This is a genomic window from Pantoea leporis (assembly GCF_028048155.1).
Lineage (GTDB): Bacteria > Pseudomonadota > Gammaproteobacteria > Enterobacterales > Enterobacteriaceae > Pantoea > Pantoea leporis.
The window spans coordinates 1,260,747-1,376,089 of the sequence record NZ_JALMEU010000001.1 but is presented as its reverse complement, the minus strand read 5'-3'; the positions used below and the strand labels follow the sequence as shown (position 1 = coordinate 1,376,089).

Annotated in this window: 110 protein-coding genes, 1 tRNA gene, 1 other RNA gene and 1 other annotated feature (2 of these 113 cut by a window edge); of the genes, 43 read left to right on the top strand and 69 right to left on the bottom strand. The window is 54.1% G+C overall.

What is annotated here, in order from left to right:
* From MWH02_RS06535 to MWH02_RS06500, 8 genes are all read right to left on the bottom strand, one after another.
* On the bottom strand, positions 1-117 hold the beginning of the coding sequence (locus MWH02_RS06535; protein WP_192236709.1) for an MFS transporter. Its footprint begins 1,248 nt before the window's first position; 117 of the gene's 1,365 nt are visible here — the first part of the coding sequence; the start codon lies at positions 115-117; its stop codon lies off the left edge, out of view.
* 130 nt (positions 118-247) lie between these two features.
* On the bottom strand, positions 248-1,135 hold the full coding sequence (gene cyoE, locus MWH02_RS06530; RefSeq protein ID WP_008103945.1) for a heme o synthase: 888 nt from the start codon (positions 1,133-1,135) through the stop codon (positions 248-250).
* 11 nt (positions 1,136-1,146) lie between these two features.
* Complete coding sequence (locus tag MWH02_RS06525; protein ID WP_007886986.1) at positions 1,147-1,476, bottom strand: cytochrome o ubiquinol oxidase subunit IV; 330 nt, start codon at positions 1,474-1,476, stop codon at positions 1,147-1,149.
* Entirely contained in the window at positions 1,476-2,090 is a 615-nt protein-coding gene (locus MWH02_RS06520) for a cytochrome o ubiquinol oxidase subunit III (RefSeq protein WP_192414027.1), read from the bottom strand. The genes MWH02_RS06525 and MWH02_RS06520 overlap by 1 nt, the downstream gene beginning before the upstream one ends.
* The gene (gene cyoB, locus MWH02_RS06515) at positions 2,090-4,072 is read right to left on the bottom strand and encodes a cytochrome o ubiquinol oxidase subunit I (RefSeq protein WP_101762427.1); all 1,983 of its coding nucleotides are present in this window, start codon (positions 4,070-4,072) and stop codon (positions 2,090-2,092) included. Before cyoB ends, MWH02_RS06520 begins: the two co-directional genes overlap by 1 nt.
* Before the next feature lie 4 nt (positions 4,073-4,076).
* Positions 4,077-5,003, bottom strand: a complete 927-nt coding sequence (gene cyoA, locus MWH02_RS06510) for a cytochrome o ubiquinol oxidase subunit II (RefSeq protein WP_101762426.1) — start codon at positions 5,001-5,003, stop codon at positions 4,077-4,079.
* 434 nt (positions 5,004-5,437) lie between these two features.
* On the bottom strand, positions 5,438-6,925 hold the full coding sequence (ampG, locus tag MWH02_RS06505; protein WP_271460109.1) for a muropeptide MFS transporter AmpG: 1,488 nt from the start codon (positions 6,923-6,925) through the stop codon (positions 5,438-5,440).
* 54 nt (positions 6,926-6,979) lie between these two features.
* On the bottom strand, positions 6,980-7,558 hold the full coding sequence (locus MWH02_RS06500; RefSeq protein ID WP_007886975.1) for a lipoprotein: 579 nt from the start codon (positions 7,556-7,558) through the stop codon (positions 6,980-6,982).
* A gap of 267 nt (positions 7,559-7,825) precedes the next feature.
* Between MWH02_RS06500 and bolA the strand changes: the two genes are divergently transcribed.
* The 9 genes from bolA to MWH02_RS06455 all read left to right on the top strand — a co-directional run bounded on the left by bolA (position 7,826) and on the right by MWH02_RS06455 (position 18,216).
* A complete protein-coding gene (gene bolA, locus MWH02_RS06495) occupies positions 7,826-8,140 on the top strand; it encodes a transcriptional regulator BolA (protein ID WP_008103937.1) in 315 nt (104 codons plus the stop codon).
* Between the two features lie 302 nt (positions 8,141-8,442).
* Complete coding sequence (gene tig, locus MWH02_RS06490; RefSeq protein ID WP_008103935.1) at positions 8,443-9,747, top strand: trigger factor; 1,305 nt, start codon at positions 8,443-8,445, stop codon at positions 9,745-9,747.
* Between the two features lie 335 nt (positions 9,748-10,082).
* The gene (clpP, locus tag MWH02_RS06485) at positions 10,083-10,706 is read left to right on the top strand and encodes an ATP-dependent Clp endopeptidase proteolytic subunit ClpP (RefSeq protein ID WP_007886971.1); all 624 of its coding nucleotides are present in this window, start codon (positions 10,083-10,085) and stop codon (positions 10,704-10,706) included.
* Between the two features lie 129 nt (positions 10,707-10,835).
* Positions 10,836-12,107 carry an ATP-dependent protease ATP-binding subunit ClpX gene (clpX, locus tag MWH02_RS06480; protein WP_008103932.1) on the top strand — a complete coding sequence of 424 codons (1,272 nt, stop codon included), beginning with the start codon at positions 10,836-10,838 and terminating at the stop codon, positions 12,105-12,107.
* Between the two features lie 188 nt (positions 12,108-12,295).
* Positions 12,296-14,650: an endopeptidase La gene (lon, locus tag MWH02_RS06475; protein WP_101762422.1), complete on the top strand. Its 2,355-nt coding sequence runs from the start codon at positions 12,296-12,298 to the stop codon at positions 14,648-14,650.
* Between the two features lie 213 nt (positions 14,651-14,863).
* The gene (gene hupB / locus MWH02_RS06470; RefSeq protein ID WP_036648244.1) at positions 14,864-15,136 is read left to right on the top strand and encodes a nucleoid-associated protein HU-beta; all 273 of its coding nucleotides are present in this window, start codon (positions 14,864-14,866) and stop codon (positions 15,134-15,136) included.
* A gap of 237 nt (positions 15,137-15,373) precedes the next feature.
* A complete protein-coding gene (gene ppiD, locus MWH02_RS06465) occupies positions 15,374-17,242 on the top strand; it encodes a peptidylprolyl isomerase (protein WP_110867834.1) in 1,869 nt (622 codons plus the stop codon).
* 140 nt (positions 17,243-17,382) lie between these two features.
* A complete protein-coding gene (locus tag MWH02_RS06460; RefSeq protein ID WP_271460108.1) occupies positions 17,383-17,706 on the top strand; it encodes a ComEA family DNA-binding protein in 324 nt (107 codons plus the stop codon).
* A 102-nt stretch (positions 17,707-17,808) separates the two neighbouring features.
* The gene (locus MWH02_RS06455) at positions 17,809-18,216 is read left to right on the top strand and encodes an acyl-CoA thioesterase (protein WP_101762420.1); all 408 of its coding nucleotides are present in this window, start codon (positions 17,809-17,811) and stop codon (positions 18,214-18,216) included.
* Positions 18,217-18,252: 36 nt separating this feature from the next.
* Here the strand turns inward: MWH02_RS06455 and queC are convergent, their stop codons facing one another.
* Both queC and MWH02_RS06445 read right to left on the bottom strand, forming a co-directional pair.
* Positions 18,253-18,948, bottom strand: a complete 696-nt coding sequence (gene queC, locus MWH02_RS06450) for a 7-cyano-7-deazaguanine synthase QueC (protein WP_101762419.1) — start codon at positions 18,946-18,948, stop codon at positions 18,253-18,255.
* 26 nt (positions 18,949-18,974) lie between these two features.
* Entirely contained in the window at positions 18,975-20,690 is a 1,716-nt protein-coding gene (locus tag MWH02_RS06445; RefSeq protein WP_271460107.1) for an SgrR family transcriptional regulator, read from the bottom strand.
* Positions 20,691-20,783: 93 nt separating this feature from the next.
* On the opposite strand from MWH02_RS06445, the gene cof reads away from it, so the two are divergent.
* The gene (gene cof, locus MWH02_RS06440; RefSeq protein WP_271460106.1) at positions 20,784-21,605 is read left to right on the top strand and encodes an HMP-PP phosphatase; all 822 of its coding nucleotides are present in this window, start codon (positions 20,784-20,786) and stop codon (positions 21,603-21,605) included.
* Between the two features lie 34 nt (positions 21,606-21,639).
* Here the strand turns inward: cof and MWH02_RS06435 are convergent, their stop codons facing one another.
* Positions 21,640-22,674, bottom strand: a complete 1,035-nt coding sequence (locus MWH02_RS06435) for a PLP-dependent cysteine synthase family protein (protein ID WP_110867738.1) — start codon at positions 22,672-22,674, stop codon at positions 21,640-21,642.
* 115 nt (positions 22,675-22,789) lie between these two features.
* On the opposite strand from MWH02_RS06435, the gene MWH02_RS06430 reads away from it, so the two are divergent.
* From MWH02_RS06430 to amtB, 5 genes are all read left to right on the top strand, one after another.
* A complete protein-coding gene (locus MWH02_RS06430; RefSeq protein WP_137385279.1) occupies positions 22,790-23,251 on the top strand; it encodes an Lrp/AsnC family transcriptional regulator in 462 nt (153 codons plus the stop codon).
* Positions 23,252-23,274: 23 nt separating this feature from the next.
* The gene (locus tag MWH02_RS06425) at positions 23,275-25,044 is read left to right on the top strand and encodes a SmdA family multidrug ABC transporter permease/ATP-binding protein (RefSeq protein ID WP_137385280.1); all 1,770 of its coding nucleotides are present in this window, start codon (positions 23,275-23,277) and stop codon (positions 25,042-25,044) included.
* Positions 25,037-26,812, top strand: coding sequence for a SmdB family multidrug efflux ABC transporter permease/ATP-binding protein (locus MWH02_RS06420; protein WP_192414041.1), 1,776 nt, complete (start codon positions 25,037-25,039; stop codon positions 26,810-26,812). Before MWH02_RS06425 ends, MWH02_RS06420 begins: the two co-directional genes overlap by 8 nt.
* A gap of 259 nt (positions 26,813-27,071) precedes the next feature.
* Positions 27,072-27,410 carry a P-II family nitrogen regulator gene (gene glnK / locus MWH02_RS06415; RefSeq protein ID WP_007886947.1) on the top strand — a complete coding sequence of 113 codons (339 nt, stop codon included), beginning with the start codon at positions 27,072-27,074 and terminating at the stop codon, positions 27,408-27,410.
* 33 nt (positions 27,411-27,443) lie between these two features.
* On the top strand, positions 27,444-28,733 hold the full coding sequence (gene amtB / locus MWH02_RS06410) for an ammonium transporter AmtB (RefSeq protein WP_101762414.1): 1,290 nt from the start codon (positions 27,444-27,446) through the stop codon (positions 28,731-28,733).
* Between the two features lie 71 nt (positions 28,734-28,804).
* Here the strand turns inward: amtB and tesB are convergent, their stop codons facing one another.
* The gene (gene tesB / locus MWH02_RS06405; protein ID WP_271460105.1) at positions 28,805-29,668 is read right to left on the bottom strand and encodes an acyl-CoA thioesterase II; all 864 of its coding nucleotides are present in this window, start codon (positions 29,666-29,668) and stop codon (positions 28,805-28,807) included.
* A gap of 205 nt (positions 29,669-29,873) precedes the next feature.
* On the opposite strand from tesB, the gene MWH02_RS06400 reads away from it, so the two are divergent.
* The gene (locus tag MWH02_RS06400) at positions 29,874-30,431 is read left to right on the top strand and encodes a YbaY family lipoprotein (RefSeq protein ID WP_110867736.1); all 558 of its coding nucleotides are present in this window, start codon (positions 29,874-29,876) and stop codon (positions 30,429-30,431) included.
* Positions 30,432-30,576: 145 nt separating this feature from the next.
* Here MWH02_RS06400 and MWH02_RS06395 read toward each other — a convergent pair whose 3' ends face one another.
* Positions 30,577-30,888, bottom strand: a complete 312-nt coding sequence (locus MWH02_RS06395; protein ID WP_271460104.1) for an MGMT family protein — start codon at positions 30,886-30,888, stop codon at positions 30,577-30,579.
* A gap of 177 nt (positions 30,889-31,065) precedes the next feature.
* Here MWH02_RS06395 and ffs point away from each other — a divergent pair.
* An RNA gene (ffs, locus tag MWH02_RS06390) (signal recognition particle sRNA small type) lies at positions 31,066-31,162 on the top strand.
* 129 nt (positions 31,163-31,291) lie between these two features.
* Here the strand turns inward: ffs and hha are convergent.
* The 3 genes from hha to MWH02_RS06375 all read right to left on the bottom strand — a co-directional run bounded on the left by hha (position 31,292) and on the right by MWH02_RS06375 (position 32,413).
* Positions 31,292-31,510, bottom strand: a complete 219-nt coding sequence (hha, locus tag MWH02_RS06385) for a hemolysin expression-modulating protein Hha (protein WP_007886938.1) — start codon at positions 31,508-31,510, stop codon at positions 31,292-31,294.
* A 24-nt stretch (positions 31,511-31,534) separates the two neighbouring features.
* The gene (gene tomB / locus MWH02_RS06380; RefSeq protein ID WP_007886936.1) at positions 31,535-31,912 is read right to left on the bottom strand and encodes an Hha toxicity modulator TomB; all 378 of its coding nucleotides are present in this window, start codon (positions 31,910-31,912) and stop codon (positions 31,535-31,537) included.
* Between the two features lie 147 nt (positions 31,913-32,059).
* Positions 32,060-32,413 carry a hypothetical protein gene (locus MWH02_RS06375; RefSeq protein ID WP_101762410.1) on the bottom strand — a complete coding sequence of 118 codons (354 nt, stop codon included), beginning with the start codon at positions 32,411-32,413 and terminating at the stop codon, positions 32,060-32,062.
* A 340-nt stretch (positions 32,414-32,753) separates the two neighbouring features.
* Here MWH02_RS06375 and MWH02_RS06370 point away from each other — a divergent pair, with 340 nt between their 5' ends.
* Genes MWH02_RS06370 through MWH02_RS06360 form a run of 3 tightly spaced genes read left to right on the top strand, consistent with a single transcriptional unit; the run spans position 32,754 to position 35,148 of the window.
* Positions 32,754-33,410 carry a metal ABC transporter ATP-binding protein gene (locus MWH02_RS06370; RefSeq protein WP_101762409.1) on the top strand — a complete coding sequence of 219 codons (657 nt, stop codon included), beginning with the start codon at positions 32,754-32,756 and terminating at the stop codon, positions 33,408-33,410.
* Positions 33,407-34,246 carry a metal ABC transporter permease gene (locus MWH02_RS06365; protein ID WP_271460103.1) on the top strand — a complete coding sequence of 280 codons (840 nt, stop codon included), beginning with the start codon at positions 33,407-33,409 and terminating at the stop codon, positions 34,244-34,246. Before MWH02_RS06370 ends, MWH02_RS06365 begins: the two co-directional genes overlap by 4 nt.
* Positions 34,247-34,269: 23 nt before the next feature.
* Complete coding sequence (locus MWH02_RS06360; RefSeq protein ID WP_110867733.1) at positions 34,270-35,148, top strand: metal ABC transporter substrate-binding protein; 879 nt, start codon at positions 34,270-34,272, stop codon at positions 35,146-35,148.
* Between the two features lie 44 nt (positions 35,149-35,192).
* On the opposite strand, the gene ykgO is transcribed toward MWH02_RS06360, so the two are convergent.
* From ykgO to MWH02_RS06340, 4 genes are all read right to left on the bottom strand, one after another.
* On the bottom strand, positions 35,193-35,333 hold the full coding sequence (ykgO, locus tag MWH02_RS06355; protein WP_137385285.1) for a type B 50S ribosomal protein L36: 141 nt from the start codon (positions 35,331-35,333) through the stop codon (positions 35,193-35,195).
* A 15-nt stretch (positions 35,334-35,348) separates the two neighbouring features.
* On the bottom strand, positions 35,349-35,606 hold the full coding sequence (locus MWH02_RS06350; protein ID WP_101762406.1) for a type B 50S ribosomal protein L31: 258 nt from the start codon (positions 35,604-35,606) through the stop codon (positions 35,349-35,351).
* Between the two features lie 149 nt (positions 35,607-35,755).
* A complete protein-coding gene (locus tag MWH02_RS06345) occupies positions 35,756-38,905 on the bottom strand; it encodes a multidrug efflux RND transporter permease subunit AcrB (RefSeq protein WP_101762405.1) in 3,150 nt (1,049 codons plus the stop codon).
* A 16-nt stretch (positions 38,906-38,921) separates the two neighbouring features.
* Positions 38,922-40,112 carry an efflux RND transporter periplasmic adaptor subunit gene (locus MWH02_RS06340; protein ID WP_101762404.1) on the bottom strand — a complete coding sequence of 397 codons (1,191 nt, stop codon included), beginning with the start codon at positions 40,110-40,112 and terminating at the stop codon, positions 38,922-38,924.
* Between the two features lie 142 nt (positions 40,113-40,254).
* Between MWH02_RS06340 and acrR the strand changes: the two genes are divergently transcribed.
* On the top strand, positions 40,255-40,893 hold the full coding sequence (gene acrR / locus MWH02_RS06335; RefSeq protein ID WP_101762403.1) for a multidrug efflux transporter transcriptional repressor AcrR: 639 nt from the start codon (positions 40,255-40,257) through the stop codon (positions 40,891-40,893).
* Here the strand turns inward: acrR and rsmS are convergent.
* Genes rsmS through priC form a run of 3 tightly spaced genes read right to left on the bottom strand, consistent with a single transcriptional unit; the run spans position 40,880 to position 41,857 of the window.
* Positions 40,880-41,038, bottom strand: a complete 159-nt coding sequence (rsmS, locus tag MWH02_RS06330; protein ID WP_192414050.1) for a pleiotropic regulatory protein RsmS — start codon at positions 41,036-41,038, stop codon at positions 40,880-40,882. The genes acrR and rsmS overlap by 14 nt on opposite strands.
* 8 nt (positions 41,039-41,046) lie before the next feature.
* On the bottom strand, positions 41,047-41,292 hold the full coding sequence (locus MWH02_RS06325) for a GlsB/YeaQ/YmgE family stress response membrane protein (protein WP_137385287.1): 246 nt from the start codon (positions 41,290-41,292) through the stop codon (positions 41,047-41,049).
* 52 nt (positions 41,293-41,344) lie between these two features.
* Positions 41,345-41,857 carry a primosomal replication protein PriC gene (gene priC / locus MWH02_RS06320; protein ID WP_101762400.1) on the bottom strand — a complete coding sequence of 171 codons (513 nt, stop codon included), beginning with the start codon at positions 41,855-41,857 and terminating at the stop codon, positions 41,345-41,347.
* Positions 41,858-41,915: 58 nt separating this feature from the next.
* Here priC and MWH02_RS06315 point away from each other — a divergent pair, with 58 nt between their 5' ends.
* The 6 genes from MWH02_RS06315 (at position 41,916) to htpG (ending at position 48,090) form a co-directional block, all read left to right on the top strand.
* A complete protein-coding gene (locus MWH02_RS06315; protein ID WP_101762399.1) occupies positions 41,916-42,299 on the top strand; it encodes a DUF454 family protein in 384 nt (127 codons plus the stop codon).
* A 149-nt stretch (positions 42,300-42,448) separates the two neighbouring features.
* On the top strand, positions 42,449-43,000 hold the full coding sequence (gene apt / locus MWH02_RS06310) for an adenine phosphoribosyltransferase (RefSeq protein ID WP_271460102.1): 552 nt from the start codon (positions 42,449-42,451) through the stop codon (positions 42,998-43,000).
* Positions 43,001-43,151: 151 nt separating this feature from the next.
* Positions 43,152-45,131: a DNA polymerase III subunit gamma/tau gene (gene dnaX / locus MWH02_RS06305; protein WP_271460101.1), complete on the top strand. Its 1,980-nt coding sequence runs from the start codon at positions 43,152-43,154 to the stop codon at positions 45,129-45,131.
* Positions 44,473-44,534, top strand: a sequence feature (DnaX frameshifting element). It overlaps the preceding gene by 62 nt.
* Positions 45,132-45,181: 50 nt before the next feature.
* Positions 45,182-45,511: a YbaB/EbfC family nucleoid-associated protein gene (locus MWH02_RS06300; RefSeq protein WP_008103874.1), complete on the top strand. Its 330-nt coding sequence runs from the start codon at positions 45,182-45,184 to the stop codon at positions 45,509-45,511.
* On the top strand, positions 45,511-46,116 hold the full coding sequence (gene recR / locus MWH02_RS06295) for a recombination mediator RecR (RefSeq protein ID WP_008103873.1): 606 nt from the start codon (positions 45,511-45,513) through the stop codon (positions 46,114-46,116). Before MWH02_RS06300 ends, recR begins: the two co-directional genes overlap by 1 nt.
* Before the next feature lie 99 nt (positions 46,117-46,215).
* Positions 46,216-48,090 (top strand): molecular chaperone HtpG, encoded by a 1,875-nt coding sequence (gene htpG, locus MWH02_RS06290; protein ID WP_271460100.1) that lies wholly within the window; start codon positions 46,216-46,218, stop codon positions 48,088-48,090.
* Positions 48,091-48,144: 54 nt separating this feature from the next.
* Here the strand turns inward: htpG and MWH02_RS06285 are convergent, their stop codons facing one another.
* Positions 48,145-49,014, bottom strand: coding sequence for a LysR substrate-binding domain-containing protein (locus MWH02_RS06285; protein WP_101762395.1), 870 nt, complete (start codon positions 49,012-49,014; stop codon positions 48,145-48,147).
* A gap of 188 nt (positions 49,015-49,202) precedes the next feature.
* Here MWH02_RS06285 and MWH02_RS06280 point away from each other — a divergent pair, with 188 nt between their 5' ends.
* The 4 genes from MWH02_RS06280 (at position 49,203) to MWH02_RS06265 (ending at position 53,270) form a co-directional block, all read left to right on the top strand.
* Positions 49,203-50,033, top strand: coding sequence for a DUF6024 family protein (locus MWH02_RS06280; RefSeq protein WP_271460099.1), 831 nt, complete (start codon positions 49,203-49,205; stop codon positions 50,031-50,033).
* A gap of 151 nt (positions 50,034-50,184) precedes the next feature.
* Positions 50,185-50,829, top strand: coding sequence for an adenylate kinase (adk, locus tag MWH02_RS06275; protein WP_271460098.1), 645 nt, complete (start codon positions 50,185-50,187; stop codon positions 50,827-50,829).
* Positions 50,830-50,950: 121 nt separating this feature from the next.
* Positions 50,951-51,910 (top strand): ferrochelatase, encoded by a 960-nt coding sequence (hemH, locus tag MWH02_RS06270; protein ID WP_137385293.1) that lies wholly within the window; start codon positions 50,951-50,953, stop codon positions 51,908-51,910.
* 58 nt (positions 51,911-51,968) lie between these two features.
* Positions 51,969-53,270, top strand: a complete 1,302-nt coding sequence (locus tag MWH02_RS06265) for an inosine/guanosine kinase (RefSeq protein WP_101762392.1) — start codon at positions 51,969-51,971, stop codon at positions 53,268-53,270.
* 197 nt (positions 53,271-53,467) lie between these two features.
* On the opposite strand, the gene ybaL is transcribed toward MWH02_RS06265, so the two are convergent.
* Positions 53,468-55,156, bottom strand: coding sequence for a YbaL family putative K(+) efflux transporter (ybaL, locus tag MWH02_RS06260; RefSeq protein ID WP_101762391.1), 1,689 nt, complete (start codon positions 55,154-55,156; stop codon positions 53,468-53,470).
* A 459-nt stretch (positions 55,157-55,615) separates the two neighbouring features.
* On the opposite strand from ybaL, the gene ushA reads away from it, so the two are divergent.
* On the top strand, positions 55,616-57,367 hold the full coding sequence (ushA, locus tag MWH02_RS06255; protein WP_271460097.1) for a bifunctional UDP-sugar hydrolase/5'-nucleotidase UshA: 1,752 nt from the start codon (positions 55,616-55,618) through the stop codon (positions 57,365-57,367).
* A 50-nt stretch (positions 57,368-57,417) separates the two neighbouring features.
* On the opposite strand, the gene MWH02_RS06250 is transcribed toward ushA, so the two are convergent.
* Positions 57,418-57,849, bottom strand: a complete 432-nt coding sequence (locus tag MWH02_RS06250) for a multidrug/biocide efflux PACE transporter (protein WP_192236693.1) — start codon at positions 57,847-57,849, stop codon at positions 57,418-57,420.
* Between the two features lie 90 nt (positions 57,850-57,939).
* Here MWH02_RS06250 and MWH02_RS06245 point away from each other — a divergent pair, with 90 nt between their 5' ends.
* Positions 57,940-58,809 carry a LysR family transcriptional regulator gene (locus MWH02_RS06245; RefSeq protein WP_271460096.1) on the top strand — a complete coding sequence of 290 codons (870 nt, stop codon included), beginning with the start codon at positions 57,940-57,942 and terminating at the stop codon, positions 58,807-58,809.
* Here MWH02_RS06245 and ybaK read toward each other — a convergent pair.
* From ybaK to copA, 3 genes are all read right to left on the bottom strand, one after another.
* Complete coding sequence (gene ybaK / locus MWH02_RS06240) at positions 58,806-59,285, bottom strand: Cys-tRNA(Pro)/Cys-tRNA(Cys) deacylase YbaK (RefSeq protein WP_137385298.1); 480 nt, start codon at positions 59,283-59,285, stop codon at positions 58,806-58,808. The two genes, MWH02_RS06245 and ybaK, sit on opposite strands and share 4 nt — an antisense overlap.
* A gap of 261 nt (positions 59,286-59,546) precedes the next feature.
* Positions 59,547-60,347: a TraB/GumN family protein gene (locus MWH02_RS06235; RefSeq protein ID WP_271460095.1), complete on the bottom strand. Its 801-nt coding sequence runs from the start codon at positions 60,345-60,347 to the stop codon at positions 59,547-59,549.
* A 68-nt stretch (positions 60,348-60,415) separates the two neighbouring features.
* On the bottom strand, positions 60,416-62,935 hold the full coding sequence (copA, locus tag MWH02_RS06230) for a copper-exporting P-type ATPase CopA (RefSeq protein ID WP_271460094.1): 2,520 nt from the start codon (positions 62,933-62,935) through the stop codon (positions 60,416-60,418).
* 96 nt (positions 62,936-63,031) lie between these two features.
* Here copA and cueR point away from each other — a divergent pair, with 96 nt between their 5' ends.
* Complete coding sequence (gene cueR / locus MWH02_RS06225; RefSeq protein ID WP_101762384.1) at positions 63,032-63,448, top strand: Cu(I)-responsive transcriptional regulator; 417 nt, start codon at positions 63,032-63,034, stop codon at positions 63,446-63,448.
* On the opposite strand, the gene MWH02_RS06220 is transcribed toward cueR, so the two are convergent.
* From MWH02_RS06220 to tesA, 5 genes are all read right to left on the bottom strand, one after another.
* Positions 63,424-63,885: an NfeD family protein gene (locus MWH02_RS06220; protein ID WP_225608369.1), complete on the bottom strand. Its 462-nt coding sequence runs from the start codon at positions 63,883-63,885 to the stop codon at positions 63,424-63,426. The two genes, cueR and MWH02_RS06220, sit on opposite strands and share 25 nt — an antisense overlap.
* The gene (locus MWH02_RS06215; protein ID WP_176971302.1) at positions 63,882-64,796 is read right to left on the bottom strand and encodes an SPFH domain-containing protein; all 915 of its coding nucleotides are present in this window, start codon (positions 64,794-64,796) and stop codon (positions 63,882-63,884) included. The genes MWH02_RS06220 and MWH02_RS06215 overlap by 4 nt, the downstream gene beginning before the upstream one ends.
* A gap of 63 nt (positions 64,797-64,859) precedes the next feature.
* On the bottom strand, positions 64,860-65,714 hold the full coding sequence (locus tag MWH02_RS06210) for a co-chaperone YbbN (protein WP_101762382.1): 855 nt from the start codon (positions 65,712-65,714) through the stop codon (positions 64,860-64,862).
* Positions 65,715-65,793: 79 nt separating this feature from the next.
* Positions 65,794-66,567, bottom strand: coding sequence for an SDR family oxidoreductase (locus MWH02_RS06205; protein ID WP_101762381.1), 774 nt, complete (start codon positions 66,565-66,567; stop codon positions 65,794-65,796).
* 31 nt (positions 66,568-66,598) lie between these two features.
* Entirely contained in the window at positions 66,599-67,225 is a 627-nt protein-coding gene (gene tesA / locus MWH02_RS06200; protein WP_176971305.1) for a multifunctional acyl-CoA thioesterase I/protease I/lysophospholipase L1, read from the bottom strand.
* On the opposite strand from tesA, the gene ybbA reads away from it, so the two are divergent.
* The 3 genes from ybbA to MWH02_RS06185 all read left to right on the top strand — a co-directional run bounded on the left by ybbA (position 67,193) and on the right by MWH02_RS06185 (position 71,119).
* Positions 67,193-67,879, top strand: coding sequence for a putative ABC transporter ATP-binding protein YbbA (gene ybbA / locus MWH02_RS06195; protein WP_217547357.1), 687 nt, complete (start codon positions 67,193-67,195; stop codon positions 67,877-67,879). The genes tesA and ybbA overlap by 33 nt on opposite strands.
* On the top strand, positions 67,876-70,293 hold the full coding sequence (gene ybbP / locus MWH02_RS06190) for a putative ABC transporter permease subunit YbbP (protein WP_271460093.1): 2,418 nt from the start codon (positions 67,876-67,878) through the stop codon (positions 70,291-70,293). The genes ybbA and ybbP overlap by 4 nt, the downstream gene beginning before the upstream one ends.
* Positions 70,294-70,375: 82 nt before the next feature.
* Positions 70,376-71,119 (top strand): class I SAM-dependent methyltransferase, encoded by a 744-nt coding sequence (locus tag MWH02_RS06185; RefSeq protein WP_101762377.1) that lies wholly within the window; start codon positions 70,376-70,378, stop codon positions 71,117-71,119.
* 116 nt (positions 71,120-71,235) lie between these two features.
* On the opposite strand, the gene purK is transcribed toward MWH02_RS06185, so the two are convergent.
* The 4 genes from purK to ppiB all read right to left on the bottom strand — a co-directional run bounded on the left by purK (position 71,236) and on the right by ppiB (position 74,148).
* Entirely contained in the window at positions 71,236-72,300 is a 1,065-nt protein-coding gene (purK, locus tag MWH02_RS06180; RefSeq protein ID WP_271460092.1) for a 5-(carboxyamino)imidazole ribonucleotide synthase, read from the bottom strand.
* Complete coding sequence (gene purE, locus MWH02_RS06175) at positions 72,297-72,806, bottom strand: 5-(carboxyamino)imidazole ribonucleotide mutase (protein ID WP_192236684.1); 510 nt, start codon at positions 72,804-72,806, stop codon at positions 72,297-72,299. The genes purK and purE overlap by 4 nt, the downstream gene beginning before the upstream one ends.
* Before the next feature lie 131 nt (positions 72,807-72,937).
* Positions 72,938-73,654, bottom strand: a complete 717-nt coding sequence (locus MWH02_RS06170) for a UDP-2,3-diacylglucosamine diphosphatase (protein ID WP_271460091.1) — start codon at positions 73,652-73,654, stop codon at positions 72,938-72,940.
* On the bottom strand, positions 73,654-74,148 hold the full coding sequence (ppiB, locus tag MWH02_RS06165) for a peptidylprolyl isomerase B (RefSeq protein WP_008103818.1): 495 nt from the start codon (positions 74,146-74,148) through the stop codon (positions 73,654-73,656). The genes MWH02_RS06170 and ppiB overlap by 1 nt, the downstream gene beginning before the upstream one ends.
* A gap of 371 nt (positions 74,149-74,519) precedes the next feature.
* On the opposite strand from ppiB, the gene cysS reads away from it, so the two are divergent.
* Together cysS and MWH02_RS06155 are read left to right on the top strand one after the other, a co-directional pair.
* A complete protein-coding gene (gene cysS, locus MWH02_RS06160; RefSeq protein ID WP_271460090.1) occupies positions 74,520-75,905 on the top strand; it encodes a cysteine--tRNA ligase in 1,386 nt (461 codons plus the stop codon).
* Between the two features lie 33 nt (positions 75,906-75,938).
* Positions 75,939-77,045, top strand: a complete 1,107-nt coding sequence (locus MWH02_RS06155; protein ID WP_101763306.1) for an AAA family ATPase — start codon at positions 75,939-75,941, stop codon at positions 77,043-77,045.
* Between the two features lie 25 nt (positions 77,046-77,070).
* On the opposite strand, the gene ybcJ is transcribed toward MWH02_RS06155, so the two are convergent.
* Together ybcJ and folD are read right to left on the bottom strand one after the other, a co-directional pair.
* A complete protein-coding gene (gene ybcJ, locus MWH02_RS06150; protein WP_007890771.1) occupies positions 77,071-77,283 on the bottom strand; it encodes a ribosome-associated protein YbcJ in 213 nt (70 codons plus the stop codon).
* Positions 77,283-78,149: a bifunctional methylenetetrahydrofolate dehydrogenase/methenyltetrahydrofolate cyclohydrolase FolD gene (folD, locus tag MWH02_RS06145; protein WP_036648219.1), complete on the bottom strand. Its 867-nt coding sequence runs from the start codon at positions 78,147-78,149 to the stop codon at positions 77,283-77,285. The genes ybcJ and folD overlap by 1 nt, the downstream gene beginning before the upstream one ends.
* A gap of 175 nt (positions 78,150-78,324) precedes the next feature.
* On the opposite strand from folD, the gene MWH02_RS06140 reads away from it, so the two are divergent.
* Both MWH02_RS06140 and MWH02_RS06135 read left to right on the top strand, forming a co-directional pair.
* A complete protein-coding gene (locus MWH02_RS06140) occupies positions 78,325-78,828 on the top strand; it encodes a DUF1198 family protein (RefSeq protein WP_192236681.1) in 504 nt (167 codons plus the stop codon).
* Positions 78,829-78,923: 95 nt separating this feature from the next.
* Positions 78,924-79,000: transfer RNA gene (locus MWH02_RS06135), tRNA-Arg, on the top strand.
* A gap of 221 nt (positions 79,001-79,221) precedes the next feature.
* On the opposite strand, the gene MWH02_RS06130 is transcribed toward MWH02_RS06135, so the two are convergent.
* From MWH02_RS06130 to MWH02_RS05990, 29 genes are all read right to left on the bottom strand, one after another.
* On the bottom strand, positions 79,222-80,193 hold the full coding sequence (locus MWH02_RS06130) for a Kiwa anti-phage protein KwaB-like domain-containing protein (RefSeq protein WP_271460089.1): 972 nt from the start codon (positions 80,191-80,193) through the stop codon (positions 79,222-79,224).
* A 10-nt stretch (positions 80,194-80,203) separates the two neighbouring features.
* Positions 80,204-80,797, bottom strand: coding sequence for an anti-phage protein KwaA (gene kwaA / locus MWH02_RS06125; protein WP_271460088.1), 594 nt, complete (start codon positions 80,795-80,797; stop codon positions 80,204-80,206).
* 52 nt (positions 80,798-80,849) lie between these two features.
* The gene (locus MWH02_RS06120) at positions 80,850-84,089 is read right to left on the bottom strand and encodes a type I restriction endonuclease subunit R (RefSeq protein WP_271460087.1); all 3,240 of its coding nucleotides are present in this window, start codon (positions 84,087-84,089) and stop codon (positions 80,850-80,852) included.
* Positions 84,090-84,147: 58 nt separating this feature from the next.
* Complete coding sequence (locus MWH02_RS06115) at positions 84,148-85,338, bottom strand: restriction endonuclease subunit S (protein WP_271460086.1); 1,191 nt, start codon at positions 85,336-85,338, stop codon at positions 84,148-84,150.
* On the bottom strand, positions 85,335-86,882 hold the full coding sequence (locus MWH02_RS06110) for a type I restriction-modification system subunit M (RefSeq protein WP_271460085.1): 1,548 nt from the start codon (positions 86,880-86,882) through the stop codon (positions 85,335-85,337). Before MWH02_RS06110 ends, MWH02_RS06115 begins: the two co-directional genes overlap by 4 nt.
* Before the next feature lie 328 nt (positions 86,883-87,210).
* Complete coding sequence (gene tssG / locus MWH02_RS06105; RefSeq protein WP_271460084.1) at positions 87,211-88,227, bottom strand: type VI secretion system baseplate subunit TssG; 1,017 nt, start codon at positions 88,225-88,227, stop codon at positions 87,211-87,213.
* A complete protein-coding gene (gene tssF, locus MWH02_RS06100) occupies positions 88,224-90,008 on the bottom strand; it encodes a type VI secretion system baseplate subunit TssF (RefSeq protein WP_271460083.1) in 1,785 nt (594 codons plus the stop codon). The genes tssG and tssF overlap by 4 nt, the downstream gene beginning before the upstream one ends.
* Before the next feature lie 7 nt (positions 90,009-90,015).
* Positions 90,016-90,417 (bottom strand): hypothetical protein, encoded by a 402-nt coding sequence (locus MWH02_RS06095; RefSeq protein WP_271460082.1) that lies wholly within the window; start codon positions 90,415-90,417, stop codon positions 90,016-90,018.
* On the bottom strand, positions 90,402-91,721 hold the full coding sequence (locus tag MWH02_RS06090; protein WP_271460081.1) for a phosphatase PAP2/dual specificity phosphatase family protein: 1,320 nt from the start codon (positions 91,719-91,721) through the stop codon (positions 90,402-90,404). The genes MWH02_RS06095 and MWH02_RS06090 overlap by 16 nt, the downstream gene beginning before the upstream one ends.
* A gap of 1 nt (position 91,722) precedes the next feature.
* Positions 91,723-93,477 (bottom strand): bifunctional alpha/beta hydrolase/class I SAM-dependent methyltransferase, encoded by a 1,755-nt coding sequence (locus tag MWH02_RS06085; RefSeq protein ID WP_271460080.1) that lies wholly within the window; start codon positions 93,475-93,477, stop codon positions 91,723-91,725.
* On the bottom strand, positions 93,474-94,106 hold the full coding sequence (locus MWH02_RS06080; RefSeq protein WP_271460079.1) for a lysophospholipid acyltransferase family protein: 633 nt from the start codon (positions 94,104-94,106) through the stop codon (positions 93,474-93,476). Before MWH02_RS06080 ends, MWH02_RS06085 begins: the two co-directional genes overlap by 4 nt.
* Positions 94,107-94,115: 9 nt before the next feature.
* Positions 94,116-95,045 carry a phosphatidate cytidylyltransferase gene (locus MWH02_RS06075; RefSeq protein ID WP_271460078.1) on the bottom strand — a complete coding sequence of 310 codons (930 nt, stop codon included), beginning with the start codon at positions 95,043-95,045 and terminating at the stop codon, positions 94,116-94,118.
* Positions 95,038-95,640 carry a CDP-alcohol phosphatidyltransferase family protein gene (locus MWH02_RS06070; RefSeq protein ID WP_271460077.1) on the bottom strand — a complete coding sequence of 201 codons (603 nt, stop codon included), beginning with the start codon at positions 95,638-95,640 and terminating at the stop codon, positions 95,038-95,040. The genes MWH02_RS06075 and MWH02_RS06070 overlap by 8 nt, the downstream gene beginning before the upstream one ends.
* A 29-nt stretch (positions 95,641-95,669) precedes the next feature.
* The gene (tssJ, locus tag MWH02_RS06065; protein WP_271460076.1) at positions 95,670-96,191 is read right to left on the bottom strand and encodes a type VI secretion system lipoprotein TssJ; all 522 of its coding nucleotides are present in this window, start codon (positions 96,189-96,191) and stop codon (positions 95,670-95,672) included.
* A complete protein-coding gene (locus MWH02_RS06060; RefSeq protein ID WP_271460075.1) occupies positions 96,188-99,523 on the bottom strand; it encodes an ImcF-related family protein in 3,336 nt (1,111 codons plus the stop codon). Before MWH02_RS06060 ends, tssJ begins: the two co-directional genes overlap by 4 nt.
* Positions 99,504-100,640, bottom strand: a complete 1,137-nt coding sequence (locus tag MWH02_RS06055; protein WP_101763291.1) for a KPHS_23130 family T6SS system protein — start codon at positions 100,638-100,640, stop codon at positions 99,504-99,506. The genes MWH02_RS06060 and MWH02_RS06055 overlap by 20 nt, the downstream gene beginning before the upstream one ends.
* Positions 100,637-100,900, bottom strand: coding sequence for a PAAR domain-containing protein (locus MWH02_RS06050; RefSeq protein ID WP_101763290.1), 264 nt, complete (start codon positions 100,898-100,900; stop codon positions 100,637-100,639). Before MWH02_RS06050 ends, MWH02_RS06055 begins: the two co-directional genes overlap by 4 nt.
* Positions 100,897-103,302 carry a T6SS phospholipase effector Tle1-like catalytic domain-containing protein gene (locus MWH02_RS06045; protein ID WP_101763289.1) on the bottom strand — a complete coding sequence of 802 codons (2,406 nt, stop codon included), beginning with the start codon at positions 103,300-103,302 and terminating at the stop codon, positions 100,897-100,899. The genes MWH02_RS06050 and MWH02_RS06045 overlap by 4 nt, the downstream gene beginning before the upstream one ends.
* Complete coding sequence (gene tli1a / locus MWH02_RS06040) at positions 103,290-103,835, bottom strand: Tli1a family immunity protein (RefSeq protein WP_101763288.1); 546 nt, start codon at positions 103,833-103,835, stop codon at positions 103,290-103,292. Before tli1a (MWH02_RS06040) ends, MWH02_RS06045 begins: the two co-directional genes overlap by 13 nt.
* A complete protein-coding gene (gene tli1a / locus MWH02_RS06035; RefSeq protein WP_101763287.1) occupies positions 103,823-104,335 on the bottom strand; it encodes a Tli1a family immunity protein in 513 nt (170 codons plus the stop codon). Before tli1a (MWH02_RS06035) ends, tli1a (MWH02_RS06040) begins: the two co-directional genes overlap by 13 nt.
* The gene (gene tla1, locus MWH02_RS06030; RefSeq protein ID WP_101763286.1) at positions 104,332-105,078 is read right to left on the bottom strand and encodes a toxin Tle1 chaperone Tla1; all 747 of its coding nucleotides are present in this window, start codon (positions 105,076-105,078) and stop codon (positions 104,332-104,334) included. The genes tli1a (MWH02_RS06035) and tla1 overlap by 4 nt, the downstream gene beginning before the upstream one ends.
* 2 nt (positions 105,079-105,080) lie before the next feature.
* On the bottom strand, positions 105,081-107,465 hold the full coding sequence (locus MWH02_RS06025) for a type VI secretion system Vgr family protein (protein WP_271460074.1): 2,385 nt from the start codon (positions 107,463-107,465) through the stop codon (positions 105,081-105,083).
* A gap of 36 nt (positions 107,466-107,501) precedes the next feature.
* The gene (tssL, locus tag MWH02_RS06020; RefSeq protein ID WP_271460073.1) at positions 107,502-108,158 is read right to left on the bottom strand and encodes a type VI secretion system protein TssL, short form; all 657 of its coding nucleotides are present in this window, start codon (positions 108,156-108,158) and stop codon (positions 107,502-107,504) included.
* A 557-nt stretch (positions 108,159-108,715) separates the two neighbouring features.
* Positions 108,716-109,198, bottom strand: a complete 483-nt coding sequence (locus MWH02_RS06015; RefSeq protein WP_101763283.1) for a tellurium resistance protein TerW — start codon at positions 109,196-109,198, stop codon at positions 108,716-108,718.
* 175 nt (positions 109,199-109,373) lie between these two features.
* Complete coding sequence (locus tag MWH02_RS06010) at positions 109,374-110,318, bottom strand: HpcH/HpaI aldolase/citrate lyase family protein (RefSeq protein ID WP_271460072.1); 945 nt, start codon at positions 110,316-110,318, stop codon at positions 109,374-109,376.
* Positions 110,318-111,397, bottom strand: coding sequence for a cysteine protease StiP family protein (locus tag MWH02_RS06005; RefSeq protein WP_271460071.1), 1,080 nt, complete (start codon positions 111,395-111,397; stop codon positions 110,318-110,320). Before MWH02_RS06005 ends, MWH02_RS06010 begins: the two co-directional genes overlap by 1 nt.
* Positions 111,387-112,172: an HAD family hydrolase gene (locus tag MWH02_RS06000; protein WP_271460070.1), complete on the bottom strand. Its 786-nt coding sequence runs from the start codon at positions 112,170-112,172 to the stop codon at positions 111,387-111,389. The genes MWH02_RS06005 and MWH02_RS06000 overlap by 11 nt, the downstream gene beginning before the upstream one ends.
* Complete coding sequence (locus MWH02_RS05995) at positions 112,165-113,292, bottom strand: phosphoribosyltransferase domain-containing protein (RefSeq protein WP_271460069.1); 1,128 nt, start codon at positions 113,290-113,292, stop codon at positions 112,165-112,167. Before MWH02_RS05995 ends, MWH02_RS06000 begins: the two co-directional genes overlap by 8 nt.
* Before the next feature lie 10 nt (positions 113,293-113,302).
* Positions 113,303-114,361, bottom strand: coding sequence for an ATP-grasp domain-containing protein (locus MWH02_RS05990; protein ID WP_271460068.1), 1,059 nt, complete (start codon positions 114,359-114,361; stop codon positions 113,303-113,305).
* Between the two features lie 320 nt (positions 114,362-114,681).
* Here MWH02_RS05990 and MWH02_RS05985 point away from each other — a divergent pair, with 320 nt between their 5' ends.
* On the top strand, positions 114,682-115,266 hold the full coding sequence (locus MWH02_RS05985; RefSeq protein WP_101763278.1) for a TerD family protein: 585 nt from the start codon (positions 114,682-114,684) through the stop codon (positions 115,264-115,266).
* Positions 115,266-115,343, top strand: partial view of a TerD family protein gene (locus tag MWH02_RS05980; protein ID WP_271460067.1) — the start only. Its footprint extends 1,104 nt past the window's final position; the window shows 78 of its 1,182 coding nt (coding positions 1-78); the start codon lies at positions 115,266-115,268; its stop codon lies beyond the right edge, outside the window. Before MWH02_RS05985 ends, MWH02_RS05980 begins: the two co-directional genes overlap by 1 nt.

Genomic DNA, 115,343 nt, shown 5'->3' with positions numbered 1-115,343 from the left:
GCCGTACGTGGTGAGTACCGGCAAGACCATAAACATTCCCAGCATGCGCAGGGAAAAAACGGTACCTAAACCCCATGTAGCACGAAGCTCTACTGGCGTCATTTTATTGTCGTTCATGTTTACCTCAAAATTATACTGCGCCCATTTTAGGCAGCAGGGCAGGGCGGGTAAAACATTTGTTCTTAAGCAGTGGTAACAAAAAGAAAGGGCGCGAAATTCGCGCCCTTTCTGGTTTTGCGGAGCTGAATTACCAGACGTAAGTCAGTAAATCTTTCGACGCTGGCGTCATGAAATCAACGGACATCATCACGCTCAGAGCGGTGATAGCGACAATCGAGAACACAAACAGTTTACGCGCCCAAACTTTATCGTTTGAGGTTTTGTAACCTGAAAGCGCCATGCCGAGCCACCACACGCTAACGGCCGCAGCCACCACCAGATATTTGTAGCCCGCGTAACCGCCAAGGGTCAGCATCAGCGTGGCAATCATGAACGCCAGGATATATAGCGTAATATGATTTTTTGCCACCGAAATGCCTTTCACCACTGGCAGAACCGGGATGTTGGCTGCCTGGTAATCTTTAAAGCGGAAGATGGCAATCGCATAGGAGTGCGGCATCTGCCACAGGCTAAAGATAGCCAGTAAAATCAACGCGCCAGCATCAAACTGGTTGGTCACTGCGCAGTAGCCAATCACCGGCGGCGCAGCGCCAGAGAGACTACCAATCAGCGTGCCGTAGACAGAGTTACGCTTCATATAGAGGCTATAAACGCCTACGTAAACCACGAAGCCCATCACCGCCAGCCACATGGCCAGCGGGTTAGCGCCGAAATACAGCAACGCAAAGCCAGCAATACCCAATGCGGTTGCATAAACCAGGCTTACTTTCGCCGAGATCAGGCCTTTGACCAGAACACGGTTCCGCGTTCTCTCCATTTTGATGTCGATATCGCGGTCAATCACGTTGTTGAAAACACAACCTGATGCGACAACCAGCGATACGCCAACCAGCGAGGCGAGAAACAGGGTGTAATCAATGCTGCCTTTCGAAGCCAGCAGGAATCCACCGATCACAGAAATTAAATTGCCGAAAATAATTCCTGGTTTTGTTACTTGCAGGTATTGCTTAATCATTACGCGACTCTTTAGTGGGCCATCATGTTGTAGTTGAGGTTCCACATAATCCACAGTGAGCCTACGACAACAATCAAGATGATGAGTGCTGAGAAGACAATGGCCACCATGTTCCAGCCACCTTCTGATTTGCTGTCTAAGTGCAGGAAGTAGACCAGGTGAACCAGCACCTGAACTACCGCACACACCAGAACCACACCCAGAATAGTGCCGTGTGAAGCGCCGCCATCCATGACCATCCAGAACGGAATACCGGTCAGGATGATAGAGAGGACGAAGCCGATCATGTAAGACTTCACGCTACCGTGAGAAGCGCCATGTTCGTTAACAGAATGACTCATTACATGGCTCCCATCAGGTAGACAACGGTGAATACGCAGATCCAAACCACATCCAGGAAGTGCCAGAACAAGCTCAGGCACATGATACGGGTGCGGTTGGTTGCAGTCAGACCACGTTTAGAAATCTGGAACATCATCACTGCCATCCAGATCAGGCCAGAGGTCACGTGCAGACCGTGCGTGCCGACCAGCGTAAAGAACGCTGACAGGAAGCCGCTGCGATCGGGACCGAAGCCTTCTTTGATCAGGTGATGGAATTCATAGATTTCCATGCCGATAAAGCCCGCACCGAACAGGAAGGTCAACGCTAACCAGCTGATGACCGAGCCCTTGTTCTGGTTGTTCATCGCGATCACTGCCATACCATAGGTAATGGAGCTGAGCAGCAGCAGCGCGGTTTCGACCAGAACGAACGGCAGTTCGAAGATGTCTTTACCTGCCGGGCCACCGGCAGTGTTATTGACCATAACTGCATAGGTCGCAAACAGGGTTGCGAAGATAATGCAGTCACTCATCAGGTAGATCCAGAAGCCAAAGACTTTATTGGCTCCTGCATCGTGATGCCCATGCTCCGCATGGGCGTCGTGGTGGTGTTTTGCAGTTTCAATTGACATTATTTCAGACCTGCTTTGCTGATTTCGTCAAAGTGCTTCTTCTCGATCTGCTCGACTTCAGCAACCGGTACGTAGTAATCCACGTCTTCATCGAAGCTCTTCACAATCCAGGTGATGATGGTGCCCACGAAGGTGAGGCCAGCCAGCCACCAGATATGCCAGATCATGGCGAAACCGAATACAGTCATCAGAGCCGCGATAACAACAGCTGCGCCACTGTTTTTCGGCATATGAATTTCTTCATATTTTTCTGGCTGCTTGTACGCTTCGCCTTTCTCTTTCATTTCCCAGAACGCATCGCGCTCATGGATATGCGGGATAACAGCAAAGTTGTAGAACGGCGGCGGTGAAGAGGTTGCCCACTCCAGCGTACGTCCACCCCACGGGTCACCGGTCAGATCACGGTTCTGGTCGCGGTCACGCACAGAAACGTAGAACTGGGTAACCTGGCACAGGATACCGCAAGCGATCAGCGCCGCACCGCCTGCTGCAACCACCAGCAGTGAGTGGAACTGAGGATCGATATCCTGGCTGATACGACGCGTCATGCCCATGAAGCCCAGCGCATACAGCGGCATGAATGCCACGAAGAAGCCGATGATCCAGAACCAGAACGCGCGGATACCCCATTTTTCATTCAGCGTGAAGCCGAACGCTTTCGGGAACCAGTAGGTCACGCCAGCCATACAACCGAACACCACACCACCGATAATCACGTTATGGAAGTGCGCGATCAGGAACAGGCTGTTGTGCAGAATGAAGTCCGCACCTGGAACCGCCAGCAGAACACCTGTCATACCACCAATAGAGAAGGTAACCAGGAAGCCGATGGTCCACAGCATCGCTGAGTGGAACTCAACGCGACCCTGATACATGGTGAACAGCCAGTTGAAGATTTTCACGCCGGTCGGGATAGCGATGATCATCGTCATGATACCGAAGAAGGCGTTTACGTTCGCGCCCGCACCCATGGTGAAGAAGTGGTGCAGCCAAACAATGAACGACAGAACGGTAATCGCGATGGTCGCCCACACCAGAGAGGTGTAACCGAACAGACGCTTTTTAGAGAAGGTCGCCGTGACTTCAGCGAAGACACCAAACACAGGCAGAACCAGGATGTACACTTCCGGGTGACCCCAGACCCAAATCAGGTTGACGTACATCATCATGTTACCGCCCATTTCATTGGTGAAGAAATGGAAGCCAAGGTAACGGTCAAGCGTCAACAGTGCCAGCGTAACGGTCAGTACCGGGAACGCAGCGATGATCAGGACGTTAGTACACAGTGATGCCCAGGTGAATACCGGCATTTTGAACAGGTCCATGCCCGGCGCACGCATCTTCAGAATGGTAACGAAGAAGTTGATACCGGTCAGTGTCGTACCGATACCGGACAGCTGGAGACTCCAGATCCAGTAATCGACCCCGACGCCAGGACTGTACTCCGCACCCGAAAGCGGCGGATAAGCCAACCAGCCGGTCTGTGCGAACTCGCCCACACCCAGAGAGATGTTCACCAGGATCACACCGATCGCGGTAAACCAGAAGCTCAGGTTGTTCAGGAACGGGAAGGCAACGTCACGAGCACCGATTTGCAGCGGTACCGCGATGTTCATCAGACCTACCACGAACGGCATCGCCACGAAGAAGATCATGATCACGCCGTGAGCGGTGAAGATCTGGTCGTAGTGGTGCGGCGGTAGTATGCCGGCTTCCCCAGCGGAAGCCATCACTTGTTGGGTACGCATCATTACCGCATCGGCAAAGCCGCGCAGCAACATGACGAAAGCCATGATGATGTACATGATACCCAGTTTTTTGTGGTCAATGGAGGTGAACCATTCTGACCACAGGTACTGCCACTTACCAAAGTAGGTAATCGCAGCAACCAGCGCCAGACCACCTAAGATGATAGCGGCGACCGTAACCACGATAATGGGTTCGTGGTATGGCACTGCATCCAGTGTTAATTTTCCGAACATCGTATTATTCCTCGGCTCCCGCGGAAGCGGCGTGACTCATGTCCATGCCTTTATGTTCTGGCATGTCCATCTTCCCGTGGCTCATCATGAACTTATCAATCACTTGCTTGAACAGTTCTGGATTTGCCGTTGAGAAATATTCCACCGGGTGATTTTCGCTTGGCGTAGCCAGTTTCTCGAAATCATCCATGGTGTTCAGCGCGTTAGGTGCCGCTTTAACTTTGGCAACCCACTGCTGGAATTCCGCATCGTCTTTAGTTGCAATGGCTTTGAACTTCATGCCAGAGAAACCACGACCACTGAAGTTCGCAGAGATACCGTCAAATGTTCCTGGCTCGTTGGCGATCAGATGCAATTTGGTCTGCATACCGGCCATCGCATAAATCTGGCTGCCGAGAGTAGGAATAAAGAAGGAGTTCATCACGGAGTTGGAGGTGATCTTGAAGTTCACCGGAGTGTTTGCCGGGAAGGCAATCTGGTTGACGGTTGCAATACCCTGTTCCGGGTAAATGAACAGCCATTTCCAGTCCAGTGCCACTACGTCGATCTCAACCGGTTTAACGTCAGAAACCAGCGGTTTGCTCGGCTCCAGCGCGTGGGTTGATTTCCAGGTCAAAACGCCGAGGAAGATAATGATCAGGATCGGAATGGTCCAGACCACGGCTTCCACTTTGTTTGAGTGTGACCAGTTAGGGCTATAAGTTGCGTTAGTATTGGTTGCCCGATATTTCCAGGCAAAGAATACTGCCATGAAGACTGCCGGGATAACTACGATCATCATCAAGCCGAAAGCTGTCAGAATCAACGAACGTTGCTCCAGTGCAATCTGTCCTTTGGGATTTAACAACGCACTATCGCAGCCACTGAGTAATACAGCGCCTGCAATTAATGACAAAATCCCCAAACTTTTATTGTATTTACTGAGTCTCATTTAACGACCTCAATGACAAAGGGCTCTATTGTCGTTTAAGTGTGCGCGCATTTTACGGGAAGGTTTATGCAGTGTAAACCAGCTTAAGGATGTGTCAGAAGGCTGTTGACACCTTTTGCTAAGGGTGTCACAGATGTTACGCAGGGTGACAAATTATTAACTGCGACAAGCAGTTGGCATCAATATAACAAAAACCAATGGTAGAAACCGCAGAAAAACCAGGGAAAGTATAAACCGTACTCTTAATACTCATTTATTTAACATTTCTGCATCATTTCGGCGATGACTTTTATACAAAGTAATTGCGCACCGGATTTAAATATTCGCTCGCAGTTGTTAATTTAATGTTTCTAATTCGCTTTAAAAAAAATGCTATTGGGAAAATGAGCAACTGATATTTTTAGCCCATTATTTCGTTATGAAAATTGGCTTACTCAACCCAGATTTTCCCGCGCCGCTTTTTTTAATGCCAAACTATCCAAAATAACCCCGAGTGCGACCGCCAACAGCGCAAATGCCATGCCGGCTTCAAACATTGGCGTAAGTAGCGCATTAATCTGCACAACGCCGCTGGCGTGAAGGGCTAAGGCCAGCAACCACAAGGCCAGCAAGCCGCAGCCGATGCTAAACAGACGCACCGTCCAGCGGTAACCTTGCGGCCACAAGCTGCGCATCACAAACTCCCCGCTTTGCTGCATGCTATGTAAAGTGCCGCGACACAGCCATAACAGCAGTAATCCCGGTACGCCAGCAAACACGGTGAAAGCATAGAAGGTCGGCCAGCCCCACATTTCAACCAGCCAACCGGCGGCGGGACCGACGTAAACGCGGCCCACGGCGGAGAGGGCAGAGAGCAGTGCGAACTGCGTCGCCGAGAAGGATTTGTTGCACAATGTCATCAGCAACGCGACAAAGGCCGCGGTGCCCATGCCGCCGCACAGGTTTTCAATGAAGACCGCGCTGGCCATGCTCCACAAGTGCGGTGGCGTTACCGCCAGCAACCAGTAAGCAAAATTCGACACCGCTTGCAGCACGCCAAAAATCATCAGGGCGCGGAACAAACTCAGGCGCTGCATCAGCACGCCGCCATACAGCGCACCAATAATGGTGGCCAACAAACCCAGCGTTTTGTTCACCAGACCGACATCGCCCGCGCTAAAGCCGACGCCGCGAATCAGGAAGGTGGTGGTGAGCGAGGCGGCAAATGCATCGCCAAGCTTGTAAAGGATAATTAGCGTGATCAGCAGCCAGGCATTGTTACGCTGGAAGAAGTCTTTCAGCGGGAATGTCACGGCCTGGCGTAGCGAGTGCGGTTCGCGCGCTGGCGCCACCGGTTCTTTCGCCAGCAACGTGGCGATCAGGCCCGGCACCATCAGCAGCGCCATTAGCCAGTAAGTGGCTTGCCAGCCGAGGTAGCGATCCGCAATCCACAGCGCCAGTCCGCCTGAAATCAACATCGCCAGACGATAGCCCAGCACGGTGATTGCCGCGCCGCTGCCGCGCTCCTCCGGCGGCAGCACATCGGTTTTCCAGGCATCAAACACGATATCCTGTGAAGCCGAACAGAAGGCAACCAGCACCGCCAGCGCGGCCAGCAGCGTTAAGTCACGCGAAGGCTGCATAAAGCCCATCGCAATAATGCCGCCAATCAGCGCCAACTGCGTGACCAGCAGCCAGCCGCGACGGCGGCCAAGAAACGGTGGCGTATAGCGATCCATCATCGGCGACCACAGGAACTTAAACACGTAAGCCTGACCGACAAGGGAGAAGAAACCGATGGTTTTCAGGTCAACATTCTCTACCGTCATCCACGCTTGTAATGTTCCGGCGGTTAACGCCAGCGGTAAGCCTGAGGCAAAACCCAGCAGCAGCAATACCGCCGCATTACGTTGGGTAAAAATTCGCAGATAGTGAGATGTCATAGCCAACCTGAAATGAAGCCCGGCTGAGAGTCGCCGGGCAAAATACTGCGGAAATTAGCGGGCGTTCTGCTTAATGAAGTTGTGAACGCTGGTGTCCTGCGCCATATCAGCAATCACGTCACTCAGGGTTGAGTTAACCGCGTTGGTGATCTTCGCGTTGGTGGCGGTAAACGCGCCTTCTACGCTGTAAGTCTGGCGATAGTTTTTCACCTGCTTGTTACCGTTTTTCGCGGTGGCGATGATGGAGATATCCGCCTTGGTGGTAATGCTGTAGCGCACGTTGCCTTGGGTCACATCCGCATACAGACCATTCACCACGATCTGCAGATCAACGGCACCGCTTGGGCCGATCATGTAGCCGCGTGACGTCATCTGCTTCTCTAACACTTCCTGCAGCAGGAAACGCAGGTCGCGTGATGGTGTCAGCGTGATCAACTGACCATCGCGGTTTACTTTGGCCAGCGCCTGATCGGAACGTTGATCGGCACCGTTAACGCTGATGGTGACGCCCATCAGGCTTGGATCTTGCTGCGGTAATTGAATCTTCGGTTGAATATCCAATGTGGTGTTGTTGCTGGCACAGCCGGCCAAAATAAAAGCAGCCAGCAGAGGGAATAACAGTTTTTTCAACATACTCATTCTCGTTAGCATATGGGTTGGTTTGCAAAACTGCGGCCATCATAGCATTGCGCAGCGGTGAAAAAAGCCCCGGGCCAATGGAAATTGATTGTAAAGGCTTTTTTCGGACAGGATGAAACGCCAGCCAGTTGACCTGAGAGATAAGCAAGTTACTATGCGCAGCGCTGGCGGATTTATTTACGGCCAACCTGCGGAAGCGGTGAAAAACCTACTAATATTTAAACAGATGGGCACAGCGCTCGCCGGAAAGGAGTGTTAATCATGATTCGCGAACAAATAGAAGAAAAGTTGCGTAACGCTTTCGAGCCTGCACATCTTGAAGTGCATGATGAAAGCTACCGTCATAACGTGCCCGCCGGTTCTGAAAGTCACTTTAAAGTGGTGATTGTCAGCGATCGATTTACCGGTCAGCGCTTTCTGCAACGTCATCGCGCTATTTATGGCGAACTGGCAACCGAATTAGCGGGCAGCGTACACGCGCTGGCACTGCATACCTACACGCAAAAAGAGTGGGATGGATTACAGGATACGGTTTTGGCCTCGCCGAATTGTCGCGGCGCGGGAACGCTCGCCTGAATTCCCTTTTTACTCATCCTTAAAAACGGCCTGCGGGCCGTTTTCTTTTCATTTATTACACTCAAACGCGATCTACGGCGCAAAAAAGCAGCAAAACCGCTAAAAAGTGGTGAGTTTGCAGCCTCGACTCATTCCAGCGATGCCGCTATAATGCTGCGTCTATTTTTCCGGAATGTCTTCGGGACGCTTCTGGTGACAGGGATTTGGTTCTGCCTGCAGAGGCCGTCCCGGTTGTTGGATACGGCGCATTTTATGTGTGGTGTCTGAAGTTGACCGAGCACGTGATTTTTTGAGGTAACAAGATGACAGTTTCAGTAGAAACCACTCAGGGTCTGGGCCGTCGCATTTCGATTACTGTTGCAGCTGACAGCATCGAAAGCGCAGTAAAGAAAGAACTGGTGGAAGTGGCTAAGAAAGTCCGTATCGACGGTTTCCGTAAAGGCAAAGTGCCGGCACACATCATTTCTCAGCGCTACGGTGCTTCTGTTCGCCAGGACGTGCTGGGCGAGCTGATGACGCGCAACTTCGTTGACGCCATCATCAAAGAGAAAATCAATCCGGCTGGCGCACCAAACTATGTGCCGGGCGAATATAAAGAAGGCGAAGACTTCACCTACGCGGTTGAGTTCGAAGTGTATCCAGAAGTTGAGCTGAAAGGCCTTGATGCAATCGAAGTTGAGAAGCCAGTGGTAGAAGTGACTGACGCTGACGTTGATACCATGCTGGAAACCCTGCAGAAGCAGCAGGCGACCTGGAAAGAGAGCGATGCCGCAGCGACAGCTGAAGATCGCGCGACCATCGACTTCAGCGGTTCTGTTGACGGCGAAGAGTTTGAAGGCGGCAAAGCCTCTGACTTCGTGCTGGCAATGGGCCAGGGCCGTATGATCCCAGGCTTCGAAGAGGGCGTTGTTGGCCACAAAGCCGGCGAAACCTTCACTATCGACGTGAAATTCCCAGACGATTACCATGCAGAAAACCTGAAAGGGAAAGATGCGAAGTTCGAAATCGTGCTGAAGAAAGTTGAAACTCGCGAACTGCCAGAGCTGACTGAAGAGTTCATCAAGCGCTTTGGCGTGGAAGATGGTTCAGTTGCCGGTCTGCGTGCTGAAGTGCGTAAGAACATGGATCGCGAGCTGAAAGGTGCTATCCGTAACCGCGTCAAGACGCAGGCAATCGACGGTCTGGTTAACGCCAACGACATCGATGTTCCGGTTGCGCTGATCGACAGCGAAATTGACGTTCTGCGTCGTCAGGCTGCACAGCGTTTTGGTGGCAACGAGAAGCAAGCGCTGGAACTGCCACGCGAACTGTTCGAAGAGCAGGCTAAACGTCGCGTCGTTGTGGGTCTGCTGTTGGGCGAAGTGATTCGTATCAACGAACTGCAGGCTGACGAAGATCGCGTTAAAACGCTGATCGAAGAGATGGCTTCTGCGTACGAAGATCCGCAGGAAGTGATCGAGTTCTACAGCAAGAACAGCGAGCTGATGAACAACATGCGCAACGTGGCTCTGGAAGAGCAAGCGGTTGAAGCGGTACTGGCGAAAGCGAAAGTGACCGATAAAGCCACTAACTTCCAGGAACTGATGAACCAGACCTCTGCGGCCTGATTCACTCGTTAACCATTAGTGCTAAGCCCGTGACTGAAAAGTCGCGGGCTTTTTCGTTTCTGGCGCCAAATACACCGATTTGCCCTCTATTTGCTTAATTAATCGGCAAATTATCCGCTAAGCTCTTTTTCCGTGTTAGCGAATGGGCAAAAGGTTGTTATGCTTGAAACAACTGGGCAGCATCCCCAGATACAGGGAGAATGCATGAAAACAGTGAGACTGACTGATTAACCGTCTTGTTACTGCGGAGTGAGACTGCAGCGCATAGTTTTCCCGGCGCGCCTCACGTAAAATCGGTACAGAATGTTGCCAATGAAATTTATCAGGAGACGGTAATGTCATACAGTGGCGATCGTGAATTTACTGCACCGCACATGGCGCTGGTGCCAATGGTGGTCGAACAAACCTCGCGCGGCGAGCGTTCTTACGACATCTACTCTCGCCTGCTCAAAGAGCGTGTGATCTTCCTGACTGGTCAGGTTGAAGATCATATGGCTAACCTGATCGTGGCGCAGATGCTGTTTCTGGAAGCTGAGAATCCTGAAAAAGACATTTATCTCTACATTAACTCGCCAGGCGGCGTGATTACTGCTGGGATGTCGATTTATGACACAATGAAGTTTATCAAGCCGGATGTCAGCACCATCTGTATGGGGCAGGCTTGTTCAATGGGTGCGTTCCTGCTGACAGCAGGCACCAAAGGTAAACGCTTCTGCCTGCCTAATTCACGTGTGATGATTCATCAGCCGTTGGGCGGCTATCAGGGTCAGGCGACGGATATTGAAATCCATGCGCGCGAAATCCTGAAAGTGAAGCAGCGCATGAATGAGCTGATGGCTGAGCACACTGGCAAATCGCTGGAAGAGATTGAACGCGACACTGAGCGCGATCGTTTCCTCTCTGCGGGCGAAGCGGTTGAGTACGGTTTGGTTGACTCAATCCTGACGCATCGCCAATAAGACACATCTGTCTGCCCCTTACGCTATAGTTAACGGGTAGCAGGCAGATGGGTTGAATGCATATCGGCCGTTGATGTACGGCCAGCGCCGTACAACAAATTTGGTCTGAGAAAGAAAAGAGGTTAGCTGATGACAGATAAGCGCAAAGACGGTTCAGGTAAGTTGCTGTACTGCTCTTTCTGCGGCAAAAGCCAGCATGAAGTCCGTAAGCTAATTGCCGGGCCGTCAGTGTACATTTGCGATGAGTGCGTTGATCTTTGCAACGACATCATTCGCGAAGAGATTAAGGAAGTTGCGCCGCACCGCGAGCGTAGCTCACTGCCGACGCCGCATGAAATCCGCCATCACCTTGATGACTATGTTATTGGTCAGGAAAGGGCGAAGAAAGTGCTGGCAGTAGCGGTGTATAACCACTACAAACGCCTGCGCAATGGCGATACCAGCAACGGTATTGAACTGGGCAAAAGTAACATTTTGCTTATCGGTCCAACCGGTAGCGGTAAAACACTGTTGGCCGAAACGCTGGCGCGCTTGCTGGATGTGCCCTTCACGATGGCGGATGCCACCACGCTGACCGAAGCGGGTTATGTGGGTGAAGACGTTGAAAACATCATCCAGAAGCTGCTGCAGAAGTGTGATTACGACGTGCAGAAAGCGCAGCGCGGCATTGTCTACATCGATGAAATCGACAAGATTTCTCGTAAGTCTGACAACCCGTCGATCACCCGTGACGTCTCGGGCGAAGGCGTACAGCAAGCGCTGTTGAAACTGATTGAAGGCACCGTGGCTGCTGTACCGCCGCAGGGCGGACGTAAACATCCGCAGCAGGAGTTCTTGCAGGTTGATACCTCCAAGATTCTGTTTATCTGTGGTGGCGCATTCGCCGGTCTCGACAAGGTGATCTCCCAGCGTGTTGAAACCGGATCCGGCATCGGCTTCGGCGCAACCGTGAAGGGGAAATCCCAGAAGGCGAGTGAAGGCGAATTGCTGTCTCAGGTTGAGCCAGAAGATTTGATCAAGTTTGGCCTGATTCCTGAGTTCATCGGTCGTTTGCCGGTTGTGGCAACGCTGAGCGAACTGAGTGAAGAAGCGCTAATTCAGATCCTGCGTGAGCCGAAGAATGCGCTGACCAAACAGTATCAGGCGCTGTTCAATCTGGAAGGCGTAGAACTGGAATTCCGCGACGAAGCCTTAACGGCAATCGCTAAAAAAGCGATGTCACGTAAAACCGGTGCGCGTGGTCTGCGTTCTATCGTTGAAGGTGCGTTACTTGAAACTATGTACGACCTGCCTTCGATGGATGACGTTGAAAAAGTGGTGATTGATGAATCAGTCATTGAAGGTCAATCCGAGCCGATGTTGATTTATGGAAAGCATGAAGCCCAGGCTTCTGGTGAATAAATAAACAATTGCACCACGTTGTTATCTTAAAAAAGGGGAAAAATCTTTCCCCTTTTGTTTTTCTCTCGCCAGTGACATTGAATGTCGTATAAGCATCCCCATATACTCAATATCCTGTGGGTTTAACTGCAAAACCTCTATTGCGCGGTACCCATCACCTGGCGGACATTAAACTAAGAGAGAGCTCTATGAATCCTGAGCGTTCTGAACGCATTGAAATCCCCGTGTTGCCGTTGCGCGACGTGGTGGTTTATCCGCACATGGTAATTCCGTTGTTTGTTGGCCGGGAAAAATCGATTCGGTGCCTCGAAGCCGCGATGGATCATGATAAAAAGATCATGCTGGTTGCACAGAAAGAGGCTTCAACGGATGAACCTGGCATTAACGATCTCTTCTCAGTAGGGACCGTCGCTTCTGTATTGCAGATGCTGAAACTTCCAGATGGCACGGTAAAAGTGCTGGTCGAAGGTTTACAACGCGCGCACATCACCACGCTGGCTGATAATGGCGACCATTTTGTTGCCCAGGCCGAATACCTTGTCTCGCCAGAAATTGAAGAGCGCGAGCAGGAAGTGCTGGTGCGCACGGCCATCAACCAGTTTGAAGGCTACATCAAGCTCAATAAAAAAATCCCACCTGAGGTCTTAACCTCCCTCAACAGCATCGACGATGCGGCTCGTCTGGCCGATACCGTCGCAGCGCATATGCCGCTGAAACTGGCTGATAAACAGTCCGTGCTGGAGATGTCCGACGTCAATGAACGTCTGGAATATCTGATGGCGATGATGGAATCAGAAATCGATCTGCTGCAGGTTGAGAAGCGTATTCGCAACCGCGTTAAAAAGCAGATGGAAAAAAGCCAGCGTGAGTACTATCTGAATGAGCAAATGAAAGCCATTCAGAAAGAGCTGGGCGAAATGGATGATGCGCCGGATGAGTACGAGGCGCTGAAACGTAAGATTGAAGCGGCCAAAATGCCGACCGAAGCGCGTGAAAAAGCCGAAGCTGAGCTGCAGAAGCTGAAGATGATGTCGCCGATGTCTGCAGAAGCGACCGTGGTGCGTGGCTATATTGACTGGATGGTTCAGGTTCCGTGGGTGGCGCGCAGCAAGGTGAAAAAAGACCTGCGTAAAGCGCAGGAAACGCTGGATATCGACCATTACGGTCTGGAGCGCGTCAAAGATCGCATCCTTGAGTATCTTGCGGTGCAAAGTCGCGTTAGCAAAATCAAAGGCCCAATTCTGTGCCTGGTTGGACCGCCGGGCGTGGGTAAAACCTCGCTGGGACAGTCGATTGCTAAGGCCACCGGGCGTAAATACGTGCGTATGGCGCTGGGTGGCGTGCGTGATGAAGCGGAAATCCGCGGACATCGTCGTACCTACATCGGTTCTATGCCTGGCAAGCTGATCCAGAAAATGGCGAAAGTGGGCGTCAAAAACCCGCTGTTCCTGCTGGATGAGATCGACAAAATGTCTTCTGACATGCGTGGCGATCCGGCTTCAGCGCTGCTTGAGGTGCTGGATCCTGAGCAGAACATCGCGTTTAACGATCACTATCTGGAAGTGGATTACGATCTCTCTGACGTTATGTTCGTGGCGACCTCAAACTCCATGAACATCCCAGCACCGTTGCTTGACCGTATGGAAGTGATTCGTCTCTCCGGTTACACCGAAGATGAAAAGCTGAACATCGCGAAGCAACATTTGCTGCCGAAGCAGATTGAACGTAATGCGCTGAAAGAGAAAGAGATCACCGTCGACGATAGCGCGATTGTTGGCATCATCCGCTACTACACGCGTGAAGCGGGCGTGCGTAGTCTGGAGCGCGAACTCTCCAAGCTGTGCCGTAAAGCAGTCAAAGCGCTGCTGATGGATAAGTCGAAAAAGCACATCGTGATCAACGGCGATAATCTCAAGGATTTCTTGGGCGTGCAGCGCTTTGATTATGGTCGCGCAGAGAGCGAAAGCCGTGTAGGTCAGGTGACCGGTCTGGCGTGGACGGAAGTGGGCGGCGATCTGCTGACCATTGAAACCGCCTGCGTACCAGGTAAAGGCAAGCTGACGTACACCGGTTCGCTGGGCGAAGTGATGCAGGAATCAATTCAGGCCGCGCTGACTGTGGTGCGCGCGCGTGCAGAGAAACTGGGCATCAACGGTGATTTCTACGAGAAACGCGACATCCACGTGCACGTACCAGAAGGTGCGACACCGAAAGATGGCCCGAGCGCCGGTATCGCTATGTGCACCGCGCTGGTGTCTTGCTTAACCGGTAACCCGGTGCGTTCTGATGTCGCAATGACCGGTGAAATCACCCTGCGTGGTCTGGTTCTGCCGATTGGTGGCCTGAAAGAGAAGTTGCTGGCGGCACACCGTGGCGGCATCAAAACCGTGCTGATCCCGGACGAAAACAAGCGCGATCTGGAGGATATTCCCCAGAACGTGATTGCCGATCTCGAGATTCATCCGGTGAAGCGTATTGAAGAAGTGCTGAACCTGGCACTGGAAAATGCGCCTTACGGCATGCAGGTTGCGACCGCAAAATAGTGATTAGCGGCATAAACCGCTAAAAAGCGAAGCTGGCAGGCAAAATGGTGCTTGCCAGCTTTTTTTTGTGCCGCTAACTTAGTGGGCTGCTGGATCAACGATTAAGATGAATACCGTTGTTTCAGCTCCACAGGCTTGATATAACTGGCTGCGCGTTCGCACCGGGCGGGAAGCACGGGTGCGATGTGAATAATAAAAGAGGGGATGAAGAGAGTGAATAAGTCACAGTTGATCGACAAAATTGCTGCAGATGCTGACATTTCTAAAGCGGCAGCGGGACGTGTTTTAGATGCATTCATGGACTCCGTTACCGAAGCTCTGAAGGGCGGTGATGAAGTGGCACTGGTTGGTTTCGGTACTTTCTCTGTACGTGAGCGTGCAGCTCGTACAGGCCGTAACCCACAAACGGGTAAAGAGCTCACCATTCCGGCTGGTAAAGTTCCGGGCTTCCGTGCTGGTAAAGCACTGAAAGATTCCGTCAATTAATGACCGCTGATACATCCATTGAAGCATTTTCTTCCGTGGATTGAGGACGCAAAAGCCGTTCTCATGTAACATACGGGCACATCATTTTTGATGTGCCTTTTTTATTCTTGATGCGCGGCGATAGCCTTTGGTTGTTGTCTCCGCATGGTTGCCAACTGCCAGCCTGAACAGCAGTTGCACGATGATGACATCGTGTTAGAGCTTTACATTCACACTACAGCGGAGTGTTGTCATACCATGATGGACAATTTACGCGCGGCGTCGAATCATGTCGTGCTCAAGATTATTCTGGGATTGATCATCCTGTCTTTCGTACTCACCGGGGTGGGCAACTACCTGATCGGTGGCGGCGGTGATTATGCTGCCAAAGTTAACGGCCACGAGATCAGCCGTGCAGAGCTGGAGCAGGGTTATAACAACGAGCGCAATCGTCAGCAGCAGATGCTGGGCGATCAGTTCTCGCAGTTAGCCAGCAACGAAGGCTACATGCAGCAGATGCGCCAGCAGGCGCTGTCGCAGTTGATCGATCAGGCGTTACTTGATCAGTACATCAAAGATCTGCACATCGGCATCAGCGATGATCAGGTGAAACAGGCGATCTTCAATCAGAAAGCTTTCCAGACCAACGGTAAATTCGACAACGCCAAATACAGCGGCCTGATCACCAGCATGGGCTTCACTGCCGACCAGTATGCCGAAGCGCTGCGCAAGCAGCTGGCGACGCAGCAGCTGATTAACGCAATTGCTAACACCGATTTCATGCTAAAAGGCGAAACCAGCAAGCTGGTGGATCTGGTGTCTCAGCAGCGTGAAGTGCGTCAGGCGGTGATTGATGTCAACGCGCTGGCGGCTAAGCAGACGGTTAGCGACGACGAAGTCAGCCAATATTACCAGCAGCATCAGAATAGCTTCATGGCGCCTGAACAGTTCCGCGTGAGCTACATCAAAATGGATGCCGCTAGCATGCAGGAAACGGCCAGCGAAGCGGACATTCAGAGCTGGTACGATCAACATAAAGCGGATTATTCACAGCCACAGCGTAATCGCTACAGCGTAATCCAGACCAGGACGGAAGCTGACGCTAACGCCGTGGTTGACGCGCTGAAGAAAGGCGAAGATTTCGCCGCGCTGGCAAAAAGCAAATCCATCGACCCAATCTCAGCCCGTAAAGGGGGTGACATGGGTTGGCTGGAGCCGAGCACTACGCCAGACGAGCTGAAAAACGCCAATCTGACGCAGAAAGGCCAGCTTTCCGGCGCTATCAAATCGTCGGTTGGCTTCCTGGTGGTGCGTCTGGATGATATCCAGCCGGAGCAGGTTAAGCCGTTGGCCGATGTTCATGACATCGTTGCCGATAAAGTAAAACAAGAGAAAGCGGTTGATGCCTTCTACAAAATTCAGCAGAAAGTCAGCGAAGCAGCCAGCAACGACAACGAATCGTTGGCGGGCGCCGCGCAGGCTTCCGGCTTGAAAGTGGTAGAAACCAATTGGATCACCCGCGATAACCTGCCAGACGAGTTGAATTTCGATCAGGTTAAACAGGCGATCTTCAACGGTGGTCTGGTAGGCCAGAATGGTGCGCCGGGTAACAACTCCGACATCATCTCTGTGGATGGCGATCGTGCTTTTGTTCTGCGTATCAGCGAGCACAAACCGGAAGCGGTGAAGCCGCTGGATCAGGTAAAAGCACAGATCGTAGACTCGCTGAAGCATGATAAAGCGACGCAGCAGGCGAAAGCACAAGCAGATAAGCTGCTGGCCGATTTGAAAGCCGGTAAAGCGGATGCACTGAAGGCTGCAGGCCTGACGCTCAGCGCCAGCAAATCGTTCGATCGCAACGCGCAGGATCCTGTTGCTCAGTCGGCCTTCAATCTGCCACAACCTGCCGACAATAAACCGTCGTGGGGCGTGAGCGAAGATATGCAGGGCAATGTGGTGCTGATCGCGCTGGATAAAGTCAGCGCGGGCAACATGCCGCAGGCGCAGATCGATGAGATGGTAAAAGGCGTAACGCAGAATAACGCGCAAATCGCCTTTGAAGCGCTGCTGGAAAACCTGCGTAAAGAGGCGAAGATTAAGTACGGCGCCGCAGCACAAAACCAGTAAGCCTCACAAAAAAAATTAAATCACTGCAATACCCGAAAGGCCGCTTATGCGGCCTTTTCCATTTCTATAATTGCCCTTTTGAGCGTTGAATTGAGCTGTGACACCCTGCTGTTGCTGTCAAACACAAGGAGAAACACAGCATGGTTAAATCAACGTTTCAAGCCCTATGCATTACGCTGGCGCTGAGCGGCGCAGTTTATACCACCGGACTGGCGGCTGCCGAAAGTCCCAGTGAAACGCAGGCGACGCAAGTCTCCACGCCACAGGAAGGCCAGGTTAGCATCAATTCAGCCACCGCCGAACAACTGGCGGCGGGTATGAACGGTATCGGGCTGAAGAAGGCGCAGGCGATTGTCAGTTATCGCGAACAATACGGGCCCTTTACCGCCATTGAACAGCTCAAGGAGGTGCCGGGCATTGGTAGCGCCCTGATTGAGCGCAACAGCGCCCGGCTTAAACTGTGAAGCGTCTCGCGACTTTGAAGGATTGAAAAAGCCCGGATTCAGGCTGTGCTATGCTCAACAGGTCTTACCAGTTGTCATTCTCAGCCTGAACAAGGAGCAACAATGCAAACCACAATTAAAGTGCGCGGTTATCATCTGGATGTTTATCAGCACGTGAATAACGCGCGCTATCTGGAATTTCTGGAAGAGGCGCGCTGGCAGTGGCTGGAGGATGTCGATGCGTTTCATTGGCTGATGGAGCAGCAACTGGCGTTTGTGGTGGTGAATATCAACATTAACTATCGTCGTCCGGCGGTATTGGGCGACGTATTGAATATTGAAAGTGAAGTGTCACAGCTCAGCGGTAAAAGTGGCATCATTGCGCAGCGTGTCTTGCTGGCCAGTGATAATTCGGTGGTGGCCGATGCCGCGCTGACCTTTGTCTGTATCGATTTGCGCACGCAAAAAGCGGTGCCGATGGAAGGGGAGTTGCGCGAGCGTCTGATGTCATTGATGGTGGAAAATGAATAACTGGCGCCGATGACGCCAGTTTACCCTGCGCCTGAATCAGTTGAGGCCGCTTTTTTGTTTCATCGCTGCCATCACCGCCGGCGCGTTCGCCTGATAATCTGCCAGGCCACGGGCGCGTAAATGACAGGCCGCGCATTCGCCACAGCCATCACCTTTTACGCCGTTGTAGCAGGTAAGCGTTTCAGCGCGTACCAGCGGCAGTTGCTGCCAGTAATCGGCCAGCGCCCAGGTTTCCGCTTTATTCAGCCACATCAGCGGCGTCTCAAAACGAATATTGCGCGCCATGCCGAGGCTGACGGCGTTATTCAGTGCTTTAACAAACTCATCACGGCAATCCGGGTAGCCGGAGAAATCGGTTTCGCACACGCCGGTGATCACCGCTTCGGCTTCGACCTGATAGGCATAAATCGATGCCAGTGTCAGGAACAGGATATTACGGCCCGGTACAAAGGTACTCGGCAAACCGCTGGCATTGGGATCATAGGTCGGCACCGGAATGTTGTCGCGCGTCAGGCTGCTGACGGCTAACTCGTTGAGCAGCGTAACGTCCAGCACTTTGTGTGCGCGCGCGCCCAGCTTGTGCGACAGCTCAGCCGCAACCTCGATCTCTTCACGATGGCGTTGGCCGTAATCAAAAGTAACGCAATGCACTTCATCATAGTGTTGCAGCGCCTGAATTAAACAGGTGGTGGAGTCTTGTCCGCCACTGAATACCACAACGGCTCGTTTCATTTTTTCTTCCCCAAAAATCAGTGCGCTTATGGTACTGGCTCGGACGCAGGCTGAACAGCGCTAGCTGTGGTTGGCGGCGGAATCCAGGCGCGGGTGAAATCAAACCATCCCAAACTATTAAGCTGGATGCCCTCCACGCCGGGCGGCGCAAAAACCTGATAGCGATAGTTAAACAGCGGCAGTAAGTGGCCATCGCACATCAGCTGCTGAAACAGTTGCTGAGTCAATTCACTGCGCTGCAGTGCATCAGGTTGTTGGGCAATCGCGCTCAGTGGCGTTTGCAGAACCTGTTCGCGCAGCGGCTGCCACACCGGATCGTTCTCCAGCCAGTTCACCAGCGTAAACAGCGGTGCATCGCCAATCAGTCGATCGCCCATCACCACATCGGCCTCACTGAGATCGCTATCGTCACGCCAGCTTTTTACGTCATGGAAGATGCAGGTGAGGGCGCAGCCGTGTTGCGCCAGCAGTGGAATTAACGCCTGTGCCATCACATGCAGTTCGACCGGCAAGTGGTAATGCAGCGTTAATGTGGGCGGCAGTGCAATCGTCTCTCTTTCGGCGCGCGGTACCGGCCAGCCAGGCAGCAGCTCATGGCTCGGTGTGATTAAATCCTCATCCAGCGGCAGTTGCTGAATCACACCGCTGCGCTGAATCAGGGCAATCAGCGATTGGGCCTGTTCGGCACTGAAGTTCGCCGAGATGCGTGGCGCCAGATAGCAAAATCCCAAGCTGATACTGCGATCAACCGGACGTAGCGAGCCGAGTTCGTCAGGATCGCCAATGGCGATTTGCACCGGATGGCTGCAGCTTGTGCCGAGATCACGATCAAACAGCTGCGGTGTGATCCAGTATTCCATCCGCTGGATCAGCGGGCGCTGCAAATGCCAGCGCGCATGGCTCTCCAGCCGCACCATCTCAGTGGTGAAATGCGTGAGTTTCCACGGCCCGCTACCGATATCGGTGAATTCAGGATGCGGTAACAGACAGAACTGATGCGCCAGCCGCTGCGGCAGCCAATAATCGCTTTCGCGCAGTTGAATATGTATCGCTAGCGGATGCGGCGCTTCAATCTGTTCAATCGCCGCCAGCAGCCGCGAACCGCGTGGCGAATGCCTGATCTGTTGCAGCTGCTCAACCAACTGTGCCGCCTGCACCGGTTCATCGTTGTGCCAGCTGAGCTGTGGGCGCAGCCAGAAATACCAGTCACGGCCATTGGCATCATGCTGCCAATGGTGAGCGAGATCGCCTTCAACATCGTTATCGCGAAAGCGCGTTAACCCGGAGAAAACCTGGCGCGCCAGATGTTGCTCGGCACGTCCGGTCAGCTGCAGCGGACGCAACGGCTCCATCGCGCGGTAGTAAGGAATGCGCAGCACCGGCGATTGCTTCTGCCACTGACCGCCCATCAGTGGTCGCAGCAATTTTACTAATCGCTCGGGATGCAGATCGAGCACCTGCAGCGCCTGTACCGCCTCGCCGGCGTCGAGTTGCTGCGTTAACAACTGCTGGCGCAGCTGTTCCGGCGACACCAGGAAAGTTAGCTCACCCTGTTTGCCACGCCCGGATTCACCGCGCCACTGCAGCCAGCCGGCATCCTGCCACTGACGCAGCAGCGTGCGCATATGGCGCTCGCTGCAAAAGCAGTGTTGCGCCATCGCAGCGACGCTAAGGCGTTGCGTTTCGCCGTGGCTGAGTTGCCACAGGCGCTGAAATTGATTGACCCGATGAAGTTCACGCATAGTTAAACCCGGAACAGTTTTTAAAAAGTATTCACTATTAGTTCCGTAATTACCAGGCGATAGTAGCTGCCTCACTCAGACAGGAGAATTCGCATGGCTCGCCTCGCGGCATTTGATATGGACGGCACGCTGTTGCTGCCTTCGCACCGGTTAGGTAATGAAACGCTGGCAAGCCTGCACGCGTTGCATCAGCGCGGCGTCACGTTGGCGTTTGCCACCGGGCGCCATCTCATGGATATGCAGCGAGTACGCGAACAAATCACCTTGCCTGCGTGGCTGATTACCGGTAACGGTACGCGAATTCACGATCTTGAAGGCAACCAACTTTACGGCTGCGATTTGTCGCCATCGATGGCGGAAGAGGTGATTCATACGCATTGGCAAACGCCTGCCTCGATTCATGTTTTCAACGATGAGGGCTGGTTTACCGATAAGCCGCTGCTCGGCGCGCTGGAAGCGCATGCGATGAGTGGCTTCCATTATCAGCTGCGCGATTTGCGTCAGATGTCGGCGCATGAAGTCACGAAAATCTGTTTTATTGCGCCACATGAAATGTTGCAGGCGTTAAGAAGCGAATTGCAGGCCGCGTTGGGCGAGCGGGCCAACATTTGCTTCTCTGCGTGGGATTGTCTGGAGGTGTTGCCGGTCGATTGCCATAAAGGCGCGGCGTTGGGACGTTTGTGCCAGCATCTTTCGCTGTCGCTGGCGGATTGTATGGCGTTTGGCGATGCCATGAACGATCGCGAAATGCTGGAACGTGTTGGCAGCGGTTTCATTATGGGCAACGCCATGCATCAACTGAAAGCGTCGTTGCCCCATTTACCGATTATCGGACATTGCGAGACACAGGCGGTGTCTCACTACCTTAATCACTGGATGACCACACCACACCTCGATTATTCCCCCGAATGCTGAGGCTTACAGTGAACCGGACAGGACGTCCGGTTTTTTATTGCAGCTCACGCACCCACGGCGCAATGTCGCCGATATTCTGCTCTACCCACTGCGCATTGTAATAGGTGTCGGGATAGCGCTCACCGCTGTCACACAGCAACGTCACCAGAGAACCCTGCTCACCGTTTTCCCGCATGCGTTTTGCCACCTGCATCATGCCCCAGAAGTTGGTGCCGGTTGAAGCGCCAGGGCGACGTCCCAGCACCTTTTCCAGCTGCAGCATTGCGGCGATAGTCGCGCCATCCGGCACTTTCATCATCTCGTCAATCACGTCGGGTAAAAACGACGGTTCCACGCGCGGACGACCAATGCCTTCAATCAGGCTGCCGCGTTCGCTGCGCAGCGTTTTGTCGCGGCTCTGCCAGTAATCAAAGAACACTGAATGCTGCGGATCGACCACCAGCAGGCGCGTGTCATGGCCCTGATAGCGGATATAGCGGCCCAATGTTGCTGAGGTGCCGCCGGTACCGGCGCTCATGATCACCGTATGCGGCACCGGGAAGGGTTCGTGTGACATCTGGCGGAAAATGCTTTCGGCGATGTTGTTGTTGCCGCGCCAGTCGGTGGCGCGCTCGGCATAGGTGAACTGGTCCATAAAGTGGCCATTCAGTTCACGCGCTAAACGCTCGGATTCGCTGTACAGCTGGCAGGGATCGGCGACGAAATGGCACTCGCCACCGTAAAAACCAATCATCTCGATTTTGCGTTTCGCGGTGCTAGCGGGCATCACAGCGATAAAGGGCAAACCGAGCAAACGCGCGAAGTAAGCTTCCGATACCGCAGTACTGCCGGATGAGGCTTCAATGATCGGCGTATTTTCGTGGATCCAGCCATTCGCCAGGCCATAGAGAAAAAGGGAACGCGCCAAACGATGTTTTAAGCTGCCGCTGGGATGGGTGCTTTCATCCTTAAGATAGAAGTGAATGCCGGGAAAATCATCCAACTTAAAGCGGATCAGATGCGTATCCGCGGAGCGCTGAAAATCGGCGTTAATTTCATTGATGGCGTGGCGAACCCAGGGCGTTTGCATGTGGCATTTCCGTAATCATTATTGCGCACAGTGTAAGGCACTGGCAGGAAAAAGAGGTTGCTTTAATCGCGGTATAATGGTGCGCTTAGAGAAAATTTTTCTCCGGGAGTGGCAAATGTTAGATAAAACTGACCGCGCTTTGCTGGCAATGCTGCAGCAGGATTGCACGTTGTCGCTGCAGACGTTGGCCGATGCGGTGAATCTCACCACCACGCCGTGCTGGAAACGCCTGAAAAAACTGGAAGATGATGGCATTATTCGTGCGCGCGTGGCGCTGGTGGACGGCGAAAAAATCGGTCTGTCACTTACCGCTTTTATGTTTGTCAAAACTCAGCAGCACAGCAGCGAGTGGTTTAAGCAATTTGTCGCCGTGGTGCAGCAAATGCCGGAAGTGATGGCGTTTTACCGCATGGCGGGCGAGTACGATTATTTGCTGCGCATTCAGGTCGCGGACATGAAGAGTTACGACAGCTTTTATAAGCGCCTGGTGAACGGCGTGCCGGGACTGATAGATGTGACCTCCAGTTTTGCCATGGAAGAGATTAAATACACCACCGCCTTGCCGGTAGCGCCCTAACGGGCACAGAAAGAGACACGCTTGTGCAATTATTCAGCCAGTTAAGTTGGTATTTCCTGCGCGAGTGGCGGCGATATCTGGGCGCCGTCAGCTTGCTGATCGTTATTGCCTTACTGCAATTGCTGCCACCGCACGTGGTTGGCGTAATTGTCGACGGCGTCACCCAGCATAATTTAAGCGCCGGGCAGATCTTTATGTGGATCGGCGTGATGCTGGTGACGGCGGTGATTGTCTATCTGCTGCGCTACGTCTGGCGCGTGCTGCTGTTTGGCGCATCCTATCAATTAGCCGTTGAGCTACGTGAAGATTTTTATCGCCAGCTCAGCCGCCAGCATCCGGCATTTTATCTGCGCCATCGCACTGGCGATCTGATCGCTCGCGCCACCAATGATGTGGATCGCGTGGTGTTTGCCGCCGGTGAAGGCGTGCTGACGCTGGTGGATTCGCTGGTGATGGGATTGGTGGTGCTGATTGTGATGAGCACCCAAATTAGCTGGCAACTGACGTTACTGGCGCTGATCCCGATGCCAATTATGGCTTTCGCCATCCAGAAAGACGGTGCCCGCTTGCATCAACGTTTCAAAGTGGCGCAGGCGGCGTTTTCAAGCCTGAACGATCAAACCCAGGAAAGCCTGACCAGCATCCGTATGATCAAAGCATTTGGCCTCGAAGATCACCAGTCGCAGCAGTTTGCCGGCATTGCTGCTGATACCGGCAAGAAAAACCTGCATGTGGCGCGCGTCGATGCGCGTTTCGATCCGATCATTTATATCGCCGTTGGCTTCTCCAACCTGCTGGCGATTGCCGGTGGCGGCTGGATGGTGTGGAACGGCAGTTTGACGCTCGGGCAACTCACCAGCTTTGTGATGTACCTCGGCCTGATGATTTGGCCGATGCTGGCGCTGGCGTGGATGATCAACATCGTTGAGCGCGGCAGTGCGGCGTGGAGCCGTATCCGTTCCTTGCTGGCGGAAGCGCCGGCGGTTGAAGATGGTCAGAAGGTGTTACCGCCTGAGCCTGGCATCCTGCAGGTTGCCATTCGTGAGTTCCGCTATCCGGCCAGTTCTGGCCCGGTGCTGAGCCATCTTAATTTCCAGTTAAAACCGGGCCAAATGCTGGGATTATGTGGGCCAACCGGCTGCGGCAAGAGCACGCTCCTAAGCTTGATTCAGCGCCACTTCGACATCGATCAAGGCGATATTCGCTACCATAATACGCCGCTGCCGCAGTTGCGGCTCGATAGCTGGCGCAGCCGGCTGGCGGTCGTCAGCCAGACGCCTTTCCTGTTCTCCGATACCATTGCCGCCAATCTGGCGCTGGGTCGCCCGAATGCGACGCAGCAAGAGCTGGAGCGCGTGGCAACCATGGCCTGCGTGCACGATGATATTCTGCGCCTGCCACAAGGTTATGAGACCGAAGTGGGCGAACGCGGCGTGATGTTATCGGGCGGACAGAAGCAGCGCATAGCGATTGCACGCGCGCTGCTGCTGAATGCCGAAATCCTGATTCTGGATGATGCGCTGTCGGCGGTTGATGGCCGCACTGAACATGACATCCTGCATAACCTGCGTCAGTGGGGCAAAGGGCGCACCTTGATTATCAGCGCGCATCGTCTGTCGGCGCTCACTGAAGCGAGTGAAATTCTGGTGCTGCAGCAGGGTGCCGTGGCGCAGCGTGGCGATCATGAAACTCTGGCGGGCAAAGAGGGGTGGTATCGCGATATGTACCGTTATCAGCAGCTGGAAGCCGCACTGGATGACGATGAAGTGGCAGAAGGAGCTAGCCGTGGCTAAATCACAACGTTTATGGCCGACGCTGAAACGACTGCTGGCGTATGGCAAACCGTGGCGTAAATCGCTGTGGCTGGCGGTCGGCATGCTGTGGATTGCGGCGGCAGCCGAAGTGACCGGACCGGTGCTGGTAAGCTACTTCATCGATAATCTGGTGGCGAAACATCAGATGCCGTGGGGCATCGTCGCGGGCCTGCTGGTGGGCTTTGTCCTGCTGCAATTGCTGGCCGCCGGTTTGCACTATTTTCAGGCGTTGCTGTTTAACCGCGCGGCGATTGGCGTGGTGCAGCAATTGCGCGTGGACGTGATGAACGCGGCGTTGCGCCAGCCGCTCAGCGCCTTCGATACGCAGCCGGTCGGCCAAATCATCTCGCGCGTCACCAATGACACCGAAGTGATCAAAGATCTCTACGTCACCGTGGTGGCCACAGTGTTGCGGGCTGCCGCGTTGATTGGCGCGATGCTGGTGGCGATGTTCTCCCTCGACTGGCGCATGGCGTTGGTAGCGATCGTGATTTTCCCGCTGGTGCTGACGGTGATGATGATTTATCAGCGCTTTAGCACGCCGATTGCGCGTCGCGTGCGAAGCTATCTGGCGGACATCAACAACGGCTTCAATGAAGTGATCAACGGCATGAGCGTGATCCAGCAGTTCCGCCAGCAGGCGCGCTTTGGTGAACGCATGGGCGAAGCCAGCCGTTCACACTATCTGGCGCGTATGGAAACGCTGCGGCTGGATGGCTTTTTGTTGCGCCCGTTGTTGAGTCTGTTTTCGGCCATGATTCTGTGCGGTTTGCTGATGCTGTTCAGCTTCGCCACGCCGGGCGTGTTTGAAGTCGGTGTGCTGTATGCCTTTATTACCTATCTTGGCCGCCTCAATGAACCGCTGATTGAACTCACCACGCAGCAGTCGATGCTGCAACAGGCGGTGGTGTCCGGCGAGCGTATCTTCGAACTGATGGATGCGGAGCAGCAAGGTTACGGCAGCGATAGTCTGCCGCTGGCCTCCGGCAGCATCTCGCTGCGGGATGTGAGCTTTGCCTATCGCGATAATCGCGATGTGCTCAGCCACATCAATCTCGAAGTGCCGGCGCGTCATTTTGTTGCGCTGGTGGGGCACACCGGCAGCGGGAAAAGCACGCTGGCGAATCTGCTGATGGGCTATTACCCGGTAACGCGCGGCAGTATCGAACTGGATGGTCGCCCGCTGCCGCAGCTGTCGCACGCCGCTTTACGTCAAAGCGTTGCGATGGTGCAACAGGATCCGGTGGTGCTGGCGGATTCGCTGCTGGCCAACGTGCGTTTGGGGCGCGATATCCCGGAAGATCAGGTGTGGCAGGCGCTGGAGACGGTGCAGCTGGCACCGCTGGCGCGCAGCATGGCGGACGGCATCCATACGCGTTTAGGCGAGCAGGGCAATAATCTGTCGGTTGGGCAGAAACAGCTGCTGGCGCTGGCGCGCGTGCTGGTGTCATTACCGCAAATCCTGATCCTCGACGAAGCCACGGCCAATATCGATTCCGGCACGGAACAGGCGATTCAGCAGGCGTTACGTGCACTACGCCAGCACAGCACGTTGGTGGTGATTGCGCATCGCCTTTCCACCATTACCGAAGCCGATCAGATTTTAGTGCTGCATCGCGGTCAGGTGGTTGAACGCGGTACGCATGCTGAGCTGCTGGCCGAGCAGGGCCGTTACTGGCAGATGTATCAGCTGCAGCAGGCCGGCGATGAACTCGCGGCGGGCATCCCCGTACAAGCCGAAGGGTGAATTGCACCTTTTTTGCACAGTTTTATCGGAATGTTCTGTATTGATGCACTTCTTTGAGGCTTGAAGCACCAAAGAAGTGCAATATTGCAACACCTTTCCTCTTCCTCCTCCGCAATCTGCGCTGTGCTTCACATAACGAAGCGTGATGCAGCGCGCCTATGCTACTGACATTCCCCTTTTTTTATTTATGGCACAGCCTTTGCTTATATCCCTACGTGTCCGCGAAGACTCACTCAATTTCTTATCCGGAGGGGAACGTATGAAGCTGGTTACCGTGGTAATCAAACCATTTAAGCTGGAGGACGTGCGTGAAGCCTTATCCTCTATTGGCATTCAGGGACTGACCGTTACCGAGGTTAAAGGTTTTGGTCGCCAGAAAGGTCACGCAGAGCTTTATCGCGGTGCCGAGTACAGCGTTAACTTCCTGCCAAAAGTAAAAATTGATATCGCTATTGCGGACGACCAACTTGATGAAGTGGTCGATGTCATCAGCAAAGCCGCGTATACCGGCAAAATTGGCGACGGCAAGATTTTCGTCGCAGAACTGCAGCGCGTCATTCGTATTCGTACCGGCGAGACCGACGAAGCAGCACTGTAACTGGGGCTCTGAATTGTGATGGGATGGAAAGAAATGAATAAACTGATAACGAAGTTGGGCCTCACCAGCCTTGCGCTGTTACCTTCTCTGGCGATGGCGGCCGCCCCTGCAGTAGCGGATAAAGCCGATAACGCCTTTATGATGATCTGTACCGCCTTGGTACTGTTTATGTCGATTCCCGGCATTGCGCTGTTCTACGGCGGTTTGATTCGCGGCAAGAACGTGCTGTCGATGCTGACGCAGGTTGCGGTGACCTTCTCACTGGTTTGCGTGCTGTGGGTAATTTACGGCTACTCACTGGCGTTCAGTGAAGGCAACGCCTTCTTCGGTAGCTTCCAGTGGGCGATGCTGAAAAATATTGAGTTGAAAGCGCTGATGGGCAGCTTCTATCAGTACATTCACATCGCGTTCCAGGCTTCCTTCGCCTGTATCACCGTCGGCCTGATTGTTGGTGCGCTGGCTGAACGTATTCGCTTCTCTGCGGTATTGATCTTCGTGGTGGTATGGCTGACGCTGGCTTATCTGCCAATCGCACACATGGTATGGGCTGGTGGCTTGCTGGCGCAAGATGGCGCGCTCGACTTCGCGGGCGGTACCGTGGTTCACATCAACGCCGCCGTTGCAGGCCTGGTGGGGGCTTACCTGGTGGGCAAACGTGCTGGTTTCGGCAAAGAGGCCTTCAAACCACACAACCTGCCGATGGTGTTCCTCGGTACCGCGATTCTGTATGTGGGCTGGTTCGGCTTCAACGCTGGTTCTGCTTCCTCAGCTAACGAAATCGCTGCGCTGGCGTTCCTGAATACCGTGGTGGCTACAGCGGGTGCGGTGCTGTCGTGGGTGTTTGGCGAGTGGGCGGTACGCGGTAAACCTTCTCTGCTTGGCGCCTGCTCGGGCTTCATCGCCGGTCTGGTGGCGATTACCCCAGCTTGTGGTTATGTGGGTGTCGGCGGCGCGCTGATTATCGGTCTGGCGGGTGGTTTAGCCGGTCTGTGGGGCGTAACAACCCTGAAGAAATGGCTGCGCGTTGATGACCCATGTGATGTGTTCGGTGTGCACGGCGTGTGTGGCATCCTTGGTTGTATCCTGACCGGCGTGTTCGCGTCCTCTTCACTGGGCGGCGTAGGCTACGCAGAAGGCGTGACCATGGGCCATCAGGTTTGGATTCAGCTGTTCAGCGTAGGTGTGACCATCGTCTGGACTGCGGTGGTGGCCTTCATCGGCTTCAAACTGGCGGATATGATTGTTGGCCTGCGTGTTCCGGAAGATCAGGAACGTGAAGGTCTGGATGTGAACAGCCACGGCGAGAACGCTTACAACCAGTAACCGCCGGGCTAAAGAAGAGCAGTGCGCTAAAATTATAAAAAACAGAAGGGGCGATATTATCGCCCCTTTTTTTATGCGTCGCGTTGACGCATCACGCCTTCCTGCACCGTGGTCGCCACCAGTCGGCCATCCTGGGTATAAAACTCACCCCGCACAAAACCGCGCGCGCCCGAGGCGGAAGTGCTCACCACGCTGTACATCAGCCATTCAGACAAGTCGAACGGACGATGGAACCACATTGAGTGATCGATGGTTGCAACCTGCATATCGGCTTCGAGGAAGCCTTTACCGTGCGGCTGCAGCGCCACCGGCAGGAAGTTGAGATCCGAGGCATAGCCCAGCAGGTATTGATGGATACGACGATCGGCCGGTAACTCGCCGTTGGCACGAATCCACACCTGACGCAGCGGCTCATCGACGTGGCCTTTCAGCGGGTTATGAATTTGCACCGGACGAATATCCAGCGGACGCTCGGCGAGGAATTTTTCTTTCAGCTTGAGTGGCAGATGCGCGGCCAGCTTTTTCGCCAAATCCTGTTCCGATGGTAGATTATCCGGGCCCGGCACCTGCGGCATTTCATTCTGATGCTCGAAGCCGCTTTCAGGTGCCTGGAACGAAGCCGTCATGTAGAAGATCGGCTGACCATTCTGTACCGCGCTAACGCGGCGTGCGCTGAAGCTTTTGCCGTCACGCAGCGTTTCGACATCATAAATGATGGCTTTTTGGCTATCGCCCGGACGTAGAAAGTAGCTGTGGAAGGAGTGAATGATGCGCTCTTCCGGCACCGTTTGTTTCGCAGCATACAGCGCCTGGCCGACTACCTGGCCACCAAACACCTGGCGCAAGCCCAGATCTTCGCTCTGACCACGAAACAGGCCTTCTTCCAGTTTTTCCAGATTTAATAAATTAAGCAGGTTGTGCAGTGCCTGGCTCATAGCGGATTCCTCAGCGTGACTCATCGCGTCAGTGTGAAAGATCCGACCAGTTTCCGTCAATGATTTTGCCGCGATTTCAGCGGGCTGGCGGAGGGTTTAGGCGCAATGCCGATATTTGTGCCAGAATTAAGGTCATTCGGCGGCTGAAAAGCTAAGCAATGAATTTACCGCCGACAATCATAGTGTTCATAAGGAGACGACATCGATGAAACTCTGGCAAGTTATTAGCGGTATGACCCTGGCTGCGGCGATTACCGGTTGTGCGGACCACAGCAAGCCGGTAGCCACGCCTACACTCGGCTCAGCGGTAGCGGGGCAGCAGGCCGCGATTGCGCAGCCTAATGTCAGTGGTTCGGTGTATATCCGCCAGCGCATTGCGCTGCCGCCGGATTCTGTGCTGACCGTTACGCTATCAGATGCATCGCTGGCCGACGCGCCTTCAAAAGTGCTGTCGCAGCGCGTGGTGCGTACTGAAGGGAAACAGTCGCCGTTCCAGTTTGTCTTGCCGTTTAATCCGGCTGACATCCAGCCGAACGCGCGCATTCTGTTGAGTGCGGCGATTTCGATTGATGGCAAGCTGGCGTTTATCACCGATACGGTGAAACCGGTGATTAATCAGGGCGGCACAAAAGCCGAACTGCTGTTGGTGCCAGTGACCAACGTCGCGATGCAAACCCAGCCGGGAGCAGCAACAACAGTGCCTTCGACTTCACCTACGCAGGTGACGCCATCTGCTTCGGTGCCGGCACCGACAAGTCTGTAATCTACCAAACGGCACAGGCCAAGCGCACAGGCCCGCTGCCGTGGAGTAAAGCGTCACACGCCATGGATGGCGTGTGCCGAGCGATCAGGGACGAGACAGCGCCTTTACGTAACGGCTGCAGGCCTGTGCGCGACATATCGCACCGCTAAATTTCCCACCGATATTTCTCTAACTCGATCTCCCCAGCATCGCTCACTTCAATTCCTTCCGCTTCCAGCGCATCGCGCTGACGTAACAAGTCGTCACCCTGCAGTGAAATGCGGCCATGGCGATTGATAACGCGAAACCAGGGTAATTTACTGCCTTCCGGCAAACGGCGTAATACGCCACCCACCTGGCGTGCCGCACGCGGCGAACCCGCTAATTGCGCAACATCCCCGTAAGTAGTGACTTTTCCCGGGGGAATGGCCGCGATGATCTGCCAGACGCGCTCAGAGAAATTGTTTTGGTCGCTCATATGCGCACCTATTTTCATCTGGAAAGGGCAAACTTTAGCATGCAGAAGGGTAGACATCAGCGCATTGCTGTGTGCTTGTGCAAGAAACCAACGGTTGTCGGGCCTGCGCTTGCAATTGCCGGGGGCATACTTGATAATGCCTGCGTTCTCGAAATGAGGGCTTGTCAATGGGGGCCCTGTTGGTTCTCCCGCAATGCTAACTTGTGAACTCGGTCAGATCCGGAAGGAAGCAGCCGCAGCAGGCGACGCGTGTGCCGGGATGTAGCTGGCAGGGCCCCCACCAATTTGTACCCGCCTCATACTCCACAGAATTTTACGCACAGAGAAATCTGGCAATCCTTTGCCGGTGATTCAATCCTTGATCAAAACGATGATGGTGCAGATCGGCTGTTAGGGGAAAAACTTAGCGGACGAACTTCCAGACAGAAACCGGTACTTTATCGTAAAGCTTATTCATGGTCAGTTCAGCCAGACGATGATCGGCTGCCGAATAGAATACCGCGAGTTCATTATCAGGTAATTCATACTTGTTTTTTTCGATAACCCGTTCAAGGGTATCGATTGAGCGACAGCGGCGCAGTCGCATCAAATAATCTGTTTTAGTTAAGGCTTGGTTGCTCATAAATAAACCGGTCTCAGTCTGGTGCTAAAAGGAATGGCTAGGTTGTTGGAGATAAGCGCACTCTTCGGCAAACAGATTAAATAAGCGTTTTGCTGAACGCTGCCACCGTTGTAGATCCTGAGTATTGATTCCATAGCTGCTGAACAGCATAAAGGTATCGTCAAGATATTCATCGATTTGCGTAATCAGGGCTTCATCTTCAACGTGCTTAATTTTGTAATTCATCGTGAAAGAAGCGATATGCTCAATCAAATCGTTGAGCTGTAAATTGCTTTCCGAAGTAGGATCATTAACCCAACCATGATGGCTGTCAGTCAATGTCGCCATACTTTCGTCGAACAGGTTCTCACACAGGTATTTAAGCTGGGCAATATCATGCCGTTTCGGTGAGTATTCGTCCATCTTTTTCCCCTCCATAGCTAGCACAGTTACCGCAGCGCGGCGAGATTAAGAAAAGCTACCAGGAAGCGATATCGAATAAAATTGAATTCAGCGACTCCTTAAATGTAATCCACAATCATTAGCTTTGCTCACCTCAATTACCAAATATTACAATTCATCGGCGGGAGAGGGGCGCTCATTGTCAATCACGTCAAACACCAGCGCGCCGGGCTTTACCTGAAACAACACTTCTTCACGACGCGTAAACGTTTCATTTAAATCCAGGCAAGGATTAAATAAATTCCAGCTGAAATCGTAAAGCATTTTAAATCGATTATTGTCGGTTGGTTGAATAGAAATAATCTGGAAGCTATCGGGAACTAATTGCGCGTTTTGAGAATACCACTGTAAATCACCGGCTAATGCCTCGGCTATTTTGAGAATATTCCCCTGGATAATTCTAACCAACTTTTCGCAATCGTCCTCATCCACAGCAATATCACAATGAATAATAGACGGCATTTTGTATCCAGTAAAAGAATGATGTTTCTATCATTGTGCTTATTGAGTGACATTGCAAGTCGCTAATAAACAGAAAGAGTAATCGTTGTGATGGGTTTCATAACACAATCATGGCGAAACGGCGAATTAGCGCGGCTATCTTCATGATCGATCAACTTTTGAAACACTTTTGCCTGGGCGTAATTGAGGATGAGTCGGGTATGATAATTGTTATGTTATAACATTATTGGTTGTTGAGTATGAATCACAGCGGTTTACTTCTTTCCCTTGGCGGCCGTTTGCTGGTTGCACTGATGCTGATTGCCTTGCTAGCGCTGGCCCTATATTGGGGCATGCAGAAATGATGCATTTCAACCGCTTACAAGCCGGTTATCAAGGCCGTGCGGTGACGCCGGTCGTTAACGGTGAGCTGGCAACGGGCAGCATGACGGCGCTGATTGGCGCTAACGGCACCGGCAAATCGACATTACTAAAAACCATTGCCGGCTTACTACCGCCAATTTCCGGCAACTGCGAATTGCACATCCCACGCAAAGCCCTGGGCTGGTTACCGCAACGCAGTGAACTTGAAACCCGCTTTCCTCTTACTGCCTATGAACTGGTGGCGATGGGCTGCTGGCCACGCTGCGGCTGGTTTGGTGGAATCAATCGCGCCTTGCGCCTGGAAATCGATGCCGCGCTGGATGCGGTACAAATGCGTGAGTTCGCCGATGCGCAGCCATCGACGTTATCTGGCGGGCAACTGCAGCGCGTGCTGTTCGCGCGCTTAATGCTGCAGCGCAGCCAGCTGTGGCTGCTGGATGAACCCTTCAACGGCATTGATAGCCAAACCGTCACCTTGCTGATGTCGATCCTCGAACAGCAGCAGCAGGCGGGCACCACGTTATTAGTCGTGCTACACGATCGTCCGCTGGTGGCGCGCTATTTTCAGGATGTGCTATCGCTCGATGACGCTGATGCCGCACAAACTCCAACGTTGCATAGGGTGGCGTCGTGACCTTACTCCAACCCTTTATCGAATTTGGTTTTATGCGCCGTGCGCTGGTGGCCTGCGTTGCATTAGCGATCAGCGCCACGCCGCTGGGCGTTTTCCTTTCCCTGCGCCGCATGAGTCTGGTCGGCGATGCGTTATCGCATGCTGTGTTACCCGGCGCGGCGATTGGTTATCTGGTGTCGGGATTATCGCTGGTGGCGATGGGTATCGGCGGCCTGATTGCCGGGTTGGCGGTGGCGCTGCTCTCGGGAGCGGTTAGCCGTTATACGCATCTTAAAGAGGATGCCAGTTTTTCCGGTTTCTACCTCGGTTCTCTTGCGCTGGGCGTCACGCTGGTGTCGCTGCGCGGCTCCAGCGTCGATCTGCTGCACGTGTTATTTGGATCGCTGCTGGCGGTGGATAACGCGGCGATTCTGCTGGTCGGCAGCATTGCGGCTACGACCTTGCTGCTGCTGGCGGTGATCTTCCGTCCGCTGGTGATCGATGCCTTCGATCCCGATTTCCTGCGCGCTCAGGGCAAATGGAGCGCACCGCTGGTGCACGGTCTGTTTCTGATGCTGGTGGTGCTCAATCTGGTGGCGGGCTTTCAGGTGCTGGGCACGCTGATGTCGGTGGGATTGATGATGTTGCCGGCCACCAGCGCACGCTTCTGGAGCCGCCATCTGGCTTTCATGCTCGGCATCGCCATGCTGCTGGCGATCGTCTCAGCATTTATCGGCCTGATTCTTTCGTGGCATTTCTCGCTGCCGGCTGGACCGGCGGTGGTGCTCAGTGCTGCGGTACTGTTTCTGCTTTCTGTTTTGACAGGACCATGTGGCGGCCTGTTGCGCCGTCGATAACCAAACCAATAAAGGGGATAGGAATGAAAAAGTTACCGCTGAGTCTGGCGATTGGCGCCATGCTGGCAAGCCCGCTGTCGCTAGCGAAAAGCGTTGATGTTGTGGCGAGCTTTACCGTGCTGGCGGATATCGTTAAACAGGTTGGTGGCGATCACGTTAACGTGAAATCGCTGGTCGGGCCGAATGGCGATCCGCACACCTTCGAACCGACGCCGCAGGATAGCCAGGCGCTGTCGAAGGCGGATGTGGTATTCGTGAGCGGTTTGGGCATGGAAGGCTGGATGGATCGCCTGATCAGCGCGTCAGGCTATAAAGGCACCATCGTAGTGGCATCGAACGGTGTCAACACGCGTAAGATGGAAGAGGACGGTAAAAGCGTCACCGATCCGCACGCGTGGAACAGCATGCAAAACGGTGTGATCTACGCCACTAATGTGATGAATGCGCTGATCAAAGCCGATCCAGAAGATGCGGCGGATATTCGTAAAAGCGGTGAAAGTTACATTCAGCAGCTGCAGAAGCTGGATAGCTGGGCGAAAAATGCCTTTGCAGAAGTGCCGAAGAGCAAGCGTAAAGTGCTGACCAGCCATGATGCCTTTGGCTACTTTGGCCAACGCTATGGCGTCAGTTTCCTGGCGCCGGTGGGCTTCTCTACCGAAGCGGAAGCCAGCGCCAGCGACGTGGCCTCGATCATCCAACAACTGAAGGCCGAGCACATCAAAACCTACTTTATGGAGAATCAAACCGATCCGCGACTGGTAAAACAGATTGCCAGCGAAACCGGCGCGCAGCCGGGCGGGGAACTTTATCCTGAGGCGCTGTCGGAAGCGAATGGCCCAGCAGCGACCTATGTCGCCGCGTTCAAACACAATGTTGACGCTATTCTGCATAGCATGAAGTAAAAAAAAGGCCGGGGAGCATCCCGGCCAACTATCACGACACTTTCCTACCTTTTTTTCTTTCTTCCCTGAACCGCCTTAAAGCGCGGGTTAGTTTTGCAAATCACATAGATGCGACCATTACGACGCACGACTTTGCAATCCTTATGGCGCGTCTTTGCAGAGCGCAATGAACTCAATACCTGCATCTGTTCTCTCCAGCGTTACTTGTTGCGCGACAGGAAGCTGCCGAAACGCTGGTTGAAGCGCGCGGTGCTGCCTTCTTTAGCAAAGTCTTTCTGCTTGCCGGTGTAGAACACGTGGGATTTTGACGAGACATCCAGCGTGACATATGGCAGCACTTCACCTTCATACTCAATGGTGCGCTCGGTTTTGATGGTGGAGCCGACTTTAAAGTATTCGTTGGCCGAGGTGTCGTGGAACACCACTGGGCGATAAAGAGGATGGATATTCGGTTTCATAGTAACCTCGCTATGTAATGTTATACTATAACAATAGTATGAGCCCGAACATGGCTGATTGCAACCGTGAAAAACGCAGGGATTTTGGTGGGGCAGGGGAACAGCAATAAAAAAGGCCGCATCAGCGGCCTTTTAGGGAAGAGTAAAACTTAGTGTTTGTGCTCAACCGGATGACCGTGTTCCAGGTCACCTTTGTTCTTACTGAAGCGGCGACGTACCACCACGAAGAACACCGGAACGAAGAAGATAGCCAGCGCGGTCGCTGTTACCATCCCGCCCATTACGCCGGTACCTACCGCATTTTGTGCGCCAGAACCCGCACCGGTGCTGATCGCCAGCGGCATTACGCCGAGGATAAAGGCGAGTGAGGTCATCAGAATCGGACGCAGACGCATACGGGATGCTTCCAGCGTGGATTCCACCAACCCTTTACCTTCCTTCTCCATCAAATCCTTGGCGAATTCGACAATCAGGATGGCGTTCTTCGCCGACAATCCTATGGTAGTCAACAAGCCCACCACAAAGTAGACGTCGTTACTTAAGCCGCGCAGCGTGGTGAAGATCAGTGCGCCGACAACACCCAGCGGTACCACCAACATGACCGAGAACGGAATCGACCAGCTCTCATACAGCGCGGCCAGACACAGGAACACCACAATCAGTGAGATAGCATACAGCGCCGGAGCCTGGTTACCTGACAAGCGTTCCTGATAGGACATGCCGGTCCAGTCGTAACCAATACCCGCCGGCAGTTTTCCTGCCAACTCTTCCATCAGGTTCATGGCATCACCGGAGCTCTTGCCTGGCGCAGCCTGGCCCAGAATCTCCATCGATGGCAAGCCGTTGTAACGTTCCAGACGCGGTGAACCGTACTGCCACTTCGCCGAAGAGAAGGCGGAGAACGGTACCATGGTGCCGCCGCTGTTGCGCACGTACCATTTACTGATATCGTCCGGCAACATACGTGAATCGGCCTTGCCCATAACGTACACCTTCTTCACGCGACCGCGGTCGATGAAGTCGTTGACGTAAGAACCGCCCCATGCTGAAGCCAGCGTGGTATTGATGTCGGACAGCGACACACCCAGCGCCTGCGCTTTCTCCTGATCGATGATCAGTTTGTACTGCGGCGTATCTTCCATGCCGTTTGGACGCACACCCACCAGCGTATCCGAATGCTGGGCGATCATGCCAAACAGCTGGTTACGCGCGGCGGTCAGCTTCTCGTGACCCAGGTTGCCCTGATCGGTCAGCATGAAGTCGAAGCCGGTGGCGTTACCCAGTTCGATAATCGCTGGCAGGTTGAACGGGAACACCATCGCATCTTTGATTTGACCGAGCGCCTGCATGGCACGACCGGCAATCGCAGGCACTTTCAGGTTGGCATCGCCACGCTCATCCCACGGCTTGAGGCTGACGAACGCAATACCGGTGTTCTGTCCACGACCGGCGAAGCCGAAGCCGTTAACGGTAAACACGGAGTTAACGCTGTCTTTCTCTTTGGTCAGGAAGTAATCCGTCACCTGATCCAATACTTTCTGGGTACGTTCCTGGGTAGCACCGGCTGGCAATTGCGCCTGCGCCAGTAACAAACCCTGATCCTCTTCCGGCAGGAATGAGGTAGGCAGTTTCAGGAACAGGTACGCCATGCCGACCACGATCACCAGATAAATCAGCAGGTAACGGCCGGTGCTGCGAATGATATGACCGACACTATCAACGTAGTGGTTGGTGCTCTTATCAAACAGGCGGTTAAACCAGCCGAAGAAACCGGTAGTTTTGCCGTGAGCGCCTTTCTCCACCGGCTTCAGCATGGTGGCACAAAGCGCAGGCGTCAGGATCAACGCCACCAGCACCGACAGCGCCATCGCCGAAACAATGGTGATGGAGAACTGGCGATAAATGACGCCGGTTGAACCACCGAAGAACGCCATTGGAATAAATACCGCTGACAGCACCAAGGCAATACCGACCAATGCGCCCTGAATCTGCTCCATCGAACGTTTGGTCGCTTCTTTCGGCGGTAAGCCTTCTTCCGCCATTACACGTTCGACGTTCTCTACCACCACGATGGCGTCATCCACCAGCAGGCCGATGGCGAGCACCATCCCGAACATCGTCAGGGTGTTTATCGAGTAGCCAAAGGCACTGATGATCGCAAAGGTTCCGAGCAACACAACAGGAACGGCGATGGTTGGAATCAGCGTCGCACGGAAGTTTTGCAGGAACAGATACATCACCAGGAACACCAGCACGATTGCTTCGAACAGCGTTTTCACCACTTCGAAAATCGAAATTTTCACGAACGGTGTGGTGTCGTACGGATAAACCGTTTTCATGCCTGCCGGGAAGAACGGCTCCAGTTTCGCCAGTTCAGCTTTCACCGCATCGGCGGTGTCCAGTGCATTAGCGCCAGTGGCCAGTTTGATACCGATACCGGAAGCCGGTTTGCCGTTATAACGCGCGATGATCTCGTAGTTTTCACCACCGAGTTCAATCTTCGCCACGTCACGCAGACGTACCTGCGAACCATCCTGATTCACCTTCAGCAGAATATTGCCGAACTCATCTGTCGATGTCAGACGGGTTTGCGCAATGATCGAGGCATTCAGCTGTTGGCCCGGTACAGGTGGCGTACCGCCCAACTGACCCGCGGCGATCTGGGTGTTCTGGACTTTCAGCGCGTTGATCACATCCACTGGTGTCAGTGAATAGTTGTTCAGCTTGTGTGGGTCCAGCCAGATGCGCATCGCATACTGCGCACCAAACACCTGAGTATCACCGACACCCGGCATACGGCTGACCGGATCTTTGATGTTTGAAGCAACATAGTCAGAAATATCATTCTGCGTCATGGTGCCGTCATCACTGACAAAACCCGCCACCATCAGGAAGCTGCTAGAGGATTTCTTAACCTGAATACCCTGTTGCTGTACTTCCTGTGGCAGTAACGGCGTGGCCAGCTGCAGTTTGTTCTGCACCTGAACCTGCGCGATATCGGCATCAGTACCGGATTGGAAGGTCAGCGTCAGCGTCAATGTACCCGACGAGTCACTGCTCGAGGACATATACATCAGTCCATCGATACCGTTCATGTTTTGCTCGATGACCTGCGTCACCGAATCTTGCAGCGTTTTCGCATCAGCACCCGGATAGGTGGCCTGGATTTCAACCGCCGGCGGTGCAACATTGGGATATTGCTCAATCGGCAGGCTGATAATCGATAGCACACCGGCCAACATGATGATGATGGCGAGCACCCACGCAAAAATGGGGCGATCAATAAAGAACTTAGCCATGTATCAGTGGCTCCTGTTATGACGATGATTTAGCAGACGGTGATTCTGGTGCAGCTTTGGCATCATCGGAGACTTCTTTTGGCGTCACCTGCGCACCCGGTTTGGCACGCTGGATACCGGTGGTGATCACCCGATCGCCTTCTTTTAGACCTTCCGTCACCAGCCATTTGTCGCCAAATGCCTGATTAGCGGTGATGTTACGGGATTCCACTTTATTATCTGCGCCAACCACCATTGCGGTTGCCTGACCGGTTGGGGTGCGTGTTACCCCCTGTTGCGGCACCAGCAGTGCGGTGGGATTGGTGCCCTCATCCAGACGCGCACGAACAAACATGCCTGGCAGCAGGCGATTGTCCGGGTTCGGGAAGATGGCGCGCAGCGTGATCGAGCCGGTGGTTTCATCCACGCTCACATCAGAGAATTCCAATGTGCCTGTCTGCGGGTATGCGTTACCGTTTTGCATCAGCAGGGTGACGTTGGCCTTACCGTCGTTCTGTTTCAGCTGACCGGATTCCAGCTCTGCGCGCAGACGCAGGAAATCATCACTGGATTGGGTCACATCGACATACATAGGATCGAGCTGTTGCACGGTCGCCAGGGCAGTGGTTTGCCCGTTGGAAACCAGCGCACCTTCGGTTACCGACGATTTACCAATACGACCGCTGATGGGTGACGTCACTTTGGTATACGCCAGATTGATGCGCGCAGTTTCGACGTTGGCACGCGCAGCCTGGGCGGCTGCAGCAGTCTGAGCTGCGGTGCCTGCGGCGGTGTCATAGTCCTGCTGACTGATGTACTTAGTACCCAGCAGCGGCTTATAGCGAGTAATGGTTAACTGCGCAACACGCGCATTGGCTTCAGCCTGGGCGAGATCCGCTTTAGCGCTGTCGTAGGCCGCCTGATAGGTGGCTGGATCAATCTGATACAGCGACTGACCGGCTTTTACATCACTACCTTCAACAAAATTACGCTTAAGGATAATTCCTGACACCTGAGGGCGAACTTCCGCAACGCGGAAAGCCGAGGTACGGCCCGGCAGCTCGGTGGTAATTTTCAAGGGTTCGTTTTTTAACGTTACAACACCCACTTCTGGGGGCTGCTGCTGGGCGGCTTGCTGGGATTTATTATCATCACATCCTGTTAACACAAAGCTGCCTGATAGCATCAGGACGGCCGCCAGAGGCGCTAATCCTCTGTTTTTATTCATAAATAAACCTCTAGTGTCCGATATCAAATGATCAATGGATCACAAACCGATAAACCCATTGCTGCGTTAAAACACGGGTCATGCTATGGTACATACATTCACAAATGTATGTAAACTTACAAGTTTGTAAAAAAAGCCCAGCATGGCACGAAAAACCAAAGCGCAAGCTCTTGAAACACGGCATCAAATTCTTGACGCCGCATTAGCACACTTTTCCGAACATGGTGTGGCCGCCACGTCTCTGGCGGATATCGCAACAGCGGCCGGCGTCACGCGCGGGGCTATCTACTGGCACTTCAAAAATAAAGCCGATCTCTTACAGGAAATCTGGCTGCGTTGTGACGCTGGGCTGGACGATGTGGAACTTGAGTATCAGACAAAATACCCGGGCGATCCACTTTCTGTTGTTCGTTCTATGTTGATCTATATCCTTGACGCCACAGCAAAGGATCCGCAAAGACGCGCATTAATGGAGATTATCTTTCACAAATGTGAGTTTGTTGGCGAAATGTCGACGTTACAGGATATGCAGCAGAGCTTACTGCAAGCGTGTTACGATCGAATTGAAACTGTACTACGTCTTTGTATTGATGCCAGCCAATTGCCTGAGAACCTGAATACGCGTCAGGCGGCGCTACTGATGCGCGGCTATATTAATGGCATGATGGAAAGCTGGCTGTTCAACCCGCAAAGTTTTGATTTGGCAGCCGATGCGCCTCAGCTGGTGGATGCGTTTCTTGATATGTTGCGCCTGAGTCCAACGCTGCTTAGTCGGCCTTGATTTCCGCCGCTTGTTTCTGCTCATAATCCCGCTGAACAATCGCCAACGCGGCCAGCACGGTGGCGGTAGGGACATTATTCTCTTCAAGCAGTTGAATCAGATCGACGGCAAGTTTGATTTCGTCGGGTGCGCTGTCCAGTGACATTTTTTCTCCTAAATACGTAATTTCGCCGCGACCAGCAGCATTAACAGTGCGCCCAGCAGTGCGCTGGCGAAACCGGCTGGATGCAGGACGGCCAGATCGCCGGTGGTGAAGTAGGTGGCGATATAGCCGCCAATCAGCGCGCCAATCACCGCCAGTACCAACGTCGGCACAAATCCTCCCGGACGACCGGGAAAAATCACCCGTTTGAGCCAGCCTGCCGCTAAACCGATCACAATCCATAATACCAGCGTCATGATTTTACTCCTTTTTCTCACCGCAATGAGTATAGAGGAAAAAGCGCCGCGTTCAGCGCGGCATAGGCGGCAACTCCAGTTTGTAGATAGCGGCGCGGCAGCGTGCCAAACGTTCTTGCAGCTGATCGACTTCACGAATTAACTGCTGCTGAACGCTCAGCGTTTCAGCGCGCGCCAGATGCTGCTCGCGCTGAGCAATCATCGCCAGTAAGCGTTTTTCGTAGCCTTGATACTCTTCACGCTTGGCCTGGCGTGCATCGACACGTGGCCGCTCGCGCTTGACGCGCAGCTGCTGGCTCTGGCATTCGCGCTGTAATGCGGCAATTTGATCCAGCACTTTCTCCGCCAGCCATTGACGGCGCGCCACATCAGTGTCAGCAGCGGTTAACTGCGTCACATTGCCTTCCAGTTCGCGCAGATAATCCGCCAGACGCGTGCCGCTGGTGCGAAACAGGTGAGAATCAAAACGGGGCTGACGACAGGCACCATCCGGCTGCTGCGCAATCTGCTGGCGCAGTAACTCTAACATGGCATGGAGACGTTGCTGGGCGGGCGGTTGGGGCATCACTCTGTTTCCGACTGTGTTAACGTAACGCTGTTTTTGACTTATTCAGGCATCAGGCATGCAGCGCATTTTACTACTGAGCCTTGGCTGGCTGGCGATTGTGCTAGGTACGCTGGGCATTGTATTACCTTTATTACCGACGACGCCATTTGTGTTGCTGGCGGCCTGGTGTTTTGCCCGCTCGTCGCCGCGTTTCCATCATTGGTTGCTATGGAAGTCGCCGTTTGGTCGCTTTATTCGCCACTGGCAGCAGCATCGTGCCATGCCGCCCGGCGCCAAAGGGCGCGCCATGTTGCTGATTGTGATTACCTTTTCGGTGTCCCTTTATTTAGTAAACCTGCTGTGGGTGCGCATCCTGTTAGGCGCGATGCTGTGCCTGCTGCTGCTTTTTATGTGGCGCATTCCGGTTGTAACCGAGGATGCCAACCCGCCACAACAGTAGCGTGAGGGTTGCATTTAGCCGGGTATTTGCATAGATTTGGGCATCTTCGTGCGTGGCTTCCCTTATAAACGACTTCGCTTAACCCGGTTTCCGGGGTTTGGCGCTAGAGAAGCTGCGCGTATTAGATATTTTCTCCAGGCGTAACATTTATGACCGCAACTGCGCAGCAGCTTGAACTCATCAAAAACAGCATTAAAAGCATTCCTGACTATCCGAAGCCGGGCATTCTGTTCCGTGACGTGACCAGTCTGATGGAAGATCAGCAGGCGTATGCCGCGTCGATCGCCATTCTGGTGGAGCGTTATCGTAACAAAGGCATCACCAAGGTGGTGGGAACGGAAGCGCGTGGCTTCCTGTTTGGCGCACCGGTGGCGCTGGGTTTGGGCGTGGGTTTTGTGCCGGTACGTAAGCCGGGCAAACTGCCGCGTGACACTTTCAGCGAAAGCTACGAGCTGGAGTACGGCACCGATGCGCTGGAACTGCACAAAGATGCCATCAAACCAGGCGATGTGGTGCTCGTGGTGGACGATCTACTGGCGACTGGCGGCACGCTGGAAGCAACGGTGAAACTGATCCGCCGCGCCGGTGGAGAAGTGAAAGACGCCGCATTCGTGATTAATTTGTTTGACCTGACCGGCGAAGCCCGCCTGACTGCTATGGGCGTCGAGTGCTTCAGCCTGGTGAATTTCCCCGGCCACTAAGGCCTGCGCGCTCCGCTGCACGGCGGGGCGCCACCTCTGCAAAGTTAGTGGTTGCTGATCCGCTGGTGGCTGTTAAACTACTGCCAAAATAAACAGGGTTTGCGAAGCTGCATTTTCTCCCTTCTCCCTAAATTCCAGTGATTGAATCCACATGAGCTATCAGGTACTTGCGCGAAAATGGCGTCCCCAGGCCTTCGCTGACGTAGTCGGTCAGGAACATGTGCTGACTGCGCTGGCCAACGGGTTGTCACTGGGACGAATCCATCATGCTTATCTCTTTTCTGGCACACGCGGCGTCGGGAAAACCTCGATCGCCCGTCTGCTGGCGAAGGGGCTTAACTGTGAAACCGGCATCACGTCAACGCCGTGCGGGCAATGCGATAACTGCCGCGAAATCGAGCAGGGCCGTTTTGTCGATCTGATTGAGATCGATGCCGCGTCACGCACCAAAGTTGAAGATACGCGCGATCTGCTCGATAACGTGCAGTACGCGCCGGCGCGCGGTCGCTTCAAGGTCTATCTGATCGATGAAGTGCACATGCTGTCGCGCCACAGCTTCAACGCGCTGCTGAAAACGCTGGAAGAGCCGCCATCGCACGTTAAATTCCTGCTGGCGACCACCGATCCGCAGAAGCTGCCGGTGACGATTCTGTCCCGCTGCCTGCAATTCCATCTCAAAGCGCTCGACGTGGAGCAAATCCAGCAGCAGCTGGCGCATGTGTTGCAGCAGGAGCAGATTGCTGCCGAACCGCGCGCGCTGCATCTGCTGGCACGCGCCGCTGATGGCAGCATGCGCGACGCGCTGAGTCTGACCGACCAGGCGATTGCCATGGGGCAGGGCAGCGTAACGCGTGACACCGTGGCACAAATGCTCGGCACGCTCGACGATGAACAGCCGCTGGCGCTGATTGAAGCGCTGGTGAATGGCCAGGGCGAACAGGTGATGGCGCTGCTGAATCAGGCCGCGTCGCGTGGGGTTGAGTGGGAAGCGCTGCTGGTCGAGATGCTGCGTTTACTGCACCGCATTGCGATGGTGCAGCTGCTGCCAGGCTCGCTCAGCGAGGACGATCTCAGCCAGGCCGATCGCCTGCGCGAGTTAGCGCGCGTGCTGCCACCGGCTGACGTGCAGCTCTATTACCAAACGTTGTTGATGGGACGTAAAGATCTGCCGCTGGCACCGGATCGGCGCTTAGGCGTAGAGATGACGCTGCTGCGGGCGCTGGCGTTCCATCCGCAGGCAACGATTGCGGAGCCGGTGGCGCGTCCCACCTTGACGCCACAAGCTGCGCCGCAGGTTGCTGCGCCACAAGCCGCCGCGAAAACCGCGCCCGCACCGGCTGCGCAGCCGCAGATGGCACCGCCGAACCCTGACGCGCCGCCGGTGTCGGATGATTATCCAGACATGCAGCCCGCGCCCGATCCGTTACCTGACTCCACCAGCCAGTTGTTACAGGCGCGAACGCAGTTGCTGCGTCAGGGAGCCGGCAAAGCAAAAAAGAGTGAGCCGGCAGCGCGTTCCGCGCGGCCGGCGAATCCGGCGCTGGAACGTCTCGCTAGCGTCACTGAACGTGTGCAACAACGTGCGTCCGAACCCACGGTAAAAGCCCCGGCCAAACCGGAAGCTTATCGCTGGAAAACGCAGCTGCCGGTGGAGGTTAAAGCGGAGCCGGTGGCGACGCCAAAAGCCTTGCGTTCGGCACTGGAGCATGAGAAAACCCCTGAGCTGGCGCTGCGTCTGGCGGAAGAAGCCCAGCAGCGCGATGCGTGGGCTGCTGAAATCGCCGCGCTGACGCTGCCAAAACTGGTGCAGCAAGTGGCGCTCAATGCGTGGAAAGAGGTGGGCGAAGCCGGTGTTACGCTTCATCTGCGCAGCAGTCAGCGCCATCTGAATTCAGCTTCTGCCAGGCAGGCGCTGGCGGAAGCGCTGAGTCAGTCTGCCGGTCAGCCGGTTGAATTGACGATTATTGAAGACGATAATCCTACGGTATTGACGCCACTGGAGTGGCGCCAGGCCATTTATGAAGAGAAGCTGTCGCAGGCGCGACAGTCGATCGAAAGCGATACCCATATTCAGACATTGCGTCGATTCTTCGATGCCGATTTGGATGAAGAGAGTATTCGACCGGTGTGAACATGCTGCCGCGCGTCAACTGCGCGCAGCCCCAGCAGAGAGAGAAAACTATGTTTGGTAAAGGCGGATTGGGCAACCTGATGAAACAGGCCCAGCAGATGCAAGACAAAATGGCCAAAGTGCAGGAAGAGATCGCCGCGATCGAAGTGACCGGTGAATCAGGCGCTGGCTTGGTTAAAGTAACCATCAACGGTGCGCACAACTGCCGTCGTGTCGAAGTCGATCCTAGCTTGCTGGAAGATGACAAAGACATGCTGGAAGATCTGATCGCCGCGGCCTTCAACGATGCGGCACGCCGTATTGACGAAACGCAGAAAGAGAAGATGGCTGCGGTCTCTTCAGGTATGCAGCTGCCGCCTGGCTTCAAGATGCCGTTCTGATGCAAACCAGTCCACTGCTTGAATCTTTGATGGAGTCGTTGCGCTGCCTGCCGGGCGTTGGCCCGAAGTCGGCGCAGCGTATGGCTTTTCAGCTGTTGCAGCGCGATCGTAGCGGTGGCATGCGTCTGGCGCAGGCATTGACCCGCGCCATGTCGGAAATCGGTCACTGCGCCGATTGCCGTACCTTCACCGAACAGGAAATCTGCACCATCTGCGCCAATCCGCGTCGTCAGCAAAACGGCCAGATTTGTGTGGTGGAGAGCCCGGCAGATATCCACGCCATTGAGCAGACCGGCCAGTTTGGCGGCCGCTACTTTGTGCTGATGGGGCACTTGTCACCGCTGGATGGCATTGGTCCACAGGATATCGGCCTGGATCGGCTGGAGCAGCGTCTCGAGCGCGAAACCTTAACCGAAGTGATCCTCGCCACCAATCCCACGGTGGAAGGGGAAGCCACGGCCAACTACATCGCCGAGCTGTGCGGACAATATGGCGTTGATGCCAGCCGCATTGCACACGGTGTGCCGGTCGGTGGTGAGCTGGAAATGGTCGATGGCACCACGCTGTCGCACTCGCTCGCCGGACGCCACAAGATTAATTTCTAATCACTTGCCGATGTCTTCACAGACATCGGCTTGAAATCCTCTCCTTCATCCCCATTTCTCTCTCAACGTATCATCAACCCCGATTCAGTTGAGGTAGCAATGACCATGAAAGGACAAGAGACGCGTGGCTTCCAGTCAGAGGTAAAACAACTTCTGCACCTGATGATCCATTCACTCTATTCAAATAAAGAGATTTTCCTGCGCGAGCTGATTTCCAACGCTTCAGATGCCGCCGACAAACTGCGCTTCCGCGCGCTGTCGACGCCCGATCTGTATGAAGGCGACGGCGACCTGCGCGTACGTATCTCGGTCAATCCGGAAAATCGCACGCTGACGCTCAGCGATAACGGCATCGGTATGCGCCGTGATGAGGTGATTGAGAACCTCGGCACCATCGCTAAATCCGGCACCAAATCCTTCCTCGAATCCATGGGCTCCGACCAGGCGAAAGACAGCCAGCTGATCGGCCAGTTCGGCGTGGGCTTCTACTCTGCGTTCATTGTGGCGGATAAAGTCACCGTGCGCACCCGCGCCGCCGGTGCGAAAGCCGATGAAGCGGTGTTCTGGGAATCTGCTGGCGAAGGGGAATATACGCTGGCAGAGATTGAGAAAGCCGATCGCGGTACCGAAATCACGCTGCACTTCCGTGAAGGCGAAGATGATTTCCTCGATGCGTGGCGCGTGCGTAACGTGATCAGCAAATACTCCGATCACATCGCGCTGCCGGTTGAGATTGAAAGCAAAGACGAAGAGAGCGACACCACCACCTGGGAAAAGATCAACAAAGCCCAGGCGCTGTGGACGCGCAACAAGTCTGAGATCAGCGACGACGAGTACAACGAGTTCTACAAACACATCGCCCACGATTTCAGCGATCCGGCGATCTGGAGCCATAACCGCGTGGAAGGTAAGCAGGAATACACCAGCCTGCTGTATATCCCGGCGCGTGCGCCGTTCGACATGTGGAACCGCGACAGCAAGCACGGCCTGAAACTCTACGTACAGCGCGTGTTCATCATGGACGATGCCGAGCAGTTCATGCCGAACTACCTGCGCTTCGTGCGTGGTTTGATAGATTCCAACGATCTGCCGCTCAACGTTTCGCGTGAAATCCTGCAGGACAGCCGTGTGACCCAGAGCCTGCGTGGCGCGCTGACCAAGCGTAGCCTGCAGATGTTAGAGAAGCTGGCGAAAGACGACGCGGAAAAATATCAGCAGTTCTGGAAAGAGTTCGGTCTGGTACTGAAAGAAGGTCCAGCCGAAGACAACGCTAACCAGCAACAGATTGCCAAACTGCTGCGCTTTGCCACCAGCCAGAGCGACAGCGCTGAGCAGACCGTTTCGCTCGACGATTACGTGACGCACATGGTGGAAGGTCAGGACAAGATTTACTACATCACCGCCGACAGCTATGCCGCTGCGAAGAGCAGCCCGCATCTGGAACTGTTCCGCAAGAAAGGCATCGAGGTGCTGCTGCTCTCCGATCGTATCGACGAATGGATGATGAGCTACCTCACCGAGTTCGACGGCAAAACCTTCCAGTCAGTCAGCAAAGCGGATGATTCGCTGAGCAAACTGGCCGATGAAGAGACCGAAGAGCAGAAAGAAGCAGAGAAGGCGCTGGAGCCATTCGTTGAGCGCGTAAAAACGCTGCTGGGCGAGCGTGTGAAAGAGGTGCGTCTGACGCATCGTCTCACCGACACGCCAGCGATCGTCACCACCGATGCTAACGAAATGACCACGCAGATGGCGAAGCTGTTTGCTGCGGCCGGTCAGGACGTGCCGGACGTGAAGTACATTTTCGAGATCAATCCGGATCATACGCTGGTGAAACGCGTGGCTGATACCCAGGACGAGACGCGCTTTGCCGAGTGGGTTGAGCTGCTGCTGGATCAGGCGCTGCTCGCCGAGCGCGGTACGCTTGACGATCCAAACCAGTTCATCCGTCGCATGAACCAGTTGCTAACGGCGTAATCGCACCAAACCCGAAAGGTCGCCATTCATGGCGACCTTTTTTTATATCTGCTGTTAAATCTGCGCCTGATCCCGCAACCAATCGCGAAACAACGTAATCTCCGCATCGTGCTGACGCGAAGTCTTGGTCATCATCAACGTGGCGCGATCGACGCGCACAAAGCCCAGCGGTGCGATCAGGGTGCCGTCACTCAACTCCTGACGCACCAGCAAGCGTGGCGCCATAATCACGCCCAATCCGTTTCTCGCCGCCTGAATGGCTAACGTCAAATTATCGAAATGCTTGCCGATCCAGTAATTGCCGCGTACGCCGCTGGTTTTCGCCCATTCGGCCCACGCATGCAGCCGCGTATCGGCGTGCAGCAGCGGCAACGAGGCGAGATCCTGCTCGCTTTGAAAGCGGGCGGCAAACTGCGGGGCGCACAGCGGGCCGATGTAATCATCGCTGATCAAAGTGGCATCAATATCGTCATCCGGCGACTGCTCGGCGCTGAGAATCAGCACATCGGTATGCTCGCTGCGCAGCTGGTCAATCTCTACCAGCGGCTGAAACTGCACTTCAATATCGGGATAGCGCTGATAGAAGCTGGCGATGCGCGGAATCAGCCATTGCGAGAGAAAGCTGGGCGCGCAGGAGACGCTGATATGATGGCGCATGCCGGTACGGATGCTTTCGCAGGTGGTGGAGAGCTCGCTAAAGGCTTTCTGACAACTCACCAGCAAACGTTCACCGTGTGAGGTTAATTTGACGCGTCCATTAGTACGCACAAACAGCGGCTTCCCCATCCAGCTCTCCAGCTGTCGAACCTGATGGCTAATGGCGCTATGGGTGACATGCAGACGTTCGGCCGCTACGCTAAAACTGCTGAACAGTGCCGCCTGGTGGAAATAGTGCAGTGCACGTAACGATGGAAGCACGGTCATACTCGTCCCCTGTGTAAAAACCTAACAGGGATTGTCAGTTTATATCATTTTAATGTCCAGCCGCATTGGCCTAACCTTTCCACCAGATTCTGGCAGGTTGACGGCTACGGCTCTCTGTGTTTTACGCCGACTATCACCGCAGGTTTCACCTCCCACACACAGCATAATAACCAGAGACATACCACGCGATGGCTCCACAACTTGCTTCTGCCAGGGCGGCGGCGGCGCGCGATAAGCTTCGCGGCTCGCTTTCCCGTTATTACCGGCTTGAAAATTTCGATCTCTTCTTCGCTCCCTCTTTGCATATCTCGCGAGTGCTGCTTTCCCAGCTGTTTCTCCGTCAGGAGCAATCACGTAATCACACGCGCTATGCCTCGCACTATCCGGTTAGCGAACTGAGCGTGCTGCCCACTTTGCCGATGACGGCGGGCAATATTGCGCTGGTGGATCATGTTGATATGCAGCAAGGTCGCGTGCGTGCGTTGAGCGAATGTCAAAGCCACGGCGTTACCGATGCATCGGAGTCGTTTGCCACGCAGCTGCATAAACGGCTGGTGAGCGATGCGCGACTGTTTGTCGCCCGGCTTGATCGCCATGCGGCGTTATGCGGCGATCTGGTGTTAATCGCATTGCGCACCGCCGATTTCAGCACATTGGTGCGCAGCGAGCTGCGGCTGTTTGAGCAAGGATTAGCGCTCGGTGGCGCGCCAGAACAGGCGCTGGCAATGATGAAGGACAGCGAATGGCGTCCGTACAATATTGCGATGGTGGAAAAAATCGCGCTCGACTCGCCATTCATCCTGCACTCCATTCAGCAACCGGGATTACCCTTTGCGCTTTTTCCGCTGCCGAACGGCCTCAATGCCAGTGAATTGCCGCAGGATATTCAGGTGCTGCCCGAACAGGCGCAATTACGCTTGTGCGCCGACGTGCGCGGCGGGGTCAACAAACAGCTGAACGTCACACCCGCACTGAAAAAACGCCTCAAAGACGTGCTCATGCTTAGCCGTGATTCCTAAAAACGGGCACTCTGCTGGTATTTGCTGACAAAGCAGGTCAAAGTAGACCTTTCGTGGCGAGCGCGCCCGTTTCCTTGTGGTGCGCGGGCCATAATGGTATGTTCTTCGCCTTCTCAGATTGAACAATGCGATTCGCAAGGGGAATTACGCAATGCGTATTATTCTGCTCGGAGCTCCGGGCGCAGGTAAAGGCACTCAGGCTCAATTCATCATGGAGAAATACGGTATTCCGCAAATCTCCACCGGTGACATGTTACGTGCGGCAGTAAAAGCAGGTACGGAACTGGGCCAACAGGCAAAAGCGATCATGGATGCCGGTAAACTGGTGACTGACGAGCTGGTGATTGCGCTGGTTAAAGAGCGTATCGCGCAGGAAGACTGCAAAAACGGTTTCCTGCTCGATGGCTTCCCACGCACTATCCCGCAGGCTGACGCGATGAAAGAAGCGGGCATCAAGGTTGACTACGTGCTGGAGTTCGCTGTACCGGACGAGCTAATTGTGGATCGTATTGTTGGCCGTCGCGTACACACGCCATCGGGCCGCGTTTATCACGTCACTTACAATCCACCGAAAGTGGAAGGTAAAGATGACCTGACCGGCGAAGAGCTGACCACGCGTAAAGATGACCAGGAAGAGACCGTGCGTAAGCGTCTGGTGGAATACCATCAACTGACTGCACCGCTGATTGCCTACTACGGCAAAGAAGCGCAAGACGGCAACACCGAATATCACAAAATCGACGGCACACGTCCTGTCGCCGAAGTGAGCACGCAATTGGCCGCGATTCTCGGTTAATGCGTTGAGGGGCCGGTTGTCCGGCCCTTTTGCAGCAATTGCTTTCCCCTCCTTCAATTTCCGCTACAATTTCCCCCTGATTTTGCACTCGACCCATTCGTTTCGACATCAAGGAAATACCATGAGGCAAGAAAAGCCCGGGGTTTTGCTGGTTAACTTAGGCACACCAGACGCACCCACAACACCTGCGGTTAAACGCTATCTGAAACAATTCCTCGGCGATCCACGAGTGGTTGATACACCGCGCTTACTGTGGTGGCCGATTCTCAATTTCATCATCGTGCCTTTTCGCTCGCCACGCGTATCGAAACTGTATGCTTCCGTATGGATGGATGAAGGTTCACCGCTGATGGTGTTCAGCAAGCGTCAGCGTGACGCATTGGCGCAGCGCCTCGATATGCCGGTTGAACTGGGCATGAGCTACGGCCAGCCAAGCCTCGACAGCGCACTGAAACGCTTGCTGGATCAGGGCGTGACCAAACTCATCGTGCTGCCGCTCTATCCGCAGTTCTCCTGCTCGACGGTTGCCGCGGTTTGGGATGGCTTAGCCACCAGCTTTAAACCTCTGCGCTCGCTGCCGGAAGTGGCGTTTATCCGCGATTACGCGGAGCATCCGGCTTACATCGCCGCGCTGAAAGCCTCGGTTGAGCGCTCGTTTGCGCTGCATGGCGAACCGGATCTGCTGGTGCTGTCCTATCACGGCATTCCGCAGCGTTTCGCCAATGAAGGCGATGATTATCCGCTGCGTTGCAAAGACACCACCGATGCGCTGGCCGCGGCGTTGGGCATTGCGCCGCACAAGATCATGATGACCTTCCAGTCGCGCTTTGGTCGCGAGCCGTGGCTGACACCGTACACCGATGAAACAATGAAAAGTTTGCCGGCCAAAGGCATCAAGCACGTGCAGGTGATGAGTCCGGGCTTTGCGGCGGATTGCCTTGAAACGCTGGAGGAGATCAGCGGTGAGAACTGCGAGATCTTCCTGCATGCCGGCGGCGAAAAGTTCGAGTACATTCCTGCGCTCAACGCCGATGCGGAGCACATTGAAATGATGGTGCAGCTGGTCAACGCGCGTCGTTAAGGGTGTGGCAGAGAGTGTGATATCATTCTCTGCCTGATTTTCCCTGACGGCACTCTCGATGAAATTTCCCGGCAAACGCAAATCCAAACACTATTTCCCCGTCAACGCGCGCGATCCGCTGCTGCAAGCCACGCAGCAAGAGCAGGAAGAGGGCAGTTGGGTGGTGGGTATCGACCAGACGCTGGTGGATATTGAAGCCAAAGTCGACGACGACTTTCTGCAGCGTTACGGTTTAAGCGCCGGTCACTCGCTGGTGATCGACGATGCTACCGCCGAGGCGCTCTACAACGAACTGATGCGCGAAGCGCTCATCAGCCATCAATTTGCCGGTGGCACCATCGGAAACACCCTGCATAACTACTCGGTGCTGGCGGATGACCGCTCGGTGCTGCTCGGCGTGATGTGCAATAACATCCAGATCGGCGGCTACGCCTATCGCTACCTGTGCAACACCTCCAGCCGCATGGATCTTAACTTCCTGCAGGGCGTCGATGGCGCGATTGGCCGCTGCTTTACGCTGATTGGCGAGCAGGGTGAGCGTACCTTTGCCATCAGTCCCGGCTTGATGAACCAGCTGCAGGCCAACAGCATTCCGGAAGAGGTTATTGCGGGCGCGTCGGCGCTGGTGCTGACTTCCTATCTGGTGCGCTGCCAGCCGGGCGAACCGATGCCGGAAGCCACTTTACGCGCCATCGACTACGCCAAAAAACACAACGTGCCGGTGGTATTGACGCTCGGCACCAAATACGTGATTCAGGATAATCCGCAGTTCTGGCGCGATTTCCTGCGCGATCACGTCTCAATTGTGGCGATGAACGAAGAAGAGGCCTTTGCGCTGACCGGCGAGCAGGATCCGCTGCTGGCGTCGAATATGGCGCTGGATTGGGTGGATTTGGTGCTGTGTACCGCCGGGCCAACCGGTTTGTACATGGCCGGTTTCACTGAAGAGGAGTACAAGCGCAAAACCAACCATCCGCTGCTGCCGGGCGCGCTGGCTGAGTTCAACCAATATGAATTTAGCCGCGCGATGCGCCACAAGGATTGCGATCAGCCGCTGCGCATCTTCTCGCATATCGCGCCATATATGGGCGGCCCAGAGAAGATCATGAACACCAACGGCGCAGGCGATGGTGCGCTGGCGGCGCTGCTGCACGACATCACCGCTAACAACTTCCACCGCCAAAAAGTGCCGAACTCCAGCAAACACGGCCGCGCCTACCTGACCTATTCGTCGTTGGCACAGGTGTGTAAATACGCGAACCGGGTAAGTTATCAGGTGCTGAACCAGCATTCACCGCGCCTGACGCGCGGCCTGCCGGAGCGGGAAGACAGTTTAGAAGAGTCGTATTGGGACAGATAAAACGCAAGGTCGCCGTTCATGGCGTAATGCTCGTCAGTTAAGGCATGAAAACCCTTAATTACCGAGAGCACACATTGTAGCGGCGCAATTTATTGCGCGATAAATCGCGCCGCTACGGAATGTGCGGTGATTTGATAAGGTGCTTAACTGATCGGCATTACGCCGTTAATGGCGACCTTGCCAAAGACCACACTCACTTAAATCGGGCACTCACGTACAATCGGGTTCTGCGCAATCTCTTCTTCCAGCACATGCAACATGCTGTTAGCGATCTCACGCTCGCCCATCACCACGCGATTCGCGCCGCGCTCCATTATGTAGGTCACTTCATCGTCATAATGCGCACGGGCAATTATCTCAATGTCCGGACGCTTCTCGCGCGCTGCCGTCACGACTTCACCGGCTTCGTAGCCATTCGGAATGGTCAGCAGCAGCCAGCGGGCGCAGTCGAGGCGCGCCAGCTCCATGGTATCCACGCGTGCCGCATTGCCCAGCACCGCTTTGATCCCTTGCTCGCGCAGCGCTTCAACGCGCGGACGGGAGTTCTCCACCACCACCAGCGGCACATCCGCTTCCATCAGCTTTTGCCCCAGCAGGCTGCCGACGCGGCCATAACCTACTAAAACTGCGTGATTGCAGATATCCACCGGAATCTGCTTCTCTTCTTCGATCGCTTCTTCCAGCGTCTGTTCTTCTATGGTCTCGGTTTTGTCGAGGTAGCGTTCCAGCACGCTAAACAGAATCGGGTTAAGCATGATGGAGAGAATCGCCGCCGCCAGCACCAGATTGCGGCCTTCCTCGCTCAGCATGCCGAGCGAGATGCCGAGGCCGGCGAGAATAAAGGCGAATTCACCAATCTGCGCCAGGCTCACCGAAATGGTCATCGCGGTGCGACGTGAATGACCCAGCAGCGTTACCAGCAGCCAGGCAGCAATAGATTTACCCAGCACGATAATCGCCAGCGCGCCAAGCACCGCCAGCGGCTGCTCAATCAGGATCATCGGGTCAAACAGCATGCCGACGGACACAAAGAACAGGACGGCGAACGCATCCCGCAGCGGCAAGGTATCGTGCGCCGCGCGGTGGCTGAGTTCAGATTCGTTCAGCACCATGCCGGCAAAGAAGGCGCCGAGGGCGAAGGAGACATCAAAGAATTCGACGGCGCCAAAGGCGATACCGAGCGCCAGCGCTAACACCGCAAGGGTAAACAGCTCACGCGAGCCGGTCGCGGCACTTTTTGCCAGAATCCACGGCACTACGCGACGGCCTACCACCATCATCAGCACCATAAAGGCGACGACTTTACCGATGGTCAGCAGCAGATCCCACAACAGCAGCGTTGGGCTGGCGTTGCCCTGTTCCAGCATGCCGGCGATGGCTGGCAGCAGCACCAGCGTCAGCACCATCACCAAATCTTCCACGATCAACCAGCCAATGGCGATTTGCCCGCGCTGGCTATCAATCAGCTGACGCTCTTCCAGCGCGCGCAGCAGCACCACGGTGCTGGCGGTGGAAAGACACAACCCAAATACCAAACCGGTCATCCACGACCAGCCCATTGTCCATGAAAGTCCCATTCCCAGCAGCGTCGCCACGGCGATTTGCGCGATGGCGCCAGGAATGGCGATGGACTTTACCGACATCAAATCCTTCAGCGAGAAGTGCAAACCGACGCCGAACATCAGCAGAATAACGCCGAGTTCAGCCAGTTCAGGCGCAAGGTTGGTATCCGCGACAAAGCCTGGCGTGAAAGGGCCGGCCAGGACGCCAGCCAGAAGATAACCGACTAACGGTGAGATGCGCAGGCGGTTTGCCAGCATACCAAGGAGAAATGCGAGGACAAGTCCCCCGACAATGGTAGTGATCAACGGTGTGGTGTGATGCATGCCTGTCTCCTTGTGTGCAAATGTATCCGCTTGTAACAACCTAGTGTAATGCACAATCACTCACCGCGTTTAAACATTTGAGCGGTTAAAGCCCACTAAATTGAAAAAATGAGACTAAAACGCAGCTGAAGCTCCATTTTCGTCAGTTATCTCACGATATCGGCTGGAAATACGCAGAATGAAGGGTGGCGCGGAAAAAATAGTTGCAGGGGGAAATTGGCTTCGCAGCAGGGGTTGTTAGGGTTAAAGCGGTTCTAAGTCGATAAAGTCACCGCCAGGTGTAGAATTGGGTTGTCATTCCCAGCGAGAAGCGAATTTAAAAATGCTGGTCATCACGCTGTGCCATTATGCAATGCGTGTTTCATCTTGAGTTAGCCAGCCATCTGTGCGACACAGAAGGGCGATAACGCACATTAAGTCCACCGCTAAGTGGAAAAACGCAGAATAAGGAGATCGACTTTGTTTTTATCACCGCGAAAAGGGCGCTGGCTGGCGCTGACAGTGTTACTGCTGCCGATGCTGGCGCAGGCGTGGCAAACGGATCGCAGTTATCGTTTCAGCATTCTGCACACCAACGATCATCACGGTCGTTACTGGCCGAACGCACAGGGCGAATATGGCCTTGCGGCACAGAAAACGCTGATGGATCAACAGCGCTACGATGTGCAGGCCAAAGGTGGCGGCGCGCTGATCCTGTCGGCGGGCGATGTGAACACCGGCGTGCCAGAGTCAGACATGCTGGATGCTGAACCCGATATTCGCGGCATGAACCTGGTGGGCTATGACGCCATGGCGTTGGGCAACCACGAATTCGACAAACCGCTTAGCGTGCTACAACAGCAGCAGAAGTGGGCCAAATTTCCGTTCCTTTCGGCCAACATCTATCAAAAAGGCACCGACACGCGCTTATTTAAGCCGTGGGCAACCTTTAACCGCATGGGGCTGAAGATTGCGGTGATCGGCCTGACCACCACCGACACGCTGCGCATCGCCAATCCGGAAAACATTGCGACTATTGATATTCGCGATCCGGTGAAAGAGACCGAAAAAGCGGTAGCGGAACTACGCGCCAGCGAAAAGCCTGATGTGATCATCGCGCTGACACACATGGGCCACTACGACGACGGTCAGCACGGCAGCAAAGCGCCGGGCGACGTGGAGCTGGCGCGCAGCCTGCCGCCGGGCACCATCAACGTGATCATTGGCGGCCATTCACAGGATGCGGTGTGCATGGAGAAAGAGAACGTCAGCGTAAAAGATTATCAGCCAGGCCAGCCCTGCCAGCCGGATCGGCAAAACGGCGTGTGGATCATGCAGGCAAAAGAGTGGGGCAAATTTGTTGGGCGCGGCGACTTCACCTTCCGCAATGGCGAGCTGACGCTGGAGAATTACCAGTTGATCCCGGTCAACCTCAAGCACAAGGTAAAAAATCTTGATGGCAGCGAATCGTGGCTCACCTGGCAGGAAGAGATCCCGAAAAACAGCGCGATGATGAAGCTGTTAACGCCGTATCAACTGCGTGCTGGCAAGAAACTGGATGTCAACGTCGGCAGCAGCGACGGCGTGTTTGTCGGTGAGCGCGACAAGGTACGCTTTGAGCAGACCAATCTTGGGCAGCTAATTTTGCGCGCCCAAATGGCGGCGACCAAAGCGGACTTTGCGGTGATGAGCGGCGGTGGCATTCGCACTTCGCTGGCGCCAGGCAATCTCAGCTGGCGCGATTTGTTGCAGGTGCAGCCTTTTGGCAATCAGGTGGTGTCGGTGACGCTGAAGGGTAATGAAGTGATGAATTATCTGGCGACGGTTGCCAATATTAAAGTGGACTCCGGCGGCTTCGCTCAGTTCAGCAACATCAGCCTGGTGGCTGATGGTAAAGGCGTCAGCGACGTGAAGATTAATGGCGAACCGCTGCAAAAGGATAAAACCTACCGCATGGCGACTAACAGCTTTAACGCCAGCGGCGGCGATGGTTATCCGAACATTGAAACCCATGCTGGCTTCAGCAACAGCGGGCAGCGCGATGCGGATGTGCTGCGTGATTATGTCAGCCAGCATTCACCGCTGAAGGTAGCGGATTATCAACCTGGCGGGATTGTGCATCTGACGGCAGCACAAATTGAAGAGCGCAACAAAGCGCTGGAGAAGCAACGCAAACCAAGCTACCCGCAAATGATTCTGGCGTGGATCTGGCCGCGCGCTGCACAACATTGAACTCTGCGCTCGTAGGTCGCCATTTATGGCGACCACTTTTTATATGCACATCAGGCCCGACACGATTTCTGCGTCACCCAACGGTGGCGCAACTTATCCCACATCCAGTTGTAAACCATGGTATAGGGCAGGAAGAACAGGAAGAACGCCACTTCCAGCACAAAGGCTTCCAGTAGCGAAATATTCAGCATCCAGGCGGCAATCGGCAAGCCAATCAGGATAAAACCGCCTTCAAAGCCTAGCGCATGCATGGCGCGTAAACCGAATCCGCGTTTCACCTGTGGCGGCCAGATGCGGTCAAAGCCGGTGTTATAGATCATGTTCCACAGCATGGCGACGGTTGACAGCATAATCGCCAGCGCGCCCATCTGAAACAGCGGTTTCTCCATGATCCAGGCAGCCAGCGGCGCAACAGTGATAAGTGCTAACCCTTCAAAGCCTGCGGCATGACAAAAACGTTCTTTCAGCGAACGGGTACGCATATAAACCTCCTTATTGGTGATAACCCCTATTTTCGCACTGGGTGATGCTAAGATAAAATGATCACCTATCGATAAAAGCGATGGTTCAACATGAAATATTCCCCGGAATCCCTTGAGGCGTTTGTGCAAACCGTGGCCAGCGGATCCTTTTCGGCGGCGGCGCGCGCGTTGTCTAAAAGCCAGTCCACCATCAGTAACGCGATCGCTAATCTGGAAGACGATTTGGGTTTCACGCTGTTTGATCGCAGCGGACGTAATCCGATATTGACCGAGCATGGCCAGCGCGCGTTTGCGCAGGTGCAGCAGATTCTGGCCGCCAGCCAGCGGCTGGATGAGCTGGCAGTGCGCTTATCGCAAGGCGTAGAACCGCGCCTTAGCCTGGCGATCTCCGATTTTTGGCAAGCGGATCACCATGAAAATCTGCTTAACCGGTTTGAGGTGCGTTATCCAGATATCGATTTTGAGTGCATGATCGCCGAGGATGCTGATGCATTAGATTTGATACAAGCCGGGCGCGTGCACCTTGGCGTGGTGCGGGCGCAGCCACAATTGCCGCCGGATTTGGCGGTGGCACGCTTGCAAGTGGGGGCGCAGATGGCGATTTACCTTCATCAGGATCATGCGCTGTCGCAGGCTCAGCAGGTGAGTGAAGGGCAGTTAGGTGAGTTGCGGCATCTGCGGCTCAATACCTGGGTACAAAATCGCGATCCCTTGCCCGCCGGACGCGTGTGGTTGGCACCATCTTATTTATTGCTGTTAGAGATGGCGGAGCAGGGTTTTGGCTGGAGTATATTACCGCGCTGGCTGGTGGAGCAGTTTGGTCATCAGGTGTTGAAGGAGTTGCCGGTGCCGGGCTGGCCGCAGCATATCGCGGTTGATGTGGTGTGGTCGCGGCGTAATCCGCCGGGACCGGCCGGGCGCTGGATGATCGATCAACTCTGCGCCCAGCAGCCCGACTAATCGCGCCGTGCGACGTCGGCCAGCGGCGCATCCAGCAGGCGAGACAAATCTTGCGCGGCCAGCTCGATATCCAGCCCACGTTTTCCGCCGGAGATAAAGATGGTGGCAAACTCCGCTGCCTGCCGATCGATCACCGTCGGCAGACGTTTTTTCTGTCCCAGCGGGCTAATGCCGCCTACCAGATAACCGGTCACGCGCTGTGCCAGCTGCGGATCGGCCATATCCGCTTTCTTCGCGCCCAGCGCTTTGGCGACCTTTTTTAGATCCAATTGGGTTGAGACCGGCGTCACCGCAACCGCCAGCGCTTTAGCATCGCCGTTGAGCGATACCAGCAAGGTTTTGAACACCTGGCGCGCATCCAGATTAAGTTTACGCACCGCTTCGTCGCCAAAATTGGTTTCGTGGCTATCGTGGTCGTAGGGATGCAGGGTAAAGGTGACTTTTTGTTTTTCCAGAAGTTTTACCGCGGGCGTCATGATCGGTCCTTGTTAGGAAAATTCTTATTTCAGTTTTGATGGAAAAACAGTGGCGAAATTCTGAACTTTGCGCGAGAATTGGCCCGCGCCAGCAAGAGATTGTTGGTGATAACCAAAATCATAAACAAATTCCTCTTTGACGGGCCAATAGTATTATTGGCCTTCTTTTTTTCTGCCAAACGCACAGTTAATAAAACGCACAAGCCCGTAGCGGCGCGTTTTATCGCGCAATAACTTGCGCCGCTAAGAAATGTGCATAAATCAGCTCTTCAGCAGTCCCGGCAAATTATCATCGCCATACAGATGCAGTGCGCCCACCGCCACCACATAACGCCCTTTCGGTAACGCCAGCAGCAGCTCGCGCCAGTGCTGGTTGCGGTTGCGCATCAGCGTGTCGTTCAGCTCGCTGCTAAAGGTGGTCGGCAGCGCCACCGGTTGCTGGGTGGGCGGCGCATCCAGCCACCAGCTGATCATGGTTTGCAGCAGGCGCGCGTTGGTGTGCCAGTGTTCCAGCGTATCCAGCAACAGCGGCAAACCATCCTGCGGCAGCGATTTCAGCAGCGCGATCTGCGTTTCCGGACCTTCCAGCTCGATAATGCGTTTGTTGGCCGCTTTGGCCGCCTGCAACAGCTGATAATCGATACCAAACTGCGGACGCAATCCCAGCCGCTGCGCCTGTTGCGCCTGCAACATCAGCGCGATCTGCCAGAACGGCAGCGTATCGAACAGGCTAAGTGACAGCGAAAGCTCATCGCACAAGGCCTGCAAGCGCTGCAGCACGTCGTCGTCGAGTCGCGTGGCCAGCGGCGGATGTTCATCATCATTGCTGAACGGCGATTCGCCTTGAGTGATATCGGCTTCGACAATCAGCGCGTCGGCTTTATGCAGCTGGCGCAACAGCCCGGCAGGCAGCGGCTGCATATCGCGCGTGCCCATGTGAATGCTGCCCGCCAAATGCAAACGACGATCGCCCAGCTGAATATCCATGGCCGGCCAGCTGTAACTGGGCGGAAAAAGGGTCGCGATCCGTTGTTGGATGCTGTGCCACAGACCGTGTCTCATTCCCTGTCCTTTTTAAGGCAAAAAACCATGCTAGCGATTTCATCTCATGAAAAACAGGGCTGGAATGGCTATTGCCGTTGCGCCGGCTTGAAGCGCAACAAACGGTTAGCGTTGCTCACCACGGTAATGGATGACAGCGCCATCGCCGCGCCCGCGACAATCGGACTCAGCAGCATGCCAGTAAACGGATAGAGCACGCCGGCCGCAATGGGAATCCCGAGGCTGTTGTAGATAAAGGCGCCCAACAGATTTTGCCGCATATTGCGCAGCGTAGCGCTGGAGATCGACAGCGCATCGGCGACGCAGTGCAGATCGTTGCGCATCAGCGTCATGGCGGCGGTTTCTACCGCCACATCGCTGCCGCCGCCCATTGCAATGCCGACATCGGCCTGCGCCAGCGCGGGCGCATCATTAATGCCGTCGCCGACCATCACCACTTTGCGGCCTTGCTGCTGTAACTGAGTAATCGCCTGCGCTTTGCCATCCGGCAACACGCCGGCAATCACTTCATCAATACCCGCTTCGGCGGCAATGGCCTGCGCGGTTTTCTGGTGATCGCCGGTCAGCATAATCAGGCGATAACCATGCTGATGCAGACGCTGCAGCGCCGCTTTACTCTCGGGACGCAAGCTGTCACGCAGCGCGATCAATCCCAGCAGCTGCTGATTGTCGGCCAGCAGCACCGGCGTTGCGCCTTGTGCGGCGAAGCGCGCGATATCGTCCTGCGCGGCGCGGTAATCAACCTGCTGCTCATCCAGCAGCGCCTGATTCCCCAGCAGCAGCGTTCTGTTTGCCACTGTAGCGCTGATGCCTTTGCCGCGTATTGTACGAAATTGCTTAACCGCTTCGTTACTCACCGCAGGCGCAGCCTCAAGAATCGCTTTGGCGAGCGGATGGCTGGAGCCTTGCTCCATCTGCGCCGCCGCGCTGAGCACCTGCTCGCGATTCCAGTCGCCATACAGCACCACATCGCTGACCTGCGGCGTGCCGCGCGTCAGGGTGCCGGTTTTATCGAACACGATAGTATCGACTTCGCTGGCCCGCTGCAGCGCATCGGCGTCACGCACCAGCACGCCCAGCTCTGCGGCGCGCCCGACGCCCGCAATCACCGACATCGGCGTGGCTAAACCCAAAGCGCAAGGGCAGGCGATGATCAGCACCGTGGTGACAATTACCAGCGTGTAAGCCAGTTGCGGCTGCGGACCCGCCAGATACCAAATAACCCCGCTCAGCAGCGCAATCGCCACCACCACCGGCACAAATACCGCGGAGATGCGATCCGCCAGTCGGCCAATATCCGGTTTGCTGCTTTGCGCCTGACGCACCAGATTGATAATGCGCGCCAACGTGGTGTGGCTGCCGGTGGCGCGCGCCACAAAGTGCAGCGTGCCATCTTGTACCAGCGTACCGGCAAAGATTTTATCGCCCGGCTGTTTGGCCTGCGGCACAGCTTCACCGGTCAGCATCGCTTCATCCAGCCAGGCTTCACCGCTGGCGACGTCACCGTCCACCGGCACGCGATCGCCGGTGACCAGCTTCAGCGTCATGCCGGACTGAACCTCGCTGAGCGGCAGCAGCGTTTCACCCTGATCGCTGATGACCCGCGCTTGCGCCGGGGTTAAATCCAGTAATCGTTCCAGCGCCTGCGAGGCGCGCTGGCGTGCGCGCTGCTCCAGCGCGTGGCCGAGATTGATCAGGCCAACGATCATCACGCTGGCTTCGAAATAGAGATGACGCGCCTGATGCGGGAAGAATTCCGGCCAAAGGGCGACGCTCATCGAATAGAGCCACGCCGCGCCGGTTCCCAGCGCCACCAGCGTGTCCATGGTGGCTGTGCCGTGACACAAACTGCGCCACGCGCTGCGATAGAAGTGGCCGCCGGCCATCACCATCACCAGCAAGGTAATCACGCCGAGCGTGCGCCACAGTGTTTGGTTATCTGCGCTCAGCATCATGTTGTCGCCGAGCATGCCCCAAATCATCATCGGCACGCCGAGCAGCAACGCCAGCGCCGATTGCCAGCTAAAACGGCGCATAGCGTGCTGCGCGCTAACCTGCTGGCGTTCGCGGCGGGTTTGTTCATCCTCGATCACTTCGGCGGAATACCCAGCCTGATCGACCGCGCTCACCAGCGCTTCGGCGCTTGCATCACCCATGATCAGCGCGCTGCGCTCACCGAGATTGACGCGTGCCTGGCTGACGCCCGGCACTTTTTGCAGCGCCTGTTCCACGCGGCTTACGCAGCTGGCGCAGCTCATGCCGCCAATCAGTAAATGATGCACAGCAAGCTCAGCTTCAGTGGATTGTGCCGGTTGCGACTCCGTTGTCAGCGCCTCCGGCGGCGGCTCTGTAGCTGTCAACGGATCAGGCTTTGGGCTGGCTGCGCCTTCTTTCAGCACCGCGTGATAACCGGCTTGTTCAACCGTAGCGATCAGATCGCTGGCGCTCGCCGCACCGGTCACGCGCGCTTCTTGCTGCGTGACGTCCGCCTGTTCAACATCGCTGCGCTGCTCCAGCGCTTCTTTGACGCGTTTTACACAGTGGCCACAGGACAAGCCGTCCAGCGCCAGCAGTTGGGTATGTGACATAGTGTACTCCTCAGGCTAATGATTTTGACTGCATGCAAAATTTGCATTAGAACTACAGCCTAAACCTTCCCCTGAATGGAAGGTCAAGGGGGAAAGATGAACATCAGCGATGTGGCAAAAAAAACCGGACTCACCAGCAAAGCGATTCGCTTCTACGAAGAGAAGGGCGTGGTGACGCCGCCATCGCGCGGTGACAATGGCTATCGCCATTACGCGGCGCATCATATTGATGAGCTGAATCTGCTGCGCCAGGCGCGTCAGGTGGGTTTTACGCTGGAAGAGTGCCGTGAACTGGTGACGCTGTTCAACGATCCCGCGCGCCACAGCGCCGATGTTAAAGCGCGCACCTTGCAGAAAGCCGACGAGATTGCTGCGCACATTGAGGAGTTACATGCGATGCGCGCGCGCTTGCTGGAACTGGCGGAGGCTTGCCCCGGCGATGACAGCGCAGAGTGCCCGATCATCAATCATCTGGCCGGTTGCTGCCATCACGCCGATGGAAAGCGCGGCTGAATCATCAACGTAATGCCGACCACGCCAGTGACAATCACCGGCGTGCCCGCCGGCAGGTCGCTATCTGCCTGCACGCGCCAGCTGCTGTCGCCAATGCGTACGTGTCCAAGGCCGTTTTTCAGTGCGTTATCCAGCGTCAACTGCATGCCCATTAACTGGTTGCCGCGCTGGTTAAGCGTGTTGGCGACCTGCGACGATTCGCGATAGCGCATCCAGCGATGCCAGAAGAATGCGCTGAACAACGTCATCACCGCAAACACAATGCCCTGACTGGTCCATGAGATGGGAAACAGCCACTCAATCAGCGCCACCGCGACGGCGGCTAAGCCACTCCACAGCAGATAACCGCTGGTGCCGAGCATTTCGGCGGCCAGCAGCAGGCCGCCCAGCGTCAGCCAGAACCAGTGTGGATGCGCAATCAGCTCCATCAGGATCATGGTCTGCGCTCCGTCCGGCTCTCCTTCAGCAACTCACTGATACCGGCAATTGAACCGAGCAGGCTGCTGGCGTCCAGCGGCATCATCACCACTTTGCTGTTGTTGGCTTCGCCGATTTTTTGCAGCGCGTCAGTGTATTTCTGCGCCACAAAGTAGTTCACCGCCTGAATATCACCGGCGGCTATCGCCTCGGAGACCATGCGCGTCGCCGTGGCTTCCGCTTCCGCCTGACGCTCGCGCGCTTCGGCTTGCAGGAAGGCGGAGGTGCGTTCACCTTCTGCTTTGAGGATTTGCGACTGCTTGTCACCTTCGGCGCGCAAAATCGCCGCCTGACGTACGCCTTCGGCGGCAAGGATGTCGGCGCGTTTGGTACGTTCCGCCTTCATCTGCGCGTTCATCGCGGCGATCAGTTCCTGCGGCGGGCGCACGTCACGGATTTCGATACGGGTGATTTTCACGCCCCACGGATTGGTGGCTTCATCGACGATATGCAGCAGACGCGTGTTGATGTTGTCGCGCTGCGACAGCATCTCATCCAGCTCCATGCTGCCGAGCACGGTGCGGATATTGGTCATGGTCAGATTCAGGATCGAGAGTTCAAGATTGCTGACTTCATAGGCGGCGCGCGCCGGATCGACAACCTGGATAAAGCACACCGCATCAATGGTGACGTTGGCGTTGTCTTTGGAGATGATTTCCTGCGAAGGGATATCGAGCACCTGTTCCATCATATTGATTTTGCGACCAACACGATCCATGAACGGCACAAGCAAATTGAGGCCGGGCGCCAGCGTTTTGGTGTAGCGGCCAAAGCGCTCTACCGTCCACTGATAGCCCTGTGGAACAATTTTTACACCGGCCCACACGGTAACGAGTGCGAGCACAATGATGACGGGAATGACCGTTAACATATAACCTCCTGGCTGTCAGATTGTCGGGCCGAGTCGTTCGGCCCGTTTAACGCGCGGTACCGATCAGTACAGCAGCGAGTAAAGCTGGCGGCGATAGCGCGTGGCGAGGGTGTCGCCGGTGCCGAGTGCGGCCAAAATCTCCTGGAACATTTTACGCACCTGGCCGTCACCGACGCTGAGATCGCTTTTCAGGAAACTGAACAACAACTCCAGCGCTTCCTCGTTGCGGCCAACCTGATGCAGCTGTAACGACAGTTTAGCAGCCAGCTCGGCATTGGTCGGATCGCTGGCTAACTGCTCCTGCAACAGCTGAATTTCGGGCGTATCGGCGGCCTGCTTTAACAGGTCGATTTGCGAGATCAGGCTCTGATAACGCGTGTCTTGATCCTGCAGCGGCACCGCATCCAGCACGGTTTCTGCTTCGTCGCTGCGGTTCAGGGTGATCAACACTTCTGCCAGCAGGAAGCCAATTTCGCTGTTTTTGTTGCTCAGCTGCCAGGCGTCTTTCAGCAGCGGCAGCGCTTCAAGCGGTTTGCCTTCGTGCATCAATTGCATCGCCTGCTGCGCTTTAACTTCTTCTTCACGCGGCAACACTTTTTGCAGCAGGGCGCGAATCGCCTCTTCCGGCTGCGGTCCCTGGAAGCCGTCAACCGGCTGACCGTTCTGGAACAGATAAACGGTTGGGATCGAGCGCAGGCCAAACTGCGATGCCACCATCTGCTCTTTATCGCAATCCAGCTTCGCCAAAATAAACTGACCGGCATACTCCTGCGCCAGGCGATCCAGCACCGGCGTCAGTTCCAGACAGTGCTGACTGCGTTCGGACCAGAAATAAAACAGCACCGGCAGCTGCATCGACTGTTCTAAGGTCTGCTGCAGGTTGGATTCGTTGATGTCGATAATCAAAGCGTGTGACATGAATACGTCTCTTGTCAGAAAGTGTGTTGAGGATATGGGGGCAAGCTGCCCCGGTTCAAGTTTGATTCTGCGTTGCAGCTTAGTTGCTGCGCAAAATGCGATCCAGTATCCAACCTGGCAGCAGGCGTTTCAGCAGGCTCATCGCCCAGGCCACCAGCGTCACCGGATAGCGCAGACGCGGATGTTTGCTCTCTAACGCATGGCGCAGCTTCGGCAAAATCGCTTCCGGCGGCAGCGTGAAACGCGCGGCGATGCCCGGATTTTGTACCGGTTTATCCTGCTGGCCCTGATGCACGTTATCGGTGAAACGCGTGCTTATCGGGCCGGGTTCAATCAGGCTAACGCGCACGCCAGAGTCGCGCACTTCAAGACGCAGCGCATCGCTCCAGGCTTCCAGCGCCCATTTGCTGGCGGCATAGGCGCCGCGCCCCGGCGTCGAGATCAGTCCCAGTACCGAACTGGTATTGACGATGCGTCCGTTGCCGCTGGCTTGCAGCGCGGGCAGCAGGCGCATGGTCAGTTGATGAGTGCCAAACAGGTTGGTGGAAAATTGCTTCTCTAATTGCTGACGCGAAACGCTGCTGAGCGGCCCATATTGACCAAAACCGCCGTTGTTAAACAGCGCGTGCAGGCGATGATCGGTGAGTTCCAGCACGCGATCGGCGGCGGCATCGACGCTGGCAGCATCATCCAAATCCAGCTGCACGCCAGTAAATCCCAATGCTTCCATGCGCGCCACATCGTCGGCGCGGCGACAGGCGGCCAGCACGCGATAGCCGCGCGATAAAAGGTCATTTGCGGCGACCAAACCAATGCCGCTCGAGCAGCCGGTGATGAGAATTGTTTTTTGCATTTCTTTACCCGTTAAAAATCACACGCCTGCATTAATCATGCTTTACTAGCGGAGCCAGTTCGGTCGCCATCAGGTTGGCGATAAACGGCTGAGCATCCGGATTGGGGTGAATTCCATCCTGCTGCATCCACTCCGGCTTCAGGTAGACCTGCTCCATAAAGAAGGGCACCAGAGGAATGTCGTACTGCTGTGCCAGGCGCGGATAGATCGCGCTAAACGCTTCCGTATAACGACGTCCATAATTAGCCGGCAGACGAATCTGCATCAGCAGCGGCTGCGCTTTCGCGGCTTTCACTTCGTCGATCACTTTGGTCAGATCCGCGGCGATATTCTGCGGCGGGAAACCACGCAGGCCATCGTTACCGCCCAATTCGATTAACACCCAGCGGGGTTGATGCTGTTTTAATAGGCCCGGTAAACGCGCCAGCCCTTGTCCTGCGGTATCTCCGCTGATGCTGGCGTTGACCACTTTGGGCTGCTGTTGCCACTCTTTATTCAGCAGGCTGGGCCAGGCCGCCGTGGCCGACATGCGATACCCGGCGCTCAGGCTGTCGCCCAACACCAGCAAGGTATCGGCGGCGGCGAGTCGGGACACCAGCAGAAGCAATAACAACAGGAAGGGATAATGCCAGCGGAAAACATTGTTGCAGTTCATCATCTTACTAAGTCCGTCGGTCAGGGAGAGCATCAGCTGACCATCCTTACCGGAGTTGAGCTGGTTGTCAAACCAGCTGAGACCCTCGCCCTGATTGGCGAGTCCGGCTCGGGCAAATCCACGCTGCTGGGCATTCTGGCCGGACTGGATGACGGCAGCAGCGGCGAAGTGCATCTGCTTGGCCAGCCGCTGCACAGCATGAATGAAGAGCAGCGAGCGGCGCTGCGCGCGCGCGAAGTGGGCTTTGTGTTTCAATCCTTTATGCTGGTGCCGACGCTGAATGCGCTGGAAAACGTGCAGCTGCCGGCGCTGCTGCGTGGCGACAGCGATCGCGAAAGTCGCCGCCAGGCGGTGGAACTGCTGACGGTGCTGGGTCTGAAAGATCGTCTGCACCATTTGCCGGCGCAACTTTCGGGCGGGGAGCAGCAGCGTGTGGCGCTGGCGCGTGCCTTTAGCGGCCGTCCCGGTTTGCTGTTTGCCGATGAACCCACCGGCAACCTCGACCGTAAAACCGGCGATCGTATCGCCGATCTGCTCTTCTCCCTCAACCGCGATTTTGCCACCACGCTGATTCTGGTGACGCACGATGAACAACTGGCGGCGCGCTGCGACCGTCGCTTACGGCTGCGCGACGGCAAGTTGTGGGAGGAGTCATGATTTGGCGCTGGTTCTGGCGCGAGTGGCGTTCGCCCTCGCTGCTGATTGTCTGGCTGGCGCTCACGCTTGCGGTGGCCTGCGTGCTGGCGCTGGGTTCGATCAGCGATCGCATGGAAAAAGGCTTAAGCCAGCAGAGCCGCGACTTTATGGCGGGCGATCGCACGCTGCGCACCACCGCGCCCGCGCCGGAAGCGTGGCTTAACAAAGCGCGTGATGAAGGGCTGTCGGTCAGCAGCCAGCTGCACTTTATGACCATGACCTTCGCGCAAGAGACGCCGCAGCTGGCGGACGTAAAGGCGGTGGACAATGCCTATCCGATGTTCGGCACGCTGCAAACCGATCCGCCGGGCCTACGTCCACAAGCGGGCACGGTGTTGGTCGCACCGCGTTTGCTGGCGCTGTTGAATCTGAAAGTGGGCGATAACGTGGATGTCGGCGACACCACGCTGCGCATTGCCGGGGAAGTGATTCAGGAGCCGGATGGCGGCTTCAATCCGTTCCAGACCGCGCCACGTCTGCTAATGAATCTGGCCGACGTGGAGAAAACCGGTGCGGTGCAGCCGGGCAGTCGTCTGAGCTGGCGCTATAAATTCTCCGGCGATCCGGCACCCCTGGCGCGCTATGACAGCTGGATCGCGCCGCAGCTAAAAGCCGATCAGCGCTGGATCAGCGTGGAAAATTCGGAAGATGCGCTGGGCCGCTCAATGCAGCGTGCGCAGCAGTTTTTACTGCTTTCAGCCTTGCTGACGCTGATGCTGGCGATTGCTGCGGTGGCGGTGGCGATGAGTCATTACTGCCGCAGCCGCTACGATTTGGTGGCGGTGCTGAAAACGCTGGGCGCAACGCGCAAGGCGCTGCAGCGGCTGATTATCGGTCAATGGTTGGCGGTGCTGCTGCTGGCGGCGATTGTCGGGAGCGCCCTGGGGCAGGGCATTGAAGTGATTCTGCTGCTGATGCTGAAACCGGTGCTGCCGGGCGCGCTGCCTGCGGCGAGTTTCTGGCCGTGGCTGTGGGCGATCGGCGCGATGTTTGTGATTTCGCTGCTGGTGGGTTTGCGTCCGTATCGTTTGCTGATGGCGACGCAACCGCTGCGCGTACTGCGGCGGGATGCGGTGGCGAACGTCTGGCCGCTGCGATTCTATCTGCCGGCAATGGCGCTGGTGGTGATTGGCTTGCTGGCGCTGCTAATGGGCGGCAGCAAAATGCTGTGGGCGCTGCTGGCGGGCGTGGTGATGCTGGCGCTGCTGCTGGCGTTACTCGGCTGGGGCACCTTGCTGCTGCTGCGTCGGCTGGTGGTGCGCAATCTGGCGCTGCGCCTGGCGATCAACCGTCTGCTGCGTCAACCGGCGATGACGCTCAGCCAGCTGGCGGCGTTTTCGCTGTCATTTATGCTGCTGGCGCTGCTGCTGGTGATGCGCGGCGATCTGCTGGATCGCTGGCAACAGCAACTTCCGCCGGACAGTCCGAACTATTTCCTGCTGAACATCACCAAAGAGCAGGTGCCGCAGGTACGCGAGTTCCTGGCCGGACATCAGCTTAAGCCGGAGACCTTCTACCCGATTGTGCGTGCACGTCTCACCGAGCTAAACGGCAAAGAGGCTGATCCGCAGCTGGATAACGCGCTGAATCGCGAACTTAATCTGACGTGGCAAGCGGAGCGTCCGGATCACAATCCGCTGATTTCCGGTAACTGGCCGCCGCAGCCCGGTGAAGTGTCAATGGAGGTGGAGCTGGCGGATCGTCTGGGCGTGAAGCTCGGCGATACCTTAACCTTCAGCGGCGATACCCAGCAGTTCAGCGCCAAAATCACCAGCTTGCGCAAGGTGGATTGGGAAAGTCTGCGGCCGAATTTCTTCTTTATCTTCCCGCCGGGCGCACTCGATCAGCAGCCACAAACCTGGCTGACCAGCTTCCGTATGGAGAGCAATCCGGCGCTGCTGGCGCAGCTTAATCGTGCATTCCCGACGCTGAGCCTGCTGGATATCGGCAGCATGATGCGCCAGATCGGTCAGGTGCTGACGCAGGTGAGTCAGGCGCTGGAAGTGATGGTGGTGCTGGTAACGGTGTGCGGCGTGCTGCTGTTGCTGGCGCAGATCCAGGTTGGCATGCGTCAGCGTCGGCAGGAGCTGGTGGTCTATCGCACGTTGGGTGCCAGCAAGCGCCTGCTGCGCGGCACCTTATGGTGTGAGTTTGCGCTACTTGGCGTGGTGTCGGGGATTGCGGCGGCGCTGGGCGCGGAAGCGGCGCTGTGGGGCTTGCAGCGCAAGATCTTCGATTTCCCGTGGCAGCCAGACTGGACGTTGTGGATCGCCTTGCCGATCGGCGGCGCGCTGCTGCTCTCGCTGTGCGGTGCCTGGTTGGGGATTCGGCTGTTAAAACAGAAGGCGCTGTTCAGAAGCTTCAGTGCCGGATAAGCAAAACGATTTGTCTTAAATTTAAGTTCTGGTCTGCGTGAGTCGACTCATAAAAGCAGACCAGACTTATTTAAGGCTAAACATGTCATCTCCACTTATCGTCAAATCCGTTGTTGAAATCGGCTGCTGTAAAGTCTGCCAGGGCGAGGCCACGCTGTATGGTGTGACCGATTTCAATACCATCTGTCATTCGGAAAATGCCAGTCGTTACACTTATCCGCTCACCGGCGTGGCGATTTATTATCATCAATGCCAGACCTGTGGTTTGGTGTATACCCACGCATGCGATGACTGGACGCCAGCGGATTATGCACAGCATATGTATAACGAGGCTTACGGGCAGTTTGATCCTAACTATGAGATCAATCGACCGATGAGAAATCGCGATCTGATTTTGACGTTATTCAAAAAATATCACGGCAAAAAAATGCTGGATTACGGTGGAGGCACCGGCACGCTGGCGCGCTTAATGCAGGAAGTGGGCATTGATATGGTGGCGTGGGATCCGTTTGTGCCCGGCGATTATCCAGAACTGAATTCTTATGAATTTATGACCAGTTTTGAGGTGTTTGAGCATACGCCGGATCCGCATAAAACGCTGGCAGAAGTGTCAGGTTTTTTGAAAAAAGGCGGGGTGTTTTTCTTCAGCACCGCGACCACGGACGAAGTGAGTCATTTGGGGATGACTGACTGGTATATTGCGCCGCGCACCGGTCATATTACGATTCATTCGGAAGCGTCGCTGAATGCATTGTTCAGTGCGCATGGGTTCCAGATTACGCATCTGAATCGCTGGAGCCATGTAGCGATGAAGATGGTGGGATAAAGGGAGTTCTGGGCGGGCTGATGCCCTCAGCCCGGCCCTCTCCCAGAGGGAGATGTTAGCTCGATTGGTTCCCTCTCCCAGTGGGAGAGGGCTAGGGTGAGGGAAAAACAGCTCAACTACAGCTTCTCAACCGCCCACGCAATCCCGCTTGCATACGCTTCCGGCAGCAGCGGCACCAGCGCATTCAAGGCTGACGCCAGACGTGCGTGATCGCTATCGGTGAGATTAAGATGCCCAACCTTGCGGCCTTCACGCACCTCTTTGTCATACCAATGCAGATGCACCAGCGGCTGCTGCAGCCACGCCAGATTCACCTCAGTACCAATCAGATTCACCATCACCGACGGCGCAAACACCACCGGCTTTGGCAGCGCCAAACCTAAAATCGCACGCAGATGCAGCTCGAACTGGCTGATTGACGCGCCATTCTGCGTCCAGTGGCCGCTGTTGTGCACGCGCGGTGCTAACTCGTTGATCAGCAAACCTTCTGGCGTAATGAAACACTCCATCGCCATCACACCAACATACTTCAGCTCATGCATGATGGCGCTAAGCATCGCTTCTGCCTGCAGTTGCTGTGCGGCATCGGCCTGCGGGAACGCCACGCTGGTGCGCAGAATGCCGTCCTGATGCAGGTTATGCGTTAACGGATAAAACACCGTGCTGCCATCGTGTCCGCGCGCACCGACCAGCGACACTTCGCCGCTGAAATTAATGCCCTGCTCAACGATGCATTCGCCGTAGCACTCATCCGGCAGCGCGTCGGTTTCATGGGCGCGCAAACGCCACTGGCCACGGCCGTCATAGCCGCCGGTACGACGCTTTACAATCGCCAGCTCGCCAAGCGAGTTGAACACATTTGGCCACTCGGCTTTATCGGCCAGCAGCTGCCACGGCGCGGTAGCGAGGTTCAGCTGATCCAGCAGCTGTTTTTGCGTCAGGCGATCGGCCAGACGCGGGAAGATATCGCGATTCACAAAAGCCGGATGGCTCGCCAGTTCGCGGGTTAACGCGGTTTCCGGCCAGCGCTCGATCTCAGCGGTGATCACGCTTTCGGCGATCGGCAGCGCAGAAGGTTCTGCATCCAGGCCCACCGGATACACCGCAATGCCCAGCGGTTCACCCGCCTGGCGCAGCATGCGGCCTAACTGACCATTTCCTAATATGCAAACCGGCTTCATGCGTCCTCCCGCGGATCCGGGTTGTTCAGCACTTCATCAGTTTGCGTTTGACGCCAGTGGGCGATGCGCGTTGACAGCGCGCTGTCGTGGATCGCCAGAATCTGTGCCGCCAGCAGGGCGGCGTTGGCAGCACCGGCTTTACCAATTGCCAGCGTACCCACCGGAATACCGCGCGGCATCTGCACGATGGAGTAGAGGCTATCGACGCCGCTCAGCGCCGCACTTTGCACGGGCACGCCCAGCACCGGCACCAGCGTTTTCGCGGCCAACATGCCCGGCAAATGGGCAGCACCGCCGGCACCGGCGATGATCACCTGAAAACCGTTGTCGGCGGCGGTTTCCGCGAAGCTAAACAGTTTGTCGGGCGTACGGTGAGCTGAGACCACTTCAACGTGGAAGGGAACATCCAGGCTGTTAAGAATTTCCTCGGCGAACTGCATGGTAGCCCAGTCACTTTTGGAACCCATGACAATGGCGATACGGGCCGGGGCGGCGTTGGATGACATGCGGTCAACTCCTGTGAATATGCAAACGAACCTGGCCGGGCGGGCAGGCGAAGAAGGGCACAGAGAATAGCATGAGATGGCAGCAAGGAAAACGGTTGCGTAGGCGGAAAACGGGCATTGATGCCCGGATTTCAGAAGGGGAATTCGATTAGGCTGACGCCGCTGGCATCAAGTTGAATCATCGATCCGTTCTCATGCCAGGCACCCAGCACCGCGCGCTCGGCGTTTTTGCCGTGCAGCGGGAAGGCGTGAATGGCGGGACGATGCGTGTGGCCGTGAATCAGAATCGCCACCTGTTGACGCGTCATCGCGGCTTCCACCGCGGACTGATTGACGTCCATGATGCTGACCGATTTATGCTGATTCGCCTGCTTGCTGCCATTGCGCATGCGCGCGGCAATGCGCATGCGCAGACGCAGCGGCAACGCGAGGAACAGACGCTGCAACCAGCGCTGATGCACTTTGGCGCGGAAGCGCTGATAGCCTTCATCGTCGGTGCACAAGGTATCGCCGTGCATGATCAACACACGATGTCCGTAGCGATCGAGCACCTTTTCTTCCGGCAGCAGCGTCATGCCGCTGGCACGCGCAAAACGCTGGCCGAGCAGGAAGTCGCGATTGCCGTGAATAAAGAACTTCGGCACCGGCAGCGCCTTGAGCGCCGCAGCGATTTGCTGATGCAGCGGGTTAGGATCGTCGTCGCCGATCCAGGCTTCAAACAGATCGCCGAGGATATAAAGCGCATCGCACGTGCGCGCTTCACCCTGCAAAAAATGCAGAAAACCGGCAGTAATTGCCGGTTCTTCATGACACAGATGCAGATCTGCGATAAACAGCGTGCGCGACATTACTCGCTAACAGTCACTTTCTGGATGACAACATCTTCAACCGGAACGTCCTGATGCATGCCGCTGCGGCCGGTTTTCACCGCTTTGATTTTCTCAACCACGTCCATGCCTTCAACCACTTCAGCGAACACGCAGTAACCCCAGCCTTGCAGGCTTTCGTCACGGAAGTTCAGGAAGTCGTTGTCTGCCACGTTGATAAAGAACTGGGCTGTTGCAGAGTGTGGCGCCTGAGTACGCGCCATCGCCAGGGTGCCTTTGGTGTTTTTCAGGCCGTTGTTCGCTTCGTTGCGGATGTCTGCTTTGGTATCTTTCTGCTTCATGCCAGGCTCAAAACCGCCGCCCTGAATCATGAAACCGTTGATTACGCGATGGAAGATAGTGTTATCGTAAAAACCTTCCGCGCAGTATTCCAGGAAGTTCTTCACGGTAGCCGGCGCTTTGTCATCGAAAGTTTTGATTACGATATCGCCATGGTTCGTCTGGAAAGTGACCATTATTTTCTTCCTGTCAAGGTTGTCGTCAGTATCAACTGCCACGCCTGTAAGGCGGCGGGGCATTTTTGTAGACGCTTCTTATATCACAATTTCCAATAACGCGTCAGTAACCGGACGGCAGTTGGCAACCGAGCGATGCACAAGTCAGAAAAATACGGCACAATAACCGGCTTGATGTTTGTCAGTTAAGAGATGAAAACCGTTCTCATAGCGCGCACATTCCGTAGCGGCGCAATTTATTGCGCGATAAATCGCGCCGCTACGGAATGTGCAGTCACGGATTACAGTGGTTAACTGGTTGGCTTGACGCAATAAACAGCAAGATTTTTGATAGTTCTATTCCCGCACACGTAAATAAACGGAACCGTTCAATGCTAAAGATTTATAACACCCTGAGTCGACAGAAAGAGGAATTCAAACCCATCCATGCCGGTCAAGTCGGTATGTACGTGTGTGGTATCACGGTTTACGACCTCTGTCATATCGGCCATGGGCGTACATTTGTGGCATTCGACGTGGTGGCGCGTTATCTGCGTTACGTGGGCTATCAGCTGAAGTATGTGCGTAACATCACCGACATCGATGACAAAATCATCAAACGTGCCAATCAAAACGGGGAAAGCATTGAAACGCTGACCAACCGCATGATCGCTGAGATGCACAACGATTTCGCCGCGCTCGGCATTCTGCCGCCGGATCTGGAGCCGCGCGCGACCCGCCACATCGACGAGATTATCGAGCTGGTCGGCAGGCTGATTGAACGCGGTCACGCTTATGTCGCTGACAACGGCGACGTGATGTTCGACGTAATGAGCGACAAAGATTACGGCGTGCTGTCGCGTCAGGATCTGGAGCAACTGCAGGCCGGCGCACGCGTCGAAGTGGCGGATGTGAAGCGCAATCCGATGGACTTCGTGCTGTGGAAGATGTCTAAAGCCGACGAACCGGCGTGGAACTCGCCGTGGGGCAACGGCCGTCCAGGCTGGCACATCGAGTGCTCGGCGATGAACTGCAAACAGCTCGGCACCCATTTCGACATTCACGGCGGCGGTTCGGACCTGATGTTCCCGCACCACGAAAACGAAGTGGCGCAATCCACCTGTGCGCACGATGGTCCGTATGTGAATTACTGGATGCACTCCGGCATGGTGATGGTTGACCGCGAGAAGATGTCGAAATCGCTGGATAACTTCTTCACCGTGCGCGATGTGTTGCAGCACTACGATGCCGAAACCGTGCGTTACTTCCTGATGTCGGGCCACTATCGCAGCCAGCTCAACTACGGCGAAGATAACCTCAACCAGGCGCGTGCGGCGCTCGAGCGCTTGTACACCGCGCTGCGGCATACCGATGCCAGCGCCACGGCGGCGGGGGGCGAAGAGTTTGAAGCGCGTTTCCGTACCGCGATGGATGACGACTTCAACACGCCGGAAGCCTATTCGGTGTTGTTCGATATGGCGCGTGAAGTGAATCGCCTGAAGACCGAAGACAAAGCCTCCGCTGATGCGCTGGCAGCGAAACTGCGTCAGATCGCTAACGTGCTCGGCATTCTGCAGCAGGATCCCGAGCAGTTCCTGCAAAGCGGTGCGCAGGTGAATGACGATGAAGTGGCGGAAATCGAGCATTGGGTAAAAGCCCGTTCCGATGCGCGTGCAGCCAAAGATTGGGCGCAGGCGGATGTGGCGCGCGATAAGCTCAATGAGTTGGGCGTGATCGTTGAGGATGGGCCGCAAGGTTCCAGCTGGCGACGCAAATAACCGGAGAGGGCGAGAAATCGCCCTTTTTTATTGATGGCGATTGAACAGATTCATATTCACGGCTTCCGCTCGGTGCGCGACCTGACGCTACCGCTGCAACAGCTCAACGTGGTGAGCGGCCCGAACGGCTGCGGAAAATCCAACCTTTATAAAGCGGTGCGATTGCTGCACGAAGCGGCGAGCGGACGTTTAGCGCTGGCGCTGGCGGAAGAGGGCGGCATCCAGAAAGCGATGTGGGCGGGCGGATTGCGGCGCGGCGATCGTCGCCACGATCCTAAACGTCTGGCGCTCGCGGTGGTAATGGATGATATGGATTATCAGCTTGATATCGGTTTTCCTGAGCCGTTAGCCACCAGCATGTTTAACCTCGATCCGCTGGTGAAAGAGGAGCGTATATGGATGAGCGGCCAGCGTCGGCGTCCTTCCTCCTGCATCCTGCAGCGGCAAAATCAAACCGCTTTTCTGCACAACGTTGAGGGCGAACGCGTTGCTTATCCTGCGGTGCTGCATCCGGAAGAGTCGCTGTTTGGGCAGCTTGGCGAGCCGCACCTTTATCCCGAGCTTTCGCAGGTACGTGAAAGGTTACGCCAGTGGCGTTTCTATCATGAGTTTGCGGTGTGGCCCGGTTCGCCGATTCGTGCGCCGCAGATTGGCGTGCGTGCGCCGGTACTGAGCCACGATGGCAGCAATTTGGCCGCAGCCTGGGCCACAATTGTTGAACGCGGTCATTCCGAATTACTGCTTGAGGTGATGGCCGAAGCCTTCCCGGACACGGAATTTCACGTTGACGTGCAGAACGGGCGTTTTCAGATGCTGATGTCACGGCGGGGGATTTTGCGCCCGCTGGAGAGCGCCGAGTTCTCGGATGGCACGCTGCGCTTTCTCTGCTTAGTGGTGGCGCTGCTCAGCCCGCGTCCGCCGGCGTTTATGGCGCTGAATGAACCGGAAAACAGTTTGCATGAAGATTTGTTGCCTGCATTAGCACGACTGATCGCCGAAGCCAGCCAGTTTAGCCAACTGTGGATCACCAGCCATTCACCGAAACTGGCGACGCTGATTGCGCAGCATACGGCGGTGAATCACATCGCGCTGGAGCAAATCGAAGGGGAAACTCGGGTGGTGGGGGAAGAGCGGATTTAGGCGTCCCGATTGGGACGCCTAAAGGTCAGGCAACAACCGTAATCTTAAAGCCCGCAAACTCGACCTTCTGGCCTTCAACAATCTTGCAGCGCTTACGCGTTTCAACTGCGCCATCGACGCGCACTTCGCCTTCCGCAATCACCGCTTTCGCCTGCGCACCGCTTTGCACCCAACCTTCGAGTTTCAGCAGGTCGCACAAATCTACGTGGGCATGTTTACCGAGAGAAAAACTGGCCATTATGCCTCCTCAATGTCGTGAAATTCTTCACACGCCGTCAGCGTGTTTTGGATCAGTGTCGCGACCGTCATTGGACCGACGCCGCCTGGAACGGGCGTGATGTACGAGGCGCGCTCAGCAGCCGCTTCGAACTCCACATCACCCACCACTTTACCGCTGTCGAGACGGTTGATACCCACATCAATCACCACCGCGCCCGGCTTGATCCAGTCGCCCGGAATAAAGCCCGGCTTGCCGACAGCTACCACCAGCAGATCGGCGTGCTCAACGTGATGACGCAGATCTTTGGTGAAACGGTGCGTAACGGTGGTGGTACAACCGGCGAGCAGCAGCTCCATGCTCATCGGACGGCCAACGATATTCGATGCGCCAACCACTACGGCGTTCAGGCCGTAAGTATCGATATTGTAGCGCTCCAGCAAGGTGACGATGCCGCGCGGCGTACACGGACGCAGCTTCGGTGCGCGCTGGCACAGACGACCGACGTTGTACGGATGGAAGCCATCCACATCTTTGTCCGGCACGATGCGCTCCAGCACTTTGACGTTATCGATGCCTGCTGGCAGCGGCAGCTGCACCAGAATGCCGTCGATGTCGTTATCGTTGTTGAGCGTATCAATCAGCTCCAGCAGCTCGGCTTCGCTGGTGGTGGCGGGCAGATCGTAGGAGCGGGAGATGAAGCCCACTTCATCACAAGCACGACGTTTGCTGGCGACATAGATCTGCGAAGCCGGGTTTTCACCCACCAGCACAACTGCCAAACCGGGCGCACGTTTGCCGGCCGCCAGACGCTGCTGTACTTTTTCGGCAACCTCAAGGCGCACCTGCTGCGCAATCGTTTTACCGTCAATAATTTTTGCTGCCATCAGAGAGGAAATCCATCTGTAGAGGGTTAGATCGGGGATGGCGCCTATTCTGTCAGAAGCGCGTCCGGCTGTCAGGTAGAGATTCGCCATCAACGCCGCTTTCCCGATTTTTCGCCGTGGCGCCCGCCCGCGTTAGCGCTTATGATGCCCGGCAGTGAATGAGATGGATGACGTGATGATTTGGTTAATTCTCGCCACGCTGGCGGTGGTGTTCGTGGTAGGTTTTCAGCTGCTGACGGCCAGCTCGCGCCATGCGGTGCAGGCGCTCAATAAACGGTTGCAACTGCCGCCGGTGCATATCGAATCGATGCTGTCGCTGATGGGCAAAGAGGCGGCAAAAGAGTTTACCGACTACATCGCGGGCGATAACGACACGCATCTGCACAATGGCGCTGCGGTGCTGCTGATTTGGCAGGTGCTGATTGTCGATGGCAGCGACGAAAATAGGCAGCGCTGGCATGGGATTTTGAGCCGGGCGGGGTTTTCTGCGTTGATTTCACGGCAGCAGCTGTTGCTGGCGTTGGGGTTCTTGCGCCAGCTGGAGCCGGACAGCCAGGAACTGCATGCGCTGCGCGACCAGTACAATGCGCATTTCACGCAGCAAGGGATTGAGCTGGAAGGCGAAACGGAGCAGGGCGGGAATCTGGTGTCGATGAGCGAGTGGCGCAAGCGGCATTAAGGGGTTTTGGTTAATCTGGCAGCACTCCGCTGCTCTGGAAGGGCAAAAACGTTGACGCGCGAGCCGCTGGACGTATAATCCGACCCAATCACTATGCGCCCTTAGCTCAGCTGGATAGAGCACCGGCCTTCTAAGCCGTAGGTCACAGGTTCGAATCCTGTAGGGCGTACCAAATTCATATCAAGAGACGTCAACTGACGTCTTTTTTTATGCCTGAATTCAGTGAATTAGCGCCACATCAGGCATTCAAATTCAACCTGAGTCTATCGAAGTAAACCGGCATGGAAAGAGGTTAAAATGAAATGGAGTAATAAGCTAAATATAACTTCTATCGAGAAGCAGTCTCATAAGCTATGCAAGTCGAAGATGCATAGCTTAATTTATTTTCTCAACTTAGGCGGCAGAATCCTTCTCAACAGCAAGGAATGGAGAGTTGTCAAGTGCAGCAAATGATGCTTCGTTATTAAGTAGTCGTATGAAGTATCTTTTTTGATCTTTTGTATTAAGATTTACTAGTCCTCCTGATAAATCAATGTTCCTTTGAAATACAGGGAATCTTTGCATGACTTGCTGTATTTGAGGAATGGAAACTCCCGTTGTTACCAAGCTCCCTTTTGAAACCATAGCAAGTCTACGCATAAATGCTCGGTCTTTATACATATCCTTGAAAATATCTAGCGGTACTTGCATACCTTGTGTATTAACAATACCAAGATTTATTATCAATGGAGTAGAGCTGTTTGCAAGATTATCTATTACACTTTCTAAGCCATACATTCTCTCAAGTAATTTGATGTTTAATGCGTAATATTTATTCTGGAAGAGGAAAAAGTCAATAGTATCATTTATATCAATGCTGTCATGAGTTATCTTATCTAAGGTTCTACCATTTAAACTCAAGAAGGATTTTTTCGTTTTCTTATGTAAAGAGACGGGGTATTTATGTTGGTAAATCACTACACTATTTCCATTACCATCACAAAGGTGGTAAATAACTGCCTTTACCGATGTAAGGCTTTGCGAAGCAAAATCAAACTGTACTGCATTTCCATTGACTCCGAAATTTAGCACGTCGTTCATTTTAGTAAATTCAATGGGGAGGTGATTAATTGCCAAGTGATCATATTCGAAAACTTGTTTATCTCTTTCTAACAAAGTAGATACGAGTGGAACAGCAGCTTTACCTCTGTTAGGCTCAATAATATTATTTTTTAAACTTTTAGAAAATGAGGTGGTTAGCTCTTTTTCAGCATTAGGTTCAAGATTAACCATAAATATGTCTATTGCGCCATGACTTTCAGCGACAAAAAATGCTTCACCAGAGATTTTCTGCGATTGCAAAATGTTTTCAATGTTAGTGAACATATTGTGATCTCTATATTATTTTAGCCAAATAAGTTCCATCATCAATTTTTATATACTTTATGCTAGCTGTGTTTTTTAGAATCCCTCTGCATATAACTGTGCATTTTTTCACACCTCTGTCGTGAATATTTGCTTTGTATATTCTGAATCCGAGTATTGCAAGTGATGGGTTTGAATAAAATCTATTTGTTTTTACATATATCGCGCCGATAACAAATATCATCAATCCTAAATTCAATACGGTTCGCTTACTATCTACATCAGTAAAAACTAAGGGCATTATATATGTGGTTAAAAACTCTAAATGCTCATGATTTTCATTGCTAATATCTGATACAGTACACGCAACAGACCACCCCGAACCAAAGCTATTTGCAAGGATCGTTAAAATAAATACACCGATGAAAATGAAAGCCAAACTAACTATGAAAACGATATTTCTCACTCTCAATGATGAGATGGGAAAAGTAAAATTTTCAGTAAAAAGATAGTTCCACACATTTTTAATCATAACCTTGTCGTAGGACATTATTAATAATGATAGAAACAGAAGCCACAGTGATAGTATATATAGCACTGTTTTAAGATATGGTCTGTTATCCATCAGCCTCTCCTGTGAAAATTTAAAATAATGTGGATATATAAAACAAGGTAAATCATTTGCCTAATTCCCCTGCTAACAACTCGGCCTGCTTCAAAATTGTTTCCGTAGCAAGCAATGACATATCAGGCGGATAACCATATTTTTTGAGCAGACGTTTTACAACCACACGAATTTTCGCTCTTGCCGCTTCTTTCACTGTCCAGTCAAGGCTGACATTGTTACGGATAGCTTCCGTTAGGACGACTGCCAGTTCTCGTAGTTTTTCCTTTTGCATCAGCTCACGAGCGCTGTCGTTATCCGCAACAGCAGAATAGAAAGCGTATTCATAAGCGCTAAGATTCAGTTGACTTGCAAGGCTGTCAGATTCCTGAATGGTTTTAGCTAGTTTGATCAGTTCATCGATCACTTCCGCAGCGGTAAGAACCTTGTTCTGGTAGCCATTGATTGCAGAGGTAAGCATATCGATCAGTTTTTTACCTTGGGTAATACTTTGGTTCGAGCGAACCTTGATCTCATCAGAAAGCAGCTTTTTAAGCGTTTCCAGAGCAATATTTCTGTGCTGGTAATCTTTCATTTCCTGAAGGAATTCATCGGAGAGTACGGAGATATCCGGCTTTTGTATTCCCGCTGCGTCAAAGATATCGACGACTTTATCTGTCACCAGAGCCTGATCAATAGTCTGTTTTACTCGCACTTCCAGACTGTCATTATGTTCTTCTTCTGAGTCGTCTGAGTTTTCAGTAAATTTATTCAGGCGAGCCTTCACTGCTTGGAAGAATGCGACTTCGGGTGCCGCTTCCATTGCTTTATCATGAGGCGTCGCAAGCGCAAATGCCTGGGACATGGCAGCAACAGCAGCAAGGAATCGCATTTTCCCTTTGCCGTTATCCAGCCCTAAAATGTGGTTTTCTGATTCAAGGATAATCGTCAGTCGTTGTGAAGTCGTTGCAGTAAAGTAGGCTTTGTAATCGTAGCCGTGCATCATGCCTTCCAGGATTTCCAGTTTTTCCTGCATGAGCGTAACGGCTTCTTCCTGAACCTCAGCAGGATCTCCCCGTCCACCTGCATCAGAGTAGAATGACAGTGCTTCTTTTAAATCTGAGGCAATGCCGAGATAGTCAACCACCAGACCACCGATTTTGTCCTTGTACACCCGGTTAACGCGGGCAATCGCCTGCATCAGGTTATGGCCCTTCATCGGTTTGTCGATATAGAGGGTATGCATACTTGGCGCATCAAAGCCGGTAAGCCACATATCACGCACTATCACCAGTTTCAGCTTGTCGTCGTCGTCTTTCATTCGGTTAGCCAGAACCTGACGTTCTTTTTTAGTGGTATGGTGTTTAGCGATTTCTGGCCCGTCAGCAGCGGAAGAGGTCATCACGACTTTAATCACGCCGTCATTTAAATCATCGCTGTGCCATTCGGGTTTAAGTGTGACGATTTCTTTATACAATTCAGCAGCAATACGTCGGGACATGGTAACAATCATGCCCTTGCCATGATCGGCATTGGACTTTAAGCGCTGTTCAAAATGCTGAACCATATCCGCCGCAATGGCTTTAATACGTTTTGAACTGCCAATCAAACCTTCGATTCTGGCCCATTTAGAACGTTCTTTCTGGGTAAGCGTCAGCTCGTCCTCGTTAAACTCATCGTCAAACTCTTCGATAAGCTGACGGCCTTCTTCACTGATGGCAATTTTCGCCAAACGGCTTTCATAGAAGATACGCACGGTGGCACCGTCTTCAACGGCCTGCGAGATATCGTAGATATCAACATAGCTACCGAAAACAGCAGGGGTATTTACGTCCGTTTTTTCTATGGGGGTTCCGGTAAAGCCCAGATAGGTCGCATTGGGCAAGGCATCACGCATATATTTGGCAAAGCCATAAACAGTGCGTTTACCTGTTACGTTGCCTTCGCTGTCTTTAACATCGACTTCTTTGGCGCTGAATCCGTACTGTGAACGGTGGGCTTCATCAGCGATAACGACAATATTGGTTCTGTCTGACAATAATTCATAGATATTGCTGCCATCATCAGGCTGGAACTTTTGAATAGTGGTAAACACTACGCCACCAGAGGCGACGCGCAAATAATCTTTGAGTTCTTCCCGGTTATCAGCCTGTTTTGGTGTCTGACGCAGTAGCTGGGTAGCAGAAGAAAATGTACCGAAGAGCTGATCATCTAAGTCGTTACGGTCAGTGATCACCACCACAGTCGGATTATCCAGCGCCAGCACAATTTTCCCGGTATAAAACACCATCGAAAGCGATTTACCGGAACCCTGGGTATGCCAGACTACGCCAGCTTTGCGGTCCCCGGTTTTTTGCGCATTAACAAGATCTTTACTGTTACGCCCCTGTTGGCGCAGTGCCACTTCGGCAGAGGGGGAGTCCGCATTCACCGCCGAGGCACGAATAGTGGAAAGAACTGCTGCATTAACTGCGTAATACTGATGATAAGCCGCCATTTTTTTAACAGTACGGATACTGATAATCCCTTTGCTGTCTTCATGTTTGCTGGCTTCAAACACAATAAAGTGGCGGATCATATCCAGTAGCGTTACTGGATTAAGCAACCCCTGTAATAAAACTTCAAGCTGTGGCTGGGTATTGGTGGCTTGCGTTTTACCGTTGGCGGTTTTCCACGTCATATAACGACTGAAATCAGCAGAAACCGTCCCCGCTTTGGCTTCCAGCCCGTCAGATATCACATTAAAGGCATTGTAGGTAAACAGGCCGGGGATTTGATTCTGATAGGTTTTAATCTGGTTATAGGCACCTGTTACCGTAGCATTTTCGTCAGCGGCATTTTTCAGTTCAATAACGACTAATGGCAGACCGTTGATGAACAAAATAAGATCCGGTCGGCGGGTATGGTTGCCTTCTTTGATGGTGAGTTGATTAATGACCAGAAATTCATTATTCGTGGGGGCGTTAAAGTCGATCAGGCCGGCCAGCTCCCCTTGTGTATTACCATCTTTGCTGACTTCGATATTGATTCCTTCGCTCAACAGGCGATGAAAGGCCAGATTGTTTGCCATTAGATCAGGTGTGCTGATCTGCATCACCTGTTTCAGGGCTTCTTCACACTTCTGTTCACTGAGGTGTGGATTTAGTCGTTGCAGAGCTGTACGCACTTTGTCTTCAAGGATAACCTGTTGATAGCTACGTAATGGGTTGATTCCACTAGGTTCAATGTCCGGGCCATAAACATATTCATAGCCCAGCCCTTGCAGGTGCTCAATCGTCATTACTTCAATATCAGATTCGGTCATCTTTGCCATGCGTACTGTCCTTATTGCCGCTTAACCAGAGAGTGGGTTATGCACCCGCATAGTTATTTTATGCTACTGATGCGATTGCTTCTTCAGCATACTGAACCCGTACTTCACCGCTCATCAGTTTGGGAAGTAGTGTGTTGCGAAGTTTTTCTAAGCTGTCAATTTGTCTTGAGTTGTTAATAAGTTTACTTTCAAATGAATCTAATAACTCATTAATTTTGCGTAGGGAAGCTTCTGTTGGCAGATTAACATTGAACTTCTTAAGATAATCCAAGTTAACTCGTTGTCTGCCAGTTGAACCTTCCATACAACTTTCTGCATATTCCTTGAAGTCTGGATTTCGGCACATGATATATGAAATCATAGGATGAATTTCTTTTTTAGGACGCATAACTATGAACTCAGTTGAACCCCATCCGGTTTCATTTTCGGCTAAAAAATCAATATAGGCAGCTTTCCCATTTTCTAAACATGGGGTAATTCTCGCTAACAGAGTATCTCGTTTAGTGAATTTGGTTCCCGAAGAGAATGGACGTTTGTAATATCCAGTAGCACGAAAATTATCAGTGCTTAGTCCAGCCATGTCCAAATAAGTAGCGTCTTGGCTTTTAGTTAAAGTTCGCTTTGGATTAAAATCAATTACCTGATCTATACTAACTGATACACCCGTGACATCTAAAATAAACCATTGCCTAAACAATGCCTCTGCCATAGATTCCAGCGTTTTATTCTGGCGATGAAGCAGGTCTATTTTTTTATCGAGAGAGGACAGCACGGAGGAAATAGATTTTTGTTCTGTGATTGGTGGTTTTTTAAACTCATACGACCGTAACCCTTTCAAAGGAACGTTAGGTATAGTTGTTCCGGTAGCTATATTATCTAGATAGGATTGAAAGTTATCAGATAAGCATTCATAGTAAAAGTAGTCTCTAAGAATGATATTTGCATCCAAATTTATATAGCAAACGCTTTTACCGAGAGCACATTTTTCGCCTGCATATTTTGATACGTTACCAATAGTGCCATTAATCGATAGTAATAAGGTTGAACTGTTTAAATCTTTTTTTATTTTATCAAACTCAGTCTTGGCAATTTTTTTTGTTTCAGGTTTAATAAAAACCCTACCATTGAGTAAATTATTACCATTTATAAAGTAATAATCTCCACTTTCATCGTAAGTTGGTGTTCCATGTAAACCATCACCAATTTTAACTGATACGTCTGTTAAAAAAACATTCTTCCACTCGCTCATAGCACCACCTTCGCCAGATTATCAGCGATAGCTTTGTTCAGCTGCGCTTCTTCTTCCAATTGTGCTTCAAACTCAGCTTTAAGAGTCGTAAAGCGTTCTTTAAAGTCAAAATCATCTTCTTCGTCAGCAAGACCAACATAACGGCCAGGTGTGAGCACATAATCGAGTTTAGCAACTTCATCAATGTCTATTGACGCACAGAAACCAGCCACATCTTCGTAATCGCCACCTTTGTTACGCCAGTTATGGTAGGTTTTAGCAATGGTCTTGATATCGTCGTCGGAAAGAACTTTGCTACGACGGTTAATCAAATGACCAAGATTGCGGGCATCAATAAACAGAATTTCTTTGCTGCGATCACGGTACTGGCTGCTATTTTCACGATCACGCCGCATAAACCATAATGCGGCAGGGATCTGGGTGTTCAGGAACAGTTTTGCAGGTAAGTTAACGATACAATCAATGACATTTGCATCTTTAACCAGCGCCGCACGGATATCACCTTCTCCAGAACTTTTCGAAGTCAAAGCCCCTTTTGCCAGCACTACCCCAGCCTGACCTTTTGGCGACAGGTGATAAAGGAAGTGTTGCATCCAGGCAAAGTTAGCATTACCAGCAGGCGGAGCACCATATTGCCAACGAGCATCTTTACGTAGCAGTTCACCTGACCAGTCGGATACGTTAAACGGAGGGTTAGCAATAATAAAATCAGATTTTAAATCTTTATGGGCATCGTTCAGGAATGAGCCTTCGGTGTTCCACCTGACGTGTTCTGAGTTGATACCACGAATAGCAAGGTTCATCTTTGCCAGACGCCAGGTTGTCTGATTGGATTCCTGACCGTAAATAGAAATATCGTCAATATTACCCTGATGAGCTTCAACAAATTTTTCTGACTGAACAAACATACCACCGGAACCACAGCAGGGGTCAAAGACACGGCCTTTGTAAGGTTCCAGCATGTTAACCAGCAGGCTTACAATGGATTTAGGCGTATAGAACTGACCGCCTTGTTTGCCTTCTGCCAATGCGAACTCACCAAGGAAGTATTCGAATACGTGACCTAAAACGTCAGCAGAACGCGCTTTGGCATCACCCAATGCAATGTTGCCAATCAGATCTATCAGTTCACCAAGAACAGTGGCATCAAGATTTTGGCGAGCATAGACTTTCGGCAACACACCTTTTAGCTGTGGGTTACCCGCTTCGATAAGCTCCATCGCATCATCAACCAGCTTACCGATTTCGGGCAGCTTGGCCTTAGATATCAGGTAACTCCATCGCGCCAGTTCAGGAACAAAGAACACGTTATAAGCGGTATATTCGTCTTTGTCTTCCGGATCTGCACCTGCGAATTCACCTTCACCTGCTTTCAGCAGTTCGTAATGCGATTCAAAAGAATCTGAAATGTATTTAAGGAAAATCAGACCCAGTACCACATGCTTGTACTCGGCGGCATCAATGTTCTTACGTAGCTTGTCAGCCGCTTTCCACAGGATGACCTCTAACGGATCTGTTTTGATTTCTTTAGGTTTTCTAGCCATTACGGTCATTTTCCAAATACGGAGGATTGACCTATTTTGCCTTAAAGTTCGGGTTGTTACGAGTTGAATCGCCACGGGTTTAACAGTCACCTTAGAGCCATTTAAGATGACCACTACAACTGAAAAGAGAGGGGGCCTGCCTATGAGCAGTATACGTTATCATGAAGAGTTCAATATCGAAGCGGTTAAACAGATAATAGGCCATGTGGCTTTTATTAACCCAGGTATAAGTACACCTAGAGATAAATTAAGAGACTCTGTGCTTATTAAAGTTGAGAAGTTAATTGTGGAGTTTATTTCTTCCATTTACTCACTCTCGATGTTTATATTATTTAACGTTACTTTCTCGCAGCTTTCCCACTTTGATGCGCACCGTTTCCGGCATCGCACTCTGATTATCCTCCCTCAACCCCAGCATCATGTTGTATCCATTAAATAACCCGGCATCGCCAAGCCGCGGCATTGGCAGCAATCGCGTGGGAATCGTCAGCCAAAACCGCAAATCGTAGTCACAGCCCAGATAGGTACGCAGTAGCGCCATCACATCCTGTCTGAGCTGTCCGTCAGGCATCCAGCCCTTTGCCTCATCAGGATCGTCTGTTGAAAGCTCGACCCGTGAGCAGTAACCGATTACGCAAGTTTCATCACCCAAAATCGGATTCTGATCAAGCGTCATGCCACTGCGCATTGCAAGCCGGGCGCGTTTTGCCACCGGCATCGTCACCGGATGGTGTGCGAAAACCTCAACCTTCGTATTCGGTGCCTGGCTGCGTATCACCGCTGCAATACCTTCAGCAGTGTGCGTGGTATGCAGCAGCGGTTTAAGTATCGCCAGCAGGCGTGATGAGGGCTGATCGCCGCTGTGGGCAATGCCGGTTAGCGCCATCAGGCTTTGCGACACCGTATCGGTACCGCCTGGCTCAAAGGTGGCCGGATAGCTGTACTTGCGCCAGATGCGGTAAAACTGCGTCATCAGCCGGTGATTGAAGATATCCAGAAACGCCGCCATGGCATCAGCTCCGTCACGCCCTTGGTTGATATCATCAATGATGCTGGTGGGCAGCGGCGAATCGACGCCGTACAAGCCGAAGAAGTTGGTTCTGACCGTTGGTATCGCATTCGGGTTATCGGCGTCAATTTCCGTGCGTTTCAACTCCCCGGCGGGAAAGCCCAGGTGCGGATTGGGACGAAAACGCACTGGATCACTTTCTGGCGTGCGGCCCGTGCCGAGACGGCTGCCGGTCGTCTGCTCAAGTAACTGGCAGAAGCGGTAAAAGTTGTAACGCGCGGTCTGGTCATTGCCGTCATCGTCCAGCCAGAACGGTTTTTTGTTGTCTTCGCTCACATCAGCACCCTGTCAATGCGTCGCTCCGGCCAGGCCCATTCGGTGCCCGAAGCGGTCAGCAGCACTGTCAGCTGGGTAAAGCGCACCACGCTGGCGTACTGCGTCAGGAATTGCTCCAGCAGCTCGCAGAACAGGCGGGCATCGCCGGTGCCGCTGAACCGGGTTTCATCGAGCGCCACGCGAATACGCACCCCGTGCCAGTGATACGAGGAGTTATAGTCCTGACGCCAGCTGACGTGACGAATACCGCTGATGCGACGGCGGTTGTTATCGTCATTACTCCAGTCAAACAGCGCCAGCACGGCTCGAAGGTTTTCAGCATCGTTAATCATCTGGCTCAGGGCGCGCGGATGCAGCAGCGACATCATATGCCACTGAAATAATTGCGTGGTTGGTGGGTAATAAGGCATAGAAGGGGGATGACGCGTTATGCACTGCAATGTCAGGTTGCCGGTTACCGCGCTTCCATCAAATACGGCTTTCTCCAGCGCCATACGCGGATAGTTACCATTGGTGCAGGTGATGTTCATAAACAGCGTGGCATCATCCTCGCCCCGATCGGTCTCGCTTGCATCGCCACCCAACATCAGCAAGGTTTCATAAAGACCGCTGACACCACGCCAGATGCGCGTATGGAAATATCGCTCCGGCCAGGACTCTTTGCGTTGCAGCATGCCCCCTTTTTGCCGGAAGTGCCGATACGGCACATAACGGCGCTTATCCAGTGTTTCGCTGGCGGCAACTTCATCAACACTGTAAATCTCAGTGTGCCGATCGCGCAGTCGATGCGGACGCAGACGATAATCGAGCACCGCAGGCTTCACCTTCAGCGGCTCGGCGTTCAGCGTAAACAGGTTAATCATCGGCACGCAGTGAATGCGCAGCGCGTCTGCCGGCAGGGAAATATCATGTGGAAGCGGCTGACTAAGGTGAATATCGAGCATCACTTCCCGACAGCTTTCGTCGAAAGGCAGCGTGTTGAGCCCCGATAGAGTAAAGAAGGCGTAGCGAGCCGGAAAACTGAAATATTCCAGCAGCGGGCGCACTTCACCACAGAGTGCTGGGCTATCACTTTCCGGCCAGACAGGACGCCAGTGCTGTTGCCAGCGGGCGCGGATGCCACCATTAAATGGCTGCGAATCGGAGTTATCACTCTGCGGCAGGCGAAAAGTGATGTTGCGCAGATGACAGGTCAGCGCATGGTATAGCAGCGACTGCACTGGGCGATCTCCGTTGATATAAAGCGGAATATCGCTGAGATCGATTTGGCTCGGATCGGCCTGAGAGCTGAGTGAAAACCGCAGGGAAATCATCTGGTGTCCATCCGGATGGAAGGGCGTCGTTATCTCGCCCAGCGTCAGCGGATGCAATTTCAACGCATCGGTCGTGCGATAAGGGCAGCGTTGGCCAGTGATATCCATCGGTCGGGTCAGCAGCGTTGTACCTTCCGGCAGCACCGCATCACGTACCTGAGCGACGCTATCGGGCGTAAGTTCCACCACAGACATTGATGGCAGCGTGCGGTTCACCACGGGCAGCAGATGCCCAAGCAGCGGCTCCGTCAGCTCCGGAATATCGTCATCAATCTTGCGACGCATCTGCGCCATCATCAGCGAGAAGCCCTGAAACAGTTGCTCGACCGAGTCATTCATCTTCAGAGATTTGCCGTCGACACCCAGTCGCCGTCCCGCCTCCGGATACTGCTCCGCAAACTCCTGCGCAGCCGCTTTCAGATAACGCATTTCGCTGTCGAAATATTTCAGAAAATCATGGTCGTTCATGGTTCACCTACTCAACCAGCGTGAGTGCCAGATAACTCACTGAGCAGAGTGAAACCAACCACAGCACCAGCAGTGAGATCATTGCCCGGTAAAACATGACTCTTGTTCCGTGCAGGCGATCAGCCAGAGAACGCGAGCGGGCAAATTTTTTCGGCCACAGCTGCGCCATGCCCCGGTCAAACTCAGCAAGGTCGTCTTCGTTGTTGAGCAATGCGAAGAGCCGTTCATCGAGCCATAAACGCCAGCAGTAGTAGTGTGTGATGAAGAACAACACCATTAACGGCAGGCTCAGCGCGAAGTAGAAAAGGCTGAGTATCAGCGCCAACGGCGGCAGTGTCAGCGCGGCAAAGTAGCGCCAGCTTGCCAGATGAATTTGCACAATTCGGTTGGTCATCATGATGTCTGACATAGCTGTTCCTTGCTAAAGGCTTCGAGGATTGCAATGTGTGCAGGGGTGAGAACAATCTGCGGGCGTCGGGACTTAATGAGTTCAACGGCCTGAACGACAGAAGCTGCATGTCCTTCCGCCAGCAGCCACGCCGCAATCACTGTGGCACTGCGCGATAAACCCAGCGCGCAGCAAACCAACACCTTGTCACTTTCCCGGTGTAGTTGCTGAAGCTGTCTTACCGCAGTGCGCAAATGCGCAATGTCGGGCACCAGCAGATCCATTAGCGGATAGGCCTGCCATCGCTGTGCGTTCCGGTTGCCTTTGTGTAATTCTGCGGTCAGATCAAAAACGGCAAAATCTTGCTGCGTCTTGTCCGGAAACCTGCCCAGCGCTACGCCAGCGACAATCTCATTACTTTGCGCGCTATGCCGGGAAAACCAGCGGCGGGAAATCCTCACGCCTGTCAGATAGGGTAAAAGCAGCAGGCGTGCGGAGAGGGATAAGTTGCCGCAACTGTTTTTCTGGAACACCGTCACGCCCAACCCGGCATAGCCCGCAGCCACCGCCAGCAGCGCTATGGCAGGCCACAACAGCAAATGACCACAGGGGATCGCTATCCCCGCCAGTAAAAACAGCATTCCACCCAGGCCGTATTTGCCAGCAAGACGTCGCGCGTGCCAAGTGGGGCGCTGCCAGCGCCATTCTCCTCTAATTGGAACCAGGTAGCTGATGATGACCGCAACCCCAATCCCGCTAATGACATCGATAAAATGGTGCTGCCAGGTGGTCAATACGGAGACAGCAATCAGCAGGAACCAACCGCCCGCAATGATTCTTGCATTGCGATTCAGATGCTGGCGAAAGCGCAGCCAGAGCAGCCAGGTCAGAATAATGTGCAACGAAGGGGCCTGGTTATAGGGTAAATCAAACTGTTCAAGCTGGCGGAACAACCAGCCGAAGGCACCCTGGGTTTCCGGGCGCGTGAAGGTAAACTTCAGCGGGAAAAGTAAAAACGCTGCACACGCCACCAGCGATGCTACTAGCAGGCGATAGCCGTGACGCATCAGCTCTTGTCTTGATGTGCAGATGAACAGTGAAATACCGTAAAGCAGGTCGATGCTCCAGTAAGGCACGATGGTCCAGGGAACAAATAGAATCGAACGTTCCCAGGCAAACACCAGGCTTTCCACATCATCGCGGGTCGCGGTGTAGGTATTCACCTGCCCGTAGCTGAGAAAAAACAGGGGCCCCAGCAACATCAGCCAGCAAAGCCCCTGTTTCCAGGGGCGAAAAGGGCGTTGTGTCAGCAACGATTCAGTCATGCTATTTTCTTACCGCCAGCGACACGGTAAAGATGCCAAACTCATCGATCAGCTGGTGGCATTTCTCAAATCCAGCATCTTCGACCAGCGTATCCATCTCTTTCTGGCTGCGTACGCGCATCAACCAGGGAATACCGTTCTGGTGGCTGGTTAAGGTCCATGCGATGGTTTTCAACTGCGGATGCCACGGTTGCCCGGTATAAACCAGCACGCCGCCCGGTGGAATGGCGGCTGCCAACCCGGCCAACGAAGTTTTGATTAACTGGTTGCTCGGGAACAGTTCATACAGGCCGGAGACAATCCCCAGCGTCGGCGCAGGCGCGAGTGTGGCGAGCGAGTCATAATCGAAGGCATTGCCTTTTTTGAACTGCGCGAGATGGCCTAATTGACGCGCTTCAATCATCGCCTGGCCTTTTTCCACATTCAGATCGCTGTAATCTCGCAACAAGATGCTTTCAATTCCCGGCTGTTTCTCTAGTGCATCAAGAACGTAGCGGCCATGTCCGGCGGCTATGTCGACTACGCGAATCGGCAAATTGTGCTCTTGCAGTTTTGCTACAGCCTGCGCAATCACCTGCTGGATATTCTCTTTACGCATGCGAATGCCGCGCCAGCCAATGCTGTTGAGGTACTGCCTGTCGATGATACGGCCAACAATGCCGGTGCCTTCAGCCGTGTTGCGGTAGACATAATCCAGTGTACTGCCAGAGTCAAAGCCGGTTTCATATCCCAGGCGCATGCCTTTTGACAGCCGACCAATGGTTTTCATGCCAAAACTTAATGAAGCGTAGGACATGCCTTGTAGTGAGCAGCGCTTAGGTGGTGCCTGCAGCTCACGGTACGCATCAGCGCCCGGACTCCACTGATCTTCATGGCTGTAATCGAAGGTGTAAGGTGCCGCGTGGTAAAGCTGTTCAATAAACGGCTTCATTTTATCGAAGGCAAGCTGGCGATCCTTCTCTCCCAGCGTATCGTGATAAAAACCGGGCAGAATATGCTGCTCTTTAATGACGCTACGCAGCCCCTGATAGAATTTTTTCTGCGGTCTGGTGTGCACCACAAAATCATCGCCGGATATCAGCAGCTGTGTTGGCACGGTGATGGCGGCAGAGTCAGCAACAATACGCTCCGCCGTTTTATACAGATCCAGCAGAATATTCACGGCAATCTGACGGGTGATGAATTTATCCTGCTCAAAGCTGCGAATGCGCTCGGGGTCGTGGCTGAGAAATTTCCCTTTGACGTAAGAGTTCACGTAAAACAGACCGCGAATACGTTGCAGCATAGCCAATCCCGTGCGTGCGAAAGGCACATACAGCTTCACCTTGAACGCTGGAGAGGCCAGCACCATACCGCGAATTTTAGGCGCGTAATCATGCACCCAGGTAGCGACCAGCACCGCACCGACGCTTTGCGCAATCACAACAATATCTTCAATGCTCACCCTGGCTTGTTCAGCGACAAAGCGAACAAATTCATCGACGTCCTGCACTGAGCGAGCCAGGCTTGGGCTGTAACCTCGTTCTCCCGGCGAATGTCCGTGTCCACGCGCATCCCAGGCGTAAAAATGGGCATCCGGCATCAGTAACTCATCGACAACATGCTGCAAACGCCCGGAGTGCTCATGCCCGCGATGAAATAGCACAATCACTTTTTTGCTCTGCGCATCCTGCGCGGGCCAGTGGCGAAAATAGAGAGATTCACCGTCGCTGGTTGAAAAAGATCCTTCCTGAAATAAACGTGCTTCCTGGCTCATGATGATTTCCTTATGACTTGCTGTTGTAATTCGACAAAACGATTTAATAACGCGCTTTTAAATTCGGCCTTGTTGTCCTGATAACGCAGCGGATCGTCGATATAAATATCGATAAAGAACGGCACCGGTATTTTCTGACCTTTACCCATTGAGCGATCCAGCCCGTGCATATAGACCGGAATGATGGGCACATCCGGGCACTGCTGGCTGAGATGCCACAGGCCAGATTTAATTTCTGACAGTTTCCCCGGCTCGCCGCGCGTGCCTTCCGGAAAAATAATCACAATTTTCTTTTCCGCCAGCGCATCGACGCAGGCCTGCAATGGATTAGCCTGATGCGCTCCGCGATAGACCGGGATGATGCCAATCACCTTGAGCGCAAACCAACCCACCACTTTGTTTTTCAGGAAATAATCAGCGGCAGCCACCGGCTGTACATTCACCAGCGTCGAGAGGGGAAACAATGTGAAGAGCGTCAGCACATCAAGATGGCTGTTGTGGTTTGCCACAATGATCGCCGGGCCTGTTTTCGGTAGCTTCTTGCGGTTGGCCACGGCGACACCCAGCCAGATCCACACCACCGGATAAGCGATGCAAAGGGTAAAGATCCAGCGCAGCATGCGGTTCATGTGCGCCTCCTACACGTAGAAGTAGTAATAGAAGTGGAAGAACAGCGGCGCGGTGTAGATCAGTGAATCGAGTCGATCCAAAATGCCACCGTGTCCGGGCAGCAATTTGCCGGAATCCTTCACACCAAAATCGCGCTTGATCGCCGACATCACAACATCGCCGCAAAAACCGCTTGCACCAATAATTAGCCCAGCACCTAGCGAGTGGAGATAACTCATCGGTGTCAGCAGTGGGCCAAGAATCACAGCCAGCAACATGGTGGTAAGGATGCCACCCAGCAAACCGGCCAGCGTCTTATTCGGGCTGACTTTGGGCGTTACTCGAATCCTGCCCAGCGATTTTCCCCACAGATACTGGGCAATATCATTCAGCTCAGTCAGCGCAACGAGGAAGAACACCAGCAGCGCACCGGCGCTGGCATCCGTACCGGGTAAGGTCATCAGGTAGGCAACGTGGCTCAGAGCGAACACGGTGGTCATCATGCCCCAGTGCATCACCGACGCAGAGTGCAGAAAACCTTTGGTATCACCGGCAATCACCATGCGAGCGGGCAGGAAAAGGAAGACGTAAACCGGGATAAAAATGATGAACATGCCGTACCAGGCCATGCCGGTCCAGAGATATTGCACCGGGATAGCGGCATACATCCACAGCAGCGGCATACTGTCAGAACGCCGTGTGGGTGCTAGCGTCAGATACTCTTTTAACGCCAGGAAGCTGATGAAGCCGAAAAAGGTCAGCGCCAGCCACTTCGGTGACAGCATTGCTAACGAGAACAGGCAAATAATTACCCACCAGCTATTAACGCGCTGCTGCAATTCCACCCAGTTGCGCTGCGGGCGGCACTTTCTCAGCACAAAAATAATCAGCGTCGCCAGCATGAGAACGACGAAGATACCGCCCAGGCAGTAATAAAGCAGGTGTCTGGAGTCAGCCATTTTTCGCCTCCATCGCATTGCGGCAGCGATTCAGGCTGGTCAAGCACAGGAACAGGGCGGCGATGGCAAACACTGCGTTAGCGTAGCCGATAGACTGCGGCCACAGCGCAATCACCAGGCCGAGAGCACCAAAGATAAATGCGCGGTCACTTTTGCCTAACGGGCCACGGTAGCTTCGGATGCCGTTCAGCGTCTGGCACATCACACCGCAAAATTCGCTCAGCCAGGCAAGCAGCACCACCAGCACAACCCACCAGCCAGAGATGCCAGTAACAAAGGCAAAAGCGAGGTAGAGTGCCGCGTCGGAGATAATGTCACCCACCTCGTTGAGGATTGCCCCGAGGGTGGATTGCTGATGGAATTCCCTGGCTAACATGCCATCAATGGCGTTTAGCGCCATGCGGAAAAACAGGAAAACGGGCAGGGTGATAAAAAAGCGTGGATCGGGGAAACGCATCAACAATGCGCCCAGTACTACAGAGGTGAGCATGGCAAACAAGGTTACCTGGTTCGCGGTGATACCCTGCGCATGTAACCTGACGACCAGCGGTCTTAATAAATGCTGAAACTTCGGTTTTATATCGTATAGCGTCACTTTGTGGCTCCTGCCGTTAAATTGAATAGTTACTTCAATAATTCCAAATTCAGGGTGTTATCCCTTACTTCAATCGTGCGTGGTGAATCCGCATCAAGCTCCTCACGGCTCAGCACCCGTTTCCATGTACCGCGCTCCCGGTCCGGTTGGCGGAACAAGCCCACGACTGCGACAAACTGCGCCTGCTTCTCCATTGGCATATCCAGGCTGACGCTTTGTCCCGGCATGACGCTGAGCTGCCGCTGCGCCACCAGGCTCTCTTTCAGCACCCAATCTGGCTGTGTCAGCAGGCTGCTGTATTCAGCGTTATCGAAACGTTGACGCGTGCTGAGCTGTAAAATATTCAGGCGTAAAGGCATCGACTGCTGGGCGTCGTCTTGATTGATCGCCGTACGCGCAGTGAAGGTCAGGTGCAGGATATTGACCTGACGATAAAACACGGCATCGGCAATGCTTGCTGTTCCCTGTTTGGTTTTTTGCCACGCTCCACAACTGCTCAGCAACGTTGGCGACAGCAAAATCAGCAACACATGAGCGAAGCGAACTTTCATTGTTCACCTCCCTGATACGCATCTTCATTTTGCGTAGCGGAAATAAATATCCGCGCAGGCATGCGGAAGCCGCGCAATTCGAGTAGCGCCAGCGGGCCACTGCCGAGCTCCGTACGTATCTGATAGTTGAGTGTCAGCCCGTCTGGCGTCGGCCAGGCAACACGATAGATGTTGTTCCCCAGATTGGTGATGCGGGCTTTATCCAGCAGGCGGATCAGGCCCCAGCTTCCAGGGTGATCGGCATAAATGCGGGTTCCGGTATGGGTGCTGCGCCAGGTTAGCGTGGTTTGCGGTTGCCAGCGGTTGTCAGGCCAGTTCAGCGTTTGCCAACTCTCTTCCTGGTTAAAATATTGCAGCTTCTGGCGATCCACCGTCAGCTCTGATTCCACCACGTCGCGGGAAGGTTTTGCCATCATCTGAAAATGCAGTTCCACATCTCCCCGGACAAATGCGGTGTTCGCGATGTGCGTCAGTTTATTCAGCGCATTCAGAAAAGCAGGATCAAACGTCAGTCCCTGGCTGTTCATGGCATCCGGCACCCAGCGATCGCCTTCGAGCCGCAACAGGCCAGCGAGGCGACTGTTAACGAACTGCGCGATACGTCCGGTGTCGGTACGCATAAACTGCGCCAAATGCGGTAAAGAGACGTCGCTTTGTCGGTTAGCAAACGGATAGCGGTCGGCAAACGATTGATCCCACGGCGTTACAATATCGTTCTGCCACTGGCTGTTAATGCTTTCAGCAGTGGGGCTAAGCACTTGCTCCCACGCCTGCACCATCGGCTCGACAAATATCGCCTGACCAAACCCGCTCCACTCCTGTCCGAGGCTGGCAGCAATCAGACTGCCGTAATCGCGGGTGTCAGTCAGATCAACGGCTTTGCCCTGAAACACCGTCAATGCTAACGACTGCATCATGGCCTGCGGATCCGGCGCGTTGGTGACCTGCTGCAGCCGCAGACGAACACGGGTAATACGAGTCAGGAAGATTGGCAGGCTGAGGCTATCTTTAGCCGCTGCGCCGGTATCGGTTAGCGCCAGCAAGGGTCCAAAGGCGTCATCCATTGGGCCACGTGCACCTTGTGGTCTGGCGATGGCCTGGGTTTTGTCACTGCTGAGCAGATTCTTTGCCGAGCTCACCAGCGAATCGGTAAGATTACCGCCAGTTTGCCCCGTCCGGCCTTGCACATTCAGCGTGTTCATCAGTGCAATCAGAGGTGACTGGCGTATGTCGGCCAGCAGGGTTAACTGTTCAATCGATTCTGACAGGCTCTCCGCCCGCTGCCATTGCAGGCTATTGAGGAATTTCAGCCAGGCTCCGGCGTAATCGGAGAAATAGCGATCTGTCAGCCGCGCTTGCAACGTATCCGCAGAGACATCAATATTGCTGGCCGTTTTGTTATCGCTCAGCACCCAGTCAATTTCATCGCGACGCACTTTCGCCGCTTGCTCAATCGCAGGCTCTACTGCCTCTTCCCACGCTTTACGGGTAAAGACGCCGGGCACGGTTTCATCGGTATTGAACAACCTGCTGCTGTCGGTGCCGCTGACCATCTCACTGAGCGTCATATCAGCATAATCACGGGACACCTGCTCAATGAGCTGCTGATAGCGTGAGGTCTCCGCATTGCTGGCACCAATCTGACGCAGCAGCGCTGAGCGCATACTGCTGACCAGTCGCATATCCGGTTGTAACTGCCACTCTGGGTGCGCAGGCAGATTCGTCATCATAAAGGCCAGCATAGCGCCGCCATTGTTGCGCCAGCTTGCGTCCGGAATGCCATCACGCCGTTGCCAGACCTTCATTACCGTGGCGCTGAAAAACGCCGGATCGGATTGTTCGGGATGTGCCAGCATCAGGTACGCTTTCAGCAGGTCATACATGCTTTTGGCCTCATCGGCCCGCAGCGGGCTATCGGGCGGCAGGTTACGCCAGCCGCTCATCAGCGTAGTCAGGCGCTTGACGGAGGCATCACGCAGCAGCGGCATGGCCGCCTGCTGCCATTGCTGCCACAGCGAATCCAACAGTGCGTCATTCTGGCTGAGGCCAAAACGCAGATACCAGGGCGCAGCATATTGCTGACGATGTTGCAGACGCTCGATCTCTCTCTGCAACTCGCGCAAGGCTGAAAGCTGCTGCTGCAGCGGCTGACGGGAATCTGTTGCAGCGGCGGCAAGCAGCTGATCTGCCTGTATCAGACGCATATTGGCAATCCAGGAAAACATCAGGCAGGCCATCCACATCACCAGCAGGCAGGAGCAGAGCGTCAGCACCGTTTTCCGCCATGAGGCACCGTTAGTTAGCGGCCTGCGCCAGTGAAGCGCCAGTAAATCCCGCCAGGCTTTTCCCGGCTGCCAGGCATTTCGCAATGAAGCGCTTCCGGTAATCTCCGGCTGGCTGAGCACGACTCCCGCTAGCGGCAGCGCTCTTGCGCCTGTGGAGAGCTGCGACAAAGTTCGTGTCAGGCGATCCGCGCCACCGCTGCGCAGCACGTGCGCCAGTTCCAGTAAAAAACTGTGCTGGCGATTACGCTCAATTTGCTGCATGCCGCGCTCAACCAACTGGTGCTGAAGATCATCCAGTGACTGACGGTAATCGTCCGCACTATCACCTTGCGCAATGGTAAATCCGATCCCCTGCGCGGGGGCGTTATGCAGAGAGGGGGCGTGAATCTCCCACAGCCACAGCGGGATATCCTGGCCCAACAGGTTGTAGCGCTTCTGCATCTGGCGAGCCGTGCTATCCAGCACATCCTGGTTCATTTCCGCTTCTGCGTTCACTACCCACACCACCGCATCGGCCAGCTGGCGGCGAATTTTGCGTAACGCCCGCAGCTGCGCGGGTAGCGGATCTTCCTGTGGACTGCCGTGCCAGAGCAGCAAGATATGATGCCCCTCAAGCCAGTGTTGAGTTGTCAGGCCGGGAATACTCCGTTCAACCAGATGCTCATCCCCGACCACCAGTAGAATGCGTACCCGGCTGCGCCAGCGCCACCGATACTGGTAGCGCATCTGGGTAATGATCTCATGCACCCACTGATATTCTGCAGGGCGCTGTTTCTGCGAATCAGTTGCGCCTGTTGCTTCACGCGCGTTGAGTCGTACCAGTCCGCGCCAGGCGAGAATAAACAGTGGACAGAACCACACCAGCGCCAGCCAGACCATCAATGACCAGAAAGCAATCTGGCGCGGCAGAGCCTCCGGCAGATCAACGCTGCTGCCTGCGAAGTAATAGAGCTCTGCGCCAGTCAGCACCAGCAGGGTTACGGCTAGCAAATAGCCACAAACCAGCCAGAACAGCGAGTGCCGGGAATTAGTGCGGGAGGTTTCCACGGGGAATACAAACTCCTGTAATGTATTGAGATTCCATTTCTGCGGCGATCCAGCCGCAGGACTGGCCGTTGAACGCCGAGAGCAGCGCCAGCGACCGTAAAGTAAACGGTGTGATTTGCCCGGCATGGCCGAGCCATGGGGCAAGTACGTGATCCAGCGCGGACCAGCCGCCCTCCAGCAATGCTTCCATGGCGGGGGCATCTGCTGCGATCACCGTATCCGGCATATCACTTAATCCGGCATAACGGGAAAGCTGTGAAACGGCCAGAGTGGCCGTTTCACCCAACGCCGGTTGCCAGCACTCCGAGCGATGCATCAGCGCAGTCCCCTGCGCCGAGCAGAGCCAGGCAAAGGCGGCTTCCCCGGCAACCGGGGTGCAATCAGCCAATCCTTCGCCGCTTCCGGCACACAGCAGCAAAACCGGAGCAGTAGTGGCGAAGAGATCGATAACGCTATCTGCGCCATCAATTGCACTGAGTCGAAGGGTTTCCTCTGGCAACGTCATGCCCGCTGCCAGTAGCGTTTCGCGAAAGGCGAGCAGACTTGGGTCATCACCCAGCCAACAGAGATGCGTTATTGAGCGTGTATCACCTAACTGACGCACATGCGCCATCAGGCGATTGGCGAGATAAACCGCCAGCATGACAGGACGACTGCGGGCGCTGTTAAGCACCAGTGGGCAAAGCAACTGAGCGTAACCTTCTGCGTTGATGCCCGGTTGTGGAGCGTCAACTGGTTGCGACAACAGCGCCAGATGTTCCGACGCGTCGTCTCCAGCTGGCGTCACCAATAAAACGGCTTCAATCGGCAAAGCCTGGCTGCGCTTTCGCCACCAGGCATCCAGTGCCAGCGAGGTTTCTGCATAGTGCGTGCGGCTGTTATCGCTAGATTGCAGCCATACCAGCCAGCGCAGCGTCACCGCCAGCAACCAGCACAGCAGCGGCAAGACCAGCGCGCAGAACCAGAAAAGCGGCGAACGGGTCGGCTTTCCCTCCGGCCACAGCAGAATGGTGGTCATCGCAGATATAAACAGCAGCACGGGCAACGCCACCCACCAGCGCCGCCAGCGGGGCGGGTAAATGGTGGCGTAATCGGCATAAACCGGCGGTTGATTCATCCGCAGACATCCATATCGGGCAGGGAGCTGACCAGCGTGCAACCACAGGCGCATTTATGCCCATCGAGCGCCACCGCTTTACCGTTTACGGTGCTGTTGGTTGCTCCCTGAATAATGGCGGTCATGCCGTGCTCGTTGCATTTCGCTTTGTCATTGACGCAGGCCACCGGCTTGCCAAACGCGTTAAAACTGCCGCTGAGCACTTCACCACCATAAGGTTTGAGCTTATCGCCAACGCGCACCAGTTTTTTAAGTGTCATACCACTCGCGCTCCCGAGGATTTCAGCATATCGACGGCAGAGGTCATCATGGCCTGGTGCTGTGATGTGAGCATTTGCTGGCTTGCATGGGCGACTAATGTGCCCGGCTCGCGAGTGGGATTCAGTAACTGTGCTGTACCGTCCTGAAGTGGAATAGCTTTGCCAGTTGCATTGTCAATAACCGTCCAGAATGGAACGGGCTTATCTACCTTCGTGCCCGGGAAGATATTCTGCATTTCAGCGTTGCTTATGCTGCTGGATGGATAGTAGAGCGCATTATTTTTAACGCGATAGGATGTTCCATCGTGAGTAACAGGAACGCCTATCAACTGTTGGTGAATTGAAAACAAATACTGATCTTTATTGCTTTGGCTGCCGTAATAGATCGAGCGATAGAAAAAATAGCCGCCCCAGGGTTCACGTGTGCCCAGCGCAGAGTGCATAAACCAGGCGCGCGAATCGTGAATCTGATCGTCAAACAGCGCGACCACCAGCGCCATCGTTGGATCGGGTGTTACAGTGCCCTGTTTTGAGGAGAAAAGACGCGGATAAAGCCTTTCACCATCCTGCTTTATATTCCGCTGCTGCGTAATCTCATCATCAGTGTTAATCAGCCATACAATGCCTTTGGGGATTTGGTTAAGAACAAATTCACTCCAGCTTTGCGGCCTTATCTTATTCAGGTAGTCATTTTTAAATTCATCTGCGGCTTCCTGAAGTTGTTGTTTATCTATCAGTGGTTCAAAATCAGGCGGGCCCGCCTGATTTAGCATCTTTCCAGCGTCTTTAAGCGCAGGGTTCAATTTTGCCGCTTTGCGTAAGTATTCAATCTTTTGCGCCTTTTCCTCTCGCGCCTTTTTAGTCTGTTCCAGCATTTCTTTCGAATGCTGTTTAGCATTGAGATAAAAAGGTTGGCTGGCATAGCTGCCGTTAGCATAGCGACCAATACGCCATGCGGTGATCAGCCCGATTTGATCGGCAACGGCGTCGTCCAGTGATTGCGAAAGAAGATGTGGGATATAACCATCATCAATAGTGCATTGCTGGTCGAGGCTGGTCTGATCTTTTTCAGACAGGATGGTTTGTCGCCATGCATTGAAGCGCTTGACCAGGGATTTATTTATATCGAATTCCTGGAAGGTGGAAGAGGGCATTACCCTTGACGGTTTCATTAAACGTAATTCGTCAGGTATTGAGTTTTCCATCACCGTCAGAGGTGCACCTGCTGCAAATGCAGCAGCATAGAGATCATGCAGAATAATCTGCGACAACAGATTTCCCGGGTAGTTGGGGTCATCACTCTGTCCGCCCACCAGCCCTTTTCCCTGGTCGCCCGGCGGATAGCCGCCGCCGATATCCGAATGCATACCGGGGTAGATGACCTCCTGAGTGGCTGGCGGATAGCCACCGCCTGGGCGGCATACCGAGTCGAGCGGAAAGCACAGGCGCTGCTCATGGGCCGCAACAAAATGGCGACAGCATTTAATTAAATGAGGAAAGCGTTTTTCATTAGGCAGCAACTGCGTATTGTTGGCCCATCCCATATGCCCATCGACCAGAGGTGCAATATGGGCAATCCCCACGGATGGCACAGTATCCAGCAGACCTAAGAACTCAATGCTCAAAGGGATGCCGAGTATTGATTGTTCCGGTTTATTTGCACCTTTTGGGATTTCAAATAGACCTGTTAGCCAGTTCACGAAAGTACGTGCCTCTGCCGCACCACGAGAAAAACCATAGATAAACAGTTTTATCTTAAGCAACTGAGGTTTGGCGGTAGCAACCTTCGCCTTCATTTCTGTATTCAAAAATGAATAGAATGCAGCTTTACGGCTTTCAGGGTTATCAAACGGCCAGTCGGCTGCCATTCGTGAGATTTTGCTTCCTGCTTCAGAAGCGAAAATTCGTTTCTGTCCTTTTGTAATAGCGCACATAACTGCATCAGCCAACATTAGTAAAGCCCAGTTTATTCTTGCTTCACCCCCAGTGGCATAGGCAAGACCAGCGCTGCTGTAGTTCATTTCACCAATCTCTGGGAAAACAGTCCCAACACCGGGCATGTAATAGGAGAAATAACCATCATCTTCAGCAGTGGCTGGATAGGTTGCATGAAACAACTTTGCAATATTTGTTGGATGCGTTGGACTGGAATGATTGGTGTCGTTATCTTCGTTATTACCCGTTCCATCAAAAAAGAAACTGACATGGAGGCTTTGCGAGCAAGTAAAACCCGCGCCGTTACGTCGCTCAGTTTGCGCATTAAATTGTTGCAGATGCAGCTCTTCCTCTCGCTTTTGCTGCAAGTAGTTTTCGACGACCGCTTTATGGGTAACCGAAAGACGTCCGTTTTCCGGAAAATACGGTGGAGCCCAGACATTTGCTCTGGTTTTTATTTGGGACATGTTGCTGGCTCCTTCATATCCGTTGGTTCTTTAATCGGGTAAGTATCCGCACCGTAGCTAGCTATACCGGCGTAAACCTTCACCTGCTGGCAGGGTAGAAAATGCACGGTGATGCCTGCACTTTCATCATATTCAGGAATAGGCACATCAGCGCTGTACTGACGATATTTCGCTTTATGCAGAGCGTAAGCATTTTGGTCATATCCGGCCCCCTCTTTTCTCATGGGAATTTTTTCATGAGGATTAGGATCAATTTCCCACTCAATATGAACCACTAATCCTGGCCGCCATTTATCTGGGATCATGACACAACAATATCCTCCACCAGTGCCAGGCACGCGATAACCATCAACGGAGAACCAATTAATACTTTGTCCGGCAACATGGTTAATTGCCCCTAAGTTCCCACCGCTATATTCATTAGCTCCTGATTGATCGCATCCAGCCAGGATAAGTAGGCTGCTGAGCGCCGCGAACTGTGTATGAAGACGGAGCCAACGCAACGCAACGTGTAATAATTTTATTTGGGACATGTTGCTGGCTCCTCCATATTCGTTGGTTCTTTAATTGGGTAAGTATCCGCACCATAGCTGGCGATACCGGCGTAAACTTTCACCTTCTGGCAGGGCAGAAAATGCACACTCATTCCTGCACTGTTCTCATATTCAGGAATAGGCACATCAGCGCTGTACTTAATATATTTCGCTTTATGCTGAGCGTATGCCTTTTGGTCATATCCGGCTCCCTCTTTTCTCATGGGGATTTTTTCACGAGGATTGGGATCGATTTCCCACTCAATATGAACCGTTAATCCTGGCCGCCATTTATCGGGGATCATCACACAACAGGTATTGCCAGATAATGTTGCGCGATAGCCATCAACGGTGAACCAATTAACGTGTTGGCTGGCGACATGATTGTATCCTCTGATATTTCCGGCGCTGGACCCACTGGCTCCCGATTGATCACAGCCAGCTAAAATAACCACGCAGCTGAAAAAAAATGTTTTTAACAGCTTGGTTGTATGACTCATTGTCGATGCTCCGTGAATGCTAATAGATCACCCAGATACCCAGCCTGACTTGCCAGCATTGCTATCTGCAGGCATCGTGCATATTTCGCTTCTTTTGAGAAACATGGTTCGCTGGTTTTCAACATCAGCGCCTCGGCATCACTAATACATCCCATCAGTTCAACCTGCGCATCGCTAATTCGGCTCATTTCCGGGGCATCAGCAAGTTGTCGACCCGGGTTCCAGGTACCTATTTTCCACACCACCTCGTCATCACGATCTCGCCAGCCCCAGAACAGCGCAATATCGGTGAAAGCCGCCTGCTGCTCTGGCGTCAGGACGTGCTCAAGTAGCGAGGGAAATACGCGATTGTCGTAATAGCGCAGTAAACCGGTTTGCTCTTCCCAGTGAACCTGTGACAGTGCCTGCAAATGGCTACTCAGCAGGTCGAATGCCAGTGGCGATATCAGCAACGTCAATCGCGGTGTCGTGGAGAAGTGTTCCACCAGCTGTTCAAGCCAGCGCTGGTGGCTGCTGATGCTAAAATGCAATCGCATCACCAGCGGTGAATACTCTGGCGTTGCCGCTTCAGGCGTGTTCGCAAACAGCTCGAACCAGCGTAACGGCGGGTTAATCTGGTTCAGCGCCTGTTGCAGCGGCTGTGCTGTGCCAGCCTGATCAACCAGCACATCGAGATAATCCTGTCCGGCAGCAGTGCAAAGCGCGTTAGCCTGTTTCAACCATCCATTATTCATGTCCGTCATCGCTATCCCCTTGGCGCGAAAGCCAGCGCGGCTTCCTGTGCTTTTTTCAGGCACTCTTTGCACACGGATTTAGGCAGATCAGGCAGCGTTGTTTCTTCGCTGGCAGGAGAATTCCAGACATGAACGCCACGGATGCTGGTTTTACCCGGCGAATGAATTTGGATATCACCCTGCGGCGTAATCCTGATGGTTGCGCCGCCACATCCCAGCACAATGCCGTTTTTCGCGGTCAGGCGCAGTTCACCATGAACGGTCTGCACGCTGATATCTTTCATCGCCGTCAGTCCGAGGGTATCGCCGTGCGATTCCACCGTCAGCGGACCCTGGCCCGACACCATGCGAATCCCTTCCTGCTGCGACAGCAGGGAAATCGCCTGGCTGGCGTTGACCTGAATGCGTTTGCCACTGGCAATGCTGGTTTCCATCTGGCTTTGCAGATGCAGAGTGCTGCCTGAGTTGAGCAGAATGCTTTTGGGGCTGACAACGCCAATGCCTTCTGGCGCACTCAGCAACATGGCAGGCGATTTGAGCTGGTCGACGGCGGCCAGATAAGCCCTGAGATGCGTGACATCAGGCTGGAGATTATGGTGCGACTGAGTGATCGACTGCCAGCCGCTCATCTGGCTGATCGCACCTTTGACCAGGCTTATTGCCGGTGTCATTTCCAGCACCGGCCCGGTTGCCGTGGCCTGCTTATCAGCCGTCAGGAAAAGGCCCTTGCCGGCTCGCAGCGTACCGGTGCTGTCTGTACGCAGCTCAAACCCTTCGCCGCGCTTGCTACGTGAACTGTCGACGATATGTCCGAGTGAAAGTTGGCTCTTACCGCCAAATTCCGTCGACAGTTTGACATGTTCATATCCACGGCGATCCTCAAAGCGGAGTTTGTTGTTCGCCGGCGTCCTCAGCACATTGCGTTGATAGTTATAGAGATTGACATGATCTTCATGGCGAGAATCATGCACCGCGCAGAGAATGTAAGGTCTGTCAGGATCGCCGTTGGTGAAGGCAATCATCACCTGCGTTCCAGCTATCAGTGGAAAATGCCAGCCGTAGACATTGCCTGCATAGGGCTTCGCCAGCCGCACCGGTACACTTTCAAAACCAGACTGCCAGGATTCGTTTAGATCGAACTGAAAACGCACCCGATAGCGGCCATGTTCATCAAGTTCTGCATATTGCGCATTTTCTACCGGGCTGGTAACGCGAGCCAGCAGCGTGCCTGCGATGTGCGGCCAGCTTTTCAACGGTGGGCGATAAGTGCTTTGCGGCCGAACGGGCACAGCGGTAAAGCGGATAACATAGGCGGTATCGCGCGAAATACGGGTTGATGAGGTAGACACTACCAGCAGGCCATCCGGCGCATCTGGCCACTCTTTACCTTGTGGCGAGATCACCATGCCCGGACGGATATCCATGCCGTTGCTCATACCGTCGAAAGTGACCTGCTCGGTGATCAGGCGTTCCTGGCGACGTCTGACAAACCACTGTCCCTGTTCCGGTAGAGCCTGGTACTCCTTGCCGAGCAACTGATAGTTTTCACCATAGCGATACAGCTCTCCCGTAAGCGCAGGCTTATCAGGATCGGTTTCCGCTTGCGCCTGCATGTCATTTTGCGCGTTGCGGTAATACTCATCATTGAGTCGTGTGCTGGCGGCAACGGATTGGCGATTAACGGAAATATCCCAGAGAGATTCCAGGCCGCCATCAAATAACCCTGACGGATGGCGAAAGACGATGCTTTGCTCAGCACCATAGGCCTGCGCGCTGTCACCGAGAACCAGCACATCACGGTGGTTTTCTTCATCCCAGGTGAAGTAATAAAAGACACCAATGCGCGACAGATGACGCTCTATAAAGGCGAGATCGCTCTCCGCATATGAGATATAGAAATCGCGAATCGGATATTGAGTATTCAGGCGAAAGTGATAATCCAGCGAGGAGTATTCCCAGCGTTTAAGGATATCCTCTACCGCACCCGGTACACTTTTATGCTGGTAAACGGCATAGGTCAGGCTGTTTTTTAGCAGCGCAAGGCGCGATTCCAGCGTGACCACATAACGTGTTTGGTCAGCAGAGGATTCGCACTGCTGGAAAGCGGTAACTACACCGCGCAAAATGCGGGGTTCCACTGACTGCCAGGGTTGGCCGTCAGGATAAAACAATAGCTGGGCCGTGCTGTTAATCAGAATATCGGCGGGAATATCGCGTGTAGCGCTGGTGAGTTCAATACTGTACTTCCACGGCGAATTTAATGCCTCTTCACCGCTAAAACGCAGCACCGACAAAAGAATATCGGGACGCTGATTTTTCAGCGTCTGGATGCTCAGTTGATAGTGGCTGTATATTGGCGTCTTGCCAGCCGTAATCACAAAATCCTTCTTGCCCATTTACAGATTCCTTCCTGAAATTTGTTTGCCTGAAGCCTACCCTTTGACTAACAGATATTGCAGATGACCATTCATGATGAAAGTGGCGACAATAATGGCAACCAGCACACTGCTGCGAATAAGCCACGGAGAACGTTGCCAGAAAGATGTTTTATGTTTCGAGCGCTGGATAATTATTGCTGAGTCGGCAGATCCAATCTGCTTCGGCAATAGCGCTTTTAGCTGCTGCATCAGCAACTGGCGCTCCTCATCGTCTTCCGTTCGGTATTTTCCGGCATAACCCAAATGCAACATTCTGTAGTAGCAGCTAATGGCGGCTTGAGCTGTTGCAGGTTCACGAAGCAGATTTTTGACGCGGTCAAAGAATTGCTCACCACCAATGAGGTGCCCGAGAAAGTGCCCCTGCAAAGGTGTGCGTTTCCACCAGGCAGAGATATCAGCTTGCGGAATGGTCATGATCAGTTCGTCGAGAAACACGCAGTGCGCAAATTTGATTTCTTCGCAGAGAGAAGCGGATGCTCCCGCTGTCGTGAGGTGATGCTGAACCTGTTGAATCGTATTGAAGCAGCGCTGGTAGAGTGCATCATCAACCATGATGGATTGCCCATTACGGATCGCGAGCGCCAATAGCCAGGTATCCTGCATCAGCGCATCGAGAGTATTCGCTGTGATGTTGTGTTGTGAAAACGTCATGGGCACCTTCCTGGTAACGCCTGAACATTGTTAATCCATTAATCCAATTACCGATTTCAATCGAGAAATGGCTGTTGCTCACGCTGCTGACTTAGCCGAGCAAAGGTGGACTCGCTGCCCTGAAAGGGCGATCTCCACCTACCAACGGCCCTGAGGATATTACAAGGAGTGATAGTTGATCAAACTAACAATTTGAGTTTGTAAAGCAGGATTCCAATTTTCAGCAAGGATTTACCCTCGACATTACTAGTAATCCTAACGCGATTCAGTTACTGCGGTTTTTTATTTTACATTCTGATTTTGAAAGATTTTTGATAATTCAATAAAGGGGAAGTCTGTTCTGCGTGAGTAATCATGCGGTGTGATGATGTGAATGTTAATGATGAAAATAACGATCGATAAAACGTGATTACGTTAACAGTTTTGGCAGGTTAGGGGACATTGGCAATGTCGATAAGGTCCAGCAAAAATTTAAGGGGCTGATGTAGAATTGGTATCGCTAAAGTGCGTTGGCAATACACCCCACCACTCAACGTCGTTAAACTACTGCTGAAATATTACTGCCGTTTTAACTCGTTCTTTTTAAGCATTAACTTTTCAATCAACTCATCCAACCCGCTCTCAACCAGCATCTCCACCGCATCACTCCTTGTCGTTTCACTCAATCGCACAACCTGGTCGATTTTCCTTAAAACCGACATACGCAACGACAGTGACACCGCTTTCTTTTTCTCTTTATCCAGAAATACCCGGCTGACGGTTTCGCTCTGTTGTAGTTCGGCATTGAGCTTAAGCGCTTCATTAATATGGCGCAGGCTTTTCTTATCGAGTTTGCCGGGTTCAGTAAGTTGGTAGCAGTGGGTGAGGCGGCTGTATTTGATCTCCGCAGACCAGGATTCACGCAGCTCTTTTAGCGCGCGCGTCAGCGTGGGTTCGGAGCAGTCTAGCGAGGCGAGAATACGGCTGGATGCAACCGGTTTGCCGCTGCTGAGCAGTGAGGCGAGCATGAATACGCGTGTCTGTCGGGTACTGAGTTGCATGGTCGATTGAGGCCTGCGTTAGTGGTCAATGGTCGGTATCGCCCTCCTGGCAAATGGTTTTCGACAGTATCAGAGGGTATTTAAATATCAGGTAAATAGGGTCCGAAAATTCCTACGTCCGGTTTGTGATTCAGTGGTAACGCGGTGGGCAGGAATGCCCACCCTGCGGGGGTTGTCAGGTTACCAGCATCAAGGCGCCGTCTGAGCGGGTATCGGGTGCGATGCCATATTCCTGCGCGCGCGCCAGGATGGCGGCGGCCCAGCGGCGATGCGTCGCCGGTTCGCACATCGCGCCCTGCGATTTGAATACCGCCTGGCTTGAATTAAGGATGCGGAAGGCATCCGCCTGATCGCTGGCGGAAACCATCAACATCTCCTGAATCTTGCCGATTTGGCTCGGGTGAATGGCGGTTTTGCCCACCAAACCGTGCGCGATATCCAGCGCCAGTTCCTGATCCATAATCTGCTGATCGTCGATGTGCTCGCACACCGGCGCGGTCAGCGCAAAATCGCGCGACGCGAATACCGCCACCAGCATTTTGATGGTGTAACCCATCGGGCTGTCATACAGCGTGAAGTGGCGCGAACGGCGCAGCGACAGCACATTCATCAAATCGTTACCGCCGATGCGCAGGGCGATCACGCGCTCGCGGCAGGCATGGTTTTGCAGCGTGAGGGCCAGCTCGCGCATCGCCACCACATCGAACACCTCTTCGGTTTCCAGCGTCGGCATCATGCACAGATGGCTCGGTTCGAGAATCTGCCACCACATCGGCAAGGAGTCGGCGGTGAATTTCGGCAGCACAAAACCGTCTATCGCGCTGAGGTTGAGGTTTTCCACCAGCCACGCGCCCATCTCGCTGTTGCGCGGACGGATAAACACCAACGGCCACTGCGCGTTGCCATTGGCACGCTGTTCGGCATTCAACACCAGCAGGATCTGCTGGAGATTGTGCAGCGCCTGCGGCAAATCCGCATCACTGACCGCATCTTCCAGGCAGATCACCAGCGAGCGCAGGCCACTGATTTTATTGTGCAGAATGGCATCGACGATATCGCTGCGCACCGCCGGCATATACAGCGTTGCGCCCAATCGCCATGGAGAGAGACGGCCGTTCATCACAGCACCTTTTTGATTATCGTCACGGCGCGGTATTGCCCAAGATCGGCACCCGCTTCTGTGATGGTCAGCCCTTTTTGTTGGGCAAGATAGACCAGCAGCGCCACGTCGGGATCGTTCACCGAACGGACCAGCACCTGATCCGGCACGCGACGCAGCACGGCGCGCGTGGCTTCGGCGATGCCCGGCTTAATGCGGTTGATGCTGTTCACCTGATAACGCGCCGCCAGCATGGCGATCACCGCTTCACTTTGCGCCACCAGCTGCTGCTGATGTTGTGGATCCTGCTGGCACGCGGGCAGGGCGCTGACATCCAGCGATCGCGCATATTCCGCCACGGTGTTCACCAGCTGCTGGCTGCAATCGTATTGCGCCAGATGGTCGCATTGTACGCAGCCGTGCAAGCCCGCTTCAGACCACAATGATCGCGAGATCAACCCTGAAACCGGCGCGCCCATAATGCCAAACGGGATCAGCCAGTCATCATCGCTGGCCGAAAGCCACGCCCGACCGCACGGATCGGCCAGCACCACCAAGCGCGGCTGTGCCGGATAGCCGGGACGATGTTCGAGGCTGCGGATCAGCTCGCCGGTGATGGCGCCTTTGCCGGTCCAGCCATCGACGAACACAATGCCTGCGGTGCCGTGGCGCGCTTCGATGATCTCCAGCGCAGCCTCATCAATCCCGCGATCGCGGATGATGCTGATGCCGTAATGGTACGATTCGCGGCCCATCGCGCGCAGCGCCTGTTGCAGCATCACGCCGAGCGGCACACCCGCGCGTACCAGGCTGGCGAGCACAATCGGCGTGTCGCCAAACTGGTGTGCCAGCGTCCGCGCCAGCATGGTGACTTCTTGCGCCAGGCGCCCGGCACCTGCGTCAAGCGCGCGGGAAAACAGCTCAAGGTGCCAGCGCGTCGGTTCCGGTTCCTGGCTCAACATCTCGGAATAGTGACGCGCACCGGATTGGATCAGCTGCTCTTTTTGCTCCACCGGCGTCATGTCGATCTCGACCGGCTTAAGCAGAAATTCGACGTCGCCGGCTCGGTACGATCCAGAGAAAGGCAAGTTATTCACCATCTGTTTGTTCTCCGAATATTGCCTGGTTGATGCGTTCGGCAAACTGGCTCTGACGCGGAATGCCGTACCAGCTGCACAGCTTCATAAAGCGGTGATCGCTGAGGCTGTCGCCAAGGCCAATCACCGGGAAAACGCCGCGCTCGTCACGCAGTTTTTCCAGCAGGTAGCTGACGGCTAAACCTTTTTCCACCACGTTCGGTAGCCAGGCGACGTTGTTGCTGTTGCGATGGATGTAGTAGCCGGCGGTGGGGAAGCGTTGCTCGATTTCATCGGCGATGGCGTAAAGCTCTTCGAGGCGCGTGCTGTCGCGGTGCTTCATCACCAGATAGATCGGCGTGACGCCATATTCATAGTTGATGCGCGCCCAGCCGTTGATGTCGCGCTCTGCCATCAGGTCGGTGATCGCCTGCTGCATCGAGAGCAGCGCCGGGCCGTACGGCGTCAGTTTTTCCAGCATCTGCGCGCGCCATTCGGCATCTTCCTCGCCTTGCGGATTGAGGATCACCGCGCCGTGCGTGGTCACCGCCCACGATCGGAAAGGGATCTGCACGCGGGCAATCTCTTCGGTGCCGCGGGCGGTGACCGGGATCAAATCGGCCTGCTCGATCATCCAGTCAACCAGCATCGACTGCTCTTCCGTCATAAAGCTGCGCGGTTGCAGGCTGAGATCGAGCGCGCCAGTACGGAACGGCTCAAGATCGAGCTCGTCCACCATTTTGCGGCGCGTCTGAAAAAGCGTGTCGTCAAGGTCGGAAAAAATCACCGGTTTATTCATAGCTGATCACCTCCACCTGTGGCGCAATCTTGGTCAGTGCCGTGGTTAACAGCGGATCCACGCTGTCGACCGGCGTTTCGATGCACAGCAAAATGCGGTCAAACTGCTGATGCGCCACGTTGTAAACGAAGTTGGCGATGCCGAGACCGTAGTTATCACCGAAGGCGATAGCTGATTCGATGGCAAATCCGGTAGCGATTGGCGAGCGCGTGGTGGAGCTGTATTTCACCTCTGCGCCTTGTGCCGCCAGACGTTCAGCCAGCAAGAAAGGTTCCCAGACAAATTCGCTGCTGCCGAGCACGAGGATTTTTTCTCCCGGCTGCGCCTGAATCGCGCAACCCAGATCCCCCGCTGGCGCTGCCATGCCGAGTCGGCCCCAGCGCTGTTTGCCGGTTATTGGCACGGTGGCGGCATCGTTAAGTACCATCGCTGGCATCGGCGGCAGCGCGGCGTCGGGATCCTGCTGCCAGTGCCAGTCGCCTTGCACCAGCGACACGGTACGCACCGGCACCGGACAGCGCGCGGGTAACGCATCGCCGCTCCAGTCGGTGAGCGTGACGGCGATAACCTGCTCGATCAGCGTTAAGCCGCCGTCGTTGCGCAGCGCTTCGAGCAGGTTAATAAAGGTGTTGCCGGTGGTGGCTTCGTCATCAATCATCACCAGCGTGCGCGCGTTGAGCACGCGCTGGCGCAGCTGCGCATCATCGGGCAGGTAGATCAGATGATCGGTGGCGTGGCTGTGATTTTCTTTAAACTCGCACAGCAAATCCGCCTGCTGCGGATGGCGCGTTGAGGTGAGATACACCGGTTCGCTCACACGCTGGCGCACTTCATCAAACACGCCTGCGCCGAGGCCAACGGCGGTTTCCGCCATGCCGATAAACAGCACCGGGCCGTCAGAAAGCGGCGGGAACTGCTCCGCCAGCTGGCGATACACGGCGCGCATTTTCTCCGGCGCGACCGGAATGTGGCGGCCAAGCACTTTACTGACGAATAGAAAAGCGCGCTTGGGATTGCGGCGCTCGGCGATCTCGAACAGATCGTCGATGGAGCTGATGCCGCCGGTAGGTGTGACGCTCAGCGTGCCGCATGACAGCGTCCTGCTCCAAAGTGTGGTCATGGATTGTTCCTTATTGAACTTGGTTGGACAGGACGGGGTTGTACGCCACCACATCGCTCAGCGCGCGGACGGTGGCTGGCGTGAAGTCGCGGCGGCCGTCGTCGATCACCTGCTGCTGACTGATCAAGCCTAGCTGGCGCAGGGCAAACAAGCCGGGAAGATTGACGCCGCTGAAACGGGTGTAACCAATGCCGCCGGAAGGGCGCATATTGATCTCCAGTAATAGCGGTTTGCCGCTGGCATCATTGCGCGTCTGCACGTTGATCAATCCATCCGCGCCCATCGCAGCGGCACAGGCTAGCGCCAGCTCAAAGGCTTCGCCGCGGTTCTCCAGATACTGCAGCGCCCCTTCTTTACGGCGCGCCACGGCGGCCAGCACCTTGCCGTTTTCCGCCAGCATATCAACCGAATATTCCGGGCCCGGCAGATACGGCATCAGGACCAGCGGCTCCATGCTGTCGGCGGCCTCCAGCGCCTGTAAGTAATATTCGGCTTTCACCCGGCGTGCGTCGGGATGGGTAAACGGCGCCATCGGCGAGGCGCTCTCATCAAACTGCCAGAATCCCATGCCATAAATACCGGTAACCGGTTTTACGCACAGCGGCAGATCGCCAAAGGGTTTACCGGCGATCAGCTCACGCAACTGTACGGGTGAATCAACGCGCAGTGAAGGCACCACCGGCAAATTCAGGCTTTTCATATGGTGGGCAAACGCGACTTTGTCATCGGCCAGATCCAGCATTACAACATCGCGTGCGCCGGTGGTTAAGCGCGCACCGCTGGCTTCGATAGCGGCGCGATGGGCTTCAAACCAATGAGCATGTCGACCGGTATGGATCGCCTGAATGGCATATTTTTCTACGGTAGAAAGAATAAATTCGAGGCGCTGATTTACATCACCAGGTTCAATTAATGCATGATCCGCCAGCGAAAGTATTTCATTACGCGATTGGCGATGTGATGCATAAATCGACACGTTGTAGTTATGTTTTTTAGCTGCAGATGTTATGCCATTAATTATATCGCGTTGGGAGGATAAACCTTCCATTAGCCAAATTTTGTGAGACATTTTTAATTATTTCCGCAAGAGGCTGGTGGCTGGATTATGGTTTGCGAGTTTATTTCTCACTTCGAAATGAGTCAATCATAATATGATTTTTTACCCTAACGTAACCTTATGAATTTTAATGTAAAGAATTGTCATGTTTAGTGCGTTACTGGTTCGGGCTGGATTCTTTTAAGTCGTTCTTCTGCAAGGATTTATTGTGTTTCATAAAATTGCTGTGAAAATTAATGCTGAACATGAATATCCTCATGTTATGATTTTGCCCTCATGGAATTTGATGCAAATATAAAACCCTTTTCAAACCTGTTTGAAGGAATTATGACATGGTTTCATTAAGCAAGAATCAGACGGTTTCACTCAGCAAACAAACCGCTTCGCTGAATAAATTACATTTCGGCTTAGGCTGGGATCCCATTAAAAAGAAAGGCTTCATGGGCAAGCTTTTTGGTGGTGGCAGCGATTCCATCGATCTGGATGCCAGCTGCGTATTATTGGATCAATCCGGTCATGCCATTGATACCATCTGGTTCCGCGCATTAACCTCTAAATGTGGTGCGGTGAAACACAGTGGTGATAATCGTACTGGCGAAGGCGATGGCGACGATGAAGTGATCATCGTTGAGTTGTCACGTCTGCCAGCTAACGTTGAGTATCTGGCGTTCACCGTGAACAGCTTCCAGGGTCAAACCTTCAATGAAGTGGAAAATGCCTTCTGCCGCGTGGTGGATCAAAACGGCAAAGAGCTGGCGCGCTATGAGCTGACTGAGCAAGGCAGCCATACCGGCATTGTGATTGCTTCGCTGCACCGCAACGGCGGGCTGTGGGACTTCACGGCGCATGGCCGCGCGAGTGCCGGCCGTACCATTGACGCGATGCAAAACGACATCGTTGCCGCAGTGGTGCGCTAATGAATATGACGCCGGGGAGCAATGCTCCCGTTCCCGCTAATCTGCTGACGGTGCGCGTACTCGCTGGCGCCGCCGTT

Coding starts and splice junctions, on each gene's coding strand:
- cyoE (WP_008103945.1), bottom strand. CDS start 1,135: ATGATTAAGCAATACCTGCAAGTAACAAAACCAGGAATTATTTTCGGC.
- MWH02_RS06525 (WP_007886986.1), bottom strand. CDS start 1,476: ATGAGTCATTCTGTTAACGAACATGGCGCTTCTCACGGTAGCGTGAAG.
- MWH02_RS06520 (WP_192414027.1), bottom strand. CDS start 2,090: ATGTCAATTGAAACTGCAAAACACCACCACGACGCCCATGCGGAGCAT.
- cyoB (WP_101762427.1), bottom strand. CDS start 4,072: ATGTTCGGAAAATTAACACTGGATGCAGTGCCATACCACGAACCCATT.
- cyoA (WP_101762426.1), bottom strand. CDS start 5,003: ATGAGACTCAGTAAATACAATAAAAGTTTGGGGATTTTGTCATTAATT.
- ampG (WP_271460109.1), bottom strand. CDS start 6,925: ATGACATCTCACTATCTGCGAATTTTTACCCAACGTAATGCGGCGGTA.
- MWH02_RS06500 (WP_007886975.1), bottom strand. CDS start 7,558: ATGTTGAAAAAACTGTTATTCCCTCTGCTGGCTGCTTTTATTTTGGCC.
- bolA (WP_008103937.1), top strand. CDS start 7,826: ATGATTCGCGAACAAATAGAAGAAAAGTTGCGTAACGCTTTCGAGCCT.
- tig (WP_008103935.1), top strand. CDS start 8,443: ATGACAGTTTCAGTAGAAACCACTCAGGGTCTGGGCCGTCGCATTTCG.
- clpP (WP_007886971.1), top strand. CDS start 10,083: ATGTCATACAGTGGCGATCGTGAATTTACTGCACCGCACATGGCGCTG.
- clpX (WP_008103932.1), top strand. CDS start 10,836: ATGACAGATAAGCGCAAAGACGGTTCAGGTAAGTTGCTGTACTGCTCT.
- lon (WP_101762422.1), top strand. CDS start 12,296: ATGAATCCTGAGCGTTCTGAACGCATTGAAATCCCCGTGTTGCCGTTG.
- ppiD (WP_110867834.1), top strand. CDS start 15,374: ATGATGGACAATTTACGCGCGGCGTCGAATCATGTCGTGCTCAAGATT.
- MWH02_RS06460 (WP_271460108.1), top strand. CDS start 17,383: ATGGTTAAATCAACGTTTCAAGCCCTATGCATTACGCTGGCGCTGAGC.
- MWH02_RS06455 (WP_101762420.1), top strand. CDS start 17,809: ATGCAAACCACAATTAAAGTGCGCGGTTATCATCTGGATGTTTATCAG.
- queC (WP_101762419.1), bottom strand. CDS start 18,948: ATGAAACGAGCCGTTGTGGTATTCAGTGGCGGACAAGACTCCACCACC.
- MWH02_RS06445 (WP_271460107.1), bottom strand. CDS start 20,690: ATGCGTGAACTTCATCGGGTCAATCAATTTCAGCGCCTGTGGCAACTC.
- cof (WP_271460106.1), top strand. CDS start 20,784: ATGGCTCGCCTCGCGGCATTTGATATGGACGGCACGCTGTTGCTGCCT.
- MWH02_RS06435 (WP_110867738.1), bottom strand. CDS start 22,674: ATGCAAACGCCCTGGGTTCGCCACGCCATCAATGAAATTAACGCCGAT.
- MWH02_RS06430 (WP_137385279.1), top strand. CDS start 22,790: ATGTTAGATAAAACTGACCGCGCTTTGCTGGCAATGCTGCAGCAGGAT.
- glnK (WP_007886947.1), top strand. CDS start 27,072: ATGAAGCTGGTTACCGTGGTAATCAAACCATTTAAGCTGGAGGACGTG.
- amtB (WP_101762414.1), top strand. CDS start 27,444: ATGAATAAACTGATAACGAAGTTGGGCCTCACCAGCCTTGCGCTGTTA.
- tesB (WP_271460105.1), bottom strand. CDS start 29,668: ATGAGCCAGGCACTGCACAACCTGCTTAATTTATTAAATCTGGAAAAA.
- MWH02_RS06400 (WP_110867736.1), top strand. CDS start 29,874: ATGAAACTCTGGCAAGTTATTAGCGGTATGACCCTGGCTGCGGCGATT.
- MWH02_RS06395 (WP_271460104.1), bottom strand. CDS start 30,888: ATGAGCGACCAAAACAATTTCTCTGAGCGCGTCTGGCAGATCATCGCG.
- hha (WP_007886938.1), bottom strand. CDS start 31,510: ATGAGCAACCAAGCCTTAACTAAAACAGATTATTTGATGCGACTGCGC.
- tomB (WP_007886936.1), bottom strand. CDS start 31,912: ATGGACGAATACTCACCGAAACGGCATGATATTGCCCAGCTTAAATAC.
- MWH02_RS06375 (WP_101762410.1), bottom strand. CDS start 32,413: ATGCCGTCTATTATTCATTGTGATATTGCTGTGGATGAGGACGATTGC.
- MWH02_RS06370 (WP_101762409.1), top strand. CDS start 32,754: ATGATGCATTTCAACCGCTTACAAGCCGGTTATCAAGGCCGTGCGGTG.
- MWH02_RS06360 (WP_110867733.1), top strand. CDS start 34,270: ATGAAAAAGTTACCGCTGAGTCTGGCGATTGGCGCCATGCTGGCAAGC.
- ykgO (WP_137385285.1), bottom strand. CDS start 35,333: ATGCAGGTATTGAGTTCATTGCGCTCTGCAAAGACGCGCCATAAGGAT.
- MWH02_RS06350 (WP_101762406.1), bottom strand. CDS start 35,606: ATGAAACCGAATATCCATCCTCTTTATCGCCCAGTGGTGTTCCACGAC.
- MWH02_RS06345 (WP_101762405.1), bottom strand. CDS start 38,905: ATGGCTAAGTTCTTTATTGATCGCCCCATTTTTGCGTGGGTGCTCGCC.
- MWH02_RS06340 (WP_101762404.1), bottom strand. CDS start 40,112: ATGAATAAAAACAGAGGATTAGCGCCTCTGGCGGCCGTCCTGATGCTA.
- acrR (WP_101762403.1), top strand. CDS start 40,255: ATGGCACGAAAAACCAAAGCGCAAGCTCTTGAAACACGGCATCAAATT.
- rsmS (WP_192414050.1), bottom strand. CDS start 41,038: ATGTCACTGGACAGCGCACCCGACGAAATCAAACTTGCCGTCGATCTG.
- MWH02_RS06325 (WP_137385287.1), bottom strand. CDS start 41,292: ATGACGCTGGTATTATGGATTGTGATCGGTTTAGCGGCAGGCTGGCTC.
- priC (WP_101762400.1), bottom strand. CDS start 41,857: ATGCCCCAACCGCCCGCCCAGCAACGTCTCCATGCCATGTTAGAGTTA.
- MWH02_RS06315 (WP_101762399.1), top strand. CDS start 41,916: ATGCAGCGCATTTTACTACTGAGCCTTGGCTGGCTGGCGATTGTGCTA.
- apt (WP_271460102.1), top strand. CDS start 42,449: ATGACCGCAACTGCGCAGCAGCTTGAACTCATCAAAAACAGCATTAAA.
- dnaX (WP_271460101.1), top strand. CDS start 43,152: ATGAGCTATCAGGTACTTGCGCGAAAATGGCGTCCCCAGGCCTTCGCT.
- MWH02_RS06300 (WP_008103874.1), top strand. CDS start 45,182: ATGTTTGGTAAAGGCGGATTGGGCAACCTGATGAAACAGGCCCAGCAG.
- recR (WP_008103873.1), top strand. CDS start 45,511: ATGCAAACCAGTCCACTGCTTGAATCTTTGATGGAGTCGTTGCGCTGC.
- htpG (WP_271460100.1), top strand. CDS start 46,216: ATGACCATGAAAGGACAAGAGACGCGTGGCTTCCAGTCAGAGGTAAAA.
- MWH02_RS06285 (WP_101762395.1), bottom strand. CDS start 49,014: ATGACCGTGCTTCCATCGTTACGTGCACTGCACTATTTCCACCAGGCG.
- MWH02_RS06280 (WP_271460099.1), top strand. CDS start 49,203: ATGGCTCCACAACTTGCTTCTGCCAGGGCGGCGGCGGCGCGCGATAAG.
- adk (WP_271460098.1), top strand. CDS start 50,185: ATGCGTATTATTCTGCTCGGAGCTCCGGGCGCAGGTAAAGGCACTCAG.
- hemH (WP_137385293.1), top strand. CDS start 50,951: ATGAGGCAAGAAAAGCCCGGGGTTTTGCTGGTTAACTTAGGCACACCA.
- MWH02_RS06265 (WP_101762392.1), top strand. CDS start 51,969: ATGAAATTTCCCGGCAAACGCAAATCCAAACACTATTTCCCCGTCAAC.
- ybaL (WP_101762391.1), bottom strand. CDS start 55,156: ATGCATCACACCACACCGTTGATCACTACCATTGTCGGGGGACTTGTC.
- MWH02_RS06250 (WP_192236693.1), bottom strand. CDS start 57,849: ATGCGTACCCGTTCGCTGAAAGAACGTTTTTGTCATGCCGCAGGCTTT.
- MWH02_RS06245 (WP_271460096.1), top strand. CDS start 57,940: ATGAAATATTCCCCGGAATCCCTTGAGGCGTTTGTGCAAACCGTGGCC.
- ybaK (WP_137385298.1), bottom strand. CDS start 59,285: ATGACGCCCGCGGTAAAACTTCTGGAAAAACAAAAAGTCACCTTTACC.
- MWH02_RS06235 (WP_271460095.1), bottom strand. CDS start 60,347: ATGAGACACGGTCTGTGGCACAGCATCCAACAACGGATCGCGACCCTT.
- copA (WP_271460094.1), bottom strand. CDS start 62,935: ATGTCACATACCCAACTGCTGGCGCTGGACGGCTTGTCCTGTGGCCAC.
- cueR (WP_101762384.1), top strand. CDS start 63,032: ATGAACATCAGCGATGTGGCAAAAAAAACCGGACTCACCAGCAAAGCG.
- MWH02_RS06220 (WP_225608369.1), bottom strand. CDS start 63,885: ATGATCCTGATGGAGCTGATTGCGCATCCACACTGGTTCTGGCTGACG.
- MWH02_RS06215 (WP_176971302.1), bottom strand. CDS start 64,796: ATGTTAACGGTCATTCCCGTCATCATTGTGCTCGCACTCGTTACCGTG.
- MWH02_RS06210 (WP_101762382.1), bottom strand. CDS start 65,714: ATGTCACACGCTTTGATTATCGACATCAACGAATCCAACCTGCAGCAG.
- MWH02_RS06205 (WP_101762381.1), bottom strand. CDS start 66,567: ATGCAAAAAACAATTCTCATCACCGGCTGCTCGAGCGGCATTGGTTTG.
- ybbA (WP_217547357.1), top strand. CDS start 67,193: ATGCCAGCGGAAAACATTGTTGCAGTTCATCATCTTACTAAGTCCGTC.
- tesA (WP_176971305.1), bottom strand. CDS start 67,225: ATGATGAACTGCAACAATGTTTTCCGCTGGCATTATCCCTTCCTGTTG.
- ybbP (WP_271460093.1), top strand. CDS start 67,876: ATGATTTGGCGCTGGTTCTGGCGCGAGTGGCGTTCGCCCTCGCTGCTG.
- MWH02_RS06185 (WP_101762377.1), top strand. CDS start 70,376: ATGTCATCTCCACTTATCGTCAAATCCGTTGTTGAAATCGGCTGCTGT.
- purK (WP_271460092.1), bottom strand. CDS start 72,300: ATGAAGCCGGTTTGCATATTAGGAAATGGTCAGTTAGGCCGCATGCTG.
- purE (WP_192236684.1), bottom strand. CDS start 72,806: ATGTCATCCAACGCCGCCCCGGCCCGTATCGCCATTGTCATGGGTTCC.
- MWH02_RS06170 (WP_271460091.1), bottom strand. CDS start 73,654: ATGTCGCGCACGCTGTTTATCGCAGATCTGCATCTGTGTCATGAAGAA.
- ppiB (WP_008103818.1), bottom strand. CDS start 74,148: ATGGTCACTTTCCAGACGAACCATGGCGATATCGTAATCAAAACTTTC.
- cysS (WP_271460090.1), top strand. CDS start 74,520: ATGCTAAAGATTTATAACACCCTGAGTCGACAGAAAGAGGAATTCAAA.
- MWH02_RS06155 (WP_101763306.1), top strand. CDS start 75,939: ATGGCGATTGAACAGATTCATATTCACGGCTTCCGCTCGGTGCGCGAC.
- ybcJ (WP_007890771.1), bottom strand. CDS start 77,283: ATGGCCAGTTTTTCTCTCGGTAAACATGCCCACGTAGATTTGTGCGAC.
- folD (WP_036648219.1), bottom strand. CDS start 78,149: ATGGCAGCAAAAATTATTGACGGTAAAACGATTGCGCAGCAGGTGCGC.
- MWH02_RS06140 (WP_192236681.1), top strand. CDS start 78,325: ATGATTTGGTTAATTCTCGCCACGCTGGCGGTGGTGTTCGTGGTAGGT.
- MWH02_RS06130 (WP_271460089.1), bottom strand. CDS start 80,193: ATGTTCACTAACATTGAAAACATTTTGCAATCGCAGAAAATCTCTGGT.
- kwaA (WP_271460088.1), bottom strand. CDS start 80,797: ATGGATAACAGACCATATCTTAAAACAGTGCTATATATACTATCACTG.
- MWH02_RS06120 (WP_271460087.1), bottom strand. CDS start 84,089: ATGGCAAAGATGACCGAATCTGATATTGAAGTAATGACGATTGAGCAC.
- MWH02_RS06115 (WP_271460086.1), bottom strand. CDS start 85,338: ATGAGCGAGTGGAAGAATGTTTTTTTAACAGACGTATCAGTTAAAATT.
- MWH02_RS06110 (WP_271460085.1), bottom strand. CDS start 86,882: ATGGCTAGAAAACCTAAAGAAATCAAAACAGATCCGTTAGAGGTCATC.
- tssF (WP_271460083.1), bottom strand. CDS start 90,008: ATGAACGACCATGATTTTCTGAAATATTTCGACAGCGAAATGCGTTAT.
- MWH02_RS06095 (WP_271460082.1), bottom strand. CDS start 90,417: ATGTCAGACATCATGATGACCAACCGAATTGTGCAAATTCATCTGGCA.
- MWH02_RS06090 (WP_271460081.1), bottom strand. CDS start 91,721: ATGACTGAATCGTTGCTGACACAACGCCCTTTTCGCCCCTGGAAACAG.
- MWH02_RS06085 (WP_271460080.1), bottom strand. CDS start 93,477: ATGAGCCAGGAAGCACGTTTATTTCAGGAAGGATCTTTTTCAACCAGC.
- MWH02_RS06080 (WP_271460079.1), bottom strand. CDS start 94,106: ATGAACCGCATGCTGCGCTGGATCTTTACCCTTTGCATCGCTTATCCG.
- MWH02_RS06075 (WP_271460078.1), bottom strand. CDS start 95,045: ATGGCTGACTCCAGACACCTGCTTTATTACTGCCTGGGCGGTATCTTC.
- tssJ (WP_271460076.1), bottom strand. CDS start 96,191: ATGAAAGTTCGCTTCGCTCATGTGTTGCTGATTTTGCTGTCGCCAACG.
- MWH02_RS06055 (WP_101763291.1), bottom strand. CDS start 100,640: ATGAATCAACCGCCGGTTTATGCCGATTACGCCACCATTTACCCGCCC.
- MWH02_RS06050 (WP_101763290.1), bottom strand. CDS start 100,900: ATGACACTTAAAAAACTGGTGCGCGTTGGCGATAAGCTCAAACCTTAT.
- MWH02_RS06045 (WP_101763289.1), bottom strand. CDS start 103,302: ATGTCCCAAATAAAAACCAGAGCAAATGTCTGGGCTCCACCGTATTTT.
- tli1a (WP_101763288.1), bottom strand. CDS start 103,835: ATGTCCCAAATAAAATTATTACACGTTGCGTTGCGTTGGCTCCGTCTT.
- tli1a (WP_101763287.1), bottom strand. CDS start 104,335: ATGAGTCATACAACCAAGCTGTTAAAAACATTTTTTTTCAGCTGCGTG.
- tla1 (WP_101763286.1), bottom strand. CDS start 105,078: ATGACGGACATGAATAATGGATGGTTGAAACAGGCTAACGCGCTTTGC.
- MWH02_RS06025 (WP_271460074.1), bottom strand. CDS start 107,465: ATGGGCAAGAAGGATTTTGTGATTACGGCTGGCAAGACGCCAATATAC.
- tssL (WP_271460073.1), bottom strand. CDS start 108,158: ATGACGTTTTCACAACACAACATCACAGCGAATACTCTCGATGCGCTG.
- MWH02_RS06015 (WP_101763283.1), bottom strand. CDS start 109,198: ATGCAACTCAGTACCCGACAGACACGCGTATTCATGCTCGCCTCACTG.
- MWH02_RS06010 (WP_271460072.1), bottom strand. CDS start 110,318: ATGAACGGCCGTCTCTCTCCATGGCGATTGGGCGCAACGCTGTATATG.
- MWH02_RS06005 (WP_271460071.1), bottom strand. CDS start 111,397: ATGGTGAATAACTTGCCTTTCTCTGGATCGTACCGAGCCGGCGACGTC.
- MWH02_RS06000 (WP_271460070.1), bottom strand. CDS start 112,172: ATGAATAAACCGGTGATTTTTTCCGACCTTGACGACACGCTTTTTCAG.
- MWH02_RS05995 (WP_271460069.1), bottom strand. CDS start 113,292: ATGACCACACTTTGGAGCAGGACGCTGTCATGCGGCACGCTGAGCGTC.
- MWH02_RS05990 (WP_271460068.1), bottom strand. CDS start 114,361: ATGTCTCACAAAATTTGGCTAATGGAAGGTTTATCCTCCCAACGCGAT.
- MWH02_RS05985 (WP_101763278.1), top strand. CDS start 114,682: ATGGTTTCATTAAGCAAGAATCAGACGGTTTCACTCAGCAAACAAACC.